The following is a 113,875-nucleotide window of genomic DNA, read 5'->3' as shown; positions in this document are numbered from 1 at the left end:
CTAAACAAGGAAACGCCGATGAGCGCGAGCACAACTGCAACAACACGTCACGACTGGTCCCTGGCTGAGGTCAAGGCCCTGTTCCAACAACCGTTCAACGACCTGTTGTTCCAGGCGCAGACCGTCCACCGTGCGCATTTCGACCCCAACCAGGTGCAGGTTTCGACCTTGCTGTCGATCAAGACCGGGGCCTGCCCGGAAGACTGCAAGTACTGCCCGCAGTCCGGCCACTACAACACCGGCCTGGAAAAACAGAAGCTGATGGAAGTGCAGAAAGTGCTGGAAGAAGCCGCACGGGCCAAGGCCATCGGCTCGACCCGCTTCTGCATGGGCGCGGCCTGGAAGCATCCGTCGGCCAAGGACATGCCTTACGTGCTGGAGATGGTCAAAGGAGTCAAGGCCATGGGTCTGGAGACCTGCATGACCCTTGGCAAGCTCGACCAGGAGCAGACCAGCGCCCTGGCCCAGGCCGGCCTGGACTACTACAACCACAACCTCGACACCTCGCCGGAGTTCTACGGCAGCATCATCACCACCCGCACCTACAGCGAGCGCTTGCAGACCCTGGCCTACGTGCGCGATGCCGGCATGAAGATCTGCTCGGGCGGCATCCTCGGCATGGGCGAATCGCTCGACGACCGCGCCGGCCTGCTGATCCAGCTGGCCAACCTGCCAGAGCACCCCGAGTCGGTGCCGATCAACATGCTGGTCAAGGTCGAAGGCACGCCGCTGGCCAATGAAGACGACGTCGACCCGTTCGATTTCATCCGCATGCTGGCCGTGGCGCGGCTGTTGATGCCCAAGTCCCATGTACGCCTGTCGGCAGGCCGCGAAGCGATGAACGAACAGATGCAGGCACTGGCATTCATGGCTGGGGCCAACTCGATCTTCTACGGCGAAAAACTGCTGACCACCGGCAACCCGCAGGCCGACAAGGACATGCAGCTGTTCGCCCGCCTCGGCATCAAGCCCGAAGCGCGTGAAGAACACGCCGACGAGGTTCACCAGGCGGCCATCGAGCAAGCCCTGGTCGAGCAGCGCAGCAGCGAACTGTTCTACGACGCAGCGTCGGCCTGACGTGGCGTTCGATCTCACGGCGCGCCTGGCTCAGCGGCGCGCCGCTGACCTGTATCGCCAGCGCCCCCTGTTGCAAAGCCCGCAAGGCCCGCAGGTGGTGGTCGACGGCCAGCCGCTGCTGGCCTTCTGCAACAACGACTACCTGGGCCTGGCCAACCACCCCGAGGTGATCGCCGCCTGGCGCGCCGGCGCCGAGCGCTGGGGCGTGGGTGGTGGGGCTTCACACCTGGTCATCGGCCACAGCACCCCGCACCATGAACTGGAAGAAGCCCTCGCCGAGCTGACCGGGCGGCCGCGTGCGTTGCTGTTCTCAACCGGCTACATGGCCAATCTCGGCGTCATCACGGCGCTGGTCGGCCAGGGCGATTCGGTGTTGCAGGATCGCCTCAATCACGCCTCGCTGCTCGATGGCGGTCTGCTCAGTGGCGCGCGCTTCAGCCGCTACCTGCACAACGATGTGCAGAGCCTGGCCAGCCGTTTGGACAAGGCCGTCGGCGACTGCCTGGTGGTCACCGACGGGGTGTTCAGCATGGACGGCGACATGGCCGACCTGCCGACACTGGCCGCAGTGGCCAAGGCCCGCGGCGCCTGGCTGATGGTCGACGACGCCCATGGCCTGGGCACCCTCGGCGCCCAGGGCGGCGGGGTGGTCGAGCATTTCGGCCTGGGTGTGGATCAAGTACCGGTGCTGATCGGCACCCTGGGCAAAGCCTGTGGCACCGCCGGGGCATTCGTGGCCGGCAGTGACGAGCTGATCGAGGCGCTGGTGCAGTTCGCTCGGCCCTACATCTACACCACCAGCCAACCGCCGGCACTGGCCTGCGCCACGCTTAAAAGTCTTGAGCTGCTGCGCCGGGAAAGCTGGCGCCGTGAACACCTTGATGGGTTGATCGCACAGTTTCGCCGCGGCGCGGCAGACATTGGCCTGCAACTGATGGACAGCAGCACGCCGATCCAGCCGATCGTCATCGGTGACAGCGCGCGGGCCATCGAGCTGTCGCGGCAGCTGCGCGCGCGCGGGCTGTTGGTCACCGCGATCCGCCCGCCCACGGTGCCGGCGGGCAGCGCGCGGCTACGGGTAACCCTCAGCGCGGCGCACAGTGAGGCGCAGGTGCAGCTATTGTTAGACGCATTGGCTGACTGTTATCCACAGCGGGAGCCTGGTGATGCGTGACCGACTGATTCTTCTTCCGGGCTGGGGGCTGGGCACCGCGTCCCTCGTACCCCTGGCCGCCAGCCTGCGGGCCCAGGACCCACGCCTGCACGTCGAACTGAGGCCCTTGCCAGAGCTGGCCGACAGCGCGCTGGAGGTGTGGCTGGACCACCTCGACCGGAGCCTGCCCAAGGATGTCTGGCTCGGCGGCTGGTCGCTGGGCGGCATGCTTGCCAGTGCGCTGGCCGAGCGCCGTGGCGATCACTGCTGCGGGTTGCTGACCCTGGGTAGCAACCCCAGCTTCGTCGCCCGCACGGACTGGCCCCATGGCATGGCCGCAGACACCTTCGGCACCTTCCTCGATGGCTGCCAGAACCACACGCAAGTGACCCTCAAGCGGTTCCGCAGCCTGTGCAGCGACGGCGCCCAACAGCCGCGCACCTTGCTTCGGCAATTGGGCATCGGCGTGCCCGACACCGACCCGCTGTACCTGGCCAATGGCCTCAAGGTGCTGGCCCAGCTCGACACCCGCCAAGCCTTGCAGCGTTACAACGGTCCGCAACTGCACCTGTTCGCCGGCAGCGACGCGCTGGTGCCGGCTGAAGCGGCGCAGGCCCTGAGCGACCTGCTGCCTGACGTCGAGGTCGGCCTGGTCGAAGAGAGTTCCCATGCCTTCCTGCTGGAGTACCCGCAGGATCTGGCTGAAGGCATCAAGAGTTTCCTGCATGAGAGTGGTGATGACTGATCTATCCCAGCCCAACCTGCCCGGCGCATTGCCGGACAAACGTCAGGTGGCGGCGTCGTTTTCCCGCGCGGCTGCCAGCTATGACAGCGTTGCCGCGTTGCAGCGTGCGGTGGGGCGCAACGTGCTCGAACGCCTGCCGCAGCCCCTGACGGCGCCGCGCTGGCTCGACCTGGGCAGCGGCACCGGATTTTTCAGTCGCATCCTCGCCGAGCGCTACGGCGATGGTGGCGTGGCCGTGGATCTGGCGGAAGGCATGCTCGACCACGCCCGGCAGCAGGGTGGCGCACGTCACCATGTGGCCGGTGATGCCGAACGTCTGCCGTTGCAGGACGGCTGTTTCGATCTGATCTTCAGCAGCCTGGCCCTGCAATGGTGCGGGCAGTTCTCGGCGGTGCTCGACGAGGCGGCGCGGGTGCTGCGTCCAGGCGGGTTGTTCGCGTTCAGCAGCCTGTGCGTCGGCACCCTGGATGAGCTGCGCACCAGCTGGCAGGCGGTCGACGGGCAGGTGCACGTCAATCGCTTCCGCCATTTCGACGACTACCTGCGCCTGACCGGCGACAGTTCTTTGCAGGTGCTCGACCTACAGCGTCAGGCCCATGTGCTGCATTACCCCGACGTGCGCAGCCTGACCCACGAACTCAAGGCGCTGGGTGCCCACAATCTCAACCCCGGCCGACCCACCGGGCTCACGGGCCGGGCGCGGATCGACGGGCTGCTGCGCGCCTATGAACGTTTCCGTGACCCGCAAGGGCTGCCAGCGACCTACCAGGTGGTGTACGGCGTGCTGCGTAAACCGCTGATGGGCGAGGATTGACATGAACCAGGCGTATTTCATTGCCGGCACCGACACCGACGTCGGCAAGACCACGGTTGCCGCAGGGCTTTTGCATGCAGCGCGGGAGCAGGGGCTGAGTACCCTCGGCGCCAAACCGGTGGCCTCGGGGTGCCGGATCACCGCCGAGGGGCTGCGCAACAGCGATGCCGAAGCGTTGATCGCACAAAGCTCCCTGCGTTTGCCCTACGAGCAGGTCAACCCTTTCGCCTTCGAGCCGGCCATCGCGCCGCATGTGGCGGCGCAAGAGGCGGGGGTGGTATTGAGTGTCGAGGGGCTGCAGGCCGCGATGCAGCGGGTGCTGGCCCTGCAGGCCGATTTCACCCTGATCGAAGGTGCCGGGGGCTGGCGTGTGCCGCTTTGCGGCAAGGCGAATTTGTCTGACCTGGCGGTGGCACTGGGCTTGCCGGTGATTCTGGTGGTGGGGGTGCGCCTGGGCTGCCTCAATCACGCCGTGCTCAGCGCCGAAGCCATCGCTGCCGATGGCCTGCAATTGGCCGGCTGGGTGGCCAACATCATCGAGCCGCAGACCTCGCGCCTGGAAGAGAACCTGGCGAGCTTGAGCGAGCGCTTGTCGGCACCGTGCCTGGGCCGCGTGCCCAAGCTTGAACAGGCGACTGCGCAGCAAGTTGCGCACTACCTGCATCTGCAGCGGTTGCGCTGACCTTGCAGCAGGTTGCGTCTGTCGGATGGCACTAGGCTATTAGTGGTTTGCAGGCGTATGGTTTGCGCAGTGCTGCTTCAATGAATGTTGTGCGTTCTTGCCGATGAATCCGAGCCCTTGGAGGCCTGACATGGAAATCACTGGAAATTCCGCGTTCTACGCCGGCCTTGGCGCCATTCAGAACGGCCAGAACCGCTTCGATCAGGCCGCCAGCCAGGTCGCCAACCTCAGCGCCGAGCGCGCCGCCACCAGCCAGTCCAGCGACTTCCAGGCCGAGCGCCTGCGCAGTGTCGATCGCAGCCAGCAGTTGGATCTGGCCACTGCTTCTGTCGAACAGGCGCTGGCAGCGCATCAGGTCGAACTGGGCGCCAAAGTGGCCAAAGCTTCCGACGAAATGCTTGGGCGGATCATCGATACCTGGGCCTGAATCGGCAGCTTTTTCTGCAAGAATTCTTATTGCCTCTCGATTTTCGCGGCTAAAGCCGCTCCTACAGCTATGTACGGCTCTGTGGGAGCGGACGGTCCGCCGCCCCGCCTAACCCCACGACCAAACCACCCTGCCTCACGGCAGAAATGGCACCATCGTCCCTCCTTGACAACACTTCCCTCTAAACGTAAGTTTCAAACACTTGTTTGACCGAAAGCCATTCGCCGCATTTCGGTGCCAGCGGGCTTCCCGCCAGACTCATAACTAGAGGTTTATCGCCATGCCTGACTACAAAGCCCCCTTGCGTGATATCCGCTTCGTCCGTGACGAATTGCTGGGTTATGAGGCGCACTACCAAAGCCTGCCAGGCTGCCAGGACGCCACCCCTGACATGGTCGACGCGATCCTCGAAGAGGGCGCCAAGTTCTGCGAGCAGGTGCTGGCGCCGCTGAACCGCGTGGGCGATCAGGAAGGCTGCACCTGGAGCGAAACCGGGGTGAAGACCCCCACCGGTTTCAAGCAGGCGTACCAGCAGTTCGTCGAAGGCGGCTGGCCGAGCCTGGCCCATGACGTCGAGCACGGCGGCCAGGGCCTGCCGGAATCGCTGGGTCTTGCGGTCAGCGAAATGGTCGGCGAGGCCAACTGGTCGTGGGGCATGTACCCCGGTCTGTCCCACGGCGCGATGAACACCCTGTCTGCCCACGGCACCCCCGAGCAGCAGCACACCTACCTGAGCAAACTGGTCACCGGCGAATGGACCGGCACCATGTGCCTCACCGAATCCCACTGCGGCACCGACCTGGGCATGCTGCGCACCCGCGCCGAGCCGCAGGCCGATGGCAGCTACAAAGTCACCGGCACCAAGATTTTCATTTCTGCCGGTGAACACGACATGGCCGAGAACATCGTGCACATCGTGTTGGCGCGCCTGCCCGACGCCCCGGCCGGCACCAAAGGCATTTCCCTGTTCATCGTGCCCAAGTTCCTGCCCAACGCCGAAGGCGGCGTCGGTGAGCGCAACGCCGTGCAGTGCGGCTCGCTGGAGCACAAGATGGGCATCCACGGTAACGCCACCTGCGTGATGAACTTCGACGGCGCCACGGGTTATCTGATCGGCCCAGCCAACAAGGGCCTGAACTGCATGTTCACTTTCATGAACACCGCGCGTCTGGGCACTGCCTTGCAGGGCCTGGCCCACGCTGAAGTGGCCTTCCAGGGCGGCCTGAAGTACGCCCGTGATCGTCTGCAGATGCGTTCGCTGACCGGCCCGAAGGCCCCTGAGAAGGGCGCCGACCCGATCATCGTTCACCCTGATGTGCGACGCATGCTGCTGACCATGAAGGCCTTCGCCGAAGGCAACCGTGCCATGGTGTATTTCACCGCTCAGCAGGTCGACATCCTCAAGTACAGCCAGGATGAAGAGGCGCGCAAGAAAGCCGACGCCTTGCTCGCCTTCATGACCCCGATCGCCAAGGCCTTCATGACCGAAGTCGGCTTCGAATCGGCCAACCATGGCGTGCAGATCTACGGCGGTCACGGCTTCATCGCTGAGTGGGGCATGGAGCAGAACGTGCGCGACAGCCGTATCTCGATGCTCTACGAGGGCACCACCGGCATCCAGGCCCTCGACCTGCTCGGGCGCAAGGTGCTGATGACCCAGGGCGAGGCGCTCAAGGGCTTCACCAAGATCGTGCACAAGTTCTGCCAGGCCCAGGAAGGCAACGAAGCGGTGCAAGAATTCGTCACGCCGCTGGCAGCGCTGAACAAGGAGTGGGGCGAGCTGACCATGAAGATCGGCATGGCGGCGATGGAAAACCGCGAAGAGGTTGGCGCCGCGTCGGTGGACTACGTGATGTACTCTGGCTATGCGTGCCTGGCCTACTTCTGGGCCGATATCGCCCGTCTGGCAGCGGAAAAGCTCGCCGCCGGTACCAGCGAAGAGGCGTTCTACACTGCCAAACTGCAAACCGCGCGCTTCTACTTCCAGCGCATCCTGCCGCGCACCCGTACCCATGTGGCAGCGATCCTGTCCGGCGCCGACAACCTGATGGCAATGGACGAGCAAGCGTTCGGCCTGTCGATCTGACCGACCCGCGCCCGTCACCGCGCCTGCCCTTGTGGCGGGCGTTTTTTTGCCTGCGAAATGAATGAATACCGGTGACCGAAACTGACTCGTCAGTCTCTCGGCGACCGCATGTACCCTAGATGTTGTTACGTTACACTCCGAACAATCCTGTGCTGCGGCCCTTGAGGCCGCGCTCGACCCCTACCGCGTGAGGTTGTCATGGCTGAGTACAAAGCGCCCCTGCGTGATATGCAGTTTCTTCTCAACGATGTGTTCGGCGTGGCGCAACGCTGGGCCGAGCTGCCAGCACTGGCCGAACTGGTCGATATCGAAACCGCGCTGGCGGTGCTGGAAGAAGCCGGCAAGGTCGCCGGGCGCAGCATTGCCCCGCTCAGCCGCGCGGCCGACGAAGAAGGCTGCCACTGGCAGGACGGTGCGGTGCGTACACCGGCAGGCTTCATCGACGCTTACCGCACCTATGCCGAAGGCGGCTGGGTCGGGGTCGGCGGTGATCCGGCGTTCGCCGGCATGGGCATGCCCAAAGTGGTCTCGGCCCAGGTCGAGGAAATGGTCAATGCCGCCAGCCTGTCGTTCGGCCTGTACCCGATGCTCACCGCAGGCGCCTGCCTGGCGATCCATGCCCATGCCAGCGAAGCGCTCAAGCAGGCGTATCTGCCGAACATGTACGCAGGCGTCTGGGCCGGCTCCATGTGCCTGACCGAATCCCACGCCGGCACCGACCTGGGGCTGATCCGCACCCGCGCCGAACCCCAGGCCGATGGCAGCTTCAAGGTCAGCGGCACGAAGATCTTCATCACCGGCGGCGAGCATGATCTGACGGAAAACATCATCCACCTGGTGCTGGCGAAACTGCCCGACGCCCCCGCCGGCCCAAAAGGCATTTCCCTGTTGCTGGTGCCCAAATTCCTGGTCAATGCCGATGGCAGCCTGGGTGCGCGCAACGCGGTCAGTTGCGGCTCCATCGAGCACAAGATGGGCATCCAGGCCTCGGCCACCTGCGTGATGAACTTCGACGGCGCCACCGGTTATCTGGTCGGCGAGGCCAACAAGGGCTTGGCTGCGATGTTCACCATGATGAACTACGAGCGTCTCGGCGTTGGCATCCAAGGCCTGGCCTCGGCGGAACGCTCTTACCAGAACGCTGTGGAATACGCCCGTGAGCGCCTGCAAAGTCGCTCGCCGAGCGGTGCCCAGGCCAAGGACAAACTCGCCGATCCGATCATCGTCCATCCCGATGTGCGGCGCATGCTGCTGACCATGAAGGCGCTGATCGAGGGTGGTCGGGCGTTTTCGACCTACGTGGCGCTGCAACTGGACAACGCCAAGTACAGCCAGGACCCGGCCGTGGTGCAGCGCAGTGAGGCACTGGTCGCGCTGCTGACTCCGGTGGCCAAGGCCTTCCTCACCGACCTGGGCCTGGAGTGCACGGTGCATGGCCAGCAGGTGTTCGGCGGTCATGGTTACATTCGTGAATGGGGCCAGGAGCAATTGGTGCGTGACGTGCGCATCACGCAGATCTACGAAGGCACCAACGGTATTCAGGCGCTCGACCTGATGGGCCGCAAAGTGGTCGGCAGCGGTGGCGCGTTCTACCGGGTGTTCTCGGATGAAGTGCAGGCTTTCATCGGTGGCGCTGGTCATGAGCTGGACGAATTCACCCGGCCTCTGGCCGACGCCCTGCAGCGTCTTGACCAGTTGACCGATTGGGTACTGGCGCAGGCCAAGGCCGATCCCGCGCAAATCGGCGCGGCATCCGTGGAGTACCTGCACGCATTTGGTTACGTGGCCTACGCCTACCTGTGGGCGCGCATGGCCGGTGCTGCCCAGGCTGGCAGTGGCGATGCAGCGTTCGATTCGGCAAAACTGGGCACCGCACGCTTCTATTTCGCCCGTCTCCTGCCGCGCTTAGATTCATTGATCGCGTCGGTCAAGGCCGGCAGTGAGTCGCTGTATTTGCTGAGTGCCGAGCAGTTCTGATGCCGCCTGGAGACGGATAGGAATGGGAATTCACCTCGCTTGTAAGTTATTTCCTACATGGCGTGGTGACTTTTCGCCACTTCTCTCAGATTTGTTACCGGCGTAATCTTTGTTTCAAGGACGTAGCGCAGGAAGCGCAAAGGACAGAACAGGGACTACGCAGGAGTTCTCACCAGGATGGTGAGCGATATGGATGTCAGGGAAACAGTCTGAAAGCCCCGCTTATGCGGGGTTTTCTCTGTGCGCGCGATTTAACCCGGGCGCCTGCGCCGCTCTGGCGCGTAGCATGTGTTGAACCTACGTTAAGCCGCGCGAGTCTGTGTTGAAACCCCTTCACGGAGAATCACGCATGGACTTCATCCGCATCATCATCGCCATTCTGCTGCCCCCGCTGGGCGTATTTCTGCAAGTCGGTTTCGCCGGTGCGTTCTGGCTGAACATCCTGCTGACCCTGCTCGGCTACATCCCAGGCATCGTCCACGCGGTGTACATCATCGCCAAACGCTGACGCCGGGGCGCTCGAAGCCCCTCAGGGCAGCTCTGCCAGAATCTGGCAATAGAACCGCCATTCCGCCCCCAGGGCATGGGCCAGGTTCGCCGCCTGGCGCAGCCCGTGACGCTCTTGTGGGTAAAAATGCCCCTGGGCGTCGATGCCGTTGGCGCGCAGTGCATCGAGCATGCTGCGCGTCTGCTGCGGCACCACCACCGCATCCAGCTCCCCTTGGAAGAAGATCACCGGCACTTCGATGTGGCTGGCGTGCAGCAGGGGTGTGCGCTGCCGATAGCGTTCGACGTCGGCGTGCGGGTCACCGATCAGCCAGTTCAGGTAATCGCCTTCGAACTTGTGCGTCACGCGCCCCAGCGCCAGCGGGTCGCTGACCCCGTACCAACTGGCGCCACCGCGAAAGACCTTGCTGAACGCCAGCGCACACAGGGTGGTGTACCCGCCGGAGCTGCCGCCCCGGATGAATGCCTGGTCGGGGTCGATCATGCCGCGCTCGGCCAGGTAAGCCACGGCCGCACAGGCGTCCTCGACATCGCACTCACCCCAGCGCAAATGCAAGGCCTGCCGGTAGGTACGCCCGTAGCCGGTGCTGCCGCGGTAGTTGAGGTCAGCCACGGCAAAGCCGCGCTGGGTCCAGAACTGGATACGTGGGTCGAGCACCGGATAGCAGGCCGAGGTCGGCCCACCATGCACGAACACCACCAGTGGCGCCGGGCCTCGCCCGCGATGCGGGGGATAGAAAAAGCCGTGGGCGATGGCGCCGCCACTGGGGTAGGTCAGCGGCTGCGGCAGGCTGATGTGTTCAGTGGGCAGGGGACTACCGCCTCCGGCCAGCACCCTCAGTGCTCCATCAGTGCGGCGGATGCGCAACACGCAGGGCAACTGGCTAGGGGATGCGGCAATCGCGTAAAGATGCTGTTGGTCCAGCGCCAGGCTACGGAAGCGGCTGTAGGCGCTGGCAAAGCGCTGCGCTGTGTGCCCCTCGCGCTGCACGCCCAGATGACCGAAACCGTCCTCGAACCAAGTGGCCACAAAGCCCTCATCGGCTAGCGGTAGCCAGGTGCAGGCGCCCAGTTGCCAGGGCGCAGCGGCGTGGTCGGCAGCCAGGGCCGGCAAGGCTTGCCAGCGCTCGGCGCACTCGCCCCATGGCTGCCAGAAACCGTTCAGGTCGCTCAGGCAGCATAGGCGTCCGGCGGCATCGAAACGCGGCTGCTGCAAGGCCTGCGGCCGGTCGGCTCCGGCTACGCAGCGCGGCGTTTGCCAGCGGCCATCGGCGCCGCGCCGAGCACTCATCAGGCGGGTTTGGCTCCACGGCTGGGCCGGGCGCGACCACTCGATCCAGGCCAGCCGCTGGGCATCGCCGCTCAAGGTTGGCGCTGCGTAAAAATCCGCGCCTTCGGCCAGTACCTGGCGCTGGCCGTCGACGAAGGCCACCAGGCGATGCACCACCTGCGCAGCGTGGTGTTCCTCCACTGCCAGCAACACAGCGGCGTGCCAGTGCAGGTCGCCGTAGCGGCTGTTCGTGTCCTGGCTGACCCGCTGCGGCGCGCCGCCTTGCAGCGGTTGGCGGTAGATCTGCTGATCGGCTTCGTTGACGAACAGCACCTCGCCAGTGCCGACGCAGAAGCTGCCACCGCCATATTCATACACCCGGCTACGCACGCTGAAACCGTCCGGGGTCAGGCAATGGGCCTGCTCATCGCGCCACAGCCAGAGTCGACACGCGCCATCGGCAGGGCGCAATTCATTCCACAACAGCCCGGCATCGCTTACGCGTAATTCGGCGAAATCAGTGCCAGCGGCCACTGCCTGGGCCGCGCTGAACTCAGCCACGGGCGATCACCCGCGAGTTGCGCTCATTGCGGAAGGTCAGTTGCTCGATGTTCACGGCGCTGTGCTCCGATTCTTCGCGGGCCTTGAGGATGATGCCGTGGTCCGGCGATTTGCCGCACACCGGGTCGGCCTTGCTGGCATCACCTGTGAGCATGAAGGCCTGACAGCGGCAGCCGCCGAAGTCCTTTTCCTTTTCATCGCAGCTGCGGCACGGCTCGGGCATCCAGTCGAAGCCGCGGTAGCGGTTGAAGCCGAACGAGTCGTACCAGATGTGCTGCAGGTCGTGGTCGCGCACGTTGGGAAACTGCACCGGCAACTGGCGCGCGCCGTGGCAGGGCAAGGCGGTGCCGTCGGGGGTGACGGTGAGAAACAGGCTGCCCCAGCCATTCATGCACGGTTTGGGACGCTCTTCGTAGTAATCCGGGGTGACGAAGATCAGCTTGCATGGATGATCCTGCGCCTTGAGCCGTTCGCGGTACTCGTTGGTGATGCGTTCGGCCCGTTGCAACTGCGCCTGGGTCGGCAGCAGGCCGAGGCGGTTGAGCTCGGCCCAGCCATAGAACTGGCAGGTGGCCAATTCGACGAAGTCGGCCTCCAGGGCCAGGCACAGGTCGATGATGCGTGCGATGTGGTCGATGTTGTGCCGGTGAGTGACGAAGTTCAGCACCATCGGATAGCCATGGGCTTTCACTGCGTGGGCCATTTCCAGTTTCTGCGCGAAGGCCTTCTTCGAGCCGGCGAGCAGGTTGTTCACCTGTTCGTCGCTGGCCTGGAAGCTGATCTGGATATGGTCGAGGCCAGCCTTGCGAAAGGCGGCGATCTTCGCTTCGGTCAGGCCAATGCCTGAGGTGATCAGGTTGGTGTAGTAGCCCAGCCGCCGGGCCTCGCCGATCAGTTCGGCAAGGTCCTGGCGCACCAGCGGCTCGCCGCCGGAGAAGCCGATTTGCGCGGCGCCCATCTGCCGCGCCTCGGCCATCACCTTGAACCACTGTTCGGTGCACAGTTCTTCGCCCTGACGGGCGAAGTCCAGCGGATTGGAGCAGTACGGGCATTGCAGCGGGCAGCGGTAGGTCAGCTCGGCCAGCAGCCACAGCGGCAGGCCCACCGGCGGTTTACCCGCCAGCTCAGGCGAGGATGATCCAGTGTTCGGCACGGGCCACCTCCATGAACTGCTCGATGTCATCGGCCACTTCGGGGATACCGGGGAACTGCTGCTCGAGTTCGCCGATGATCTGCGCCACGCTGCGTTGGCCGTCGATCAGGCCACCGATCAGCGCCGCGCTTTCGTTGAGCTTGATCATGCCTTCGGGATACAGCAGCACGTGGCCCTGTTGCGCCGGTTCGTACTGAAAGCGGTAGCCCGGGCGCCAGCGCGGGGTTTGAGTGAGGTCCAGGCTCATGGCGCGACTCCTGTGTGCCAGACCCGCTCGCGGGTCACGCTGTGGTAGGGCGGGCGGTCCAGTTCGTAGGCCATGCTCATGGCGTCGAGCATGCTCCAGAGAATGTCCAGTTTGAACTGAAGAATGTCCAGCATGCGCTGCTGGCCTTCGTAGGTGGTGTAGTGCTGCAAGGTGATCGCCAGGCCATGTTCGACATCGCGCCGGGCCTGGCCCAGACGGGTGCGGAAGTAGGCGTAGCCGTCCGGGTCGATCCAGGGGTAATGCTGTGGCCAGCTGTCGAGCCGCGACTGGTGAATCTGCGGTGCGAACAGTTCGGTCAGCGAACTGCTGGCCGCTTCCTGCCAACTGGCGCGACGGGCGAAGTTGACGTAGGCATCCACGGCGAAGCGCACACCTGGCAGTACCAGCTCCTGTGAACGCAGTTGGTCTGGGTCCAGGCCCACTGCCTGGCCCAGGCGCAGCCAGGCTTCGATACCACCGTCTTCACCCGGCGCGCCGTCGTGGTCGAGCAGGCGTTGGATCCATTCACGGCGGATTTCCCGGTCGGGGCAGTTGGCGAGAATCGCCGCGTCCTTGAGCGGGATATTGACCTGGTAATAGAAACGATTGGCCACCCAGCCCTGGATTTGCTCGCGGGTGGCGCGGCCCTGGTACATGGCCACGTGGTAGGGATGGTGGATATGGTAATAGGCGCCCTTGGCGCGCAAGGCCTGTTCGAATTCGGCAGGCGACATCGCCGGTTGATCGCGCATCGAAGCTCCTGGCTTGGCTGTCACAGTTCAAGGCTCATGCCGTCGAACGCCACTTCCACGCCGCGGCGCAGGACCTCGGCGTGCTCGGCGGACTCTTCGTCGAGAATCGGGTTGGTGTTGTTGATATGGATAAGCACCTTGCGCTGACGCGGGAAGCCTTCGAGCACTTCGAGCATGCCACCCGGGCCGTGCTGGGCGAGGTGGCCCATCTCTGTGCCGGTGCGGGTGCCGACGCCGCGGCGCTGCATTTCATCGTCGGTCCACAGGGTGCCGTCGACCAGCAGGCAGTCGGCGCTGCCCATCATGTCGAGCAAGGCGTCATCGAACTGGCCCAGCCCTGGGGCGTAGAACAGCGTGCCGCCGGTGCGGGTGTCTTGCACCAGCAGGCCAAGATTGTCACCTGGGTGCGGGTCGAAACGGTGCGGCGAGTAGGGCGGCGCGGCGCTGCGCAGGGGGAACGGAGTGAAGCGCAGGTTCGGGCAGGCCGGAATGACGAAACTGCCTTCCAGGGCAATGCGATTCCACACCAGGCCACCGTTCCAGTGGCTGAGCATGTTGAAGAGCGGGAAACCTGTGCTCAAGTCTTGATGAACCATGTCGGTGCACCAGACCTGATGCGGGCAACCTTCACGCAGGCTGAGCAAGCCGGTGGTGTGGTCGATCTGGCTGTCGAGCAAAACGATGGCATCGATGCCGGTATCACGCAGGGCGCGGGCCGGCTGCATCGGCGCGAAGCCTTGCAGTTGTGCGCGGATGTCTGGCGAGGCATTGCACAGAATCCAGTGCTCGCCATCGTCGGACAAGGCGATCGACGACTGCGTGCGCGCCTTGGCCTTCAGGCTGCCGTCGCGAAAACCGGTGCAGTTGGCGCAGTTGCAGTTCCACTGCGGGAAACCGCCACCGGCGGCGGAACCGAGAATCTGGACGTACATGGCGACTCCGTGGGCAAAAAGCAAAACGCCCCGGCGAGCCGAGGCGTTGAACGGCGCTGGCCTTAGCGGTTGGCGAAGTACATGGTGACTTCGAAGCCGATGCGCAGATCAGTGTAAGCAGGTTTGGTCCACATGGCCGTACTCCTTGCGAAGGGGGTTGAAGGGATGTCGCTAGTCATTTGGTGGCAAGCGAGGGAGGGGGTTCAATCGAGTGATCGGGCAATATCGTACAAGAAGTGTATGTAATCGGCTGATGAATCATCCGATAAACCCTATTGCCGTTCCGGTAACAATTCATTTGAAGGAGGCCACGGTGGCGCCGGCTCCGCGGTATTGGCCAGGCACAGCCAGGGCGCGTCTGCGGCAAGCAACGCTGTCTGCAACCGTTCCAGGTCGGCCTGGCACACGTCGCCCAGCGCCTCGCGCAGGGCCAGCAGGCTGCCGGGGGTGCCCGCCAGGCGGTGCTGCCAGGCCCAGTGGGCGATGTCGGCCGGGTCCATGTTGGCCTGCTCGAACTGTTCTATTAGGGCCTGCTGCGCCTGGGGCGTCAGCTCGACAGCTGCCGCCAGAATGCCGTGCAGGTGTTGGAGAATGCGCACCGCAGGGGTGTGGGGTGATTGCACGCCGAACAACAGCCCGCCGATGCCTTCGACCTGACGAAAAGCGCTGAACACCGCGTAGCCCAGTTGCAGCTCGACGCGCAGGCGTTGGTAGACCGGGCCTTGCAGCAGGTGTGCAAGCAGGCGCCCGGCCGCCTGTTGGCCGGGCAACAGCGGACAGAACAGCAACAGTGCGTGTTCACCGCCCGGGGTTGCCACGTGTTGCCAGCGCCGCGACAGCGCCGGCCGCGCAAAGTCGCCGGCCGCGGGTTGGCCGGGCACGGCCCGCAGGGCCGTGGCCAGCGCCTGCAAACCGCCCGCGTCGAAACCGTTGGCCTGGGCGTGCCACTGCGCACCTGCCCACAGCGCATCGTCACTGATCGACGTGCGCGGCGCAGGCGCTTGATTCGACAGGGCCTCGGGCAGGTGCGCCAGCAAGGCGCGGATCGGCATCGTGACGGGCGCACTGGCCTGCTCGCCGAGCGCCGTGACACTGGAAAAGCCACGCAGGTGTTCAAGGGCCAGCGCCACGGTGCGAATCACCGCCGCTTGCGGGCCGCGGCACTGAAGCTGCAAAAAGCACCCAGGGTGATCGAGCTGGAGATGCACCGAGGCCTGACTGGCCCGTGCCTGCAAGGGCTGCAAGGCCTGCAGCAGCGCAGCCGGGGCTGCGATCGGCAAGCGCCAGCGCAGGGTGAAGCTGGCCGCGTGGCCGAGGCAGGGCAGGCTCTGCGCGACATCGACCGCAGCGGGCAACGACACCCCATCGCTGGCCGGCAGCGTATCGAGCAGCAGCGCTTCGGCAGCCGGCAGCGGCCAGTGCGCATGGCCTGCGCTGGGCAACGAGTCGAGCAGCGCTGCAAGTGCATGCTGTGCCTGCTCATCCAGCCCGTTCAAAGGCAGGCCACTGCTATCGGCACGGGCCAGTTGCAGGGCGCCGACGGTGTCGGCGCGACGCTTCTGCACGCGGCTGAAATGCTCGTTGAGCTGGTCGGCCGGGGCCTGACGCAGAGCGTCGAACCACTGATACAGCAGCGTGCGCAGCTCGGCAGCACGGCTGGCGTCGCCGCCGAGCAGCTCGACATGCCACAGCGCCTGGCCGGCAAACGCATACAGCGTTCGCACCCGGCACGCGCTTGCCCACTGGCGCTGCTGCACGCGGTGCAGCCAACTGCCGGGGCGTGGGTCGGTAATGTGTTCAGCGAGCCATTGCAGCGCTCGTTCAGCCCCTGCCGGGAGGTGTTCATGGGCGAACAGCAGCTCGGTCGAGCGCAGCGGCGCGCCATCGAGTAGCGCCGGTGGCGGCGCCTGCGCTGTGGCTGGGCCTGTCGGCAACTGCGCGGCATAGCGCCGACCCAGCGCTTCGAGCTGGTCCAGGGGCTGCGGCCCGCACAGGCTCAGGGTCATCTGCCCGCCGCAGTAGAAGCGCTGGTGAAACTGGCGCAGGGCGTGCTGGAAGGCCGGGTCATGCAGCGCCAGGCTGAAGCGGTTGCCGGCGTGGAAGCCGCTCAGGGGATGGCGTGGCGACACCGCTTGCAGCAACGCGAATTCGCCTCGGGCCTGGGCATCGCGAGACCAGGCGATGAACTCGGCGTGGATCACCTCGCGCTCGCGCTGCTGCCGGGCGCTGTCCAGCAGCGGCTCGGCAAGCATCTGGCACAGGCGCTCGAGGCCACCGGCAAAAGCCGCACAGGGCACTTCGAAGAAAAAGTCGGTGGTGCGCTCACGGGTACTGGCGTTGACATGGCCACCGGCGCCCTGGACGAAGCGCATCAGGCCGTCTTCCAGGGGAAAACGCGCCGTACCGAGAAACAGCAGGTGTTCGAGAAAGTGCGCCAGCCCCGGCCAGCGCGCCGCCGCATCGTGACTCCCGGCGCGCACTCGCAACGCTGCCGCAGCACGGTTCAGGCGTGGGCTGTGGCGCAGTAGCAGGTGCAGGCCGTTGGCAAGGCACAGCGAGCGGGTGGCATCAGGCATGGGGCCTCCTCGGTGGAGGCGTCATGCTAGCGCATCAGCAGCGCCACACCGGGGAAATCCGCGGGGTGATCAATGTTCTTCGCTGTCGTCGTCATCGCTGCCCGCGACGTTCATGCCCAGTTCCTTGATCTTGCGCGTCAGGGTATTGCGGCCCCAGCCGAGCAACAGCGCCGCGTCGCGGCGGCGGCCGGCGGTGTGCTTGAGGGCGGTCTCGATCATGATCCGCTCGAAGCTGGGCACGGCGCTGTCGAGCAGGTTGGTCTGGCCGCGGGCCAGCGCCTGGTCGGCCCACTGGCGCAGGGCCTGCTCCCAGTTGGTCACCGGGGTGGCGTCCTGCGGCAGGTTGAGCAGCTCGGGCGGCAGGTCGCCGATCAGCACCTCACGGCTGGAGGCCATGACGGTGATCCAGCGGCAGGTGTTTTCCATCTGCCGCACGTTGCCCGGCCACGGCAGATTGCGCATGAAAGTCTCGGTTTCCGGCTTGAGCAGCTTGGGCTCGACCGACAGCTCCTGCGCCGCGCGAGCGAGGAAGTGACGGGCCAGGGCGGGAATGTCTTCGCGGCGGTCGGCCAGGCGCGGAATGTGGATGCGGATGACGTTGAGCCGGTGAAACAGGTCTTCACGGAACTTGCCGGCCTGCACCAGCGATTCCAGGTTCTGGTGAGTGGCCGCGATGATGCGCACATCGACCTTGACCGGGGTGTGTCCGCCGACCCGATAGAACTCGCCATCGGCCAGCACCCGCAGCAGACGGGTCTGGGTGTCGGCAGGCATGTCGCCGATCTCGTCGAGGAACAGCGTGCCGCCATCGGCCTGCTCGAAGCGCCCGCGGCGCAGGTTGGCCGCGCCGGTGAAGGCGCCTTTTTCGTGGCCGAACAGCTCCGACTCCATCAGGTCCTTGGGAATGGCAGCCATGTTCAGCGCGATGAACGGCGATGACGCACGTGGGCTGTGGCGGTGCAGGGCGTGGGCCACCAGTTCCTTGCCGGTGCCCGATTCGCCGTTGATCAACACCGTGATGTTGGAGTGGCTGAGGCGGCCAATGGCGCGGAACACCTCCTGCATCGCCGGCGCCTCGCCGATGATCTCCGGGGTGCGTGCCTGCACCTGGGGTATGGCCAGGCCCTGCTGTTCCTGAGCGTGCTGGTTGGCGCGCTGGACCAGGGCAACCGCTTCATCGACGTCGAACGGCTTGGGCAGGTACTCGAAAGCGCCGCCCTGGTACGAGGCGACCGCGCTGTCGAGGTCGGAATGGGCGGTCATGATGATCACCGGCAGGCGCGGGTGCTGCTCGCGGATCTGCGCCAGCAGGTCGAGGCCGCTGGTGCCCGGCATGCGGATATCGGAAATGATCACGTCCGGTTGCTGGCGCGCCAGGCGGCCCATCACGCCCTCGGCGCTGTCGAAGCTCTGGGTGGTCATGCCTTCCTGTTGCAGGGCTTTTTCCAGCACCCAGCGGATGGAGCGATCATCGTCGACGATCCAGACGGTTTCACTTCGGCTCATGAGACGGGGGCTCCTTGTTCCAGCGGCAGGAATATCGAAAAGGTGGTGTGACCGGGGTGGCTCTCACACTCGATCAGCCCTTGGTGCTGGCTGATGATGTTCTGGGTGATGGCAAGGCCCAGACCGGTGCCATCGGGGCGCCCGCTGACCATCGGATAGAACAGCGTGTCTTGCAGTTCAGCCGGGATGCCGGGGCCGTTGTCGCTGATCTCGACCCGTGCCACCAGGCGGTGGCGGATGTGGCCGATGGTGAACTGGCGCACGGCGCGGCTGCGCAGGCTGATGCGTCCCAGGCGCAGGGCGTTTTGCGCGCCGATCGCCTGCATGGCGTTGCGCACGATGTTGAGCACCGCCTGGATCATCTGCTCGCGGTCGATCAGCACGTCGGGCAGGCTCGGGTCGTAGTCGCGCACCAACGTGATGCCGCCCTGGCTTTCGGCCTCGACCAGGCTGCAGACCCGCTCCAGCACCTCGTGGATGTTGGTCATGGCCAGCGAGGGCAGCTTGTTCGAGCCCAGCATGCGGTCGACCAGGTTGCGCAGGCGGTCGGCCTCTTCGATGATCACGTTGGTGTAGTCGCGCAGACCGTCTTCGGGCAGCTCGCGGGCCAGCAGTTGCGCGGCGCCACGAATGCCGCCCAGCGGGTTCTTGATTTCGTGGGCCAGGCCACGCACCAGCATCTTGGTGGTTTCCTGCTTGCTTAGTTGCGCCTCTTCCTTGGTGATGCGCAGCAGACGATCACGGGGGTGAACCTCCAGCAGCAGAAGGGTGGCGCCCTGGTGCAGGATCGGCGTTACGGCATAGTCGACGGTGATGCTCTGACCGCCCAGCGAGGTGAGCTGGGCTTCACGCTTGGTGAACGGGTGGGCCTGTTGCACGGCCTGGCGCAGCGAGCCAAGCGCCTCGACCGATTCGGTGAACAGTTCGCTGATGAACTGGCCGTGGCTGCGCTGACCACTGACGGCCAACAGCATCTCGGCTGCCGGGTTCATGTACTCCAGGCGCAGCTCGGCATTGAGCAGCAGTGTCGCGGTGGTCAGGTTGTCCAGCAGCAGCCTGTGCTGTGCATCGCTGATGGTCATGATCTGGGGTGACCTCATGTATGCCGCATGACGGCGCGCTGAGCGCAAAGTGGACTCGATGGGTGCCCTGAAAAGCGGCGGCCGGTTTCGGCGTGATGCGATCGGGTGATGCTCTGAAAATGCAAGAAACAAACCAAGGCTCTGAAAAGAAGCAAAATCAGTGGATCACAGCCCCCGTTTGCGCGATCCAGGCCCATTGCTGCTGCGGCGGCGTACCAAAGTGGGTTGCGCGATCCCTCGCGCAACCTGCAGATGCACCAATATAGAGCATTGCGCTCAAAGGGCTTCGCAAAGACGTCCTGTGGCCCGTTGCAGTGCCAGTTCATGCAAGGGGTCGCGGGCACGCTCGACAATGGCATTGGCCAGCGCGCGCGCGCAATCGGCAGGGCGCTCGCGGTCGAAGCGTTGCAGGTCGATCAGCAATTGGTGCTGCAGGGCGTCGAGCTGCGGGCGCAGGGCGGTCTTGAGGTCCAGGCGTGGGGTGTCGGGCGCCTGCTGCTTGAGCTGCCAGCGGTTGAGCAGGGCGTACTGCACCAGTTTGCTGGCCTCGATCTGGTCGGCGAAGAAGCCTGTGGCACGCCGTGGTTCGAGGTGATGATCGGCTGCGGCCTCGGCCACTCGATCGAGAATCTGCCGCTCGCGGGCAACGGCCTGCACCGGCATGTTCTGGTCCCATTTGAGCAAGGCCACGCCATCGGCCAGGGCCAGCCGGCGTTCGACGCTGTCGAGCAGGGTGTCGAGGGGAGTCGCGGGTTTGCTCGCTGCCGTGCAGGCGGATACGCCGAGCGAAAGCAGCAGGGCGGGGATGAAGGGGTGCATGGGCCTGTCCTCGGAATGTGGGCAGGAAAGTGTGCCGTGTGCTGCAGCGGCCGATGTGTAGGAGGGCTCTGATTTGCTTGAGGGCTGAAACGGCAACGGCCTTCCGAAGAAGGCCGTCTTGGATACCGCTACGACGAGAGGTGTCGTCTTTTACATCACACGCTGTAGTACAGGTCGTACTCCAGTGGGTGAACGAAGGTGCGCACCTTGATCTCTTCTTCCGACTTCAGTTCGATGTAGGCATCGATGAAGTCGTCGGAGAACACGCCGCCCTTGGTCAGGAAGGCGCGGCCCTTGTCCAGCTCTTCCAGGGCTTCTTTCAGGCTGCCGCAGACCTGCGGGATTTCCTTGGCCTCTTCAGGCGGCAGGTCGTACAGGTTCTTGTCGGCAGCATCGCCTGGGTGAATCTTGTTCTGGATGCCGTCCAGGCCAGCCATCAGCAGTGCGGCGAAGCACAGGTACGGGTTGGCTGCCGGGTCCGGGAAGCGCGCTTCGATACGGCGGGCTTTCGGGCTGGACACGTACGGAATACGGATCGAGGCCGAACGGTTGCGAGCCGAGTAGGCCAGCATGACCGGCGCTTCGAAGCCAGGTACCAGACGCTTGTAGGAGTTGGTGGCCGGGTTGGTGAAGCCGTTCAGCGCCTTGCCGTGCTTGATGATGCCGCCGATGAAGTACAGGGCGGTATCGGACAGGCCGGCATAGCCTTCGCCAGAGAAGGTGTTCTTGCCGTCCTTGGAGATCGACATGTGCACGTGCATGCCCGAACCGTTGTCGCCGTACAGAGGCTTGGGCATGAAGGTCGCGGTCTTGCCGTACGCGTCGGCAACGTTGTGCACGCAGTATTTCAGGGTCTGAACTTCGTCAGCCTTGGTGACCAGGGTGTTGAATTTGACGCCGATCTCGTTCTGGCCGGCAGTGGCCACTTCGTGGTGGTGAACTTCGACGACCAGGCCCATTTCTTCCATGGCGTTGCACATGGCGGTGCGGATTTCGTGGTCGTGGTCGCACGGTGGAACCGGGAAGTAACCGCCTTTGACGGCAGGGCGGTGGCCCTTGTTGCCGCCTTCGACGTCCTGATCGGTCATCCACGAGCCTTGCTCGGAGTAGATCTTGAACATCGAGCCGGAGATGTCCGACTTGAACTTGACCTGATCGAAGATGAAGAACTCGGGCTCCGGGCCGACGAACACGGTGTCACCGATGCCGGTCGACTTGAGGAACTCTTCGGCACGCTTGGCGATGGCGCGCGGGTCGCGGTCGTAGCCTTGCATGGTGGACGGCTCGATCACGTCGCAGACCAGAATCAAGGTCGGCTCTTCGGTGAACGGGTCCAGTACCGCCGAGCTGTCGTCGGGCAGCAGGATCATGTCGGAGGCTTCGATACCTTTCCAGCCTTCGATGGACGAGCCGTCGAACATCTTGCCAGCTTCGAAGAAGTCGTCTTCCAGCGCGTCGCGAGCGGGCATGGTGACGTGGTGCTGTTTGCCTTTGGTGTCCGTGAAACGCAGATCAATCCACTTGACGTCATGATCTTTGATGAGTTGAACCGACTTCGACATGTTGTCCTCCGGGTGGTCTAGAGCGCGGTTGGCCGCGGCCCTGGAAAAGGGTGTTGCCGGGCGCGGATAGTCGGCCAAGCGTACCTGCCTCACAAGGGAGCAAATTGCATGCCAGTGCCCAATTATGGCGAGCGCAGGAAAAAAGGCGTCGTTTGTGGGCGATTAACAGTGTGCGTTGGGCGAAATCTGCACGTGATGAAGGCTGTTGGAAAGATGTGCGCACCATTGCGGTGCATAAATATTTGCTGGTGCCTCCTTTTAGGGCTGCAGGAGCGGCTTCAGCCGCGATGGCCGGCAAGCAGGCCCAATTCAGGCGATCCAGATGCACCTGCTCGATCGAATTGAGGGCTTTGGGGCCGCTTTGCGGCCCATCGCGGGTAAACCCGCTCCTACAAGCGCGTGCGAATTCAACCTTCTGTACAAAAGTTGCTCAACCTCCGATCAATTTCCGATATAATCCGCGCCCCTCATTTTTCGGTGAGCCCATCGCGCGCTGTGACCATGAAACTGATCGTCAAAGTCTTCCCAGAAATCACCATCAAAAGCCGGCCGGTGCGCAAGCGCTTCATCCGTCAGCTCGGCAAGAACGTGCGCGCCGTGCTCAAGGACCTCGATCCTGAGCTGGTGGTAGACGGTGTCTGGGACAACCTCGAAGTGGTCACCCGCGTCGAAGACGAAAAGCTTCAGCGCGAAATGATCGAGCGCCTGACCTGCACGCCGGGCATCGCCCACTTGCTGCGCATCGAAGAGTACCCGCTGGGCGACTTCGACGACATCGTCGACAAATGCCGCGAGCATTTCGGCCACCTGCTGGCCGGCAAGCGCTTCGCCGTGCGTTGCAAGCGCGGCGGCCACCACGACTTCACCTCGATGGACGTCGACCGCTACGTCGGCAGCCAGCTGCGTCAGCAGTGCGGCGCCGCGGGTATCGATCTGAAGAACCCCGAGGTGTTGGTACGCATCGAAATTCGCAACCAGCGTCTGTACGTCATCCACGGCCAGCACCAGGGCATCGGCGGCTATCCGCTAGGTGCGCTGGAGCAGACCCTGGTGCTGATGTCCGGAGGTTTCGACTCCACCGTCGCCGCCTACCAGATGATGCGCCGTGGCCTGGTCACGCATTTCTGCTTCTTCAACCTGGGTGGCCGCGCCCACGAGCTGGGGGTGATGGAAGTCGCCCACTACCTGTGGAAGAAGTTCGGCAGCAGCCAGCGCGTGCTGTTCATCAGCGTGCCGTTCGAAGAAGTGGTCGGCGAGATTCTCGGCAAGGTCGACGACCGCTACATGGGCGTGACCCTCAAGCGCATGATGCTGCGCGCCTCGACCAAGGTCGCCGAACGTCTGGAAATCGATGCGCTGGTCACCGGCGAGGCCATTTCCCAGGTCTCCAGCCAGACCCTGCCGAACCTTTCGGTGATCGACCAGGCCACCGACAAACTGGTTCTGCGCCCGCTGCTGGCCAGCCACAAGCAAGACATCATCGACACCGCCTATCAGATCGGTACCGCGGAGTTCGCTCGGCACATGCCAGAATACTGCGGCGTGATTTCGGTCAACCCGACCACCTGCGCCAAGCCGCACCGGGTGGTTCATGAAGAACAGCAGTTCGACATGGCCGTGCTGGACCGCGCCCTCGAGCGCGCGCGTTTCATCTCGATCGACAACGTGATCGACGAGCTGGGCAAGGACATCGAGATCGAAGAGGTGGCCCAGGTGCTGCCAGGTCAGATCGTCATCGACATCCGCCACCCCGACGCCCAGGAAGATGCGCCGCTGGAAATCGCCGGCATCGAAGTCCAGACCCTGCCGTTCTACGCAATCAACAGTCGCTTCAAGCAGCTCGATGACACCCGTCAGTACCTGCTTTATTGCGACAAAGGTGTGATGAGCCGTTTGCACGCACACCACTTGCTCAGTGAGGGACATGCCAATGTGCGTGTTTATCGTCCGACATAAGACGCCGGGGCTGTATGGCGGCAGTATCCGCCATCGCCCTCCCGACCATCGGCCCTGCTGAGCCTGATACCTTCATATTGGCCGTCCAGACTGACGGCAACCGAATCCTCTGCTCGAGATGCACTTGTGATCGAAAATCTGCGTAACATCGCCATCATTGCCCACGTCGACCATGGTAAGACCACCCTGGTAGACAAACTCCTGCGTCAGTCCGGCACCCTGGAGCGTGGCGAGCTCAACGACGAGCGCGTGATGGACTCCAACGACCAGGAAAAAGAGCGCGGCATCACCATTCTGGCGAAGAACACCGCCATCAACTGGAATGGCTACCACATCAACATCGTCGACACCCCCGGCCACGCCGACTTCGGTGGCGAGGTCGAGCGTGTGATGTCGATGGTCGACTCCGTGCTGCTGCTGGTCGACGCACAAGACGGCCCGATGCCGCAAACCCGCTTCGTGACCAAGAAGGCCTTCGAAGCCGGTCTGAAGCCGATCGTCGTGATCAACAAGGTCGACCGTCCGGGCGCGCGTCCTGACTGGGTTCTGGACCAGATCTTCGACCTGTTCGACAACCTCGGCGCCACCGACGAGCAACTGGACTTCCAGGTCGTCTACGCCTCGGCTCTGAACGGCATCGCCGGCCTGGACCACACCGCCATGGCCGAAGACATGACCCCGCTGTACCAGGCGGTCGTCGACCACGTGCCTGCCCCAGCGGTCGACCGTGACGGTCCGTTCCAGATGCAGATCTCCGCGCTGGACTACAACAGCTTCCTCGGCGTCATTGGCGTTGGCCGCATCGCCCGTGGCCGCATCAAGCCGAACACCCCGGTCGTCGCCATCGATGCCGACGGCAAGAAGCGTAACGGCCGTATCCTCAAGCTGATGGGCCACCACGGTCTGCATCGTGTGGACGTCGAGGAAGCTCAAGCCGGCGACATCGTCTGCATCAGCGGTTTCGACGAGCTGTTCATCTCCGACACCCTGTGCGATCCGACTGCCGTCGAGGCGATGAAGCCGCTGACCGTCGACGAGCCGACCGTTTCCATGACCTTCCAGGTCAACGATTCGCCGTTCTGCGGCAAGGAAGGCAAGTTCGTCACCAGCCGCAACATCAAAGACCGTCTGGACAAGGAACTGCTCTACAACGTAGCCCTGCGCGTTGAAGAAACCGATTCCCCAGACAAGTTCAAGGTCTCGGGCCGTGGCGAGCTGCACCTGTCGGTACTGATCGAAACCATGCGCCGCGAAGGCTTCGAGCTGGCCTTGGGCCGTCCGGAAGTGATCATCCGCGAAGTGAACGGCGTCAAGCAGGAACCGTTCGAAAACGTCACCATCGACATCCCGGAGGAATCCCAGGGCAAGGTCATGGAAGAGATGGGCCTGCGTAAAGGCGACCTGACCAACATGGTCCCGGATGGCAAGGGCCGTGTGCGCCTGGAATACAACATCCCGGCTCGCGGCCTGATCGGTTTCCGTAACCAGTTCCTGACCCTGACCAACGGTGCAGGCATCCTGACGTCGATCTTCGATCGCTACGACAACGTGAAGTCCGGCCACATGTCCGGTCGCCTCAACGGTGTTCTGGTGTCGGTCGAGACCGGCAAGGCCCTGACCTACTCGCTGGAAACCCTGCAAGCGCGCGGCAAGCTGTTCGTCGAGCACGGCCAGGAAATCTACGGCGGCCAGATCATCGGTCAGAACAGCCGCGACAACGACCTGGGCGTCAACCCGACCAAGGGCAAGAAGCTCGACAACATGCGTGCTTCGGGTAAAGACGAAGTCATCGCCCTGGTGCCGCCGGTTCGCTTCACCCTGGAACAGGCACTCGAATACATCCAGGAAGACGAGCTGTGCGAAGTCACGCCTAAGTCGATCCGCCTGCGCAAGAAGATCCTGGACGAAGGCGAGCGTACCCGCGCTGCCAAGAAAGCCAAGAACTGAGTTCGCTCAGATAGCGTGAAAAAAAACGCCCCGGGTCTTGCGACCTGGGGCGTTTTTTTTCAGCTTCGAGTTTCAAGCTGCAAGCTTCAAGGGGGGGGGCGGTGTTGGCAAGGCTTACGAGGCTCTTGCTCTTGCTTGCAGCTTGCAGCTCACAACTTCAGGCTTTCTTGGGCTTGTAAGCGCAATACCCAGGGCGTGGCCCAACCCTTGGATGGTTGCGGCAGGTGTCGGGGCGTTTGTCGTAGATGGTGCACAGGCGGCTCTTGCGATCCAGGTACAGGCAGTCGTCATTGCTCATGCGGGTCAGGGTGAAGATGCCTGACTTCTGGTTGAAGCGCTCGACGATGCCGTCTTTCTGCAATCGTTTGGCGATAGACTTCGGTGGTTCGGATTTTTCGAACTCGTCGACCACGCCGATGCGGATCAGGTCGTTGATCTTCACTTCCACAGGCAGCGTGCAGCATGTCGAATGGCAGCCGCCGCACATGTGGCTGGCATAGCGTTGCCAGGTTTCCAGGCGGTCGACTTCGGCCGCGGCAATCAGGGTGGTTTTCATCGTTATAAAGGTACGGTCAGGCGGATCACGGTCCGGAGGCGCGCGATCATACGCGAGTTGCTCAAAATGTGAACAACCATTTGCCCGGTGGCCCGACATGGAAAAAACCTCGAACCGAGCCACGGTCCTTCGGTCAGAAGGGTCTAGTCTGCAACTTCTCCCTCTGCCTTCCGTTAATTTTTCTGAGGATGTCGTATGACCCAGGAATCCAACGCGCGTGACGCCGAGGTCGCCGAGTTTCGTGCTGCAGTGCTTGCCAAGCTGACCTATTCGGTCGGCAAGGACCCTGAGCACGCCTTCGAACACGACTGGTTCGAGGCTGTGGCATTGGCTGCCCGCGATCACATGGTCGAGCACTGGATGGACCATACCCGTCGCGCCTATCGGCGCAGCCAGAAGCGGGTCTACTACCTCTCCCTGGAATTTCTCATCGGTCGGTTGCTGTACGACAGCCTGAGCAACCTCGGCCTGCTCGACATCGCCCGCGAGGCCATCGCCGAGCTGGGTGTCGATCTTGAGCGCATCCGTCTGCTGGAGCCCGATGCCGCTCTGGGTAACGGCGGTCTCGGGCGCCTGGCTGCGTGCTTCATGGAAAGCATGTCGACCCTCGGCATCGCCGCCCACGGTTATGGCATCCGCTACGAGCACGGCCTGTTCCGTCAGGCCCTGGTCGATGGCTGGCAGCAGGAGCAGACGGAAAACTGGCTGGACTTCGGCAACCCCTGGGAGTTCGAGCGCCCTGAGGTGATCTACCCGATCAGCTTCGGCGGCGGAGTCGAGACGCTCACCGACAGCAACGGCGAGCAGCGCCAGGTGTGGACCCCTGGCGAAACGGTACGCGCGGTGGCCTACGACACCCCGGTGGTGGGCTGGCGCGGCTCCAGCGTCAACACTTTGCGCCTGTGGCGTGCCCGCGCGCTCGAGGAGCTGCATCTGGAGCGCTTCAACGCCGGTGACCACCTCGGCGCGGTAGCCGAGGTGGCGCGTGCCGAGAGCATCTCGCGGGTGCTGTACCCGGCGGACAGTACCGAGGCCGGGCAGGAACTGCGCCTGCGCCAGGAATACTTCTTCGTCTGTGCCTCGCTGCAGGACCTGCTGCGCCGGCACCTGAACATGCACGACAACCTGCTTAACCTGCCCGATGCGGCGGCCATTCAGCTCAACGACACGCACCCCTCGATTGCCGTCGCCGAGCTGATGCGCCTGCTGGTCGACCAGCATGAAATTCCCTGGGACAAGGCCTGGGAAATCACCGTCGGCACCCTGGCCTACACCAACCACACGTTGCTGCCCGAGGCCCTGGAAACCTGGCCGGTGGCGTTGATGGAACGCATGCTGCCGCGGCACATGCAGATCATCTACCTGATCAACGCCTACCACATCGATTCGCTGCGCGCCCAAGGCCAGCACGACTTCGACGTGTTGCGCGCGGTGTCGCTGATCGAGGAAGACAACGGCCGCCGTGTGCGCATGGGCAACCTCGCGTTCCTCGGTTCGCACAGCGTCAACGGCGTATCGGCGCTGCACAGCAAACTGATGAAAAGCACGGTGTTCGCCGAGTTGCACAAGCTCTACCCACAGCGCATCAACAACAAGACCAACGGCATCACCTTCCGCCGCTGGCTGTTCCAGGCCAACCCCATGCTCACACGCATGCTCACCGACCGCCTCGGCGAGCAGTTGCTCGACAGCCCGCAGACACTGCTTAAGAATCTCGAACCGTTCGCCGAGCACGAGGACTTCCGCCAGCAGTTCGCCGCCCAGCGCCTGCACAGCAAGAAGGCCCTGGCCAGCATCATTCAGGAACGGGTAGGGGTGACGGTCAATCCCGAGGCGATGTTCGATGTGCAGGTCAAGCGCATCCATGAGTACAAGCGCCAGTTGCTCAACCTGTTGCACACCGTGGCGCTGTACCAGGCGATTCGCTCCGAGCCGAGCGGCAACTGGGCGCCGCGGGTGAAGGTCTTCGCCGGCAAGGCGGCGGCCAGCTATCACCAGGCCAAGCTGATCATCAAACTCACCAACGACATAGCCCGGGTGGTCAACAACGACCCGACCGTGCGCGGCCTGCTGAAAGTGGTGTTCCTGCCCAACTACAACGTCAGCCTGGCCGAGAGCATCATCCCGGCGGCGGATCTGTCCGAGCAGATTTCCACGGCCGGCTACGAGGCCTCGGGCACCAGCAACATGAAGTTCGCGCTCAACGGCGCGCTGACCATCGGCACTCTGGACGGCGCCAACGTAGAGATGTGCGAGCAGGTCGGTGCCGACAACATGTTCATCTTCGGCCTGACCGCGCAGCAGGTGCAGGCGCGCAAGCGTGCCGACGATTTCGGCGCCGGCGCTGCGCTGAGTGCTTCGCACCGCCTCAACGACGTGTTCCAGGCCATTCGCGGCGGGGTGTTCTCGCCCGATGATCCATCGCGCTACAGCGGCTTCATGGATGCCTTGGTCGGCTACGACCGCTTCCTGGTCTGCGCCGATTTCGATGCCTACTGGGATGCCCAGCAGCGCGTCGACGAGCTGTGGAATCAGCCGGATCAATGGTGGCGTATGGCGGTGCTCAACACCGCGCGGATGGGCTGGTTCTCGTCCGATCGGACCATCGCCGAATACGCCGGCGAAATCTGGAATGCGCTCGATTGACACGTGCATGCCACGGACCTATCGGTCGCATGGCAGCCGAGCGACAAGCGCCCGGCGGGTGTGAACTCCCCGGGCTTTTCTTCGTCAGATCGGCCAGGCAACGGGCATTGCTCGCTAGCTTGCTGCTCACCCTGTAAACTGCGTGGGTTTTTCTCCCCCAATCCTGTCGGAGCCATACATGTCTCGCGTTACCCTGAGTCGCTATTTGATTGAGCAGACCCGCAGCAACAACACCCCTGCCGATCTGCGCTTCCTGATCGAAGTGGTGGCGCGCGCGTGCAAGGAAATCAGCCACCACGTGTCCAAAGGCGCCCTGGGCGGCGTACTGGGCAGCATGGGCACCGAAAACGTGCAAGGCGAAGTGCAGAAGAAGCTCGACGTCATTTCCAACGACATCCTGCTCGAAGCCAACGAGTGGGGCGGCCACCTGGCCGGCATGGCGTCCGAGGAAATGGACAACGCCTACCAGATTCCCGGCCGCTACCCCAAGGGCGCCTATCTGCTGGTCTTCGACCCGCTGGACGGCTCGTCGAACATCGACGTCAACGTTTCGGTCGGCACCATCTTCTCGGTACTGCGCTGCCCGAACGAATTCCTCAGCCAGAACGAAACCCTCAACGAAAACGCCTTCCTCCAGCCGGGCACCGAACAGGTTGCCGCCGGCTACGCCATCTACGGTCCGCAGACCATGCTGGTGCTGACCCTGGGCAACGGCGTCAAGGGCTTCACCCTCGACCGTGAACTGGGCAGCTTCGTGCTCACCCACGAAGACATCAAGGTGCCGCAAGCCACCGCCGAATTCGCCATCAACATGTCCAACCAGCGGCACTGGGAAGCCCCGGTGCAGCGCTACGTGGGCGAGCTGCTCGAAGGCGAGACCGGCCCGTTGAAGAAGAACTACAACATGCGCTGGATCGCCTCGATGGTGGCCGATGTACACCGCATCCTCACCCGTGGCGGCCTGTTCATGTACCCGCGCGATTCCCGCGATCCGAGCAAGCCGGGCAAGCTGCGCCTGATGTACGAAGCCAACCCGATGTCCTTCATCATCGAACAGGCCGGTGGCGCGTCCACCAACGGCTACGAGCGCATCCTCGACATCAAGCCTGAAAGCCTGCACCAGCGTGTGTCGGTGATTCTCGGCTCGAAAGAAGAGGTCGAGCGCGTTACCGCGTATCACAAGGAGTAAGTCATGCTCGCACCTTGGCAGCCGTTGCTGGAGTGGTGGTTCGGTTGGGGCAGCAGTGCCCAGGCCGTCGCCGACGAAAAGAGCATCGTGTGGTTCGGCAAGCAGCATGACGAAGAAGCCCGCGCATTGTTCGGGCTACTGGTCGAAGAGGCCCTGGCCGGTGGGCTGGATGAGTGGCAGCAGAGTCCGCAAGGCTGGCTGGGGCTGATCCTGCTGCTCGATCAGCTGCCGCGCATGCTCTACCGCGAAACGCCGCACGCCTTCGAGGGTGATCGGCGTGCCCAGGTGGTGGCCATGCAGGGGCTGCAGAAGGGCTGGGATTACCAGCTGCTGCCGATCCAGCGGGTCTTCGTGCTGCTGGTGCTGGAGCATGCCGAGGTGCTCGACTGGCAGAACCTCTGCGTCGAGCGCTATCGGGTCCTGCTCGAAGAGCAGCCGGAGGCCAACCGCCGGCTGTTCGAGGGCTTTCTCGATTACGCCGAGCAGCACCAGCGCATCATCGAGCGCTTCGGTCGCTTCCCGCACCGCAACCTGCTGCTCGAACGTCCGAGCACCAGCGAGGAAATGGATTTTCTGCTCGAGCCCGGCTCGCGCTTCTGACCCCTTCAAAGCCGCCCGGCGACGCGGTCCTGCGTCGCCGGGCCGGTGTTTGGCCGACTCGGTGCCAATCCGACCAGCGGCATGCCCAGATTCCCCGTTCGTCGTGGAACCGGAACGTCTTTTCGCCCTCCAAGGACGCTGCAGGCTTCCAGCCTGAGTCCCGTGTCCAGGAGTGCCCCCCCATGTCGTTGCGTTCTCTCGCCTTGCTGAGCCTGTGTGTCGTTCTCGCCGCCTGCAGCAAGATCAACCAGGAAAACTATTCCCGGCTCAAGTCCGGCATGAGCAAGGCCGAAGTCGAACAGTTGTTGGGCACGCCGACCGAGTGTTCCGGCGCGTTGGGCATGACCAGTTGCACCTGGGGCGACCAACAGAGCTTCATCAGCGTGCAGTACGCCGCCGATAAAGTGCTGATGTACTCCGGGCAGGGGCTGCAGTGAGGTCGTTGCCATTGCTGGCAGGGGCTTGTCTGCTGGGCCTGCTCAGTGCCTGTGCCACGCCGGTCGACGACCCGCTGGCGCCGAGCACCGCAGGTAATGTCGATCTGAAGCGCTACCAGGGCAAATGGTTTGAGCTGGCGCGGTTACCGATGCGCTTTCAGGACGCGTGCGTGCAATCCGAAGCGCATTACAACCTCAAGCCCGACGGCAGCCTCGACGTGCTCAACCGCTGCCGGACCCTGGGTGATGAGTGGCTGCGCGTCGAGGGGCATGCCGACCCCCAGAGCGCAGGCCACAACGACAAACTGTGGGTCGAGTTCGACAACGGTCTGAGTCGCCTGCTGCCCGGTCTGACCCGCGCCGATTACTGGATTCTCTACGTCGATGAGCGCTACCGCACGGCGCTGGTGGGGAGTCCTGATCGCAAGTACCTGTGGATTCTCTCGCGCACCGCCAGTGTGCCGGCCTGGGAGCGTGAGCACCTGCTGGCCAAGGCTCGTCAGCAAGGCTACGACACCAAGCGCCTGGTCTGGCGCACGGCCGATCGCGACATCGCCATGATGCATTGAAGGGGCGACTCGCAGGTCGATATCCCTGCGCGATCGCCTGCGGCACGCTACAGACAAGCCTGCTCAAAGTGACGATTCGGGTTTATGATTGCCGCCGGCAGACCAAATCCTCACACGGAGTGCGCAATGCAGACCCTGTACCCGCAGATCAAACCCTACGCCCGGCACGATCTGGCCGTGCAAGCGCCGCATGTGTTGTATGTCGACGAAAGCGGCTCGCCCGAGGGTTTGCCGGTGCTGTTCATTCACGGCGGGCCGGGTGCGGGCTGCGATGCTCAGAGCCGTTGCTACTTCAATCCCAACCTGTACCGCATCGTCACCTTCGACCAGCGTGGCTGTGGGCGCTCTACGCCCCACGCCAGCCTCGAGAACAACACTACCTGGGATCTGGTCGCTGACATGGAGCGCATCCGTGAGCACCTGAGCATCGAAAAATGGGTGCTGTTCGGCGGTTCGTGGGGGTCGACCCTGGCGCTGGCCTACGCGCAAACCCATCCCGAGCGGGTTCATGGGCTGATCCTGCGCGGCATCTTCCTCTGCCGTGCGCAGGAAATTCAGTGGTTCTACCAGGAAGGCGCCAGCCGCCTGTTCCCTGACTACTGGCAGGATTACATCGCGCCGATTCCCCTCGAAGAGCGCAATGACCTGGTCAAGGCCTTCCATAAGCGCCTGACCGGTAACGATCAGATCGCCCAGATGCACGCTGCCAAAGCCTGGTCGACCTGGGAGGGGCGCACCGCCACGCTGCGGCCCAACCCGCTGGTGGTCGACCGCTTCGCCGAGCCGCAGCGCGCGCTGTCGATCGCCCGCATCGAATGTCACTACTTCATGAACGAGGCCTTCCTCGAACCCGATCAGCTGATTCGCGACCTGCCGCGCATCGCCCATCTGCCGGCGGTGATCGTGCATGGCCGTTACGACGTCATCTGCCCGCTGGACAACGCCTGGGCGCTGCATCAGGCCTGGCCCAACAGTGAGCTGAAAGTCATCCGTGATGCCGGCCATGCCGCGTCCGAGCCGGGCATCACCGACGCGCTGGTACGTGCCGCCGACCAGATGGCACGACGCCTGCTCGACCTGCCCCTGGAAGAAGCATGAAGGGCTTGCTGCAGCGGGTCAGCCAGGCCCGTGTCGAGGTGGCGGGTGAGGTGGTTGGGGCAGTCGATCAGGGCTTGCTGGTGCTGGTCGCTGTCGAGCCGGGCGATACCCGCGAACATGCCGACAAGCTGCTGCACAAGCTGCTCAATTACCGGGTCTTCAGTGACCCCCAGGGCAAGATGAACCTGTCGCTCAGCGATGTTGCCGGCGGCCTGCTGCTGGTCTCGCAGTTCACCCTCGCCGCCGACACCCGCAGCGGTTTGCGTCCAAGCTTTTCCAAAGCCGCGCCACCGGCCCTGGGCGCCGAGTTGTTCGACTATCTGGTGGCCCAGGCGCAGGCTCGGCATGAGGTCGTTGCCACCGGCCGATTCGGCGCCGACATGCAGGTTCATCTGGTCAATGATGGCCCTGTAACATTCCTGTTACAAATCTGAGCGAAAAAACCTTTCGTTATCCCGGTTCAGCGCTATTTTTCACGATAAATAGTGCTGGCACCCTGATGCGTTGTAACGCGGCCTGCTGGATAATCGCGCGCTACCGAGGCCTGCGTCCGCAGGCCGGTTTGACTCTGACTCGAGGACTGTCTGGAGCCGTTTGGGGAATCATTACGCCCTTACGGGGTCCGAACAGTGCTCGCCAACCCGGCAATTGTCGCTGGCCGTTGGTTTCATGATCTGTTTTCGGCGAGGGTTGCTCGTGATCGTAAGTCCCTGTAAAGCACCAAGAATTCCCGCGAAACGGCTGCGCAAGGCAGTCATGGCAGGCGTAGCCCTGGTCGGCCTGATGAGCGCTGGCCAGCTGTGGGCATTCAATCTTGACGACGTTGCCAGCAAGGCGAAGGATCTGGCCGGCCAGAAGTACGAAGCACCCAAGAGCAATCTGCCGGCGGTGTTCCGTGACATGAAATTTGCCGACTATCAGAAGATCCGTTTCCTTCAGGAAAAGGCTGAATGGAGCGCCGACAAGACGCCGTTCAAGCTGTCGTTCTACCACCAGGGCATGCACTTCGACACGCCGGTGAAAATCAATGAAGTCACCGCCAGCAAGGTCGAGGAAATCAAGTACGACCCGAGCCGCTTCGACTTCGGCGACGTGCCGCACGATGCCAAGGCCACGGAAAACCTCGGCTACGCCGGCTTCCGCGTGCTCTACCCGATCAACAAGGCCGACAAGCAGGATGAAATCATGACCCTGCTTGGCGCCAGCTACTTCCGCGTGGTCGGCAAGGACCAGGCATACGGCCTGTCGGCTCGCGGCCTGGCGATCGACACCGCACTGCCATCGGGTGAAGAATTCCCGCGCTTCACCGAGTTCTGGGTGGAAAAACCCAAGCCCACCGACAAGCACCTGGTGATCTACGCGCTGCTCGATTCGCCGCGTGCCACCGGTGCCTACAAGCTGATCCTGCGGCCGGGCAACGACACCGTCGTCGACGTCAAGTCGCGGGTATTCCTGCGCGACCACGTCAACCGCCTGGGCGTTGCGCCGCTGACCAGCATGTACCTGTTCGGCCCTAACCAGCCGTCGAAAGTGCTCAACTACCGTCCGGCCCTGCACGACTCTGAAGGTCTATCGATTCACGGTGACAATGGTGAGTGGCTGTGGCGCCCGCTGAATAACCCCAAACACCTGGCGGTCAGCAACTTCAGCGTCGAGAACCCGCGTGGCTTTGGTCTGATGCAGCGTCACCGCGACTTCAAGGACTACGAAGACCTCGACGACAACTACCAGAAGCGTCCAAGCACCTGGATCGAGCCGAAGGGCGACTGGGGCAAAGGTACGGTCGATCTGGTGGAAATCCCCACCGCCGACGAGACCAACGACAACATCGTGGCCTTCTGGAGCCCCGAGACCATGCCTGAACCGGGCAAGTCGGCCGACTACGACTACCGCCTGCACTTCACCATCGATGAGCCGAAGTTCCAGGCTCAGGACCTGGGCTGGGTCAACCAGACCATGCGTTCGACCGGTGACGTCAAGCAGTCCAACCTGATCCGTCAGCCCGACGGCAGCGTGGCCTTCCTGGTCGACTTCGCAGGTCCCGTGCTGGGCGCTCTGCCGGAAGACAGTGCCGTGCGCAGCCAGGTCAGCGTCGGTGACAACGCCGAGGTGGTCGAGAACAACCTGCGCTACAACCCGGAAACCAAGGGCTGGCGCCTGACTCTGCGCTTGAAGGTCAAGGACGCGAGCAAATCGACCGAAATGCGCGCTGCCCTGGTGCAGGACGTGCCGGTAGAGGCCGCCAAGCCGGCTGCCGACAGCAAGCACGAGAAAACCGCCAAGCACGACAAGGCTGCGATCAAACAGGCCAAGGCTGCCGCGCCGGCCGAGCAACCCGCTGCCGATGCAGCATCCACCCCACCGGCTCCGGCCACCACCGAGAAGGTGCTGACCGAGACCTGGAGCTATCAGTTGCCTGCCGATGAGTAACTCTACCGCACGGCCAGTCTCGCTCGCCGAGTACCTGGCCCACCTCCCGCTGAGCGACCAGCAGCGCGCCGAACTGGCCCACTGCACCTCGTTCAGCGAGCTGCACCAACACTTGGCCGGGCAACCGGCCAGTGCCGACACCGATGCCGTGCAGGCATCGGTGGGCACACGCCTGAACATCGGCAGTGCCAGCGAACTGGAAGACGCCGAGATGCTCGGCGTCGACGACAATGGCCGGCTCAACCTCAAGGTGGCGCCGCCGATCAAGCGCACTTTGGTGCTGCCCGAGCCATGGCGCACCAATATCCTGGTGCGCATCTGGCGGCGCATGACCGGCCGCACCAACGCCCCGCAACCCGAGCAGCGCGAGCTGCCCAAGGCGCGCTGGCGCACGGTCGGTTCGATCCGTCGTTACATCCTGCTGGCCTTGATGATCGGCCAGACACTGGTTGCCGGCTGGTACATGAAGGGCATCCTGCCGTACCAGGGCTGGTCGTTCGTCGACCTCGACGAGATCACCTCGCAGCCCGTGTGGGACACCGTCGTGCAGGTCTGGCCGTATGCCTTGCAGACCTCCATCCTGATCCTGTTCGGCATCCTCTTCTGCTGGGTTTCGGCCGGTTTCTGGACCGCGCTGATGGGCTTCCTCGAGCTGCTCACCGGGCGCGACAAGTACAAGATTTCCGGCAGCAGTGCCGGTAATGAACCGATCGCGTCCGATGCGCGTACCGCGATCGTCATGCCGATCTGCAACGAAGACGTACCGCGGGTGTTCGCCGGCCTGCGCGCCACCTTCGAGTCGGTTGCGGCCAGCGGCGAGCTGGATCGCTTCGACTTTTTCGTGCTCAGTGACACCAACGACACCGACATCGCCGTTGCCGAGCAACAGGCATGGCTAGAGGTGTGCCGCGAGGCCAAGGGCTTTGGGCGCATCTTCTATCGTCGTCGGCGCCGTCGGGTCAAACGCAAGAGCGGCAACCTCGACGACTTCTGCCGTCGCTGGGGTGGCGAGTACAAGTACATGGTCGTGCTCGACGCCGACAGCGTCATGAGCGGCGAGTGCCTGACCAGTCTGGTACGTCTGATGGAGGCCAACCCGGACGCCGGCATCATTCAATCGGCGCCACGTGCCTCGGGCATGGACACGCTGTATGCGCGCATGCAGCAGTTCGCCACCCGCGTGTACGGCCCGCTGTTCACCGCCGGCCTGCACTTCTGGCAGCTGGGCGAATCGCACTACTGGGGGCACAACGCGATCATCCGCATGAAGCCCTTCATCGAGCACTGCGCCCTGGCGCCGCTGCCAGGCAAGGGCGCCTTCGCCGGTGCGATCCTTTCCCACGACTTCGTCGAAGCTGCGCTGATGCGCCGCGCCGGCTGGGGCGTGTGGATCGCCTACGACCTGCCGGGCAGCTACGAAGAACTGCCGCCGAACCTGCTCGACGAACTCAAGCGTGACCGGCGCTGGTGCCACGGCAACCTGATGAACTTCCGCCTGTTCCTGGTCAAGGGCATGCACCCGGTGCACCGTGCGGTGTTCCTCACCGGGGTGATGTCGTACCTGTCGGCGCCGTTGTGGTTCTTCTTCCTGGTGCTGTCGACCGCCTTGCTGGCGACCAACACGCTGATGGAGCCGCAGTACTTCCTCGAACCGTTCCAGCTCTACCCGCTGTGGCCGCAGTGGCACCCGGAGAAAGCCATCGCGCTGTTCTCCACCACCGTGGTGCTGTTGTTCCTGCCCAAGCTGCTCAGCGTCATTCTGATCTGGGCCAAGGGCGCCACCGAGTTCGGTGGGCGGATCAAGGTCACCCTTTCGATGCTGCTGGAGATGCTGTTCTCCATGCTGCTGGCGCCGGTGCGGATGATCTTCCACACGCGTTTCGTGCTCGCCGCGTTCCTCGGCTGGGCAGCGACCTGGAACTCGCCGCAGCGTGACGACGACTCCACGCCCTGGAGCGAGGCAGTACGCCGCCATGGTCCGCAGACTCTGCTGGGCTTTGCTTGGGCCGGACTGGTGGCGTGGCTGAACCCAAGCTTCCTGTGGTGGCTGGCGCCTATCGTCGGTTCGCTGGTGCTGTCGATTCCAGTGTCGGTGATTTCCAGCCGCGTGCGCCTGGGCCTGCGCGCCAAGGACGAGAAGCTGTTCCTCATTCCCGAGGAATACGCCACCCCGCACGAACTGCTGGCGACCGACCAGTACGCCCACGAAAACCGCTGGCACGCCCTGCGCGATGGCTTCGTCCGCGCCGTGGTCGATCCGCGTCAGAACGCCCTGGCCTGCGCCATGGGCACGGCGCGTCATGGTCAGTCGAGCGCCATCGAGCAGTTGCGTGGCGAGCGTATCGCCAAGGCGCTGGAGGTCGGCCCTGAAGGCATCGACCTGGCGACTCGCCTGGCCTTGCTGAGCGACCCGGTGGCGCTGTCGCGTCTGCACGAGCGGGTCTGGACCGAGCAGCACGAGGGCTGGATCGAGGCCTGGCGCCGTTCGGTCGGCAACGATCCGCACGCGCCGCTGTTGCCGTTGCAGCCACAGCCGCTGGCGCCGGCAGGTCTGGTTGGCGTCTGACCTGCGCAGCTCTGCGACAGTTTTCGCGGGTGAATCGAGTGATCGATTCGCCCGCGATTCATTTCTGCCTCGGTAAACTCCCCAGCGGCGCTAGGTGCTGGCGCCGCCATGCGTTAGCATCCGTTCCCGCAATGCCACGCCGGCGATCTAGGGGCTGTTGCCGTTTCATCACAACCGCGCCGACGCCTGTTTTTCGTCGTCTCACGCTCACTGCTTGAGAGGTAGGTGCGAAAAAACAGGCACGGCCCTTCGGGTTACGCGCCAAATCGCGCCATCCAGCGTTGAAGGACTTGAAAAGGGAATGACCCTTTCCTGCGTCCTTCGCCTCGGCTGGCACGATTTGGCGCAGTAAAGCGGCTTGCGCTGAAACGGCAACAGCCCCTAGGGCCGAGCCAACGATAAGATTCGCTCCTTTACAGCTAGGGGACTTGGTGATGATGAAGAAATACCTTTCGCGGTTGCTGGTGGGCGTCACTGCGCTCGCGGCGGTGGCCTGCGCGCAGGCTGGTGCCATCGATGACGCGGTCAAGCGCGGCACGCTGCGGGTGGGCATGGACCCGACCTACATGCCGTTCCAGATGACCAACAAGCGCGGCGAGATCATCGGCTTCGAGGTCGATATCCTCAAGGCCATGGCCAAGTCCATGGGCGTCAAGCTGCAAACCGTTTCCACCGCCTACGACGGCATCATCCCGGCCCTGCTCACCGACAAGTTCGACATGATCGGCAGCGGCATGACCCTGACCCAGGAACGCAACCTGCGCCTGAACTTCAGCGAACCGTTCATCGTCGTTGGCCAGACCCTGCTGATCCGCAAGGAGCTGCAAGGCGAGATCAAGAGCTACAAAGACCTCAACAGCGACAAGTACCGCATCACCTCCAAGCTCGGCACCACCGGCGAGATGATCGCCAAGAAGCTGATCAGCAAGGCCAAGTACCACGGCTATGACAACGAGCAGGAAGCGGTCATGGATGTGGTCAACGGCAAGGCCGACGCCTTCGTCTACGACGCTCCGTACAACGTCGTGGCGGTTGAGAAGGCCGGCGCTGGCAAGCTGCTGTTCCTCGACGAACCCTTCACCTTCGAGCCGCTGGCCTTCGGTCTGAAGAAAGGCGACTACGACAGCATCAACTTCATCAACAACTTCCTGCACCAGATCAAGCATGACGGGACCTACGATCGTATTCACGATAAGTGGTTCAAGAACAAAGACTGGCTCAAGGAAATGGAATAAGAGATAGCTGCGAGCTTTGAGCGGCAAGCTGCGAGCTGCAAGCGGCAAGAGGATGCTGAGCGCTGATACGCTGCCTCTTCTTGCCGCTTGAGGCTTGCAGCTTGCCGCTTGGGGCTATGCGCTTTGCGGAGCACGCTGTGATCAAGCACAAGAAAGCCCAGTGGCCCTGGCACGCGCTGACCGCGCTGGTGCTGGTGGGACTGGCGATCAGCCTGTATTTGTCGACCTCGATGATGGCCTACGAGTGGCGCTGGAATCGGGTGCCGCAGTATTTCGCCTATCAGGCCGAGGAAACCCAACGCGCCATCGACTACGGCTCGGTGCAGGAGATCGTCGTCTCCGGCGGCACGGCCACGGTAACGTTGAGCAGCGAAAGCGGTGATGCGCAAACGCTCAAGGTCGATACCGACAGTCTGCAACTGAGCCGCGGCGATGACGTTGCAGAGGGCGATGCCATCGGTGTGACCCGGCATTGGGCCGCCGGGCCATTGGCCTGGGGGCTGTGGACCACGTTGTGGCTGTCGGTGGTGTCCGGTGCGGCGGGGCTGCTGATTGGCCTGGTCGCCGGATTGTGTCGCCTGTCGAGCAACCCGACCCTGCGCGACCTGTCCACGGTGTATGTCGAGCTGGTGCGCGGTACGCCGCTGCTGGTGCAGATCTTCATCTTCTACTTCTTCATCGGCACGGTGCTGAACCTTTCCCGTGAGTTCGCCGGGGTCGCGGCGCTGGCGCTGTTCACCGGGGCCTACGTGGCGGAGATCGTCCGCGCGGGTGTGCAGTCGATTGCCAAGGGGCAGAACGAGGCGGCGCGTTCGCTGGGCCTCAATGCCAGCCAGTCGATGCGCCATGTGATTCTGCCGCAGGCGTTCAAGCGCGTGCTGCCGCCCTTGGCCGGGCAGTTCATCAGCCTGGTCAAGGACACCTCGCTGGTGTCGGTAATCGCCATCACCGAGCTGACCAAGAGCGGTCGCGAAGCCATCACCACATCGTTCTCGACCTTCGAGATCTGGTTCTGCGTGGCCGGCCTGTACCTGCTGATCAACCTGCCGCTGTCGCACTTGGCCAGCCGGCTCGAGCGGAGGCTTGCGCAAAGTGATTGAAGTCCGTGACCTGCTGAAAGTGTTCGACACCCGCGGCCAGGTGGTGCGTGCGGTGGACAACGTCACCACCCAGGTGAGCAAAGGCGAAGTGGTGGTGGTGCTGGGGCCGTCGGGCTCGGGCAAATCGACCTTCCTGCGCTGCCTCAACGGCCTGGAGAACTTCGACGCCGGGCACGTCTCGATCAACGGCCTGGCGCTGGATGATCCGAAAACCGACATCAACGCCTACCGCCGCGAAGTCGGCATGGTGTTCCAGCACTTCAACCTGTTTCCGCACATGACCGTGCTGGAAAACCTGTGCCTGGCGCAGAAGGTCGTGCGCAAGCGCGGCAAGGCCGAGCGTGAAGCCAAGGCCCAGGCGCTGTTGAAGAAAGTCGGTATCAGCGAGAAAGCCAACGAATACCCGTCGCGGCTCTCGGGCGGTCAACAGCAACGGGTCGCCATCGCCCGCGCCCTGGCGATGGAACCGAAGGTGATGCTGTTCGATGAACCGACCTCGGCGCTCGACCCGGAAATGGTCGGCGAGGTGCTGGATGTGATGAAGACCCTGGCCCTCGAAGGCATGACCATGGTCTGCGTCACCCACGAAATGGGCTTTGCCCGCGAAGTGGCCGACCGCGTGCTGTTCTTCGACCACGGCAAGCTGCTCGAAGACGCAGCGCCCACCGCGTTCTTCAGCGCGCCGAACGACCCTCGGGCCCAAGCGTTCCTGCGTCAGGTGCTGTGACGGCTTAAGCACCACCGGGCTGCCCGCGCAGCCCGGTCGGTGGCTTACAGCCGGAAGCGTGCCACCAATCCCTGCAAGTGCGAGCCCAGGCGCGCCAGTTCTACACTTGAGCTGGCCGTCTGCTCGCTGGCCGCGGCGGTCTGGTCAGAGATGTCGCGCACGTTCATCACGCTGCGGTTGATCTCTTCGGCCACCGCGCTCTGCTGTTCTGCCGCGGTGGCGATCTGCTGGTTCATGGCCTGGATTGACGACACGGTGCGGGTGATGGTCTCCAGCGAGCCGCCGGCACGCCGGGTCAGCTCGACGCTGCTGTCGGTCAGATTGCGGCTGGCGTCCATCACTCCCGCCACGCGCTGCGTGCCATGCTGCAGGCTGGCGATCAGCTCTTCGATCTCTTCGGTGGACTGCTGGGTGCGCTGGGCCAGGCTGCGCACTTCATCGGCGACCACGGCAAAGCCTCGCCCGGCCTCGCCGGCGCGGGCCGCTTCGATGGCGGCGTTGAGCGCCAGCAGGTTGGTCTGCTGGGCGACAGACTTGATGACATCCAGCACGCTGCCGATTTTCTCGCTCTCGCTCTTGAGTTCGTTCATCGCTTCGCTGGAATTGAGCACTTCGCTGGCCAGACGCTCGATCTGCGCGATGGCTTCGCCGACCACCTGATCGCCTTGCCGCGCCTGCTGATCGGCCATCAGCGCCGCCTCGGATGCCTGCTCGGCGTTGCGTGCTACTTCCTGCACGGTGGCGGCCATTTCATTCATGGCGGTGGCCACCTGATCGGTCTCGACCTTCTGGCTGTTGACCCCGGCGCTGGTTTGCCCAGTCACCGCCGACAGTTCCTCGGCGGCGCTGGCGATCTGCGTGACGCCGTCGCCGATGCCACCGATCAACTGCCGCAAACCCTGGGTCATGTGCTGCATGCTGGCCTGCAACTGCCCAAGCTCATCGCGGCGATCGACCTGCAAGGTCTGGCTGAGGTCGCCATTGGCCACCCGCTCGGCCGCTTCGAGGGTCTGGCGCAGGGGCACGATGATCTGCCGGGTGATGGCCCAGGCGGCGACGATGCCCAGCAGTATCGCCACCAGGGTGGCGCTGGCCAGCATGATCTGCGCCTGGCGCGCGTCACGGTCGCGGGCTTCGGTCTGGGTGGTGGTGAGCACCTTGCTGTTCTCGAACATCACCTGGCCTTGCTCGGCCATGTGCTGCAAGGCGCTGTCACTGGTCGTTTGCGCAGCGGCGACCTGATTCACCGCATCGCGGTAGCCGTTCAACGCCTGGCGAGCCGCTTGCAGGGCGGTAGCGTATTCTGCCGGCAACTGCGCGGTGGCTGCGGTGAGTTCGCTGATCGCCTTGTCGATGGCCGCCAGCGCGGTCTGTTGCCGCTCGGCTTCACCGCTGTAGGTGTAGCCGCGCACTTCGAAACGCGCCCGTTGCAGCTCCTGACCGGCCATGACGGCGCTGGCGTACTGGCTGATGCTGCCGCTTTGCTGCAGGCGTTGTTCGAGGCTGGCGAGCAAATCGGCGGCCTGATCGGCGCTGTCGCCCAGGCGTTTGCGGCTGCTGTCACGCTGCTGCGCGGCGTCCTTGAGCTGGGTGAAGGCGAGTCGGTACTGGCGCACGGCTTCGTGCTGCTGCTCGACCCGTTGCAGATCGCCGGGCACCGCCAGCCGCTCAGCCACCGACTGCAACTGGCGCTCCAGTTCGTCGAGGGTCTTGTCCATCTGGGTGATGGCGTCTTCGTTGTTCTTGCGCTGGTATTGCTGGCGGGCGATGCGCAGGTCCTGGGTCAGCTGCAGAATCTGCGACAGATTGCCCAGCTTGTCACCGCGCTCGATTACGCTGGTCAGCCCGCTCCAGCCAGTGAGGGTGATGGCCAGCGTCAGCAGCAGGACCAGGCCGAAGCCCAGACCCAGCTTGAAATTGACGCTGATATTGCTGAGAAAATGACTGAAACCGCGGTTCATGGTCGGTACCTCCCTGGTGATGGCCGCCTGTCCTTGCTACTGACGAGGTCATCGGCGTTAGGGAGGTAAACTTTATGACCGGGTGCTGAACGGTCGTTCAGAAAATGCGTGAGAGCAACGCCGTCACAGCTGTTTCGACCCGTAGAATGCGATCACCCAGCTGCACTGGATTGAGTCCGGCTTTGCCCAGCAGCTCGACTTCATAGGGAATCCAGCCGCCTTCCGGGCCAATCGCCAAGGTCACCGCTTCGCTCACCCCACGTGGGCAGGCCGGGTAGGGACCGGGATGGCCGACCAGGCCGAGGGTGCCGGCGGCGATGCTCGGCAGGCGGTCTTCGACGAAGGGCTTGAAGCGTTTCTCGATGACTACCTCGGGCAGCACCGTGTCACGCGCCTGCTCAAGGCCCAGGATGAGGTTCTCGCGGATGCTCGCCGGCTGCAGGAAGGGCGTCTGCCAGAAGCTTTTTTCCACCTTGTAACTGTTGAGCAGGATCAGCCGCGGCACGCCAAGGGTGGCGACGGTCTGGAATAGCCGGCGGAGCATTTTTGGCCGAGGCACGGCCAGCACCAAGGTCAGCGGCAGCTTGGCCGGTGGCGCGTGTTCGAAACGCACCTGCAGCTCGGCCTCGCCTGCTTGCAGGCGCAACACGGTGGCGCTGCCCATCAGCCCGCCAATGCACCCCACGCGCAGGTTGTCACCGACTTCGGCGCGGTGAATCTCCTGCATGTGGGTCAGGCGCCGGTCGCTCAGCACTACGCGGTCGTGCGCAACGAAGTCGGCCTCTTCGAGCAACAACAGGTTCATGGTTGCGAGGCTGGCGGCGGGTTGGGCGCGTCGTCGGCGACTTCTTCGTCATGGCGGCGCTTGCGGATCAGGCTGCCGAACAGCACACCGACTTCGAACAGCAACCACATCGGCACCGCGAGCAGGGTCTGCGAGAAGATGTCCGGCGGGGTCAGCACCATGCCGACCACGAAGCAGCCGATGATCACATAGGGGCGGATCTTCTTCAGGTACTTCACATCGACGATACCGATCCACACCAGCAGCACCACGGCCACCGGAATCTCGAAGGCCACGCCGAAGGCGAAGAACAGCGTCATGACGAAATCGAGGTAATTGGCGATGTCGGTCATCATCGATACGCCTTCGGGTGTGGCGGCGGCGAAGAAGCCGAAGATCAGCGGGAACACCAGGAAGTAGGCGAAGGCCATGCCGGCGTAGAACAGCACGATGCTCGACACCAGCAGCGGAATGGCCACGCGTTTTTCATGGCGGTACAGCCCCGGTGCGATGAAACCCCAGACCTGCTGCAGAATGAACGGCATCGCCAGGAACAGCGAGACGATCATGGTCAGCTTGAACGGGGTGAGGAACGGCGAAGCGACGTCGGTGGCGATCATCGTCGCGTTGGCCGGCAGATGGTCGCGCAGCGGGGCCGAGACCAGGGTGTAGATCTGCTGGGCGAACGAGAACAGGCCAATGAAGATGGCGAAGATCACCGCGACGCAGCGAAGCAGGCGCGTGCGCAGTTCGGTCAGGTGCGACACCAGCGGCATGGGCTGGTCGTGGTCGGGAAGTTCGCTCATGGGGCTCGCGGCGGCTGTGGCGGTTCTGGGGTGGTCGCAGGGGTGGCGGCGCTGGGATCAGCCACTGCTACTGGCGGTTCGGCAGGCGCTGGGTGGGCATCGGCAGGCACCGCAGGTGGCGCATCGGCCGGCGCCGGCGCGGTGGATGCCTGGACCTTGGGATCGAGCAGGCGCCGGGCTTCTTCTTCCATCGAGAGGATGTGCTCGTTGTGCAGCTGCCGACGGATTTCGTCAGCGCCGATTTCCCGTTCCACTTCCATCTTGATGCTGTTGAAGCTGCGCTTGAGCCGGCCGACCCAGAGCCCTGCGGTGCGCGCAGCGCCCGGCAGGCGCTCGGGGCCGAGCACCAGCAGGGCCACCAGGCCCACCAGTAGAAGTTCGCCGAAGCTGATGCCGAACATGGGTCAGTCTTTCCGCTGCGGCTCTTGGACCGGCGTGGCCTGGCCCTCGAGGGTATGGCCCGGGGTGAGCGGTGCCTGCGGCTGGGCTGGGGGCACGGGCTGGGCGGTCTGTACCGGCTGCACGGGAGGGGCAGGCGGTGGTGTGGTCGGCTCGGCCGGCTTGGTTTCTTCGTCGCTCATGGCCTTGCGAAAGCCCTTGATCGATTCACCCAGATCGCTGCCGAGGTTCTTCAGTTTCTTGGTGCCGAATACCAGCACTACCACCACCAGGAGGACGATCCAGTGTTTCCAGTCAAAAATACCCATTGCGTACTCCAGAGACAGGCGTATCGATTGTTCAACGACTCACGGCACGCAGTGCGCGCCGTGCCATTCAGTGCGACCTGGCCGCCAGCGCTCAGGCCGACGGTTGCCGCGCGGCCTTTTCATCGTGGCCAGACAGGCCGAAACGCCGCTCCAGTTCGTCGAGCACCGCCTGCGGGTGTTGGCCCAGGGCGCTGAGCATCACCAGGCTGTGGAACCACAGGTCGGCGGTTTCGTAGATGACGTCGCTGCAGTCGTGGCTGAGCGCGGCGTCCTTGGCGGCGATGATGGTTTCCACCGATTCTTCGCCAAGCTTTTCCAGAATCTTGTTCAGGCCCTTGTGGTGCAGGCTGGCCACGTACGAGCTGTCGGGGGCAGCATGCTTGCGCGCTTCGAGCACTTCGGCCAGGCGGGTGAGGGTGTCGCTCATGTCAGTGTCCTGCGCTGTAGATGGCGTTCGGGTCTTTGATGACCGGGTCGACGGTACGCCACTGGCCCTCTTCATGCACCCGGTAGAAACAGCTGTGTCGGCCGGTGTGACAGGCGATGTCGCCGAGCTGCTCGACCATCAGGATGATCACGTCGGCGTCGCAGTCCAGGCGCATTTCATGCAGCTTCTGCACATGCCCGGATTCCTCGCCCTTGCGCCACAGCTTGCCACGGGAACGCGACCAGTAGATGGCACGCTGCTCGGCGGCAGTCAGCGCCAGGGCCTCACGGTTCATCCAGGCCATCATCAGCACGCGGCCCGTCTTGTGATCCTGGGCGATGGCCGGTACCAGGCCATCGCTGTTCCAGTTGATCTCATCCAGCCAGTCTTTCATGTTTCGCTCCAGAACCAGGCCCGCGTCAGTGCCGAACCAGGTGCGCTAGTGTGCCAGCCGTCGCCGGGTGTGGCTATCGACGCACGATCAGGTACAGCCCTGCGGCCAGCATCAGGTAAGCCGGCCACACGGCCGGCGCGGTCAGGCTGGCAGCGCCGGCGGCCAGCGTGGCGCCGCCACCGAGCAGGCCAGCCCCGAGCAGGCGCAGCGCCCAGTGGTCGTCCTGGCGCTGACGCGGCAGGCGTGGGTCGTCCAGGTGCGGCTGTGACAGGCGTTCGAGCAGGTCGCGGGTCATGTCGGCCAGGTGCGGCAGTTGCTCGACCTGGCTGTGAATGTTGCTCAGCACCGCCTTGGGGCTCATGCGCTCGCGCATCCAGCGCTCCAGGTAGGGCTTGGCGGTGCTCCACAGGTCGAGGTCCGGGTACAGCTGGCGTCCCAGGCCTTCGATGTTGAGCAGGGTCTTTTGCAGCAGCACCAGTTGCGGCTGCACTTCCATGTTGAAGCGCCGCGCGGTCTGGAACAGGCGCATCAGCACCTGGCCGAAGGAGATGTCCTTGAGCGGCTTCTCGAAAATGGGCTCGCACACGGTGCGGATCGCCGCTTCAAATTCGTTGACCTTGGTATGCGCCGGCACCCAGCCCGAATCGATGTGCAACTGCGCCACGCGGCGGTAGTCGCGCTTGAAGAAGGCGATCAGGTTGCGTGCGAGATAATCCTGGTCTTCGTCGGTGAGGCTACCGACGATACCGCAGTCGATGGCGATGTACTTCGGGCTCCACGGGTTGACCGTGCTGACGAAGATGTTGCCGGGGTGCATGTCGGCGTGGAAGAAGCTGTCACGGAACACCTGGGTGAAGAACACTTCCACGCCGCGTTCGGCGAGCAGCTTCATGTCGGTGCGCATGTCGGCCAGGGTCGCCATGTCGGTGACCGGCACGCCGTAGATGCGCTCCATCACCAGTACCTTGGGCCGGCAGTAGTCCCAGTACACTTGCGGCACGTACATCAGCTCCGAACCTTCGAAGTTGCGCCGCAACTGGCTGGAGTTGGCGGCCTCGCGGAGCAGGTCGAGTTCGTCGTAGATGGTCTTTTCGTAGTCGCCGACCACCTCGACCGGGTGCAGGCGCCGGGCATCGGCCGACAGCCGCTCGGCGGCCTTGGCGATCAGGAACAGCCAGGCCAGGTCCTGGGCGATGACCGGCTTCAAACCCGGTCGCACCACCTTGACCACCACTTCTTCACCGCTCTTGAGCTTGGCGGCATGCACCTGGGCCACCGAAGCCGAAGCCAGCGGCTCGACGTCGAAACGGCTGAACACTTCGCTGACCTTGGCCCCCAATTGCGCCTCGATCAGCTCGACCGCGCGTTTCGGGTCGAACGGTGGCACGCGATCCTGCAGCAGCATCAGTTCGTCGGCGACATCGGCTGGCAGCAGATCGCGGCGGGTCGACAACAGCTGGCCGAACTTGATGAAGATCGGCCCGAGGTCCTGCAGGGCCATGCGCAGGCGCGCCCCGCGTGAAGCTTCCTGGGCCTTGCGCGGCAGCCAGCGCCAGGGCATCAGCAGGCGCAGGCTCATCAGCCACCAGGGCAGCGGCATGGCGAACAGCAGGTCATCGAGACGGTAGCGGATCACCACTCGCTGAATACGGAACAGACGGCGGACGGCAAGCAGCTTCATGCGTTATCGCTGGCATCAAGGGACTGGGAAAGGCGACGAATGCGCGCCTCGAGACGTTCGATATCGACCTTCAGCGCATCGAGCTCGCTGAACGCCGCTTCAGCTTCACGCTTGCCCACCAGGGTGCGCGACTCTTCGGCCAGGTACTCGGACAGGTTCTGGCTGAAGCGCGCCAGGCCCTCGCGGGTCCAGCCTGCACGCTGGCGCAGGTGGCCGGCCAGCAGCGAGGTGGCGACCGGGCCGAGCCAGCGCGACAGCTCGTATTCCCAGTCAAGCTCCAGATTCTGCAGAACCCCGACCAGGTCGAGCAGGGCGGCGCTGTCGCCGTGCAACTGCACCTGGGGGGCATGCAGCACGGCGGTCTTGTCGCGGGCCAGGGCCAGGCGTGCCAGGTGGCTGGCCGGGGCGCGCAGAGTGCAGTGCACATCGCCTTCCCAGTGGCCAGCGAGCATCAGGCCGTCTTCGTCGGGCAGGATGTACACCCGCAGTGCCGGTTGCACGCAGTCGATGGCGATCACCTTGCCTTCCAGCGCGGCCAGGCGCGGCAAGGCCGTGCTGTCCATGCGCAGCACCCGGTTCAGGCCATGCTCGAGGCTGGCGAGCACCCCGGCCAGCAGCATCAGGGTTTGATCCCCCGGTGCACGGCGACGATGCCGCTGGTCATGTTGTGGTAGGTGACGCGGTCGAAACCGGCCTCGACCATCATGCTCTTGAGGGTTTCCTGGTCGGGGTGCATGCGGATCGACTCGGCCAGGTAGCGGTAGCTTTCCGAGTCGTTGGTGATCAGCTTGCCGGCCAGCGGCATGAAGGCGAACGAATAGGCATCGTAGGCCTTGGACATCAGCTTGTTGGTCGGCTTGGAGAACTCCAGCACCAGCAGACGCCCGCCGGGCTTGAGCACGCGCAGCATGGAGCTGATGGCGGCATCCTTGTGGGTGACGTTGCGCAGGCCGAAGGCGATGGTCACGCAGTCGAAGTGGTTGTCCGGGAAGGGCAGTTTTTCTGCGTCGGCCTGGACGAACTCGATATTGCCGGACACGCCGCGGTCGAGCAGACGGTCACGCCCGACCTTGAGCATCGATTCGTTGATGTCGGCCAGCACCACCTGGCCGGTCGGGCCGACCAGACGCGAGAACTTGGCCGCCAGATCGCCAGTGCCGCCGGCGATATCCAGCACGCGGTTGCCGCTGCGCACCCCGGACAGTTCGATGGTGAAGCGCTTCCACAGCCGGTGCATGCCACCGGACAGCACGTCGTTCATCAGGTCGTACTTGGCGGCGACGGAGTGGAAGACCTCGGCGACCTTCCTGGCCTTCTGGCTCTCTGGAACGTCGCTGTAGCCGAAATGGGTGGTGGGTTCGGCGTGGTCGCCTTTGCGCTGGTCGTTCATATCGCTTCACCGGGGAAAAATTATCGCCATTCTAGGGGCTGTTCCCGTTTCAGCACAAACCGCGTTACAGCGCCAAATCGTGCCAGCCGAGGCGAAGGACGCAGGAAAGGGTCATTCCCTTTTCAAGTCCTTCAACGCGGGGTGGCGCGATTTGGCGCGTAACCCGAAGGGCCGTGCCTGTTTTTTCGTATGAGGCGTTCAAGTCTTGAGCTCGAAACGACGAAAAAACAGGCCTCGGCGCGGTTGTGATGAAACGGGAACAGCCCCTGGAGTGAACCGGCGGATTTGTCTTGGCGGGGTGTGCCGTCTGGCAGGGGCGGGCATAATGCCCAGCATGTCTTATCGTCAGGATCGGTTGCATGACCCAGATCAGCGTTGAACGCAAACACAACCTCGGCCGTGAAGCGGCCCGCGCCAAGGCCCAGGCCCTGGTCGACAAGCTCAGCCAGAAGTACGACCTGGAAGCGAGCTGGGACGGTGACCGGGTCGACATCGCCCGCAGCGGTGCCAAGGGCAGCGTACACATCGGTGATGAACTGATCCGCGTCGAGCTCAAGCTGGGCATGATGCTGTCGATGATGAGCGGCACCATCGAGGGCGAGATCGAGCGTGCGCTGGACAAGGCACTGGCCTGACTGGCCAGCGCTTCAGGCGCCTGCCGGCCGAGGGTGGATTACCGCCGGCTGGCGCTCCTCGCGCAGAAACGCCATCACCCTCGGCGCCACCGTCTCGGCGCGGGTAATCAGAAACAGGTGCCCATCGTCGATGATCTGCAGCTCGGTATGGGGGATACGCCAGGCCAGCAGGCGCATGTTCAGCAGCGGAATCAGCGGATCATCGTCGCCTGCCAGCACCAGGGTCGGCTGGCGCAGCCGGTGCAACCAGTGCAGGCTGGTCCAGCCCAGCCCTGCGAACAACTGCCAGTAGTAGCCCACCTTGCTGCCCGAGCGCGCCTTGGCGGCGAACGCCAGCGCCTGTTCCGGGTGCTGGCGGAACGAACCACCGTACACCTGCGGCGCGACGCGCATCACGTAGTCGGGGTCGTTGTAGCGGCGGCGACTGGCCATCGCCCACAGCACCTTCGGCGTACCCGGCAGCATCGGCCCGCCCGCAGCGGTGGCGGCGAGGATCAGCTTGCGGCAGCGCGTGGGGAAGTCGTGGGCGAACTGCTGGGCCAGTGCGCCGCCCCACGACACGCCCAGTGCATGCACCTGCTCGTAGCCGAGGGCATCGAGCAGGCGTGCCACCAGCCTCGCCAGACCGCTGAACCGGTAGGGCGTGAGCGGCGTCGATGAGCCGCCCACTCCGGGCACATCGAAGGCGATCACTTCCACCTCAGGTTCCAGCGCCTCGATGAAGGGCAGCAGCAATTCCAGATTGGCGCCGATGCCGTTGCAGATCAACAGCGGCGTCAGGTGCCCCTGGCCGGGACGCACCAGGGTGTGGATCGACTGCTGACCCAACTGCAGGGTTTTCGACCGATAAGGCTGCGACATGGGCTCTCCCGGATGAGTGGATCAGTTGTCCTGGCACCAGCAGGTGCGGCGCTGCGTTGGCTCAACGTTGATGAACATAGCGGCCAGGTGCTGGCTCGCTAGCGGGGTGGTCCTGGCTGCCGAGCAACGTCGGCGCATGCTTCAGCGCGCCGGCCCGCTCGGCCAGCCAGCGTTGCCAGTGCAGCCACCAGGAGTCGGCGTGCATGCCAGCGTGCTCGCGCCAGTTCGCCGGGTCGTCATGCTGCTCGGTGCTGGTCTGGAAACGTGCCTTGGGATTGCCCGGCGGGTTGAGGATGCTCTGGATGTGGCCGCTGTTGGACAGCACGAACTGCACCTGCCCGCCGAACAGATGCGCCGAGCGGTAGCACGCAGGCCAAGGGGTGATGTGGTCGGCGCTGCCGGCGACGCTGTAGACATCGCAGCGCACCTGGCGCAGATCGACCGGCGTGCCGCACACCTCCAGCGCGCCGGGTCGGGTCAGCGGATTGTGCTGGAACAGGTCGATCAGGTCGCCATGCAGCGCAGCCGGCAGGCGCGTGGTGTCGTTGTTCCAGAACAGGATGTCGAAGGCTGGCGGCGCATTGCCGAGCAGGTAGTTGTTGACCCAGTAATTCCAGATCAGGTCGTTCGGGCGCATCCAGGCGAAGACCTTGGCAATGTCGCGGCCCTCCAGCACGCCGGCCTGATACGAATGGCGCTTGGCCGCCTGCAAGGTGTGGTCGTCGATGAACAGCGCCAGTTGATTGTCCAGGGTGGCGTCGAGCACGCTGACCAGCAAGGTCAGAGAGTGCACCTTGGGCTGCTGCAACGCGGCGTAGTGGCCGACCAGCGCCGCACAAGTGATGCCGCCCGAGCAGGCGCCGAGCATGTTGAGGTCTGCGCTGCCGGTAATCGCCAGCACCGCATCCACCGCCTGTTTGAGCGCCTCGAGGTAGGTCGACAGGCCCCATTGCCGTTGCGCCTTGGTAGGGTTGCGCCAACTGAGGGTGAAGGTTTGCTGCTGCGCTTGCAGGCAAAAGCGCAGCACGCTTTTCTTGGGGCAGAGATCGAACACGTAAAACTTGTTGATCTGCGGCGGCACCACCAGCAGTGGCCGACCGTGCACCTGCTCGGTCAGCGGGCGGTACTGGATCAGCTCCAGCACCTCGTTGCGAAACACCACTGCACCCTCGCTGGCGGCGACATCCTCGCCCACCGTGAAGGCGCTCGGGTCGACCTGGCGGGGCATGCCGCCGTTCTCGCTGAGGTCCCGAGCCAGGTTGGCCAGGCCGTCGAGCAGGCTTCTGCCGCCGGTCTCGAAGGCACGCTTGAGTGCTGCCGGGTTGGCCGGGCTGTTGCTCGGTGCCAGGGCTTGGGTCAGTTGCTCGATGAGAAACTGACCACGGCTGATGTCCTCAGCCGGCAGGTCGCTGCCAGCTATCCAGGCCTGCAGCTCGTTGCGCCAGGCCAGATAGGCCTGCAAGGAACGCTGGTACAGCGGGTTGTCGTGCCAGGTGAGGTCGGTGAAGCGACGGTCGTCGCTGTCCGGCTGCAAGGGCGAGCGGCCTGTGACCACCTCCTTGAGTGCCTGGCCGAGCTGCGCGGCATGCCTGAGGCTGTGTGAAGGTTGGCGCAGGGGCTGGCGCAATAGCGTGCGTACGGTGCTGAGGATGTCCTTGCCGGCGAGGCCGAGAATCGGCGTCATGCCTGACAGGGATCGTCCAGGCGGCGGTTGCTTGCGGTCACTCATCGACGACGCTCCGTTGTCTTGGGACGAGTAGCGGCGGCCATCCTGGCCGGCGCAGCGCCGGCGAGCAGCGCGGCGCCCAGGGTCAATCAACCAGTCAAGCAGATCGACCGCGGTTTGCCCGGACGCAGCGTCAGAGCATCAGCTTGACCACCGACTCCTGCGGGTCACGGCTCTTGCCGGCCAGGCGCAGCGCCTCCAGGTAGTCCTCCCACAACGCTTGCTGGCGCAGGCACAGTTGCTCGAGGTATTCCCAGGTGAACAGGCCGCTGTCGTGGCCGTCGTCGAAAATCAGTTTCAACGCATAGTGGCCGGCCGGCTCAAGGCCCGCGAGACCGACGTTGATCTTGCCGACCTGCAGAATCGGGTTGCCATGGCCTTGCACTTCGGCGGAAGGCGAATGCACGCGCAGAAACTCTGCCGGCAGATGGTAGACCTCACCGGGGGCGTAGGTCAGTGCCAGGGTTTTCGAGGCTTTGTGCAGGTTGATGGCGGTGGGCAGGCGGGGCATGGCGGGTGTCTCTTGAAGGCGGATGCGCCAAGCTTCGAGCTTCGCGCCCAGAGATTCAAGCGCGGCTGCGACCGGCCATGCGCCGGAAACGACGAGGGCCGCATTCGCGGCCCTCGTTGACAGTGCTGGCGTTACAGGATGTAGCGCGACAGGTCTTCGTTCTGCGCCAGCTCGCCGAGGTGACCGTTGACGTATTCGGCGTCGATGCGCACCGGTGCATCGGTGTGCGCGCTGGCCAGGTCACCGGCGTCGAACGACACCTCTTCGAGCAACCGCTCGAGCAGGGTGTGCAGGCGGCGGGCACCGATGTTTTCGGTCTTTTCGTTGACTTGATAGGCAATCTCGGCCAGACGCTTGATGCCTTCGTCGACGAACTCGATGTTGAGCCCTTCGGTCTTGAGCAACTCGCGGTACTGCTCGGTGAGCGAGGCGTGCGGCTCTTTGAGGATGCGCTCGAAGTCCTCGGGGGTGAGGGCCTTGAGTTCCACACGGATCGGCAGACGGCCTTGCAGCTCGGGCACCAGGTCGCTCGGCTTGCTCAGGTGGAAGGCGCCCGAAGCGATGAACAGGATGTGGTCGGTCTTGACCATGCCCAGCTTGGTGTTGACGGTGCAGCCTTCGATCAGCGGCAGCAGGTCGCGCTGCACGCCTTCGCGGGAGACATCGGCGCCGCCGACGTTGCCGCGCTTGGCGACCTTGTCGATTTCGTCGATGAACACGATGCCATGCTGCTCGACCGCTTCCAGGGCCTTGGCCTTGAGTTCTTCCTCGTTGACCAGGCGGCTCGCTTCTTCATCACGAACCATTTTCAGGGCTTCCTTGACCTTCAGCTTGCGCGACTTGCGCTTGCCCTTGCCCATGTTGGCGAACAGGCTTTGCAGCTGGTTGGTCATTTCTTCCATGCCCGGTGGCGCGGCGATTTCCACGCCTGCCGACTCGGCCACTTCGATCTCGATTTCCTTGTCGTCCAGCTCACCCTGGCGCAGGCGCTTGCGGAACAGCTGGCGGGTGTTGGAATCGCTGCTCGACGGCGCAGCCTCTTCGCTGAAGCTGCTGGGCCGGGCCTGGGGCAGCAGGGCGTCGAGGATGCGGTCTTCGGCGGCGTCTTCGGCGCGGTGGCGCACACGGACGATTTCCTGTTCACGCAGCATCTTCAGCGAGGCATCGGCCAGATCGCGGATGATCGACTCGACATCTCGGCCAACATAGCCGACTTCAGTGAACTTGGTCGCTTCGACCTTGATGAACGGCGCGTTGGCCAGCTTGGCCAGACGGCGGGCGATTTCGGTCTTGCCGACGCCGGTGGGGCCGATCATCAGGATGTTCTTCGGCGTCACTTCGGCGCGCAGCTCGGTTGGCAGTTGCATGCGCCGCCAGCGGTTGCGCAGGGCAATGGCGACGGCGCGCTTGGCGTCGTCCTGGCCGATGATGTGACGGTTGAGTTCGTGGACGATCTCGCGGGGGGTCATGGACATAACAATGGTGGTCCTGGAATACGGTGTTTCAGCGTGGAAAAGCCCAGCCGCCGGGGCTGGGCGCCAGAACAGCTGATCACTCGGCCAGGTCCTGCTCCTCGATGGTCAGGTTGTGGTTGGTGAACACGCAGATGTCACCGGCGATGTTCAGTGCGGTTTCGGCGATTTCCCGGGCCGACAGGTCGGTCTTGTTCAGCAGCGCGCGGGCAGCGGCCTGGGCGAAGGCGCCGCCCGAACCCATGGCGATCAGGCCATCCTCAGGTTCGACCACATCGCCGTTGCCGGTGATGATCAGCGAGGCGTCCTTGTTGGCGACCGCCAGCATGGCTTCCAGACGGCTCAGGGAGCGGTCGGTGCGCCACTCCTTGGCAAGCTCCACGGCAGCGCGCACCAGATGACCCTGGTGCTTTTCCAACTGCCCTTCGAAACGCTCGAACAAGGTGAAGGCATCAGCGGTAGCGCCCGCGAAGCCAGCAATGACCTGGCCGTGATACAGGCGACGGACCTTTTTCGCATTGCCTTTCATCACGGTGTTGCCGAGGGAAACCTGGCCGTCGCCCGCCATGACGACTTTGCCTTGGCGGCGGACTGAAACGATGGTAGTCAAGGGAACGTCTCCATGCAGCGAGGGCGAAAATGCCTGATGGAAACTGATATGGGGGTGGGGGCAAAGAATTCAAGCAGCGAGCGGCGAGCGGTAAGTGGCAAGCGGCAGGTGAGCCAGAGATGTGAGGGCTGACGCAGCATAGGCTTGGGCAGCCTCGGTGCTTGGCCCCTCAGGCGCACACGGCTTGAAAAACAAGTGGAGCAGACCTGAGCGCAGTCGAAGCGAGGGGCTGCATGACAGCCCCTCGGACTCCCATCACTCGCCGTGCCGAACCTGCCCATCGACCAGGGTGTAGCGCACTGCCCCCGGCAGGCAATGCCCGACGAACGGGCAGTTGGACCCGCGCGAGAACCACTGCTCGCCCGCCACAGTAGAGGCTTGCGGGTCGAGCAGTACCAGATCGGCGGCGGCGCCGACGTTCAGCGTGCCGGCTGGCAGGCGCAGGGCCTGGGCTGGGCCGCAGGTCAGGCGGGCGAGCAGGGTGGGCAGGTCGAGCAGACCGTCCTGTACCAGGGTCATGGCCAGCGGCAGCAACAGCTCGACGCTGCTGATGCCAGGCTCGGTGGCGCCGAACGGGGCCAGCTTGGCGTCGCGCTCGTGGGGCTGGTGATGGCTGGAGATGGCCTGGATCACGCCGGACTTCACCGCTTCACGCAAGCCGTCGCGGTCGGCCGCGGTGCGCAGCGGCGGCTGTACGTGGTAGAGGCTGGAGAAATCGCGCAGCGCTTCATCGGTAAGAATCAGCTGGTACAGCGCCACATCGGCGGTCACCGGCAGGCCACGGGCCTGGGCCTGAGCGATCAACTGGGCACCACGGGCGCTGGTGATCTGGCTGAAGTGGGCGCGCACGCCGGTTTGCTCGACCAGCAGCAGGTTGCGCGCCAGGGCCACGGTTTCGGCGGTTTCCGGAATGCCCGGCAGGCCGAGGAAACTGGCCATCGCGCCTTCGTGGGCGAGGCCGCCTTGGGCCAGGTCACGGTCCTGGGAATGAATCACCACGGTCAGGTCGAAGGTCGCTGCGTAGTCCAGGGCGCGGGCCAGGGTACGGTTGTTGGCGATTTCCTTCAGACCATTGCCGAACGCCACGCAGCCGGTGTCGCGCAGGGCGATCAGCTCAGCCAGTTGCTCGCCTTCCAGGCCACGGGTCAGCGCGCCGACCGGGTAGACCTTGGCGTTGCCGGCATCGCGGGCGCGGTCGAGGATCAGCTCGGCCACCGCCGAGGTGTCGAGCACCGGGCGCGTCTGCGGCGGGCAGCACAGGCTGGTCACGCCACCGGCAACGGCAGCGCGGGTTTCGCTGGCGATGGTGCCTTTGCGGCTGTAACCCGGCTCGCGCAGGGCGACGCTGAGGTCGACCAGGCCAGGCGCGGCCACCAGGCCGCTGGCCTCGATGCTGCGCTGGGCAGTGAAGCCGGCCGGCGCGGCGCCGATGGCGACGAGCCGGCCCTGTTCGATGTGCAGGTCGCTGACCTGGTCCAAACCACTGTGCGGATCGATGACCCGGGCGCCGAGAATACTGATGCTCACAGGGCGTTCTCCTGGTCGAGTTGACGTTGCGTATTCTGCCCGCTCATGGCCATGGACAGCACCGCCATGCGCACGGCGATGCCGTAGGTGACCTGGTTGAGAATCACCGAGTGACTGCCGTCGGCCACCGCCGACTCGATTTCCACGCCACGGTTGATCGGGCCGGGGTGCATGACGATGGCATCGGGCTTGGCGCCGGCCAGACGCGCCGTGGTCAGACCGAACAGGCGGTAGAACTCGCCCTCGCTGGGCAGCAGGCCACCGGCCATGCGTTCGCGCTGCAGGCGCAGCATGATCACCACATCGACGTCCTTCAGGCCTTCGCTAAGGTCGGTGTAGACCTTCACGCCATACTGTTCGATGCCCACGGGAATCAGGGTTTTCGGGCCGATCACGCGGATGTCCGGGCAGCCCAGGGCCTTGAGCGCGAGCATGTCGGAGCGCGCCACGCGCGAGTGCAGGATGTCGCCGACGATGGCCACCGAGAGGTTCTCGAAGCTGCCTTTGTGGCGGCGGATGGTGAGCATGTCGAGCATGCCCTGGGTCGGGTGGGCGTGGCGGCCGTCACCGCCGTTGATCACCGCCACCTCCGGGCACACGTGCTCGGCGATGAAGTGCGCGGCGCCCGAGTCGGAGTGGCGCACGACGAACATGTCGGCGGCCATCGCTTCGAGGTTGCGCAAGGTGTCGAACAGCGTCTCGCCCTTGCTGGTCGATGAGGTCGACACATTCAGGCTGATGACATCGGCCGACAGCCGCTGGGCGGCCAGTTCGAAGGTGGTGCGGGTGCGCGTGGAGTTCTCGAAGAACACGTTGCACACGGTCTTGCCGCGCAGCAGCGGGACTTTTTTCACCGCGCGGGCACCGACCTCGAGGAACGAGTCGGCGGTGTCGAGGATTTCCGTCAGCAGCTCGCGGGGCAGGCCGTCCAGCGAGAGGAAATGGCGCAGTTGGCCCTGGTCGTTGAGCTGCAGCGGGCGCTTGGCGTCGAGTGGCGTCATCGGTGGGGCTCTTAGTGGGCGGAGGCGGTGGTCAGGTCCTGGCGCTCGAGGGCGAGCGGGGCGGGGCCGGTCAGTTTGATACGTTGCTCGGCGGCCAGCGGCAGGCTGGCGCCGACCACGTCGGGGCGAATCGGCAGTTCACCGGCGTCCAGGTCGAGCAGGCAAACCAGGGTCACGCTGGCCGGGCGGCCGTAGTCGAACAGCTCGTTGAGCGCCGCACGGATGGTGCGTCCGCTCATCAGCACGTCGTCGACCAGCACCAGGTGCTGGCCTTCGATCTCGAAGGGCAATTCCGATGGGCGCACCTGCGGGTGCAGGCCGTTCTGGCTGAAGTCGTCGCGATAGAACGACACATCCAAGGTGCCCAGCGGGCTGTCGTCGTGCAGGGCGTCCTGCAGGGCCTGCGCGACCCACACACCGCCGGTGCGGATGCCGATGAAACGCGGCGACTCGATCTGGCGACGGGCCAGATGGGCGCGAAGGTCGACGGCCATCTGCCGGATAAGGGCGGAGGGATCGGGTAGGATCATTGCATGCTCCTTGGCTGGGCCGGTGTTACCGGCGGCAAAGCGTTAGGTATTGGCCTCCAGCCAGCCTTGCAGCAACAGCGCCGCGGCAATGGCGTCGACCGGATCGTCACGGTAGCTGCCGCGCTGGCCGCCACGGGCCTGGCGTTCGCCCTTGGCCTCGAAGGTGGTCAGGCGTTCGTCGTGGGTATGCACGGGCAGGTTGTAGCGGCCGTTGAGGCGGCGGGCGAATTTTTCGGCGCGGGCGCTCATTTCGCTGGGCGTGCCGTCCATGTTCAGCGGCAGGCCTACGACGATGGCGTCGGGTTGCCATTCGCCGATGAGTTTTTCCACCTGGTTCCAGTCGGGAACACCGTTCTGCGCCTTGAGGGTGCACAGCTCACGGGCCTGACCGGTGATGACCTGGCCCACCGCCACACCGATCTGCTTGGTGCCGTAGTCGAAGCCCAGCAACAGGCGCAGTTCAGCCATCAGGCGTGGCCTGCCTGGCTGGTCAGTAGACTCAGGGTGACGCCCAGGCTGGTGGCGGCCGCTTCACGGCGCAGCTCGTTGGGCGTGGCGAACAGAATATCGGGGGTGAACGGGCAGTTGAGCCAGGCGTTATCGGCCAGCTCTTCCTCGAGCTGGCCGGCTTCCCAGCCGGCATAGCCGAGGGTAATCAGGCTCTGCTGCGGGCCGCGGCCTTCGGCGATGGCGAACAGCACGTCCTGCGAGGTGGTCAGGCTCACGCCGTCGAGTTCGACGGTGGCCTGGTAGCTGCATTCGGGGCTGTGCAGGACGAAGCCGCGATCGGTCTGCACCGGGCCGCCGAGGTAGATCGGCACGTTCAGCGTGCGCGGGGCGGGTTCTTCATCCGGGCGCAACTGCTCGAGGATGTCGGCCAGGCTCAGCTCCTGCGGGCGATTCACCACCAAGCCCATCGCACCGTTGGCGTTGTGCTCGACGATATAGGTCAGGGTCTGGGCAAAGTTCGGATCGGCCATGTGCGGCATGGCGATCAGGAACTGATGCTTGAGATAGCTTGGGGTGTGGTTTTTCATGGCCGATAGTGTGGCGTCAGGTGACGAGACTGACAAGCTGCTCGCCAAGCTCAGATGTGATCAATTGCTCGACAAGCGGTCGCCACGGGCAAAACGCCAGGTGCGGACGATCTCCAAACGGTCGAATTCGGCCAGGTCTCCGGTGAACGGCGCGAACGGTGCCGACATGCGCACGATGCGCTGCGCGGCCTGGTCCAGCAAGGGCTGCCCGGACGATTCGAGCACCAGCACTTCATGCAGCGAGCCATCGCGGTTGATCGATACCATCAGCCGCAGGCTGCCATACAACTTCTGGCTGCGCGCTTCTTGCGGGTAGTTGAGGTTGCCGATGCGTTCGATCTTCTTGCGCCAGTCTTCCTTGTACCAGGCGCCTTTGTCGCGGGTCGTGGAGGCGGCGTTGAGGCGATGGATGCGCGGGCGCTTGGCGTACAGCTGCTGTTCGTTGGACAGCTCGGCTTCGAGGCTGGCGATCTGGCTGGAGAGCTGCGAGCTGTCGAAGTCCGGGGCCGGCGCGGCGGGCTTGGGCTGCGGCTTGCTTTCCTTGGGCCGCGGCTCGACCTTGGTCGGTTTTGGCGCCTTGGTGGTGACCACGGCTTTCTGCGGCGGCGGCGGCACTTCGCGGCGCGGCGCGGGGGGTGGGGAGATCGTGTTGACCTTGCTGTCCTGGAACGGTGCCACTTCTGTCGTGGTTGGCACCGCTTTCTTCTCCAGCGTGCCGCTGCCTTGCTGGTTGTCCTGGGCGAGGAAATCGGCCTTTTCCGGGGGCTTTTCGCTCTGGAAGGTCGACAAGGTGAAGTCGAGGGTCTGGCGCACTGGCTTGGGCGTGCTGACGCTGAAACTCACGCCGAGGATCAGCGCGATGTGCAATAACGCTGCAAGAAACAGGGTGAAACCCAGCCGATCCGCAGGGCGAACACGCGGCGGCAGCAGGTCGGGCGGGAGGTTGGCGGACAGCGTCATCGAATATCCAGCAAAGGCGCGGTGGGGCAGGTCAGCGGACGGGACCCGCATCATACCCCACTGCGCGGGCTTGCCGCGTGCTGGTGGTCAGCGCGGCTTGAGCTGACAGGCGATGGCGTCCATCAGTTGACCACCGATGTCCAGGCCGAAAGCGGCGTCGATCTCGCGGATGCAGGTCGGGCTGGTGACGTTGATTTCGGTCAGCGAGTCGCCGATCACGTCCAGGCCGACGAACAGCAGGCCTTTCTCGCGCAAGGTAGGGCCGACTTGCGCGGCGATCCAGCGGTCGCGCTCGGTCAGCGGGCGTGCTTCGCCACGGCCACCGGCCGCCAGGTTGCCGCGGGTTTCGCCGCTGGCTGGGATGCGCGCCAGGCAGTAGGGCACCGGCTCGCCATCGATCATCAGAATACGTTTGTCGCCATCGACGATAGCCGGCAGGTAGGCCTGCGCCATGATTTGCTGCTGGCCGTGCAGAGTCAGGGTTTCGAGGATCACCGAGAGGTTCGGGTCGCCCTGACGATGGCGGAACACCGAGGCGCCGCCCATGCCGTCCAATGGTTTGAGAATGACATCACCATGGCGCGCGGCGAATTCGCGGATCACATCGGCGCGGCGGCTGACCAGGGTCGGCGCGGTGCACTGCGGGAACAGCGTGGCGAACAGCTTTTCATTGCAGTCACGCAGGCTCTGCGGACGGTTGACCACCAGCACGCCATCGGCTTCGGCCTGCTCGAGCAGGTAGGTGCTGTAGATGAATTCCATGTCGAACGGTGGGTCTTTGCGCATCAGCACGACATCAAGCTCGTCGAGGGTGCTGTCCTGCTCTTCGCCCAGTTCGAACCAGCGCGTCGGATCGGCGAATACCTTCAGTGGGCGCATGCGTGCGCGGGCCTTGCCTTCACCCTGATAGAGGTCGCGCTGCTCCATGTAGAACAGGCTCCAGCCGCGGGCCTGGGCGGCCAGCAGCATGGCCAGCGAACTGTCCTTCTTGTAGGAGATGGACGCGATGGGGTCCATGACAATCCCGAGGCGAACGCTCATGGTAATTCCTCTTGGCGGCGTGCAGCCGCGATGGTTCGAAATGAAAAGTCGCTCAGGGTGGCGCCGCAGGCGCGGTCGGTCAAGGGGTGGGCAGATGGAACGCGCTCCCGGAGTATGCTAAAAATGCCCCCAGCTTCACGCCGCAAGCCGTGTCCGGCGCGCATGGCCCGATGGGCTCTGCGCTCGGCCTCGGCACGTGCCGACCCTCCCGAGAGCAGCCACGGTAATGCAACTTATGCAACAGCCCCTGAAGGTGATGGTGATCGACGATTCGCGCACGATCCGCCGTACTGCCCAGCTGCTGCTCGGCGAGGCGGGTTGCGAGGTGATCACCGCCAGCGACGGCTTCGATGCCCTGGCCAAGATCGTCGACCACGCGCCGCAGATCATCTTCGTCGACGTGCTGATGCCGCGCCTCGATGGCTACCAGACCTGCGCGCTGATCAAGCACAACAGCGCCTTCAAGGACATCCCGGTGATTCTGCTGTCGTCACGTGATGGCGTGTTCGACAAAGCCCGCGGTCGGGTGGTCGGCTCCGACCAGTTCCTGACCAAACCATTCAGCAAACAAGCGTTGCTCGACGCCCTGCGCGCCCATGTACCGGGATTCGTCGAGCAGCCACAACACGCCTCCTGACGGGGAAACAGCATGGCCCGAGTTCTGATTGTCGACGACTCGCCGACCGAGATTCACAAGCTCACCGACTGGCTGGAAAAGCACGGTCACCAGGTAATCAAGGCCAGCAATGGCGCCGACGGCGTTGCCCTGGCACGCCAGGAAAAGCCCGATGCGGTGCTGATGGATATCGTCATGCCGGGCATGAACGGCTTCCAGGCCACTCGCCAGCTGTCCAAGGATCCGGAAACCCGCGACATCCCGGTGCTGGTGGTGACCACCAAGGACCAGGACACCGACCGCATCTGGGCGACCCGCCAGGGCGCGCGTGATTTTCTCACCAAGCCTATCGACGAAGACGCCTTGATCAGCAAGCTCGACGAGGTGCTCAGGGCTTGACCACCCGGCCGCAAGGCGCGTCACTGACCGCTTTCGAACTGCTGCTGGACATCGACCGCCGCTGTCGCCTGCTGGTGGCCGATCAGCCCTTCGAACCCAGCCCGGCGCAAGCCTGGAGCGGCATCGGCTTTCGCATCGCCAGCCACTGGTTCGTCGCGCCCATGGGCGAGGTGGCCGAGGTGCTGCGCGAGCCGCGCAGCAGTCGCGTGCCGGGGGTGCGCCCGTGGGTGGTGGGGGTCGGCAACCTGCGCGGGCGCCTGCTGCCGGTGCTCGACCTGTCGAGTTTTCTCGGCCTGGCCCCGGTGGCGCCGGGCAAGCAGCGGCGGGTGTTGGTGCTCGACCACGAAGACCTGTTCGTCGGCCTGCTGGTCGACGAGGTCCTGGGCCTGCAGCACTTCGACCTCGAACACCTGCAACCCACGCCGCCCCAGCCTGTGCTGCGCAATGCCGCGCGCTTCGTCCAGGGGCATTTCCCCGGTGCACGCAACTGGGCGATCTTCAGCCCGTTCGCCCTGGCCCAGGCGCCAGGTTTTCTCGATGTGGCGTTGTAGAGGATGCTTTCTTGAGCAAGTCCAGCCCCGGTGTCAGCCCGCCACCGATGACCCAGCGCACCCGCAGTAGCGCACAGATCACCGTGCTGTTCGTGGTGTTGATTCTGTCGATCGTGCTGTTGTTCGCCAATTTCGCCTACCTCAACACCCAGTCGACCTATGACAAGCAGTACATCGGCCACGCCGGTGAATTGCGCGTGCTGTCCCAGCGCATCGCCAAGAACGCCACCGAGGCGGCTGCTGGCAAGGCTCTGGCGTTCAAGTTGCTGTCCGATGCGCGCAACGACTTCGACCGCCGCTGGGGCTACCTGCGCCGCGGCGACCCTGCCACCGGGCTGCCGGCCGCTCCGGCCGCGGTGCGCGACGAAATGGCCGCCGTCGGGCAGGACTGGGACAACCTGCTCAAGAACACCGATGTCATCCTTTCCAGCGAACAGACCGTACTGTCGCTGCACCAGGTGGCCGCGACCCTGGCCGAGACCGTGCCGCAACTGCAGGTCGAGTACGAAAAGGTGGTGGAGATCCTGCTCAAGAGTGGCGCCCCGGCCAGTCAGGTGGCCGTGGCCCAGCGCCAGTTGCTGCTGGCCGAGCGTATCCTCGGCTCGGTCAACACCGTGCTCGCCGGCGACGACACCACGGCCCAGGCCGCCGCCACCTTCGGCCGCGACGCCAACCGTTTCGGCCAGGTGCTGCAGGGCATGCTCAACGGCGACACGGCGCTGGAGATCAGCCGGGTCGAGGATGCCGATGCGCGCAACCGCCTGGGGGAAATCACCGAGCTGTTCCAGTTCGTCGCAGGCTCGGTGGATGAAATTCTCGAAACCTCGCCTGAGCTGCTGCGGGTGCGCGAGGCGGCGGGAAATATCTTCAGCCTGTCGCAGACCTTGCTCGACGAAGCCTCGCACCTGGCCAACAGCTTCGAGAACCTGGCCGGCAGTCGGACCCTGGACACCGTCGGCGGCTATGCCCTGGGCCTTTTGGCCCTGGCTTCGATCATCCTCATCGGCTCGATCATGGTCCGCGCCACGCGCCGGCAGTTGCGCGACACCGCGCAGAAGAACGAGCGCAACCAGCAGGCGATCATGCGCCTGCTCGATGAAATCGAAGAACTGGCCGATGGCGACCTGACCGTGTCGGTGGCAGTCACCGAAGACTTCACCGGGGCCATTGCCGACTCGATCAACTATTCGGTCGACCAGTTGCGCGAGCTGGTGACCACCATCAACCACAGCGCCGAGCAGGTCGCCGCCGCCGTGCAGGACACGCAGAATACCGCGCGCCAGCTGGCCAAGGCTTCCGAGCATCAGGCCGAGCAGATCAGCGAGGCGTCGGTGGCGGTGGGCGACATGGTCGAGTCGATCGACCGCGTTTCGGCCCACGCCTACGAGTCGGCCAAGGTCGCCGAACGTTCGGTGGCCATTGCCAACAAGGGCAACGAGGTGGTGCACAACACCATCGATGGCATGGACAACATCCGCGAGCAGATTCAGGACACCGCCAAGCGCATCAAGCGTCTGGGTGAGTCGTCCCAGGAAATCGGCGACATCGTCAGCCTGATCGACGACATCGCCGAGCAGACCAACATCCTCGCCCTCAATGCTGCGATTCAGGCTTCGCTGGCCGGTGAAGCCGGGCGCGGCTTCGCCGTGGTCGCCGATGAAGTGCAGCGCCTGGCCGAGCGCTCGTCCTCGGCCACCCGTCAGATCGAAGCGCTGGTGCGCACCATCCAGACCGACACCAACGAGGCGGTGATCTCCATGGAGCAGACCACCGCCGAAGTGGTGCGCGGCGCGCGCCTGGCGCAGGACGCCGGGGTGGCGTTGGCAGAGATCGAAGGCGTGTCGCAGACCCTCGCCGAGCTGATTCTGAGCATTTCCGATGCCGCGCAGTTGCAGACTTCATCGGCGGGGCAGATTTCCCACACCATGTCGGTGATCCAGCAAATCACCGCGCAGACCTCGGCAGGCTCCGGCGCCACCGCCGACAGCATCCGCCACCTGGCGCGCATGGCCAGCGAGATGCGCCGCTCGGTGTCCGGCTTCACCTTGCCGAACACGACGCCGCCGCAATGAGGAGGCCAGCATGGCGCCTGCCGCAGTGACCCTGGAGCGCCACGATACGGTGGGACTGGCCTGGAGCAAGGCGGCCATTCTCGACAGCTTGCAGCTGGCCCGTCAGGCCCTCGAACAGTTCGCCCGGGAGCCGGCCGAGGCGGCGCCATTGAGCGAGTTCGTCAGCCAGTTGCATCAGGTGCAGGGCTGCCTGCGCGTGCTGGAGCTACGCGGCGCAGCGCACCTGGCCGAAGAAATGGAGTTGCTCGGTGCGGCGCTGGCGGCCAGTGCCCAGCCTGCGCGTGGCGAGTGCCTGGGGGCGCTGTTCCGCGGCCTGGAGCAGTTGCCGGCGTACCTCGAACGGCTGCGCGGCGCCCGCCACGACCTGCCGCTGGTGATGCTGCCGCTGCTCAACCAGCTGCGCCACTGCCGCGGCCTGGAGCCGCTGGCCGAAAGCAGCCTGAACCAGGCCGGTGCGCCAGCGGCGGCGGCTGCCGACCTGGCGGATCTGGACGTGTCGCTGGGCAACTGGCGCGAACAGCTGCAGGCCGGCCAGGGCCGCGATGCCCTGCGCTCGGTGGTGATTGCCCTGTGTGACGACCTGATCCGCATCAAGGAACGGCTCGACCACTTCGTGCGCAGCGATCGCCACGACGCCAGCCAGATGGACACCCTGCTGGCGCCGCTGCGCCAGATCGCCGACACCCTGGCGGTGCTCGGCTTCCAGCAGCCGCGGCGGGTGATCATCGACCAGGTGCTGGCGCTGCAAGGCTTGCCGGCGCACAACCATGCCGGTGCCGATGCGCTGTTGATGGATGTGGCCGGCGCGCTGTTGTACGTCGAGGCCACCCTCAACGGCATGGTCGGGCCGCTGGAAGACAACGACCCGGCGAGCCTGCCCGGCTCCGATCTGCTGGAGATCCGCCAGCAGGTGCTGAGCGAGTGCCAGGGGGTGGTGCAACAGGCCAGGGAACTGATCGCCGATTGCCTCGACGACGACTGGTCGTGGCAGCGTCTGCAAGGCGTGCCGGGGCTGCTGCAACAGGCGCGCGGCGCCTTGAGCATGCTGATGCTGGCAGAGGCCGCCGAGGTGCTCGGCGGGTGCGCCGCGTATACCCAGGGCTGGCTCAACGACCTCGACCAGCGCCCGCACGCCGCGACCCTTGAACCGTTCGCCGAGGCCCTGTGCGCAGCCGAATTCTACTTGCAATGGCAATTGGCCGACCCGCTGGCCGATGCCCGCCCGCTGTTGCAGCGGGCCTGTGCCAGCCTGGCAGTGTTAGGCGTACCGTGTCAGCAGCGAGCCTCCACGGCGGTAGCGTCCGAGGCCCTGGACGACGGGCTGCGCGAGGTGTTTCTCGAAGAGGCCGGCGAGCTGCTGGCCGAAATCGAACGGCAGTGGTCGCTGTGGCGTGCAGAGCAGACCAGCTCGGCACTGGGCGAGCTGCGCCGGGCCTTGCACACGCTCAAGGGCAGTGGCCGCATGGTCCATGCCGAGGCCTTGGCGGCGCTGGCCTGGGGTGCCGAGCATCTGCTCAATCGCGTGCTCGACGGGCGCATCAGCCTGAGCCGGGATGGCCAGGCGGCGTTGCAACAGGTGTTCGTGCGTTTGCCGGACCTGATCGCCGATTACGCCGGGGGGCAACTGGCATCGTCTGCGGAAAACCAGGCGCTGGCCGATCATTTGCACGCCTTGGCCCAGGATCAGGCCGCGCAGGTGGCCGACACCGACGGCCTCGACCCGCACTTGCTCGGAGTGTTCGCCCGTGAGGCCGCAGGCCACTTGCACGCGCTGGAGGCCTTCCTGCAACTGGCAGGCGGCAGCGAGGCGGGCATCAGCGACGCGCTGCAGCGGGCGCTGCACACCCTCAAGGGCAGCGCGGCCATGGCTGGGGTCGAGCCCATGGCGCAGTTGGCCACCGCCCTCGACCGCTTGGTGCGTGAGTTCAAGAGTTATGGCGTGCCGCTGGGCGCGGCGCAGTTGCAGCAGTTGCAGGCTGCCCATGGCCTGTTGCAGCGCGGCCTCGCGCAGCTCGACAGCGCTCCTCTGGCGGCCATCGCCGGTGCTGGCGAACTGATCGAGCAGATCGAACAGAGCGTGCAGCAGGCCCTGGCGCAACTGTCGTCCGCCGAGCAGCCTGCCGTCCGTGATCCCCAGGCCACCGCACGCCTGCTGGGTGAGGCCATGGACCACGTGCTCGAAGCCGAGGCCGCGTTGGCACGTTGGCAGGCAGCCCCCGCGCAGCGCGATCAGCTCGATGGGCTGCTCGATGAGCTGACTGCGCTCGGGCATGCCGCGCATCTGGCCGATCTTTGGTCGCTGGACCAGTTGTGCGAGAGCCTGCTCGATCTGCTCGGCGCGGTCGAAGAGGGCAGCCTGGCCGCTACCGACACGCTGTTCGAACTGGTGGCGCAGGGGCTCGAAGGCATGCTCGACATGCTCGATGAGGTCGCCGCCGGGCAGGATGTCGAGCCACGGCCGGCGCTGCTGGCGCGCTTGCACGAACACCTGCACAGCGCGCTGGACCCGGCCAGCCTGGGCCTGGTTGGGCCGCAGGGCGTGCGTCCTCTGGAGCTGCCCGCGTCGAGCGACACGGCCGAGGGTGAGATCGAGGCTGCGTCCGAACTGGACGAAGCGCCGGGCGACAAGGCGCTGCTGGAGGTGTTTCTCGAAGAAAGCTCGGACATCGTCGAAAGCTCGGCCACGGCCCTGGCGCGCTGGCAGGCCGACCCACGCAACACCGCCGAGGTCGAAACCCTGCTGCGCGACCTGCACACCCTCAAGGGCGGCGCACGGATGGTCGAGATCAGCGCCATCGGCGATCTGGCCCACGAGCTGGAGTTTCTCTATGAGCTGCTCGCCGCCGGTCGGCTGCCGCCGAGCCTGGCGCTGTTCAGTCTGTTGCAGAACTGCCACGACCGTCTCGCGCACATGCTCGATGCGGTGCGCCTCGAGCAGCCACTGCATGCCGCCACCGCGCTGATCGATTACATCCGCAACTTCACCAGTTCCGCGTTGAACGACACGGTAGCCGGGGTGCTGCCCAGCGAGGCAGCGCCGGCCGAAGCCCCTGCAGCCACCCATGAGCGCGCCACCGGCGACATGGTCAAGGTCGATGCCGAACTGCTCGACGAGCTGGGCAACCTGGCCAGCGAGCACTCGATCCTGCGCGGGCGCATCGAACAGCAGGTCAACGATGGCCAGTTCGCCCTCAACGAGATGGAAACCACCCTCGAGCGCATGCGCGACCAGTTGCTGCGCCTGGACAACGAAACCCAGAGCCGGGTGCTCAGCCGTCATCAGGCCGAAGGCGATGCCTATGACGACTTCGACCCGCTGGAAATGGACCGCCATTCGCAGTTGCAGCAGCTCTCGCGGGCGCTGTTCGAGTCGGCCTCCGACCTGCTCGACCTCAAGGAAACCCTGGCCCAGCGCGCCCAGCACACCCACGGCCTGTTGCAGCAGCAGGCGCGCATCAACAGCCAGTTGCAGGAGGGCCTGACTGCCACTCTGATGGTGCCGTTCGAGCGGCTGGTGCCGCGCCTGCAACGGGTGGTGCGCCAGGTCGCGAGCGAACTGGGCAAGCAGGTGGAGCTGGTGGTGGGCAATGCCGAGGGCGAGTTGGACCGCAGCGTGCTCGAACGCATGGTTGCGCCGCTCGAACACATGCTGCGCAACGCCGTCGACCACGGCCTGGAAACCAGCAGCGCCCGGCGCGCGGCGGGCAAGCCGGAGCAGGGCACCATCCACCTGGGCCTGCTCCACGAGGGCGCCGACATCGTCATCGAAATGAGCGATGACGGCGCTGGGGTGCCCTTGGAGGCCGTGCGCAAGAAAGCCATCAAGCGCGGCCTGCTCGACCCTGAGGCGACCCTCAGCGATCACGAAGTGTTGCAGTTCATCCTGCGTCCGGGCTTTTCCACCGCCGAGAAGATCACGCAGATTTCCGGGCGTGGCCTGGGCATGGACGTGGTGCATGAGGAGGTCAAGCAACTGGGCGGTTCGATGAGCATCGAGTCCAGTCCCGGCAAGGGCGCGCGGTTCCAGATCCGTCTGCCGTTCACCGTGTCGCTGAACCGTGCGCTGATGGTGCACCTGGGCGAAGAGCAATACGCCATTGGCCTGAACACCATCGAGGGGGTGGTGCGCGTGCCGCCGGCCGAGCTGGAAGCGTGCTATCGCCTCGATCCGCCGCAGTACGTGTATGCCGGCTACCAGTACCAGCTGCGCTACCTGGGCGAGCTGCTGCAAGGCACGCCGCAGCCGAACCTGCTGGGTCAGAGCGTGCCGCTGCCGGTGTTGCTGGTGCATTCCCAGGAACAGTCGTTCGCCATCCAGGTCGATGGCCTGTCGCCAAGCCGCGAGATCGTGGTCAAGAGCCTTGGCCCGCAATTCGCCGCGGTGCCGGGCCTGGCTGGGGCGACCTTGCTGGGCGATGGCCGGGTGGTGCTGATTCTTGACCTGCTCGGCCAGTTGCGCGGCCAGCAGCGGCGCCTGGCGCGCTTGCCTTCGGCGGCACGCAGCACGCCCATGCTGCCGGGCAGCAGCCGGCAGCGTTCGTTGCTGGTGATGGTGGTGGACGATTCGGTGACGGTACGCAAGGTCACCAGCCGCCTGCTCGAGCGCCACGGCATGAGCGTGCTGACCGCCAAGGACGGGGTCGATGCCATGGCCTTGCTGCAAGAACATTGCCCCGACGTGCTGTTGCTGGACATCGAAATGCCGCGCATGGACGGCTTCGAAGTGGCCACGCGCATTCGCCAGGATGAACGCCTCAGGCACCTGCCGATCATCATGATCACCTCGCGCAGCGGGCAGAAACACCGCGAGCGGGCTATGGCCATCGGCGTCAACGAATACCTGGGCAAGCCGTATCAGGAATCGCAACTGCTGCACAGCATCGCCCACTGGAGTGCCCCGCATGCTTGAACACATCGTCGGCCAGCGCAGCAGCCTCACCGGGCTGCTGTTGCCGTTGGGCGACCGCACGTTGCTGCTGCCCAATGTCGCCATCGCCGAGCTGGTTGGCCAGCGCCAGCTGAGCTGCGAGCAAGGCGCGCTCGACTGGCACATGGGCTGGCTCGACTGGCGCCAGCAGCGGCTGCCACTGATCGGTTTCGAAGCGGCCTGCGGCGGCCACACCCCTTGCGGCGAGCGTGCACGCATCGTCGTGCTCAATGCCCTGGGCGACACCGGCCTGCGCTACCTGGCGCTGCTGCTGCAAGGCATTCCGCGCTCGTGCAAGCTCGACAGCCAGCTCAATTACGTTGACGTGCCGCTGGCCGAACTGGAACTGGCTGCCGTTCAGGTGGCCGAACAGGTGGTGCGGGTGCCGGACCTGGCCGCACTGGAGCGCCTGGTGCGTGACGCACAGTTGTAAAGTCGTCCGCGCAAGATGGTGGCCTGCGTCTGTTTCTGGCTGCAAGAAGCTTGCGCCAGAGCCTTCGCCGAGTCGCGGATGATTCGCTACCAAGGAACCCGAGCAGTCACAGGAGGTCTGTTCCTGCATGTACTACGGTGAACGTTTCAACGCTTGGACCCATCTGGTCGGCGCCGTTCTGGCTGCCATCGGGGCGCTCTGGTTGATCATCACGGCGGGGCTGCAAGGCGATCCGTGGAAGATCGTCAGCTTCTCCATTTACGGCTTCACCCTGCTGTTGCTCTACAGCATTTCCACCCTCTACCACAGCACCCGCGGGCGAGCGAAGGTGATCATGCGCAAGCTCGATCACCTGTCGATCTACCTGCTGATCGCCGGCAGCTACACGCCTTTCTGCCTGGTCAGCCTACGTGGGCCGTGGGGCTGGAGCCTGTTCGGCGTGGTCTGGGGGCTGGCCGCGATCGGCATGTTGCAGGAAATCAAACCGCGCTCCGAAGCGCGGGTGCTGTCGATCATCATCTATGCGCTGATGGGCTGGATCGTGCTGGTGGCGGTCAAGCCGTTGCTCGCGACCCTGGGCGCGGCCGGCTTCGCCTGGCTGGCCGCAGGCGGCGTCTTCTACACCGTCGGCATCATCTTCTTCGCCTTCGACCGGCGTTTCCGCCACTGGCACGGCATCTGGCACCTGTTCGTCATCGCCGGTAGCCTGCTGCACTTCATCGCGGTGTTCTTCTACGTGCGCTAGGCGCGCTAGAAATCGCCCCACAGCTGCTGCGCCACTGCCAACGCCACCACCGGTGCCGTTTCGGTGCGCAGCACCCGAGGGCCGAGCCGGGCAGGGTGGAAGCCGGCGGCACTGGCTTGGTCCACTTCAGCGTCGCTCAGGCCACCTTCAGGGCCGATCAGAAAGGCCAGCCGTGCTGGTTTGGCATGGCTGGTCAGCGGCGCCGCCACGGGGTGCAGCACCAGCTTCAGGTCGGCCTCAGTGCTGCCGAGCCATTCGGCAAGAGTCTGTGGCGGGTTGATCTGCGGCAGGGTCGAGCGGCCACATTGCTCGCAGGCGCTGATCGCCACTTGCCGCCAGTGCGCCAGGCGCTTGTCGGCGCGCTCGTCCTTCAGACGCACTTCGCAGCGCTCGCTGACGATTGGGGTGATGGCTGTTACGCCCAGTTCGGTGGCCTTCTGAATCGCCCAGTCCATGCGCTCGCCGCGCGACACCCCCTGGCCCAGGTGAATGTGCAGCGGCGAGTCGGTCTGGCCGGGCAGCACCTGGTCCAGCGCAACCCGCACGGTTTTCTTGCCCACTTCCAGCAACTGCCCGAGAAACTCCTGACCACTGCCGTCGAACAGTTGCACGGCATCGCCCGGGTTCATGCGCAACACGCGGCCAATGTAGTGGGCCTGCGCTTCGGGCAGGTCGTGCTCGCCAAGGCTCAAGGGGGCGTCGATGAAAAAGCGTGAGAGTCGCATGGTTTGTCTCGATGGAAGTGTGGCTCGATGGAAACGCGGTCACCCTGTGGGAGCGGTCGGTTCGGCGCTCCGATTGGCCGCCAACGCCCCACAGGACTTGGGGGGCTATCAACCCGGATCACGAAAATCAGGGTGGAAGTCAGCCGGCACCGCCACGCTGACACTGTCGCGGGTGGCGATGTCGATGCCTTCGCTGGCGACCTCGGCGAGGAAGTCGATTTGCTCGGGGGTAATCACATACGGCGGCAGGAAATACACCACGCTGCCCAGCGGACGCAGCAGCGCGCCACGGCTCAGGGCGTGTTCGAAGACTTTCAGGCCACGCCGTTCCTGCCAGGGGTAGGCCAGCTTGCCGTCGCGTGACTTGACCATCTCGATGGCCAGGGCCATGCCGGTCTGGCGAATTTCACCGACGTGGGCGTGGTCGGCCAAGTGCGCGGTGGCGCTGCCCATGCGCGTGGCCAGGGCCTTGTTGGCCTCGATGACCTGGTCTTCGGCGAAGATGTCCAGGGTCGCCAGAGCCGCCGCGCAGGCCAGCGGATTGCCGGTGTAGCTGTGCGAATGGAGGAAGGCGCGCAGGGTCGGGTAGTCGTCGTAGAAGGCCTGGTAGACCTGGTTGGTGGTCAGGCACGCGGCCAGCGGCAGGTAGCCACCGGTGAGGGCCTTGGACAGGCAGAGGAAATCCGGGCGGATACCGGCCTGCTCGCAGGCGAACATCGTTCCGGTGCGGCCGAAGCCGACGGCGATCTCGTCGTGGATCAGGTGCACGTCGTAGCGGTCGCAGGCCTCGCGCAGCAGCTTGAGGTACACCGGGTGATACATGCGCATGCCGCCAGCACCCTGAATCAGCGGCTCGATGATCACCGCACTGATGCTGGCGTGGTGCTCGGCCAGGGTCTGCTCCATGGCCGCGAACATCGTTCGCGAGTGGTCTTCCCAGCTCACTCCTTCAGGGCGGTGGTAGCAGTCCGGGCTGGGCACCTTGAGGGTGTCGAGCAGCAGGGCCTTGTAGGTTTCGGTGAACAGCGGCACATCGCCCACCGACATCGCCGCGATGGTCTCGCCGTGGTAGCTGTTGGTCAGGGTGACGAAGCGCTTCTTCTCTGGCCGGCCGGTGTTGTGCCAGTAGTGGAAGCTCATCTTCAGCGCCACTTCGATGCACGACGAGCCATTGTCGGCGTAGAACACCCGGTCGAGTCCATCGGGGGTCAGCGCCACCAGGCGTTCGGACAGCTCGATCACCGGCTGGTGACTGAAGCCTGCGAGGATCACGTGCTCGAGCTGGTCGACCTGATCCTTGATGCGCTGGCCGATGCGCGGATTGGCATGGCCAAACACATTGACCCACCAGGAGCTGACCGCGTCCAGGTAGCGCTTGCCTTCGAAGTCTTCCAGCCATACCCCTTCGCCGCGCTTGATCGGGATCAGCGGCAGGTGCTCGTGATCTTTCATCTGGGTGCAGGGGTGCCACAGGACTTCGAGGTCACGTTGCATCCACTGTTGATTGAGCCCCATGGGCGGTTCTCCTGGCGGCGTACGGGTAAAAGAGCGCGTAAGCCTAAGAGAAGCGGCCGTGTCGAACAACCCAAACGGTCGCGTCCCGAGCAATGGGTAATTGATCCCGTGTGCACTCTGCCCACGCATGTTCATCAGAAGTCGAGATTGACCATGTAAGGATTAATCCTTACCATCCGCCAAGCACTTTTAGGAGAACGCTCATGCCTGCCATCCATGAAATTGCCACCCTGACCTCAAAAGGCCAGATCACTCTACCCAAGACCGTTCGTCAGCTATTGGGCATTGATACCGGTGGCAAAGTCGCATTTGACGTGCGCGGTGGTGAAGTTGTCGTCAGCCGTGTCGAAGTCATGCATGAAGACCCCGCCATCGGCGCCTTCCTTGGGTTGCTGGAGGCCGACATCCGCAGTGGGCAAAACATCACCGCGCTGCCGCAGGGGCTGGCACAGAGCATGCTCGCCAATGCTGGTCTTGATGTGGACCTGGACGAAGAGATCGAAGGTGAGGTCGCGCTCTGATGCAGCGACATGGTTGGACACTGTTGTTCCATGAAGGTGTGATCGTACAGCTACGCAAGCTACAGGAAGCGGCTGCCAGGGCTGAACACAACGATCCACAAGGTTTTGAAAGCAATGCCAACGTCAAACTCTTCCGGGCCTTGAGCCAGTTGATCCTCGACGTGGTCCCAAAAGACCCAGCCCGGGATGATTTTCGCCAGGGCAATACCCTGGGAACGGCCTATCGCCATTGGCGGCGAGCGAAGATCGGCAGACGGTTCAGGCTGTTCTTTCGCTACGATTCTAAATCCAGGCTGATCGTCTATGCGTGGGTCAATGACGAGAACACGTTGAGGTCAGCGGGCAGCAAATCCGATCCTTACACCGTGTTCGAGAGGATGCTCGGTCGGGGCCACCCTCCGGATGACTGGGATGCGCTCATCGCCGCCACTCGAAGTGACTGGAAAGCGTCCGAGACCTCTGATGCCTGAGCCTCGGCGGCAATCAGCGCGCCAACAGACGATGCCACGGTGCTAGCAGGGCAGCCGGCGCTGACGTATTCTTAGCGGCTCTTTTTTCCGGGGCGGTTCGCGCTCTGGGTTCTTCACGCTTCTTTTGATCTGGAGTCTGCCTCGATGGCTGCTGCTTGGGTGCGCGTGTGCGCGGTAATCATGATTGGCTTGTCCGGCGCCGCAGCGCAGGCCCAAGGCAAGACCCCGACGGCGCTAGTCGTCGGTGGCGGCCTGGCGGGGCTGACCGCGGCCTACGAGCTGCAGAACAAGGGCTGGCAAGTGACCCTGCTGGAGGCCAAGGCCAGCCCAGGCGGGCGCTCGGGGCTGGCGACCAGTGAGTGGATCGGCAACGACAAGGCCCAGCCGGTGCTCAACCAGTACCTGCAACAGTTCAAGCTCAGTACTTTGCCGGCCCCCGAGTTCGTGCGCAGCCCTGGCTACCTGATCGACGGCGACTATTTCAGCGCCGCTGACCTGGCGACCAAGCAGCCGGCCACTGCCGAAGCGCTCAAGCGCTACGAGAAAACCGTCGACGACCTGGCCCGCTCGATCGACGATCCGCTCAACCCGGCAGCCAACAACACGCTCTTCGCCCTCGATCAGATCAACGTCGCCAATTGGCTCGACCGTCTGCAATTGCCGACCACCGCACGGCAGTTGGTCAACCAGCAGATCCGCAGCCGCTACGACGAACCCTCGCGCCTGTCGCTGCTCTACTTCGCCCAGCAAAGCCGCGTTTATCGCGGTGTCGACGACCGCGACCTGCGCGCCGCGCGCCTGCCTGGTGGCAGCCCGGTGCTGGCCCAGGCTTTCGTCAAGCAGATTAAGGCGATCAAGACCAACTCGCCGGTCACCGCGATCATTCAGGACAAGGATGGCGTGACGGTGAAGGTCGGCGGCGTTGGCTACAGCGCCGATTACCTGGTGATGGCCGTGCCGCTGCGCGCGCTGGCGAAGATTCAGATGACGCCGAGCCTGGACAACCAGCACCTGGCGGCGATCAAGGGCACCAACTACGGCTGGCGCGACCAGGTGCTGCTGAAGTTCAAACAGCCGGTATGGGAAAGCCGGGCGCGGATGTCCGGAGAAATCTTCAGTAACGCGGGCCTGGGCATGTTGTGGATCGAGCCTGCGCTCAAGGGCGGCGCCAATGTGGTGATCAACCTTGCCGGTGACAACGCACGCCTGCTGCAGGCGTTCGGCGACAAGCAGATGGTCGATCAGGTGCTGATCCGTCTGCATGCGTTCTACCCCAAAGCACGTGGCGCCTTTACAGGCTACGAGGTGCGTCGTTATGGCACCGACGCGGGCATGGGCGGCGCCTACCTGGCCTATGGCCCAGGGCAGATCAGCAAATACTGGCGGCTGTGGGAGCGCCCGCTGCAGCGGGTGACCTTCGCTGGCGAGCATACCGACGCGCTGTATCCAGGCACCCTGGAAGGCGCGCTGCGCAGTGGTCAGCGTGCCGCCAGCCAGGTCCAGGATCTGGCAGCAGGCAAGTCGTTCGAACCGATCAAGGTCGGGCCAGCGGCGGCGACTGCAGCGGTGGCCGGCGCGGCAGCGGCGAAGCAGGGCGGTTTCTTCTCGCGACTGTTTGGCGGTGGTACGGACGACAAGGCCAAGACCCCGCCGGCTGTGACCCCAGTCCCGGCAGACAAGGCCGCTGCGCCTGAGGCGAGCAAGCCTGGCTTCTTCTCGCGGCTGTTTGGCGGCGGGGCAGATAAATCCGATGCTGCGCAACCTGCGGCTACCCCTGCCCCAGCCGTGGTGCCGGCAGCACCCGCTGCGCCCGCTCCGCAAGCCGCTCCGGCAGCGCCGGTAGAGGCGGCCAAGCCTGCCCCGGCGCCCGCCGCCAAGCCTGCACCGCACGCAGCGAAGAAAACCCCGGCTCCTGCGGCGCACAAGCCTGCGGCGCATCACCCGGCTCCGGCAAAGAAACCGGCCGCGACCAAGAAACCTGCAACCACCGAGCAGGCCCAGCCGGCGCGCTGAGGCCGCCCTACCAGGGTTCTGGCTGCGTATCTGTCGGCATCTGGCCGATCGATCGCAGTCAGGGCTGCTTCTTGGCTTTAAAGCAGCCGCCGCCATCCAGCCCCCCCCCGTCTTTCGACAGCCGTCTAAAAATCCGTCTAGGGTTAACGTTTCCTTAATAACGTCCGTGAACAATTACTATCGTTTTATTCGATATTTCAGAGCAGTTTTTTCTGCTTTTATTCGATACGTTTGGCGGTAGTCTTGGCACAGCTCTCACGGAGAATTTCAGCACCATGCAACTGCGCAACTCATCATCGCGTTACGGAGCCATCAGCATCGTGCTGCATTGGGGTGTGGCGTTGACGGTTTTCAGCCTGTTTGGCCTGGGCCTGTGGATGGTCGGTCTCGACTATTACGACCCCTGGCGCAAGGCTGGCCCTGATCTGCACAAGAGCATCGGGTTGGTGTTGCTGGCGGTGATGTTCGTGCGGGTGCTGTGGCGACTGATCAGCCCGCCGCCTCCTGCTCTGGCCAACCACGGCCGCTTGACCCGGCTGGCGGCCAAGGCGGGGCACGGACTCCTCTATGTAGGGTTGTTCGCGGTGATGATCGCCGGTTACCTGATCTCCACCGCCGATGGCGTCGGCATTCCCGTGTTCGAGCTGTTCCAAGTGCCAGCGCTGGTCAGCAACCTGCCCGATCAGGCCGATATCGCTGGCGAGGTCCACTTCTACCTGGCCTGGGGGTTAGTGATCTTCGCCGGCCTGCATGGCCTGGCAGCACTCAAGCACCATTTCATCGACCGTGACGCGACCCTGCTGCGTATGCTGGGCCGCAAAGCGTGACTCACTCCCTAAAATGCAACGGAAGGAATCAAAGGATGTTGAAAAAGACGTTTGCCGCACTGGCGCTCGGTACTGCCCTGTTCGCTGCGGGTCAGGCCATGGCCGCCGACTACAAGATCGACAAGGAAGGCCAGCATGCCTTCGTCGACTGGAAGATCAGCCACCTGGGTTACAGCTTCATCCACGGCACCTTCAAGGACTTCGACGGCACCTTCTCGTGGGACAGCGCCAAGCCTGAGGCGAGCAAGATCAGCGTCGACCTGAAAACCGCCAGCCTGTGGTCCAACCACGCCGAGCGTGACAAGCACATCGCCAGCGCCGACTTCCTCGACGTGAAGAAATACCCGGACGCCAAGTTCGTCTCCACCGCCGTCAAATCCACCGGCGACAAGACCGCCGACGTCACTGGCGACCTGACCCTGCACGGTGTGACCAAGCCGGTTACCTTCAAGGCCGTGTTCAACGGTGAAGGCAAAGACCCATGGGGCGGCGAGCGTGCCGGCTTCAATGCCACCACCACGCTGACCCTGAGCGACTTCGGCATCAAAGGCCCAGGTCCGACTTCGCAGACCCTCGACCTGGATATCAGTGTCGAAGGCGTGAAGCAGAAGTAAGGCGCGCAGCGCGGGGTGCCCTGTTGCACCCCGCTATTGCGGACAAAAAAAATCCGATGCCAGTTGCTGGCATCGGATTTTTTTATGGCAGCCTTGCTGCTTAGCCCTTGCGCGTCAACAGCGCTGGACGCTCACCGCGTGGGCGGCTTGGTGCATCTTCGAGCTGCTCGGGCGTCGGGTAGCGATCGAGCTTGGATTCCTTGCGGATGATCACAGGCTGATGCTGCGACTCGCGTGGATTACGCACGGCCGGTTCCTGACGAGCAGTGTCGTCACGCCGGCCACGACCAGCGGCGCCGCCATCACGGCGCGCACCGCCATTGTTGTTGCGGCGCTTGTCGCCCCCGGTGCTGGCACCGCCAGCGCCACGCTGACCACCTGAACGGGGTTGACCGCCGTTCTGGTTACGCGGCTGGCCATTGCCTTGTTGCTGGCCCTGGCCGGAGGACCCGCCCGGACGGCGCTGGCGACCGGAGTTCTTGCCATTCTGATACGGGCTGACGTAGTCGGCGCGGTTGCCGAAGTTATCCACATCGTCGTCGAGGAACACTTCTGGATCACGGTTGCCATCGACGGCGGGCACACTGGCCTGGGCCGACTTCTGCGGGCGGGGGGGCTTGGCATCGCGCGGCTTGCGCGGCTGCTGCGCCTGACGCTCGCCGGACTTGGCCTTCTCGGCAGGCTTTTCCGCCGTCTGCTGACGACCCTTGCCTTTATCCTTGCCCTTGTCCTTGCGTCCGCCATTGCTGGCGGTGGCGCCATCGCCGCGGCCCTGGCCATTGCGTGCGCCGCGACCATTGCCTTGGGGGCGTTCGCGCACTTCCGGCTTTTCCGCTTCGATCTGACTGGCGTCGAAGCCCATGGTGTCGCCGTCGGCGATCTTTTGCCGGGTGACCCGCTCGATGCTCTTGAGCAGTTTTTCTTCATCCGGTGCGACCAGCGAGATGGCCTCACCCGAACGTCCGGCACGGCCCGTACGACCGATGCGGTGCACGTAGTCTTCCTCGACGTTGGGCAACTCGAAGTTGACCACATGAGGCAGTTGGTCGATGTCCAGGCCGCGGGCGGCGATGTCGGTGGCGACCAGAACGCGAACGCTGTTGGCCTTGAAGTCGGCGAGCGCCTTGGTGCGCGCGTTCTGGCTCTTGTTGCCGTGGATCGCGGCAGCCGGCAGGCCGTGCTTTTCGAGGTACTCGGCCAGGCGGTTGGCGCCGTGCTTGGTACGGGTGAAGACCAGTACCTGTTCCCAGGCACCCTGGGTGATCAGGTGCGCCAGCAGCGCGCGCTTGTGACCCGATGGCAGGCGGAAGACGCGCTGCTCGATACGCTCGACCGTGGTGTTCGGCGGCGTGACCTCGATGCGTTCGGGGTTGTGCAGCAGCTTGTCGGCCAGGTCGGTGATGTCTTTCGAGAAGGTGGCCGAGAACAGCAGGTTCTGGCGCTTGGCCGGCAGGCGGGCCAGGACCTTCTTGACGTCGTGGATGAAGCCCATGTCGAGCATGCGGTCGGCTTCATCGAGCACGAGGATTTCCACGTGGGACAGGTCGACGCTGCCTTGCCCGGCAAGGTCGAGCAGACGTCCGGGGCAGGCCACCAGCACGTCGACACCCTTGGCCATGGCCTGCACCTGCGGGTTCATGCCGACGCCGCCGAAGATGCAGGTACTGACCAGGCTCAGGTCGCGGGCATACAGCTTGAAGCTGTCGTGTACCTGGGCCGCCAGTTCGCGGGTCGGGGTGAGCACCAGAACCCGTGGCTGGCGGGGGCCGTGGCGCTTGGATTTGTCGGGGTGACCTGCGGGAAACAGGCGTTCGAGGATCGGCAGGGCGAAGCCGCCGGTCTTGCCGGTACCCGTCTGGGCGGCGACCATCAGGTCGCGGCCTTGCAACACGGCGGGAATGGCCCGCTGTTGCACGGGAGTGGGCTGGGTATAGCCCGCGGCCTCGATAGCGCGGACAAGTGCCTCGGAGAGACCGAGGGAAGCAAAGGACATGGGCAATCCTGTTCTCGTGGGGGCTGGGCCCGATGGGGTGATCTGCCTGGCGCGACGGGCATCTGAGGGAATGCGATCGCGTCCGGTCCAGCTTGGCATGCACTGCGCATCGAGGAAGCGGCGGGGGCACCAGGGGTGCGCAACTGCCGGTCGGGATGCCTGTTACGAGGCCGAGCGTCCGGGCGTGAGCCGGGCGGGAAGGCCCGAGTATAACAGAGCATTCAGCGTGTGCTGCGTTCGTGGTGCTCAACGGTGCGTGGAAAAGTATCCGGAGTGCCGACGTAACGCTGCACGATCGCCTCGTACGCCGGCTCCTGCTTGAAATGCTGCAAGACCTCGGCAAACGCCTGAGCCAACTGCTCACGCCCGGGTTTGCGGGTCAATCCCAGGTATTGCGGCTTGCTGTCAATGAGCAGCGGCAAGGCTTCGATCTGCTCATCGAGGTGCAATTTATGCAGCAGATACTCACCGACATGGCGATCGGTTACCAACAGATCGATACGTCCCAGCGCCAGTTTGCCGAAGTTCGCGATATGGGTAGGTGCCGGCTCGCGGCGAAAGCCCTGGGCCTCGTTGAATTCGGCGCTGTAGTTGTAACCGGGGGAGGTGCCGACGGTCAGGCCGTTGAGATCATCCAGCGTACGGACCGAGTGAGGCCGGGCGCGAGACTGGAACAGGATGAAGTCGACCTGCGACAACGGCTCGTGCGGGAACAGAACAAAGGCTTCGCGCTCCGGGAGCTTGAACAAACCGAGAATGCCATCGGCCTGACCCTGCTCGACCATTGCCAGGCAGCGCTTCCAGGGCATGAACACCCAGTCGACCTCCACGCCCAAGCGCTTGAACACCTCGCTGGCCACCTCGAAGTGCAGGCCCTGAGGCTGGCCGTTGTCCTGATAGATGTAAGGCGCCCAGTCATCGCTGACGATGCGCAAACGTTCTGCCTGTGCCAGCGGGCTCAGGCAGATCAGCAGCACGATACCGATCAGGGGGAGGATCTTGGACATGGCGGCAGAGTACGCGGGTCATCTGCCGCTGACTAGCCATGCCCTGCAGGCACGCGTCAGCGTTGTGATCGGCGCAACAGAGGCCTCACGCGGTGATTGCGAGGCGTGCTGCGCGCGACCCTGGGCGATGCGCGCAGCCTGCGGCGGCAAATCTGCTGCGCATTGAGCGCGGGCAACTGCACTGCAACCGCTGTTGGCAGGGCTTCGGCGAGTGCAGCACGCGCTGGCACGCGATCAGCGCGGCAGTTGCAGGTTGTTCCAGATCGCCAGGCTCGGCTCGGCCTGGTTCAGGGTGTAGAAGTGCAGGCCTGGTGCGCCGCCTTGAAGCAATTGCTCGCACATGCGGGTGATGACTTCTTCACCGAAAGCCTGAATGCTCGCGGCGTCATCGCCGTAGGCTTCCAGCTGCTTGCGCACCCAACGTGGCAGCTCGGCCCCGCAGGCATCGGAGAAACGCGCAAGCTTGCTGTAGTTGGTGATCGGCATGATGCCCGGCACCAGCGGGATGTCCACGCCCAGCTTCTGCACCCGTTCGACGAAGTAGAAATAGCTGTCGGGGTTGAAGAAGTACTGGGTAATGGCGCTGTCGGCACCGGCCTTGACCTTGGTGGCGAAGTTCTTCAGGTCGGACTCGAAGTTCTGCGCCTGGGGGTGCATCTCGGGGTAGGCGGCCACCTCGATGTGGAAGTGATCACCGGTTTCCTCGCGGATGAACTGCACCAGGTCGCTGGCATGGCGCAGCTCGCCGGAGGCCATGCCCATGCCCGAGGGCAGGTCACCGCGCAGGGCGACGATGCGCTTGATGCCGGCGTCCTTGTACTCGCCGATCAGCGCACGCAGTTCGGCTTTGGTGTCGCCAACGCACGACAAGTGCGGGGCGGCGGGAATCTTCACTTCGTTTTCCAACTGCAGCACGGTGTTCAGCGTGCGGTCGCGGGTCGAACCGCCCGCGCCGTAGGTGCAGGAAAAGAAGTCGGGGTTGTAGGTGGCCAGCTGACGGGCAACGCTGATCAGCTTGTCATGGCCGGCTTCGGTCTTGGTCGGAAAGAACTCGAAGCTGTAGCGGCGTTCTTGGGACATCGGGGCTTCTCCCAGCAGCAGGCTCTGGAGCTACACGTTTCAAGCTTCAAGCTGCAAGTGAAAGCCGGATCGGCGTGGTGCGACCCGGCTGTGCATCGTTCAGGTGTCGGCGGTGAAGCTGCAGGCGGCGCTCGTGCTTGCCGCTTGCAGCTTCAAGCGCGCAACTCAGTACCGGTATGCGTCGGGCTTGAACGGGCCGTCGACGGTGACGCCGATGTATTCGGCCTGCTGCGGGGTCAGTTGGGTGACCACGCCACCGAAGCCGCGCACCATTTCCAGGGCCACTTCTTCGTCAAGTTTCTTGGGCAGCACTTCAACGGTGAGGCGCTCGGCCTTTTTGCCTGCGTCGAGTTCGGCATACTTCTGCTCGAACAGGAAGATCTGCGCCAGCACCTGGTTGGCGAACGAACCGTCCATGATCCGGCTCGGGTGGCCGGTGGCGTTGCCCAGGTTCACCAGGCGGCCTTCGGCCAGCAGGATCAGGTAGTCGTCGTTCTGCGGATCGAAGCTGCCGGCGCCAGTGCGGTGGATCTTGTGCACCTGTGGCTTGACCTCTTCCCACGCCCAGTTCTTGCGCATGAAGGCGGTGTCGATTTCGTTGTCGAAGTGGCCGATGTTGCACACCACGGCACGCTTTTTCAGGGCCTTGAGCATGTTGGCGTCGCAGACGTTGACGTTACCGGTGGTGGTGACGATCAGGTCGATGCGGCCCAGCAGGTCGGCATTGATGCCAGCTTCAGTACCGGTGTTGATGCCATCCTTGAACGGCGAGACCAGCTCGAAACCGTCCATGCACGCCTGCATGGCGCAGATCGGGTCGACTTCGGTGACCTTGACGATCATGCCTTCCTGACGCAGCGATTGCGCCGAGCCCTTGCCCACGTCGCCGTAGCCGATCACCAGCGCCTGCTTGCCCGACAGCAGGTGGTCGGTGCCGCGCTTGATGGCGTCGTTGAGGCTGTGACGGCAGCCGTACTTGTTGTCGTTCTTGCTCTTGGTAACCGAGTCGTTGACGTTGATCGCCGGGACTTTCAGCTCGCCCTTGGCCAGCATGTCGAGCAGACGGTGCACGCCGGTGGTGGTCTCTTCGGTCACGCCGTGGATCTTGTCGAGCATGGCTGGGTATTTCTTGTGCAGGATTTCGGTGAGGTCACCGCCGTCGTCCAGCACCATGTTGGCGTCCCACGGCTGACCGTCCTTGAGGATGGTCTGCTCGATGCACCACTCGTATTCCTGCTCGGTCTCGCCCTTCCAGGCGAACACAGGCACGCCGGCAGCGGCGATGGCGGCAGCGGCCTGATCCTGGGTGGAGAAGATATTGCACGACGACCAGCGCACTTCGGCGCCCAGGGCGACCAGGGTCTCGATCAGCACGGCGGTCTGGATGGTCATGTGGATGCAGCCGATGATCTTCGCGCCCTTGAGCGGTTGCTCGGCCTGGTACTTGCGGCGCAGACCCATCAGCGCGGGCATTTCCGACTCGGCGATGATGACTTCCTTGCGGCCCCAGTCGGCCAGGGAAATGTCGGCGACCTTGAAATCGGCAAAACCGGCAGGCGTGTTTACAGCGCTCATGAAGAGCCTCCATTCGTAATAGTCGAATGGGCGCCGTTGTGCGTTCGGCGCTGCCTGGCCTTCGCTCAAGACCGTTCAGGCAGCGCCTTGGCGTCCGCATGCGCGGACAACGCCCCATCCGAGCCTGACAGGAGAACCTGCTGCAGCGCCCCTCGGACAGGTGGCGGGCATGGCGCCGCTGTGGGCGGCCATGTGAAACGGCGCAGATTATAGCTGCGCCGAGCACTTAGCCCAAGGTTTTCTGTCGAATTGATCGAGACCATGGTCGAGGGTCGATGGAGTCCCGCCAACCGCTCTGCCATGATGGTCCGACGTTAACTCGGCGTTCAGGAGTCCCGATGAATTTCCACACCCGCAAGTGGGTAAAACCCGAAGACCTCAATCCCAACGGTACCTTGTTCGGCGGCAGCCTGCTGCGCTGGATCGACGAAGAGGCGGCGATCTACGCCATCGTCCAACTGGGCAACCAGCGCGTGGTGACCAAGTACATGTCGGAAATCAACTTCGTCAGCGCCTCGCGCAAGGGCGACATCATCGAGCTGGGCATCACCGCCACCGAGTTCGGCCGCACCTCGATCACCCTGCGCTGTGAAGTGCGCAACAAGATCACCCGCAAGAGCATCCTCACCGTCGACCGCATGGTCTTCGTCAACCTCGGCGAAGATGGTCTGCCAGCGGCCCATGGGCGCACGCAGATCAAGTATGTGGAAGATCAGTTCCCCGACGGCTCGGTGGAGTGAATCGCGAAGGGGCCGCATTGCGCGGCCCCTTTTTTCACGGCTGTTCGCTCACTCTGCGCACCACGCCGCCCACCGTCAGACCCTGAATCAGGATCGACGACAGCACCACGATGTAGGTGATCGACAGCAGCAGGTCGCGTTCTTCACCGACCGGCAGCGACAGCGCCAGGGCCACCGAGACGCCGCCGCGCAAGCCGCCCCAGGTGAGCACGCGGATGGTGCCCTTGGGCACGCTGCGCCAGCGCCGCAGCAGCACAATGGCCGGGGCCACGGTCAGCAGGCGCGAGGCCAGTACCGCGATCGCCAGCACGCTGCCGGCCGCCAGGTGCAGCCAGTTGAACGGCAGCAGCAACAGCTCCAGGCCGATCAGGGCGAACAGCAGGGCGTTGAGCATGTCGTCGATCAGTTCCCAGAAGCCGTCCATGTAGCGCCGGGTCATGTCGTTCATCGCCAGGTTGCGCCCCAGGTTGCCGATGATCAGACCCGCCACGACCATGGCGATCGGTGCCGAAACGTGCAGCTCGTAGCACATCACCGAACCGCCGATCACCAGCGCCAGGGTCAGCATGACCTCGACCTGATACTGCTCGATGCCCTTGATCATGCGGTAGGTGGCGTAGCCGATCAGGCCACCGAACAGCGCGCCGCCGACCGCTTCGCGCAGGAACAGCACCGCGGTATCGGCCACGCTCGGCGTTTCGCCGAGCTGGGCGATGCCCAGCAGCACGGTGAACACCACCACTGCCGTGCCATCGTTGAACAGCGACTCGCCGACGATGGTGGTTTTCAGCGGTTTCGGCGCGTTGGCGGTACGCAGCGCGCCAAGCACGGCGATAGGGTCGGTCGGTGAGATCAGCGCGCCGAACAGCAGGCAGTAGATCAGGCTGACCTGCCAGCCGAACAAGGCGAACACCCAATGCGCGAGCAGGCCGATCACCACCGTGGCGATCAGTACGCCGACGGTGGCCAGCAGGCCGATCGGCCAGCGGTAGCTGCGCAGGTCGCCGAGGTTCACGTGCAGAGCGCCGGCGAACAACAGGAACGACAGCATCCAGTGCATCAGCAGGTCGTTGAAGTCGATCTGGTTCATCAGGCCTTCAACCCGTTCTTCCAGTCCGGGGAAGCCGATGAAGCTCAGCCCCTGGATGATCAGCGAGAACAGCAGGGCGGTGACCATCACGCCAATGGCCGGCGGCAGGCCGATGAAGCGGTAATTCACATAGGTGAGAAGGGTGGTCAAGCAGATAAACGCAGCAACGAGTTCAAGCATCCTGAATCCTGTGGCAATGGCTTCCAAGTCGAAACCCGAATGGCTCGGGGAGTGTTGTTTGATGATCTGACCGCGTGGTCGGGCACATGCTCTGACCAGAAAACTCATCATCGTTCCGTTCGTGCACGCCATAACGCCTGCAACCTGCGGTGAGTCGCGGTAAGGTAGCGCTCGAAATATCTGCTTACTTCCCAGCGGTTCAAGGAGCTGTGCACGGTGTTGGCAACGTCTCTGGTACTGGTCGCCGCGTTTCTGCACGCCACCTGGAACACCTTGATCAAGTTCAGCGGCGAACGCTGGCTGGTGATTGCCTGCATGGACACGGTGGGGCTGGTTTTCGCTGTGCCACTGCTGGCCATGGTCGAGCCGCCGCCGGTGGATATCTGGCCGTGGCTGACCGCCTCGGCGCTGGCTGAGCTGCTGTACCGTGTTCTGTTGATCCAGGCGTATCGAGTGGGCGACCTGGGGCTGATCTACCCGCTGATGCGCGGCACCTCGCCGTTGGTGGTGCTGGCGTTGACGTTGCTATTTGCCGGCGAGAGCCTGACAGGCCAGCAGATCATGGGCATTCTGCTGATTCCGTGCGGTATGGCCTGCCTGTTGTGGCAGGGCGGTGGCGGTGATCGTCTGCCTTGGTCGATGCTGCCGGTGGTGGCGCTGATCGGCTTGTGCATCGGTTGCTACACCTGGTTCGATGGCCAGGCTGTACAGCGCTGGGGCAAACCCTGGGATTACCTGGTGTGGCTGACGCTGTTTTGCTCGCTGCCGTTTCCGCTGATTGCCGGTGTGACCCGCCGTGCGACATTCACCGCGTTCTGGCGTAGCCAGTGGCGGCTGGGGCTGGCGGTGGGGGTATGCGTGCTGCTCAGCTATGCCCTGGTGCTGTGGGCCATGCACCTGGGCTCGATCGCCGAGGCGGCTGCGCTGCGCGAGTTGAGTGTGATTCTGGTGGTGCTGTTCGGTATGCGCTATCTGAAGGAACCGTTCGGTGGCCCGAGACTGCTCGCCTGCGGGCTGGTCCTGGCTGGCGTACTGGTAATGAAGTTCTGACCCCTTGATCGTGGAGTGTTCGCTATGACCGTCGCCCTGTGGTGCATCCTGTTCGCCATGTTCCTGCCGCCGCTGTGTGCCTTGGGTGCCAAGCTCAGCAGTGGCCGCTTTGGCTTTCGCGAAAACCATGACCCCCGTGCATTTCTCGACACCTTGTCTGGCCTGCCACGGCGGCTGCACTCGGCGCAGCAGAACGGCTTCGAGACCTTCCCGGCGTTCGCCGCGGCGGTGCTGGTAGCCGATGTGGTCGGCAATGCCGAGCAAGTCACCCAGGATGTCCTGGGTGTGCTGTACATCACCAGCCGCCTGCTGTTCATCATTTGCTACATGGCCGACCTGGCGGCGCTGCGCTCCCTGGCCTATTTCGCCGGCTTGGTGCTGATCGTCAGTTTCTTCGTCGTCTCGGTGTGAGTCACGGCACCTTGGGCACGTCTGGCAGAGGCTGACCTTTGGGCCAGAGCATCCAGATCTGCCCTTGCTGCTTCATGTTGCCGGCCAGCTCGCCAGCTTCAGGCCCGGTACCCCAGAACAGGTCTGCACGCACCTCGCCGGTGATGGCGCCACCGGTATCCTGAGCGCCCACCGGGCGCACCACAGGAGTGCCATCCGGGCGGGTGGTGGACAGCCACAGCAGGCTGCCCAGCGGGATCACCTTGCGGTCGATGGCCACGCTGTAGCCGGCAGTGAGCGGGACGTTGAGCGAGCCCCGCGGGCCTTCGTTGCTGTCCGGGCGGGCACTGAAGAATACGTAGCTGGGGTTGCTGGCGAGCAGTTCCGGCACACGCTGCGGATGTGCCTGGGCCCAGTCATGGATGGCGCCCATGCTGACCTGATCCTTGGTCAACTCACCTTGCTCGACCAGCCAGCGACCAATGGGGCGATAGGGATGACCGTTCTGGTCGGCGTAACCCAGACGCAATTGCCGACCGTCTTCCAGTTGCACGCGGCCCGAGCCCTGGATTTGCAGGAATTGCAGGTCCATCGGGTCGGTCAGCCAGGCCAGCACCGGGGCGTTGACGCCATCGCGGCTGATGACCTCGGCAGTGTCGTACGGCTTGAGCACGCGACCCTCCAGACGCCCGCGCAGGCGCTTGCCCTTGAGTTCCGGGTACACACTGGCGAGGTCGACCACCACCATGTCCTCAGGAATGCCGTAGACCGGCACGGAGGCCTCTGCCGTCTGTTCGAGGCTGCCGCGGTAGACCGGTTCGTAGTACCCGGTGATCAGTCCGTTGGCTTGATTCTGCGCCGAGCGCAGGCCGTACACCTCGAGGTGTTGCTGCAAGAAGCCGCGCACTGCCTGCGACTCGCTTGGCACGGTTGCCGCTGCCTGGCAAATCGGCGCCCACGCCGGGTCACGGGTGAGCTTTTCGCAGCCCTGGCGCCACGTGGTGAAACCGGCCAGCAGGTCGCTGTCGCTGACGGCAGGCAAGTCTTGCCAAGTGGCGGGGGTATAGGTGGCGATGGCGTGGGGCGCGGGCTTGTTCTGGTCGTCGCCGTTGCAGCCTGCGAGCAGAGCCAGGACCGTGAGGGTGCCGGCGAGGCGGCGCAGGGGAAAACTCATGGGGCGGTGTCCTTGTGCGGGCGAATGGGGCATTCGACCCTCGAATCAGTAGGGGATTGGTCTTTGTGGCCTGGGCCTTGATACTGTCGGGCCTTTTTCTCAGACAGAGGCCCGCGGATGTTCAAGCGCTTCACTGCCATGCTGTGTATCACCCTGTTCGCAGCCGGTTGCGATCGGGTCGATCCCGACTCGCCAGTGGCCAAACGCAAGGCGATTTTCAAAGACATGTTGCATACCAGCGAAAACCTGGGTGGCATGTTGCGCGGCCGGCTGCCGTTCGACGCTGCAGGCTTCGCTGACGGTGCCGGCAGGCTCGATGCCTTGGCACATGAACCTTGGCAGCATTTCGCCAAACAGGCCGAGGGCGGTGACAGCAGCGCGCGGCCTGAGCTCTGGCAGCGCCAGGCGAGGTTCGAAGACCTGGCCAGGCGCCTGGAGGCCAGCACTGCCGTTCTGCGCGAGCAGACTCGCCAGCAGGCAGTGCAACCTGCCAGTCTGCAGGCACCGATGAACGCCGTCGAGGCTGCCTGCAAAGCGTGTCATCAGGAGTTCCGCAACCATTGACGGACGAGCTGCAAGTGACCCCTGTCAGCGCTCGAGCTGATCGACCGCATCTTGCAGCTCTTTTTTCGACTCTGCGAGCTTCTCTTTGCGTTTGTTGATCTTCTCGGCGTCGCCTTTCTTCATGGCCTTGTCCAGATCCTTGGTGCGCTGCGCCACTTCGTGACGGGCTTCAAGCACTTTTTGCTCGCGCTCCTTGCGCAGGCTGGCGTCGGTGCAGTTGTCGGTGTTTTCCTTGAGCGCTTTTTCCAGGCCGGCGGCCTGGTCGGCGTTGCCATGGTCACGGGCTTGCTTGAGCTGGTTCTCGATGGCGCTGCGCTTGGCTGCGCAGCCGGTCAGGCCGGGATCGGGCTGGGCGGCCTGGGCGCCGGTGGCAGCGAGAAGGAGGGTAGTCAGCAGGACGAGCGAGGGCATCGATTTCATGTAAAGCCTCCCTTACGGGGCGGGGTAGCAAAAGTTGGGGGAAATCCTGCCTTGGTTTTGTGCTTTAAGAAACCCTTGATAGTGGTTTCTGGCGATAACTCAGGCTTTTCTGACACTGGGCGTTGCCAAACGCTATTGTGGGACGCTTAGGGTGCTCGGTCCAAACCCATTGATCTGCCAGGCGACCAGACGAGCTGCCAGGGCGCTGACGTTCTCGTGATTGAAGAACGCGTGAAGCTGTCCTGCGCGGTAAGCGCTCATCCCCGCCTGCTGCCATTGCACTGGCGTGCGTGATGCCAACGTCGGCCAGTCCCCTTGCAGCGACCGCGTTCGTCCGCCGGGAACCCCCAGTGCACGCAGCCATTGTTCAAAAGGACGCTTGCGCGCCAGACGAAAACTCTCGGACAACTGTGCAGCCCGCGCGGCACCAATGCCCGGAATCTGGCGCAGGCGGGAATCGTCAAGGTCGAGCCAGTCGAGCAGGCCGTGCAGTGCACCGGCATCCACCAGGCGACGCCAGGTGCCGGCACCCAGCTTCGGCAGATCGAGCCCCTGCTTGCCGCTCAACCACGCCAGGCGGGCGATGAATTGTTCACGACAGGCTTGGCTGAACTGCCAGCAACTGAGGGCATGAGAGCGTGCAGGGTCTGGCACGTTCAGTGGCAGGCGATCGCTGGCACGGTGAATGACGCCCTCGAAGCGCGGAATGGTCAGCCCCGCCAGGCTGATTTGCACTTGATCGCCAGGGCGTACGTCCAGCGCCTGCCAGCGTGCCAGTGAGCCGAGGCTGACCTGGCTAACGCGACGATCATCCAGCGTAACGGGCTCGAGCAACAGTTGGGGCGTAATGCGGCCACTGCGACCAATGCTGAAACGCACGTCACGCACCTGCGCCAGCACCGTGCGAAACGGATATTTCCAGGCGGCTGCCCAGTGCGGTGCGCGCGCTTGCCAGCGTGAGGCGGGCGGTCGTCGCTGCTGGCGCAATACCACGCCATCACTGGCGAACGGCAACGCGCTGCGATACCAGTGCTGGCGCAAGCGGTTGACATCATCGAACCCTGTGACCGGTACGCTGAAACGCAGAGTGTCGGCGAACCCTAGCTCAGCCAGAAGCTGGTAGCGCGCGGCCTGCTCGCTCGGACCCTGCGGCCAGTCCCAGACGAACAGGCCAACGCGCTGCGCCTCACTGACGCCGAGCTGCTTGCGCGCCAGCCAGCCGGCGACGGCACCACGGGCACCGACGCTACCGGCGGTGGCCTGCACGTGGTCATCCAGGCGCTGATACAGCTCACCGTGCAGCACCAGATCGAGCGGCTTGGGCAGCGTCTGGTGGATGGCCTCGAGCATCGGCAGATGTCGGCTCCAGTCGTGCCCGCTGACGCCGTTGCCACGGCTGATCAATCGTTCGAGCCTACCTGCGCGGTAGACCAGCGTCACCGCCACGCCATCGACCTTCGGTTGCACCCAGACATCGCGCCTGGTCTTGAGCCACTGACGCACCTGTACCTCGTTGTCGAGCTTGATCAGCCCGGTGTGCGCAATGGGATGAGGCAGCGGGCCGCCTGCGCTCGACAGCGGATCGTCCTGCGCTGGCAAGGCGAAGCAACGTTGCAGGTGGCGCAGTTGTTGACGGGTCTGGTCGTACACCTCGTCATCGACCAGAGCGATACCCTGGCGGTGGTAGTGATCGTCCCAGCGGGCGAGGGTCTGGCGCAGGTCGCTGGTGTGCGCTACGGCGCGCTGGGCGGGCCAGTCAGGGCAGTCTTGAGCGCGGGTTGTTGTGCAGCAGGCAAGCAGAACGATGACGATCAAGGCTCTACACGACATGGCCGGCTTCCTTGCAGGCTTCAGGGAAGGGGCCAGCCTAGTCGGCGTGGACGATCCTGCCCATGGGCATGTGTCAGCGGGTGTTGCCCGGTGTGTGCTGATCGTCTGCCTGTTCGCTGCAGCGCCCGTCGTGCCTGGCCACCTGACATTTTTACCAGTTGTGGCAAAGCCGCGGAACTCCGCACATTAGGGGCTACCCTCTGTGCACCACTCAAACAGGAGTAGAGGGCTATGCATGAGCGTCGCGACGTGATGATTCTGAAGACTTTCGAGCCTCACTGGTTGCGAGACAACTGGGAGAAGATCGGTCAGGGGCTGAGTCATCTGCAACCGGAAAACAAGGTCAGGTCAGGCGACCCCTTCGTCAATCAGGAACAACTGCGCAAGTACTACGCGATCTACGTGGTGGCGCTCAACGAACACGTTGCCGGGCGGTTCAGGCTGTGTGCGCTCGACGATACCCAGCGGCTCATCCCGTTGCAGTACATCGACGCCCATGTGGAAAAGCCCGAGGGGTTTCTCAGCTCCGATGTGCTTCGTCATGGTGGCCGTGCGGTGCCGGGCGGGGTCAGCGAGGCGGTCGAGTTCGAGGTCTATGGGCTGAGCTGGAACCGTCTGGCGAAGAACGACGCATGAAAAAGCCCCCGTCGAGGGATCGACGGGGGCTTTCGCGTTGCGCGGGGTCGGCTTACAGGCCGGCGGCAACCCGCAGCTGTTCGGCGCGGTCGGTGCGTTCCCAGGTGAAGGTGGTGAAGGTGTCGTCACCGACGGTCTTCTGCTGTGGGGTACGACCGAAGTGGCCGTACGCAGCGGTCTCCTGGTACATCGGGTGGAGCAGGTCGAGCATGGTGGTGATGGCGTAGGGGCGCAGGTCGAAGCACTCGCGCACCAACTGCACGATACGGGCGTCGGACACCTTGCCGGTGCCGAAGGTGTTGATCGAAATCGAGGTCGGCTGGGCTACGCCGATGGCGTACGAGACCTGAATTTCACAACGTTCGGCAAGGCCGGCTGCGACGATGTTCTTCGCCACGTAACGGCCGGCGTAGGCGGCGGAACGGTCGACCTTCGATGGATCCTTGCCCGAGAACGCGCCGCCACCGTGACGGGCCATGCCGCCGTAGGAGTCGACGATGATCTTGCGTCCGGTCAGGCCGCAGTCACCCACCGGCCCACCGATGATGAAATTGCCGGTCGGATTGATGTGGAACTGAGTGTCCTTGTGCAGCAGCTCGGCCGGCAGCGTGTGCTTGACGATCAGCTCCATCACGCCATCGCGCAGGTCGTTGTAGGAAACGTCGGGGTTGTGTTGGGTCGACAGCACTACCGCATCGATGCCGACCACCTTGCCACCTTCATAGCGGCAGGTGACCTGCGATTTGGCATCCGGGCGCAGCCATGGCAGCAGGCCAGACTTGCGCGCCTCGGCCTGACGCTCGACCAGACGGTGCGAGAAGCAGATCGGCGCCGGCATCAGTACATCGGTTTCGTTGCTGGCGTAACCGAACATCAGGCCCTGGTCGCCTGCACCCTGGTCTTCCGGCTTGGAGCGGTCGACACCCTGGGCGATGTCCACCGACTGCTTGCCGATGATGTTCATCACTGCGCAGGTGGCGCCATCGAAGCCGACATCGGAGCTGTTGTAGCCGATGTCGACGATGACTTTACGCACCAGGTCTTCCAGGTCGACCCAGGCCGAGGTGGTGACTTCGCCGGCGATGATCGCCACACCCGTCTTGACCAGGGTTTCACAGGCGACGCGGGCGTATTTGTCCTGGGTGATGATGGCGTCGAGGATCGCGTCGGAAATCTGGTCGGCGATTTTATCCGGGTGCCCTTCGGACACGGACTCGGACGTGAAAAGGGAGTATTCGCTCATCTCGAAGGGTTCCTAGAAAGTACCGATGAAAGTGTTGGCAGTGGCCCGCTGGAAATGCCGGACCTGAATCTGGAAGCCGTTACGCAGGCCTACGTACAGGCTTTCGCCGGGGGTGAGCCCGGCGGCTCTGGCCCAGCGGGCCAGATCGTGTTGTTCGAACCCAAGCCACAGGTCGCCGCAGGCGTCGCGGGCCCAGTCCTGGTCGTGGCTGCACAGCTCGGTGACCAGCAGGCTGCCCCCGACGTTGACCCGCGAAGCGAGGCGGCGCAAGGCCAGCGCAGGGTCGCTGAAGTGGTGCAGAACCATGTTCAGGATCACGCAGTCGGCCTGGCCCTGGCTGCTGTCCAGGGCATCGGCCAACTGCAAGGTGACGTTGTCGAGGCCTTCACGCTGGCACAACTGGCGCGCCAGTTCGAGCATGGTCGGGCTGTTGTCCAGCGCCGTGACCTGGGCGAAGCGGTGGGCCAGGTCGGGCAGAAAACCGCCGTCGCCGGGGCCGACCTCGAGTGCCGTCGCCTGGGGCGCGAAACTCAGCTTGTCGAGCAGCGCCAGAAGGCTCTCGCGGTAGTGCGGCAGCCCGGCGATGAGGTCTTGCTGGGCGCGGAACTTCTCTTCCACACGCAGGAAAAAGTCCTGGCTGGTGGCGGCGCGACGCTGCTGGACCTGCACAATGCGTTGCTGGATATCGGCGCTCAGAGCCAGGCCGTCGACTTCTTCGAGCAGGGCGGCATGCAGGCGCCCGCCAAGGCGCAGGGTATCTGGCAGGGCACGACGGTAGAAGATCGCGTTGCCTTCCCGTCGCGTGGCTACCAACCCCGCCTGGGCCAGCACCTTGAGGTGGTGGCTCATGCCCGACTGACCGATATCGAAGATCTGCGCCAGCTCCAGCACGCCGAACGAATCGCTGGCCAGCACCCGCAGCACATTCAGGCGCAGCACATCGCCGCTGGCCTTGCACAGGGCGGCCAGGTCATCGTTGCAATGCTCGGGGAAAGGCTGCGCGGGTAGGTTCATGGGGCGGCAGTCTAGTCACGCCGGACGTGGCTCGCAACTGCAATATCAAAAAGTTTTGATATTGGCGCGGGGCGCCAGCGGCAAGCTATTAGCGGCAAGCGGCAAGCCCGGCGTGTGCGCTCAGACAAAGTTAACGGGTTGCACGGTCTGGCTTGTCGCTTGCGACTGATAGCTTGCCGCTCCACAAAATCCGTGATTGCCCAATACCCGCGCGTGGGCGAAAATGTCTGACTTTTTACGTGACACCCCTAATTCCAAGCCTTCAGGAGACCCTCGATGCCCAGCCGTCGTGAACGTGCCAATGCCATCCGCGCCCTCAGCATGGATGCCGTGCAAAAGGCCAACAGCGGCCACCCCGGGGCCCCGATGGGCATGGCGGATATCGCCGAAGTGCTGTGGCGTGACTACCTCAAGCACAACCCGAGCAACCCGCACTTCGCCGACCGTGACCGCTTCGTGCTGTCCAACGGCCATGGCTCGATGCTGATCTACTCGCTGCTGCACCTGACTGGTTACGACCTGTCCATCGACGACCTCAAAGGCTTCCGCCAACTGCACAGCCGCACCCCGGGTCACCCGGAATTCGGCTACACCGCAGGCGTCGAGACCACCACCGGCCCGCTCGGTCAGGGCCTGGCCAACGCCGTCGGCTTCGCCATTGCCGAGAAAGTCATGGCCGGTCAGTTCAACCGTGAAGGCCACGACATCGTCGACCACCACACCTACGTGTTCCTCGGCGATGGCTGCATGATGGAAGGCGTTTCCCATGAAGTTGCCTCGCTGGCCGGCACCCTGGGCCTGAACAAGCTCATCGCCTTCTACGACGACAATGGCATCTCCATCGATGGCGAAGTGCACGGCTGGTTCACCGACGACACCCCGAAGCGCTTCGAAGCCTACAACTGGCAGGTGATCCGCAACGTCAACGGCCACGATGCCGACGAGATCAAGACCGCCATCGAGACCGCGCGCAAGAGCGACCGTCCGACCCTGATCTGCTGCAAGACCATCATCGGTTTCGGCTCGCCGAACAAGCAGGGCAAGGAAGAATCCCACGGCGCCGCCCTGGGTGCCGACGAGATCGTGTTGACCCGCAACGGCCTGAACTGGAGCCACGAAGCCTTCCAGATTCCTGCTGAGATCTACGCCGAGTGGGACGCTAAAGACGCCGGCGCCAAGGCCGAAGCCGAGTGGAACCAGCGCTTCGACGCCTATGCCCAGGCCCACCCTGAGCTGGCTGCCGAATTCAAGCGCCGCAGCTCGGGCGAGTTGCCGGCCGACTTCGCTGAAAAAGCCGCCGCCTACGTGCAGCAAGTCGCCGAGAAGGGCGAGACCATCGCCAGCCGCAAGGCCAGCCAGAACACCTTGAACGCCTTCGGCCCGCTGCTGCCGGAACTGCTCGGCGGCTCGGCTGACCTGGCCGCCTCCAACCTGACCCTGTGGAAAGGTTGCAAGGGCGTCGAGGCTACCGATGCCAGCGGCAACTACCTGTTCTACGGCGTGCGCGAATTCGGCATGACCGCGATCATGAACGGCCTGGCCCTGCACGGCGGCCTGGTGCCGTACGGCGCGACCTTCCTGATGTTCATGGAATACGCACGCAACGCGGTGCGCATGTCGGCACTGATGAAGCAGCGGGTGATTCACGTCTACACCCACGACTCCATCGGCCTGGGCGAAGACGGCCCGACCCACCAGCCGATCGAGCAACTGACCAGCCTGCGCACCACCCCCAACCTCGACACCTGGCGCCCGGCCGATGCCGTGGAATCGGCGGTGTGCTGGCAGCAGGCGCTGCTGCGCAACGACGGCCCGTCGGCGCTGATCTTCTCGCGGCAGAACCTGCAGCATCAGGCGCGCAGCGCCGAGCAGATCGCGCAGATCAGCCAGGGCGGCTACGTGCTGCGTGACTGCGCCGGCGAGCCGGAGCTGATCCTCATCGCCACCGGTTCGGAAGTTGGCCTGGCGGTGCAGGCTTTCGACGCCCTCAGCGCCCAGGGCCGCAAGGTCCGCGTGGTGTCGATGCCATGCACCAGCGTGTTCGACGCCCAGGACGCTGCCTACAAGCAGTCGGTGCTGCCGGTAGAAGTCGGTGCACGCATCGCCATCGAAGCGGCGCATGCCGACTACTGGTACAAGTACGTCGGCCTGGATGGTCGCATCATCGGCATGACCACCTACGGTGAGTCGGCCCCGGCCAGCGCACTGTTCGAGGCGTTCGGCTTCACCCTGGACAACGTGCTGGCGGTGGCTGAGGAGCTGCTGGAGGATTGAGGGCCGTGTGGACGGCGGCGCTGTCGTTTCATGCTGAATCGGTGCGGGGCGCTGTTGGGGCGGCTTTGCCGCCCATCGCGGGTAAACCCGCTCCTACAAGAAACGCGCCCTCTGTAGGAGCGGTCGGACGGCGCTCCGGTTTAGCCGCGATGGGCGGCAGCGCCGTCCCAACTCAGACGCTGCCGCTTCTTGGCGACTCCGCGTGGGCCCCTGCTGGGGCGGTTTAGCCGCGATGGATCTCCGTATTACCAGACGCCAATCCCTTGAGTCTCCCATGTCCCACCAGCGCCCCTACAAAGTTGCACTCAACGGTTACGGCCGAATCGGTCGCTGTGTCCTGCGCGCGCTGTTCGAGCGAGGTGCCAGGGCTGGCTTCGAGATCGTGGCCCTGAATGACCTGGCCGACCAGGCCAGCCTGGAATACCTGACGCGCTTCGACTCCACCCATGGCCGTTTCCCTGGCGAGGTGAAGGTCGATGGCGATTGTCTGCATATCAATGGTGACTGCGTGAAAATGCTGCGCAGCGCCACCCCCGAAGGCATCGACTGGGCGGCGCTGGATGTCGACCTGGTGCTGGAGTGCTCTGGTGCCTACACCTCGCGCGCCGATGGCCAGCGCTTTCTCGATGCCGGCGCACCGCGGGTGCTGTTTTCCCAACCCATGGCCAGCGAGGCCGATGTCGACGCCACGGTGGTCTACGGCATCAACCAGGATTGCCTGACCGGCAGCGAGCGGCTGGTCTCCAACGCCTCGTGTACCACCAACTGCGGCGTGCCGCTGCTGCGGGTGCTGGATCAGGCGTTCGGCATCGAATACGTGTCGATCACCACCATCCACTCGGCGATGAACGACCAGCCAGTGATCGATGCCTACCACCACGAAGACCTGCGCCGTACCCGTTCGGCATTCCAGTCGGTGATTCCGGTGTCCACCGGCCTTGCCCGGGGTATCGAGCGGTTGCTTCCGGAACTTGCCGGGCGAATCCAGGCCAAAGCGGTACGTGTGCCGACGGTCAACGTGTCATGCCTGGACATCACCTTGCAGACCGCGCGCGATACCAGCGCTGCCGAGGTCAACCAGGTGCTGCGTGATGCAGCCCTGAGCGGCCCGTTGCAAGGCCTGCTGGCCTACACCGAGCTGCCGCACGCCAGTTGCGATTTCAACCATGACCCGCATTCGGCCATCGTCGATGCCAGCCAGACCCGCGTCTCCGGCCCACGCCTGGTGAATCTGCTGGCCTGGTTCGACAACGAATGGGGGTTCGCCAACCGTATGCTCGACGTCGCCGATCACTTTCTGCGCGTCGTCCACCCCACTGCACTCAACATCCCTGAAGGACCGCATTGATGACCGTGTTGAAGATGACCGACCTCGACCTGACCGGTAAGCGCGTACTGATCCGCGAAGACCTCAACGTGCCTGTGAAGGACGGAGTGGTCACCAGCGACGCTCGTATCCAGGCCGCGCTGCCGACCATCAAGCTGGCGCTGGAAAAAGGCGCGGCGCTGATGGTCTGCTCGCACCTGGGACGCCCGAGCGAAGGTGAGTTCTCGGCCGAGAACAGCCTCAAACCAGTTGCCGACTACCTGAGCAAGGCGCTGGGCCGTGACGTGCCGCTGGTGGCCGACTACCTCGGTGGCGTCGAGGTCAAGCCAGGTGAAGTGGTGCTGTTCGAGAACGTGCGCTTCAACAAGGGCGAGAAGAAAAACGCCGATGAGTTGGCCCAGCAGTATGCGGCGCTGTGCGACGTCTTCGTCATGGACGCCTTCGGCACCGCGCACCGCGCCGAGGGCTCGACCCATGGCGTGGCCAAGTTCGCCAAGGTCGCGGCCGCAGGCCCGCTGCTGGCCGCCGAGCTGGATGCGCTGGGCAAGGCCCTGAAAGCACCGGCCAAGCCAATGGCGGCGATCGTTGCCGGTTCCAAGGTGTCGACCAAACTCGACGTGCTCAACAGCCTGAGCAGCGTCTGCGACCTGCTGATCGTCGGCGGCGGTATCGCCAACACCTTCCTCGCCGCTGCCGGCCATCCGGTGGGCAAATCGCTGTACGAGCCTGACCTGGTCGAGACCGCCAAGGCCATCGCCGCCAAGGTCAACGTGCCGCTGCCGAGCGATGTGGTGGTGGCCAAGGAATTCGCCGAGAGCGCCGAAGCCACGGTCAAGGCCATCGCCGACGTGGCTGCCGACGACATGATCCTGGACATCGGTCCGCAGACCGCAGCGCACTTCGCCGAACTGCTGAAATCGTCCAAGACCATTCTGTGGAACGGCCCGGTTGGGGTGTTCGAGTTCGACCAGTTCGGAAAGGGCACCGAAGTGCTGGCCAAGGCCATCGCCGAGAGTCAGGCTTTCTCCATTGCCGGCGGTGGTGACACCCTGGCGGCGATCGATAAATATGGCGTCAGTGCCGATATCTCCTACATTTCCACCGGTGGTGGTGCGTTCCTCGAATTCGTCGAAGGCAAGGTGCTGCCGGCGGTCGAGGTTCTGGAACAGCGGGCCAAGGGCTGAGGCGGTTGGCGCCTGGCAAAGGGAGCGACCTGATGGTCAAGCGATTGCCTGTGATGATCCTGCTCGGACTGCTCGCCGGTTGTTCGAGCAGTGCCGCGCCTGATGCTGAGCCGGCCGGTAAGCCCAAGGGCGGCTGCTATCAGTCGCAGTGGCAGGCCGAGACGGTGCCGGTAATCAACAAGCGACTCGGCCCTGATGGGCTGGAGAAGTACGACGATGAACATCAACGTCAGGCACCCGGTTGTCCCTGAGCGATTCAGGGCAACCGGCCGGCCTGGCCGAGCTGCAAGGGGAAAGGCTGATGAAAGCGCTGATGGCTGCCATGGCCGTGGCGACACTGGCAGGCTGCTCGCTGCTGCAACCGTCCGCACCGTCGGTGGCGGATAACTGGACCCGCTGGGTCTGCGACAGCCAGACCGAAGTGCTGTGGCGCTTCACCGATGCCTCGCGCAGCGCCATGGACGTGCGCCTGGGCAGTCGCGCCTACCACTTGCAGGCCGAGCCCAGCGGCTCGGGCGCGTTGTACAGCGACGGTGTGCTGGCGATGCACACCAAGGGTGATGAAGGCCTGGTGTACTGGGTCGCCACCGACGATCTGATTGGGCGGGGCTGCAAGGCACCGTGAATGGCCGGGCTGGCATACTGCACGCGGCCCACACACTATGAACAGCAACCGCCCATAGGGCAGGTTTGCACGATATAACGACGCTTGTCGGGAGAGAGATACACAATGGCACTCATTAGCATGCGCCAGATGCTGGACCACGCCGCCGAGTTCGGTTACGGCGTTCCAGCTTTCAACGTCAACAACCTCGAGCAGATGCGCGCCATCATGGAAGCCGCCGACAAGACCGACTCGCCGGTCATCGTCCAGGCCTCTGCCGGTGCACGCAAATACGCCGGCGCGCCGTTCCTGCGCCACCTGATCCTGGCGGCCATCGAAGAATTCCCGCACATCCCGGTGTGCATGCACCAGGACCACGGCACCAGCCCTGACGTCTGCCAGCGCTCGATCCAACTGGGCTTCAGCTCGGTGATGATGGACGGCTCGCTCAGGGAAGATGGCAAGACCCCTGCCGACTACGACTACAACGTTCGCGTCACCCAGCAGACCGTGGCATTCGCCCATGCCTGCGGTGTGTCGGTGGAAGGCGAGCTGGGCTGCCTGGGCAGCCTGGAAACCGGCCAGGCCGGTGAAGAAGATGGCATCGGCGCCGAAGGCACCCTGGACCACAGCCAGATGCTCACCGACCCGGAAGAGGCCGCCGACTTCGTCAACAAGACCCAGGTCGACGCCCTGGCGATCGCCATCGGCACCAGCCACGGCGCCTACAAATTCACCAAGCCGCCAACCGGTGACATCCTCGCCATCGACCGCATCAAGGAAATCCACAAGCGCATTCCCAACACCCACCTGGTGATGCACGGTTCCTCCTCGGTGCCGCAAGAGTGGCTGAAGATCATCAACGAGTACGGCGGCGACATCAAAGAAACCTACGGCGTGCCGGTCGAAGAGATCGTCGAAGGCATCAAGTACGGCGTGCGCAAGGTCAACATCGACACCGACCTGCGTCTGGCCTCCACCGGTGCCATGCGCCGCCACATGGCCCAGAATCCAAGCGAGTTCGACCCACGCAAGTTCTTCGCCGAAACCGTGAAGGCCATGCGTGACGTGTGCATCGCCCGTTACGAAGCCTTTGGCACTGCCGGCCACGCTTCGAAGATCAAGCCGATCACCCTCGAAGCGATGTTCCAGCGTTACGCCAAGGGTGAGTTGAAGGCCAAGGTCAACTGATCCAGCCCCTGGCTCGACGCGCGCAGTGATGCGCAAGGTGCTTCGTCGATGTCAGGTGCCAGACACATCGGGGCTGCTGTGCAGCCCATCGCGGGGGTTGATGCCCACCGGCGATGGGCCGCACGGTGGCCCCGATTCATTCCAGCGAACGCAACGTCCTGCAAAGCCCTGTCCATGACCGTACTGCGCTACCTGCAAGCCTACCCCCCGCACCTGCAAGAGCAGGTACGCCAACTCATCGCCAGCGATCGCCTCGGTGCTTACCTGCAAAAGCGCTATGCCGAGCAGCACGCTGTGCAGAACGACAAGGCGCTGTATGCCTACGTGCAGGAACTCAAGCAGGCCTTCTTGCGCAACGCGCCGGCGGTCGACAAAGTGCTGTTCGACAACCGATTGGACCTCACCCACCGCGCCCTGGGCCTGAACACTGCCGTGTCGCGGGTACAAGGGGGCAAGCTCAAGGCCAAGAAGGAAATCCGCATCGCTTCGCTGTTCAAGGACGCGGCGCCGCAGTTTTTGCGCATGATCGTGGTGCACGAACTGGCGCACCTCAAGGAACGTGACCACAGCAAGGCGTTCTACCAGCTCTGCCAGCACATGGAGCCGGACTACCATCAATTGGAATTCGACCTGCGCGTGTACCTGACCTATCGGGAACTGCCGGGCACTGTGTAAGGAAAAACACCCCATGCAGGTCAGCAAGACCAAGAGCAGTTTCTATCGCCGTCTGTACGTCGCCTGGCTGATCGACAGCGGCACCGCCGCCAGTGTGCCAGCGCTGATGACCGCCACCGGCATGCCACGGCGCACCGCGCAGGACACCATCGCCGCCTTGGCTGACCTGGACATCGTCTGTGAGTTCGAGCAGCAGGCCGGTGCGCGCAACCACGCCGGGCAGTACTGCATCCGTGACTGGGGCGCGATCGACCGGCAATGGATCGTCGAGCACCTGCCGGCCCTGCGCGAGGTGCTCGGCTACCCCTCGACCTGAGCGGCGCTGGACGCCGGCTTGAGCAGGTGCCCGGCCAACGTGCGCAGCGGGCCGAGCTGACGGCAGATCAGCGCCAGTTGGGTTTGCACCAGGCGTTGGTGCTCGTCGAGTTCTTCTGGCATCTGCTCCAGCGTCGCCGCCAGGGCATCTTCGCTGTCGCTGTGAATGGCCACCGAGGTGCGCGTCGCCAGGCCATTGGCGATTTCGTCGAGACTGTCGGCCAGCGACTGTCCGGCGCCGTCGAGCAGTTGCTCATGCACCTCGGGCGGCAGTGCCGTTTCGCGATGCGCGCCCAAGCCTGACAAATAGCCAAGCAAGGTGTGCGAGAGCACCAGGAAGCGAAAGCCGACATCCGCTTCTTTGCGGAAATGCCCAGGCTCCATAAGCATGTTGGCCAAGGTGGTCGACAGCGCGGCGTCGGCGTTGTGGGCGTTGCGCCGGGCCAGGCGGTAGGCCAGGTCGTCGCGCTTGCCTTCGGCGTACTGCTGCATGATCTGGCGCAGGTACAGGCTGGCGCAGGTGAGGGTGTTGGCCAGCACCTTGTTCAGGCGCCGGCCCTGCCAGTCGGGCAGGAACAGGAACACTGCGAGGATCGCGATCAGGCTGCCGACCAGGGTATCGAACAGGCGCGGCAGGAACAGGCCGTAGCCATCGCCGATCTGGTTGAAGCAGAACAGCACCATCAAGGTGATCGCCGCCGTGGCCGAGGTGTAGTGGCTGGTGCGGTTGACGAAGAACACCACGCCGGCGACCACGGCGAACATCGATTGCACCAGCGGGCTTGGGAACAGATCGAACAGCGCCCAGCCCACGGTCAGGCCGACCGCAGTGCCGAAAATACGCTGCACCAGCTTGCGCCGGGTGGCCCCGTAGTTGGGCTGGCAGACGAACAGCGTGGTGAGGATGATCCAGTAGCCCTGGCTTGGGTGAATCAGGTGCACCATGCCGTAGCCCACCAGCAGCGCCAGGGACAGGCGCAAGGCGTGGCGGAACAGCAGCGAGGTTGGGGTCAGCTGCGTGCGCAGGCGCTTGCCGACGTCCTGCAAGGTGCGCGGCGAGCGGTCCAGCAGGCTGCTGTCGCTGGCATCGGCAAGGCTGTCGGGGTTGCTCGCGGCTGCCAGCAGGCGGTCGAGGGTCGCCAGGTTGGCGGCCAATGCGCGCAGCGAGCGCAGCAGGCCGCGCCAGGCCGGGTTGTTCTGCCCGCGCAGAAAGTCCAGCGAAGCATGCAGGTCTTCCAGGGCTTCGGCGAACTGGGTGTCGTAGTCGAACGGCTGGCGCAGGCGTATCGAGTGGGACAGGCGCTGGCAGGCCGAGCCTTGCTGGCGCAGCAGGCGCTGGCAGCGGAACATCACGTCGCTGTGGAAGAAGGTCTCGGCCAGGGCGTTGTAGGGGTAGTGCGAGGCGCTGACGCGCTCGTGGATGTCTTGGGCGAGGAAGTACAGCTTGAGGTAGCGGCTGACCTTGGAGTTGGGCTGGGCATTGCCGACCCGGTGCAGAATGATTTCCTTGGCAGCGTTCAGCGCGGCCACCACCTTGCCATTCTGGTGCGCCAGTTCGACCCGACGGGCTTCCAGGTCGAGGTTGCGCACCGGTTCGAACAGCGCGGCCTTGAGCTTGAGGTAACGACCCAGTTCGAAGAACAGCTTGGCCAGGCTCTGCTGCACCGGCTGGTTGGCGAATAGCAATTGCCAGAGCACCGAGAGCAGGCCATACCAGGCGGCACCGGTCACCAGCAGCAGCGGTTCGTGCCAGAAATCACTGAGCTGACCGCCGCGCTGATCCACCGCGATCATGGTGTACACCGACAGGATCAGCGTGGCCGAGGCGATCGCGCCATAGCGTTCGCCCAGCGCCCCGAGCATGGTCAGGGCAAAGGTGGCCACGGCCAGGGAAATGGCGAACAGCCAGGGGTAGGGGAACAGCAACTCCACCGACAAGGCGGCGATGGCGAAGCAGCCCAGGGTCACCAGCAGGGCGCTGAGGCGTCCGCGCCAGCCATCGTCGGTTTCTGCCAGGGCGCTGGCGATGATGCCGAGAAACAGCGGAATCAGCAGGCTCATTTCGTCCTGATACCAGCACCAGGCCATGCTGCCGGTCAGCGCGACCGTGACCCTGATGCTGTAGCTGAACTTGTCCTGGCCCCAAAGGCGACGCAGAGAATGGCGAAATGAGCTCGATGACATGATGGCCCTGGGCTGAGATCGAAAACGTTGCGTTCAGCAAGAAGCGTTCCGTGCTGCGGGCACTACTCTACACCAACTCCGCTACCGCACTGGCTTACACGAACTGAGCGGCGGCATTGGCCGAGGCCCACGCCCACTGGAAATTGAAACCGCCCAGATGGCCGCTGACATCCAACACTTCGCCAATGAAGTACAGTCCCGGGCTTTTCAGCGATTCCATGGTCTTGGACGATACTTCGCGGGTGTCCACCCCGCCCAGGGTGACCTCGGCAGTGCGGTAGCCTTCGGTGCCGGCCGGAACCACTTGCCAGGCGCTCAGACGCTCGGCGATCTGCGCCAGTTCCGCTGGGGTGTACTGTTTCAGCGGGCGTGACTCGAACCACTGCTCGGCCAGCAGCGTGGCCAGCTTGCGGGTGAACACCTCGCCCAGTACGGTTTTCAGTTCGGTGTTGGCACGCTCGCGTTGCTGCTGTTGCAGCCAGTCGAGGGCATCGCGGTCGGGCAGCAGGTTGATCTCGACCACATCACCCGGCTCCCAGAACGACGACACCTGCAGAATCGCCGGGCCGCTCAGGCCGCGGTGGGTGAACAGCAAATTCTCGCGGAACAGCATGCCGTTGCAGCTCGCCGTGCAGTCCAGCGAGGTGCCCGACAGCTCGCTGCACAGTGCCTTGAGTTGGGGCTCGGTGATGGTGAACGGCACCAGGCCGGCGCGGGTCGGCAGCAGCTGATGACCGAACTGGCGCGCCACCTGATAACCGAAGCCCGTGGCGCCTAGGGTGGGGATCGATAGCCCGCCGGTGGCGATCACCAGCGACTGGCAAGCCATGGGGCCAGCGCTGGTCTGCAACCGGTAGCCACCCTCGAGCGCGTCGATCTGCAGGATGTCGGTGAGCATGCGCACTTCGGCGCCGGCCTCGGCGCACTCGGCGAGCAGCAGCTCGAGAATGTCGCTGGACTTGTGGTCGCAGAACAGCTGGCCGAGCTTTTTCTCGTGGTACGGCACGCCATGTTTGCTGACCAGGGCGATGAAATCCCACTGGGTGTAGCGGGCCAGGGCCGATTTGCAGAAATGCGGGTTGTGCGAGAGGAAATTGCCCGGCTCGGTATACAGGTTGGTGAAGTTGCAGCGCCCGCCACCCGACATGAGGATCTTCTTGCCGGGTTTGTTGGCGTGGTCGAGCACCCGCACGCTGCGCCCACGGCGGGCGGCGAGCTGGGCGCACATGAGGCCGGCAGCGCCGGCGCCGAGAACGATGACGTCAGAGGTAAGCACGTTGGGAACCTTGAACTGTGGGCTGGCGAACGATCAGAGAATCCGTACCTTCAACGCCCGGCCCTTGATCTTGCCGCTGTTGAGCCGCTGCAAGGCTTGCCTGGCCACGCCTCGTTCCACGGCCACCAGGGCCTGGAAATCGAAGATGGCGATCTTGCCGACCTGCTTGCCGGGAATGCCGGCGTCGCCGGTCAAGGCACCAAGAATGTCACCGGGGCGCAGTTTGTCCTTGCGCCCGGCGGCGATGCACAGCGTGCTCATCACCGGCAGCAACGGTTCGCTACCCTTGCTCTTGAGGCTGTCCAGTTGCTCCCAGCGCAGTGGCCGGCCCTGCAACACTTCGATGGCCTGAGCACGGTGGCCTTCGGCTGGTGCCACCAGGCTCACGGCGAGGCCTTTTTCCCCGGCACGCCCGGTACGCCCCACGCGGTGCACGTGAATCTCGGCATCGCGCGCCAGTTCGACGTTGACGACCATGTCCAGGCCATCGATGTCCAGACCGCGTGCGGCGACATCGGTGGCGACCAGCACCGAGCTGCTGCGGTTGGCGAACATCGCCAACACCTGATCACGGTCGCGTTGCTCGAGGTCACCATGCAGGGCCTGGGCGACGATGCCCTTGGCAGTCAGGTGGGCGACCACGTCTTCGCACTGCTGCTTGGTGAAGCAGAACGCCACACAGGATTGCGGGCGGTAGTGGCCCAGCACTCGGGTCAGTGCTTCGAGGCGTTGCTGCGGGTCGATCTCGATGAAACGCTGCTCGATCTGGGTGTCGCTGTGCTGGCTTTCGACCACCACCTGCTCGGGTTTGCGCATGAACTTGGCGGCCAACTGCTCGATGCCGGCCGGGTAGGTGGCCGAGAACAGCAGGGTCTGGCGGCGCGCCGGGGTCTTGCCGATGATGCTGGCGATGGCATCGAAAAAGCCCATGTCGAGCATGCGGTCGGCCTCATCGAGCACCAGGGTGTTGAGGCCGTCGAGCACCAGGGTACCTTTGTCGAGGTGCTGCTGAATGCGCCCGGGAGTGCCGACGATGATGTGCGCGCCGTGCTCCAGCGAAGCGATCTGCGGACCGAGCGAGACGCCGCCGCAGAGGGTGAGGATCTTGATGTTGTCCTCGGCGCGGGCCAGCCGGCGCAGCTCCTTGGCGACCTGGTCGGCCAGCTCGCGGGTCGGGCACAGCACCAGCGCCTGGCAGCCGAAGTAACGCGGGTTCAGCGGGTTGAGCAGGCCGATGCCGAAGGCGGCGGTCTTGCCACTGCCGGTCTTGGCCTGGGCGATGAGGTCGAGGCCGCGCAGGATCACCGGCAGGCTTTGCGCCTGGATCGGGGTCATGGCGGAATAACCCAGAGCGTCGAGGTTCGCCAGCATGGCGGCGGACAACGGCAAGGTGGCGAAAGCGGAGGATTGGGTGGTCACGAGACGGGCCTGTGCTGCGAAGCGAAAAATGCCGCACAGTCTACCAGCCTCGTGGCCCTTGGCCCTACGACTCGATGTCCCGTTCCGGACGACGGGCACGCCTTCCGTCCGTCGGCGCCAGTTGCAGGAAGATCGCCGCTGCCAGCATGGCCATCAGGCCAATGGTGAAGAAGGTCAGCTGGAACGCGCCCAGGGTGCTCTCCACGCCATCGCCGTTGCCAGCAGTGGTGAAACCGCCAAGCAGAGCGCCGGCGCAAGCCACGCCCAGGCTCAACGACAGCTGCGCGACCACCGACAACAGGCTGTTGCCGCTGCTGGCACTGGCATCATCGAGGTCGATCAGGGTGACGGTGTTCATCGCCGTGAACTGCAACGAGTTGACCGCGCCGAGCAGCGACAGCTGCACCAGCAGCAGGGCATAGGGGGTTTGCTCGTCGACCAAGCCAAGGCTTGCCAGCAACAGGCCGAGCACCAGGGTGTTGCCGGTGAGGATGATGCGATAGCCGAGCCGCTCGATCAGCGGACGCGCTACTGACTTGGCCACCATCGCCGCTGCCGCCAGGGGGATCATGCTCATGCCCGCCTGGGAGGGTGAATAGCCCAGCGCCACTTGCAACAGCAGTGGCACCAGAAAGGGCAGGGCGCCGCTGCCCAGGCGGGCGAACAGGTTGCCAAGGATGCCGATGGCGAAGGTGCGCACGCGGAACAGGCTGGGTGAAAACAGCGGTTCGGGGTCGCGTCCGGCGCGCAGCCAGTAGGCGGCCAGGCATGCCATGCCAGCGAACAACAGAAGCATCACCCGCAGGTGCGGCAGGTGCAGTTCGCCGAGGCCTTCCATGGCGATGGTGATCAGCACCATCGCCGCGCCGAACAACAGAAAGCCTGGCCCATCAAACGTGGTGCGCTCGGCCCCGCGCAGGTCGGGAATGAAGCGCCACACCGCATAGCAACCCAGCGCGCCGACCGGCAGGTTGAGCAGGAAGATCCAGTGCCAGCTGAGAATTTCCACCAGCCAGCCGCCTACGGTGGGGCCGAGCAGCGGCCCGAGCAGGCCGGGAATGGTGATGAAGCTCATGATCCGCACCAACTCCGAGCGCGGATAGGCGCGCAGCACCACCAGGCGACCCACCGGCAGCATCAACGCGCCGCCCAGCCCCTGAACGACGCGCGCTGCCACCAGCATGGGCAGGCTGTAGGACACCGCGCACAGCAAAGAGCCGAAGCTGAACAGCAAAATTGCGCTGAAGAATATGCGCTTGGTCCCGAAACGGTCGGCGATCCACCCCGAGGCCGGAATCAGCAGTGCCACGGTCAGCATGTAGGCGATGATCACCCCCTGCATGCGCAGCGGGTTTTCATCCAGTGAGCGGGCCATCGACGGCAGTGCGGTATTGAGGATGGTGCCGTCCAGCGACTGCATGAAGAACGCGATGGCCACCACCCAGGGCAGCCAGCGGGCGGTGGTCGGGTCCAGCGGTGCGCGTTCGGGCATGGCGTCCTCGGAGGTTGGGTGGCGCGGTAGCGTGCAGCTTTGCATAGGCTGCCTGCAAGGCGCGAGTGAGTAAGTTCAGATCTGCCATGAGGGCAAATGACTCGCATAAGTTGAGCAGGAGATCAGAAATGTGCGGGAAGAGGAGAGTGATGCGTTGCAAGCCTGAGCATGTTCTCTTGCAGGGGTAGTGCCGTGCTGACGGAGGGGAAGACGCGCCTGGTGGTCGCCTTTGATCGTGCGAAGTCGATTTCCCGTCTGCCATCCTTGACGCTTTTACGTCATGCCAAGGCAAGGCCTGGGAGTCTTTTGAGGCGCTCGTTCTGCGCCGTTGCGCAGATTGCCCCGCTGTTCTGACAAGGGCCGGCTTGGTGACCAGTCGATACCTCAGCATGGAAGCATGCAGCACCGGCCTCAAGGGGATCGCCCGGCTGCACAGGCTCTCCCACCCCGGGTTCAGGATGGTGTCAGCGATCGGATTACCAAAAGTCGAATTGCTGGTCGGCGCGTATGGATTGGACGGTCACGCCCAGCGAGGTGAGGAAATCCTCTGCAAGCAACAGGCGATCAGGGGGCGGCTGGAAATGGCCGGAGAAATTATTGATAACGTAGCCGTCGTCTGTCTTGAAAATATAACCCGCACACATGACGCGATTGCTGGCGCCAGGATTCGGACCACCCTTTTCAGCAACCGTGCCATGGGAAGGCTGTTCGTAATCCGATCGCGTGCTGATCACGGAGAGCGTCCGGTCTTGGGTAGACGTCGGGTCTTGGGTAGACGTCGGGTCTTGGGTAAGAGTGAACTTGTGGACCTTGCGGGGGTCGAGTTGCATCAGGTCGCGCGCATTCTTGATGACGCGGTGCTCGGCGATGATGCTGCTGAGGCGCTTGTTCGCCACCCTCATCTCGCGGGGCAGATGCGGGGCCTGGTTGTTGGGGAGAGGCCTGGCTGGCGCAGGACTCATGGCTTGCTGGAGGGTGCGGCCGGCAGCCACTATCCTTGCCACGGTTGAACGCCAAATGGTCCATCTGCCGTTGGCATCTCGCCCGTTGACGGGGTCATTGCTGCAGTAGGCGTAGGCATTCAAGCCCCCTCGCTGAAATGGGCTATAGGTGTCAGGTGCGGTGAAACGCATCAGGCAAGGGCTGTACAGTCGATGGCCATTTCCGAGTAGGTAGCCATCGATCGGGGAGTGCAGATACTCACCGTTGAACGCCATCGCACCGGGCAACAGTGCGGGGCGGCCTCGCTGGCCGAATGGCGAGTAGCCGCATGAGCGCAGAAATGCGCCGGGCCGCGAGAGCAGTTGGGCGTCTGCCCGACCCGATGGCAGAGCTGTGCTACCGTCGGAAGCCTCTGTGCGTTGTGTCGAACGGCCGTGCAGGTGCTTTTCGCTGCTCATGGATCTGCGCCTCTCAGGGTCTGAGCTCACTGTAGAGGGCGCTGAATGAGCGGGAAACTGACAAAAATGTCAGTCCTGTCCCCTCGACAGAGCATCTTGTGCAATTGCTGAAAGAGGACGCTGACTAGCCGTCAGCCTGTTGCGCAAAGGGAGCGCCCAGGCGCCCCCGCTTGCGCGAGCGATGTCTCAGCCAATCGTCATCAGACTCGCATTCCCTCCCGCCGCCGCAGTATTGACGCTCACCGCTCGCTCGATCACCAGGCGCTCCAGCGCGATGTTGCTATCACCGGACGACAGCCCCTGTACCCCGACGATGGCGCCGCCGCGCTGCGCCACCTGCTGGCAGACGCCGCGCAGTTGATCGCAATCACCGTGATGCAACACGGCGTCGAAGGCCACGTCATCTTTCTGCCAGTCCGCCACCAGGGCGATCTTGCCTTGCACTTCTTTGGGCAGGCGCGCGCGTAGGGTTTTGCCGGGTTCGGCGTCCAGCCACAGCGCCGAGCTGCCCACCGCCAGTACCGCAGCCAGTTGGTTGAGCAGGTCGGTTTCGTTTTCAGTCAGACACAGCACATGCTCGCGCGGCAGGATGGTGTAGCTGTTGCGCTCGCCAGTCGGGCCGGGCAGCACGCGAGTCACGCCGCTTTGCGACTGTTCGGCGAACTGCTCGCACAGGCTGGCCAGCTCACCGTGCTGGTTGCCGGTAGCCCAGGTCTTGAGCGCGTGCAGCGGTTGCAGCAGGTGCTCGCGCAGCGCGGCGTCGGCCTTGCCGTCGCCGTCGACGCGCTGGAAGTGCCGGGCGATGGCGTCGGCCGGGCGGGTCGAGAGCAGGCGGTACAGGTACAGCGGGCCACCGGCTTTCGGTCCGGTACCCGACAGCCCCTCGCCGCCGAATGGCTGCACGCCGACCACGGCGCCGACGATGTTGCGGTTGACGTACAGGTTGCCGGCGTTGACGTTGTCGACCACCTTGGCGATGGTTTCGTCGATGCGGGTATGCACGCCCAGGGTCAGGCCATAGCCCGAGGCGTTGATCTGCTCGATCAGGCCGTCGAGGTTGCGGCGGTTGTAGCGCACCACGTGCAGCACTGGGCCGAAGATTTCACGCTTGAGTTCATCGAGGCTGTCCAGCTCGATCAGCGTCGGCATGACGAAGGTGCCACGCTTGACCTCGGCAGCATCGGCCAGCGCCACCTGATACACCGCACGGCCTTTCTCACGCATGCCCTGGATGTGCTGTTCGATGCCGGCCTTGGCTTCGGCGTCGATCACCGGGCCAATGTCCACCGACAGTCGTTCCGGGTTGCCCAGGCGGCTTTGCGCCATGGCGCCCTTGAGCATTTCGATGACCCGGTCGGCGCAGTCTTCCTGCAGGCACAGCACGCGCAGCGCCGAGCAGCGTTGACCGGCGCTGTCGAAGGCCGATGACACCACATCCACCACCACCTGCTCGGTGAGCGCCGAGGAATCGACGATCATCGCGTTCTGCCCGCCGGTTTCGGCGATCAGCGGAATCGGCCGGCCCTGGGCGTCGAGGCGACCGGCCACATTGCGTTGCAGCAGTCGCGCCACTTCCGTGGAACCGGTGAACATCACGCCTTTGACCCGCTCATCGCCCACCAGCCGCGCACCGACGCTTTCGCCGCGCCCTGGCAGCAGTTGCAGCACGCCTTCGGGAATACCGGCTTCGAGCAGCAGGCCCACGGCCTGGGCAGCGATTAGCGGGGTTTGCTCGGCGGGCTTGGCCAATACCGGGTTGCCGGCGGCCAGCGCTGCGGCCACCTGGCCGGAGAAGATCGCCAGCGGGAAGTTCCAGGGGCTGATGCACACCACCGGGCCCAGTGGGCGGCAGTCGGCATTGCTCAGGTCGGTACGCGCCTGCAAGGCGTAGTAGCGTAGAAAATCCACCGCTTCGCGCACTTCGGCGATGGCGTTGGCGAAGGTCTTGCCGGCCTCGCGCACCAGCAGGCCCATCAGCGGCTGGATTTCAGCCTCCATGGCGTCGGCGGCGCGTTCCAGGATGGCGGCACGTTCTACTGGCGGCGTGGCCTGCCAGATCGGTGCGGCATTGATCGCGCACTGCACGGCGTTGTCGGCATCTGCCTCCGTGGCTTCCTGCACCTTGCCCACCACATCGCGATGATCCGAGGGGTTCAGTACGTCTGCCGCAGCCTCTTCACTGCTGGCGCAGGCCAGCATCGGCAGCGCTTTCCAGTCGTGGTGAGCGGTCGACAGCAGCGCGCAGGAGAGCGACGCCAGGCGATGTTCATTAGCCATGTCGATGCCGGCCGAGTTGGCCCGCTCGCTGCCATAGAGGTCGCGCGGCTGTGGGATGCGCGGGTGCGGCAGGCCGATGCTGCCTTCCTGTGCGGCCATGCGTTCGATGCTGGCGACCGGGTCGGCGACCAGCTCCTGGATGGAAATCGAGTGGTCGGCGATGCGGTTGACGAACGAGGTGTTGGCGCCGTTTTCCAGCAGGCGGCGGACCAGGTAGGCCAGCAGCGTCTCGTGGGTGCCGACCGGGGCGTAGACCCGGCACGGACGGTTCAGCTTGCCCTCGGCCAGCTTGCCCACCACTTGCTCGTACAGCGGCTCGCCCATGCCGTGCAGGCACTGGAATTCGTACTGGCCGGGGTAATAGTTCTGGCCGGCGATCTGGTAGATGGCCGACAGGGTATGGGCGTTGTGGGTGGCGAACTGCGGGTAGATGGCTTCCGGTACGGCCAGCAGCTTGCGCGCACAAGCAATGAACGAGACGTCGGTGTAGACCTTGCGGGTATACACGGGGTATCCCTCCAGACCTTCGACCTGGGCGCGCTTGACCTCGCTGTCCCAGTAGGCGCCCTTGACCAGGCGAATCATCAGGCGGTGGCGGCTGCGCTTGGCCAGGTCGATGACGTAGTCGATGACATACGGGCAGCGCTTTTGATACGCCTGGATGACGAAACCGATACCGTTCCAGCCGCTCAGCGCCGGCTCGAAGCACAGGCGCTCGAGCAGATCGAGCGACAGTTCGAGGCGGTCGGCTTCTTCAGCGTCGATGTTCAGGCCGATGTCGTACTGCTTGGCCAGCAGGGTCAGGCTGAGCAGGCGCGGGTACAGCTCTTCCATCACTCGCTCGTACTGCGCGCGGCTGTAGCGCGGGTGCAGCGCCGAGAGCTTGATGGAAATGCCCGGGCCTTCATAGATGCCACGGCCATTGGACGCCTTGCCGATGGAATGGATGGCCTGCTCGTAGGAGGCGAGGTATTTCTGCGCATCGTGCTCGGTAAGGGCTGCTTCGCCGAGCATGTCGTAGGAGTAACGGAAGCCCTTGGACTCGAAACGGTTGGCATTGGCCAGCGCCTCGGCAATGGTTTCGCCGGTGACGAACTGCTCGCCCATCAGGCGCATGGCCATGTCGACGCCCTTGCGGATCATCGGCTCGCCGCTCTTGCCGATGATGCGGGTCAGCGACGAAGTGAGGCCGGATTCGTTGTGGGTCGAGACCAGCTTGCCGGTCAGCAGCAGGCCCCAGGTCGCGGCGTTGACGAACAGCGAGGGGCTGTTGCCCAGGTGCGGCTGCCAGTTGCCGGTGCTGATCTTGTCGCGGATCAGTGCATCGCGGGTACCTTTGTCAGGGATGCGCAACAGCGCTTCGGCCAGGCACATGAGTGCGACGCCTTCCTGGGACGACAGCGAGAATTCCTGCAGCAGCCCCTGCACTACGCCGGCGCGCCCGCTGGCGCTCTTCTGATTGCGCAGTTTTTCGGCGATGCCGGCGGCCATCTTGTTGGTCGCCTCGGCCTGGGCGCTGGTCAGGCGGGCCTGTTCCAGCAGCATCGGCACCATTTCCTGCTCGGGCCGGCGGTAGGCGGCGGTGATCGCCGAACGCAGTACCGATTGCGGCAGGATGCTTTCGGCAAATTCCAGGAAGCACTGGTGGCTGTGATCGGCCTGCACATCGCCGATGTCATCGGCAAGGCTGGCTGCCTGGCCGTTGAGGTCATTGAGGCTGGCGCCGCCCTCGAGCTTCTCCAGGTAATTGAAGATCGCTTGCTTGATCAACCAGTGCGGCGTGCGGTCGATGGACTGCGCAGCTGCCTTGAGTCGCTCGCGAGTGGGGTCGTCAAGTTTGACCCCAAGGGTGGTCGTCGCCATTTCTTGTCCTCGTTATTGCCACGGCGTGGCGTTAGCTGGCGGCAAGATTAGCGCTGCTCAGCCACGAGGTGCAACCGGGTGCAACCCGTTTTTTCGCAGTTTGCAGTGCTATCCGTCCGATGCCGTTTTTGGGTGTCTGAAAACGGCATATACAGGTCGTTAAGGGGCATGAATAGCGGCGGATTGCACGAATATGAGGCGGATCTTCTGATTATTTGAAAGAAAAGTCTCAAGGTGCAACTGTCAAGTGAAAAATGGTTGCACCTGATTCTGCTTGTCTCATAGGATGCGTCGCCTGGGTGCAACCGTCTTGCTACGGTCGCGGTTCATAACAACAAACACCAGGGCACAACATGAGCAATCCAATCACGATCACCTTTGTGATCTACATCGCTGCAATGGTCCTCATCGGCTTTGCCGCCTACCGCGCTACCAACAACCTTTCCGACTACATTCTTGGCGGACGCAGCCTTGGCAGCGTCGTAACCGCATTGTCGGCGGGCGCTTCGGACATGAGTGGCTGGCTGCTCATGGGCTTGCCGGGCGCCATTTACATGTCGGGCTTGTCGGAGGCCTGGATCGCCATCGGCCTGACCGTCGGCGCCTACCTGAACTGGCTGTTCGTCGCTGGCCGGCTGCGGGTGCAGACCGAGCACAACGGCGATGCGCTGACACTGCCGGACTACTTCGCCAGCCGCTTCGAAGATCGGAGCGGTCTGCTGCGTATCATCTCGGCCGTGGTCATTTTGATTTTCTTCACCATCTATTGCGCCTCGGGCATCGTCGCTGGCGCGCGTCTGTTCGAAAGCACCTTCGGCATGTCCTATGAAACGGCGCTGTGGGCTGGGGCGGCGGCAACCATCGCCTACACCTTCGTCGGTGGTTTCCTGGCGGTGAGCTGGACCGATACCGTGCAGGCCTCGTTGATGATCTTC

General features: G+C 64.2%; 102 protein-coding genes, 1 pseudogene and 1 riboswitch (1 of these 104 cut by a window edge). Of the genes and pseudogenes, 50 read left to right on the top strand and 53 right to left on the bottom strand.

Going from position 1 to position 113,875, the window contains the following annotated elements; all coding sequences use genetic code 11:
- Nucleotides 1-18 precede the first annotated feature (18 nt).
- From bioB to LK03_RS21735, 9 genes are all read left to right on the top strand, one after another.
- Nucleotides 19-1,077, top strand: coding sequence for a biotin synthase BioB (gene bioB / locus LK03_RS03900; protein WP_038411159.1), 1,059 nt, complete (start codon nt 19-21; stop codon nt 1,075-1,077).
- A gap of 1 nt (nt 1,078) precedes the next feature.
- Nucleotides 1,079-2,251 carry an 8-amino-7-oxononanoate synthase gene (gene bioF, locus LK03_RS03895; RefSeq protein ID WP_038411158.1) on the top strand — a complete coding sequence of 391 codons (1,173 nt, stop codon included), beginning with the start codon at nt 1,079-1,081 and terminating at the stop codon, nt 2,249-2,251.
- Nucleotides 2,244-2,975 (top strand): alpha/beta fold hydrolase, encoded by a 732-nt coding sequence (locus LK03_RS03890; RefSeq protein WP_038411157.1) that lies wholly within the window; start codon nt 2,244-2,246, stop codon nt 2,973-2,975. Before bioF ends, LK03_RS03890 begins: the two co-directional genes overlap by 8 nt.
- Nucleotides 2,968-3,789, top strand: coding sequence for a malonyl-ACP O-methyltransferase BioC (gene bioC, locus LK03_RS03885; RefSeq protein WP_038411156.1), 822 nt, complete (start codon nt 2,968-2,970; stop codon nt 3,787-3,789). Before LK03_RS03890 ends, bioC begins: the two co-directional genes overlap by 8 nt.
- A 1-nt stretch (nt 3,790) precedes the next feature.
- Nucleotides 3,791-4,471 (top strand): dethiobiotin synthase, encoded by a 681-nt coding sequence (bioD, locus tag LK03_RS03880; protein WP_038411155.1) that lies wholly within the window; start codon nt 3,791-3,793, stop codon nt 4,469-4,471.
- A gap of 130 nt (nt 4,472-4,601) precedes the next feature.
- Nucleotides 4,602-4,898, top strand: coding sequence for a hypothetical protein (locus tag LK03_RS03875; protein ID WP_028693490.1), 297 nt, complete (start codon nt 4,602-4,604; stop codon nt 4,896-4,898).
- Nucleotides 4,899-5,178: 280 nt separating this feature from the next.
- Nucleotides 5,179-6,984, top strand: coding sequence for a phenylacyl-CoA dehydrogenase (locus tag LK03_RS03870; RefSeq protein WP_038411154.1), 1,806 nt, complete (start codon nt 5,179-5,181; stop codon nt 6,982-6,984).
- 198 nt (nt 6,985-7,182) lie between these two features.
- The gene (locus LK03_RS03865; RefSeq protein ID WP_038411153.1) at nt 7,183-8,961 is read left to right on the top strand and encodes an acyl-CoA dehydrogenase C-terminal domain-containing protein; all 1,779 of its coding nucleotides are present in this window, start codon (nt 7,183-7,185) and stop codon (nt 8,959-8,961) included.
- Between the two features lie 349 nt (nt 8,962-9,310).
- Nucleotides 9,311-9,469, top strand: a complete 159-nt coding sequence (locus LK03_RS21735; RefSeq protein WP_033727371.1) for a YqaE/Pmp3 family membrane protein — start codon at nt 9,311-9,313, stop codon at nt 9,467-9,469.
- A 21-nt stretch (nt 9,470-9,490) separates the two neighbouring features.
- Here LK03_RS21735 and LK03_RS03855 read toward each other — a convergent pair whose 3' ends face one another.
- From LK03_RS03855 to glnA, 11 genes are all read right to left on the bottom strand, one after another.
- Nucleotides 9,491-11,299: an alpha/beta hydrolase family protein gene (locus tag LK03_RS03855; RefSeq protein ID WP_038411152.1), complete on the bottom strand. Its 1,809-nt coding sequence runs from the start codon at nt 11,297-11,299 to the stop codon at nt 9,491-9,493.
- Complete coding sequence (pqqE, locus tag LK03_RS03850; RefSeq protein ID WP_038411151.1) at nt 11,292-12,452, bottom strand: pyrroloquinoline quinone biosynthesis protein PqqE; 1,161 nt, start codon at nt 12,450-12,452, stop codon at nt 11,292-11,294. The genes LK03_RS03855 and pqqE overlap by 8 nt, the downstream gene beginning before the upstream one ends.
- Entirely contained in the window at nt 12,424-12,699 is a 276-nt protein-coding gene (gene pqqD / locus LK03_RS03845) for a pyrroloquinoline quinone biosynthesis peptide chaperone PqqD (RefSeq protein ID WP_038411150.1), read from the bottom strand. Before pqqD ends, pqqE begins: the two co-directional genes overlap by 29 nt.
- Entirely contained in the window at nt 12,696-13,451 is a 756-nt protein-coding gene (gene pqqC, locus LK03_RS03840) for a pyrroloquinoline-quinone synthase PqqC (protein ID WP_038411149.1), read from the bottom strand. The genes pqqD and pqqC overlap by 4 nt, the downstream gene beginning before the upstream one ends.
- A gap of 20 nt (nt 13,452-13,471) precedes the next feature.
- A complete protein-coding gene (gene pqqB, locus LK03_RS03835; protein ID WP_038411148.1) occupies nt 13,472-14,383 on the bottom strand; it encodes a pyrroloquinoline quinone biosynthesis protein PqqB in 912 nt (303 codons plus the stop codon).
- 62 nt (nt 14,384-14,445) lie between these two features.
- Complete coding sequence (gene pqqA / locus LK03_RS21730) at nt 14,446-14,517, bottom strand: pyrroloquinoline quinone precursor peptide PqqA (protein WP_003243383.1); 72 nt, start codon at nt 14,515-14,517, stop codon at nt 14,446-14,448.
- 138 nt (nt 14,518-14,655) lie between these two features.
- Nucleotides 14,656-16,959: a pyrroloquinoline quinone biosynthesis protein PqqF gene (gene pqqF, locus LK03_RS03830; RefSeq protein ID WP_038411147.1), complete on the bottom strand. Its 2,304-nt coding sequence runs from the start codon at nt 16,957-16,959 to the stop codon at nt 14,656-14,658.
- A gap of 69 nt (nt 16,960-17,028) precedes the next feature.
- The gene (ntrC, locus tag LK03_RS03825; protein ID WP_038411146.1) at nt 17,029-18,465 is read right to left on the bottom strand and encodes a nitrogen regulation protein NR(I); all 1,437 of its coding nucleotides are present in this window, start codon (nt 18,463-18,465) and stop codon (nt 17,029-17,031) included.
- Nucleotides 18,462-19,547 carry a nitrogen regulation protein NR(II) gene (glnL, locus tag LK03_RS03820; RefSeq protein WP_038411145.1) on the bottom strand — a complete coding sequence of 362 codons (1,086 nt, stop codon included), beginning with the start codon at nt 19,545-19,547 and terminating at the stop codon, nt 18,462-18,464. The genes ntrC and glnL overlap by 4 nt, the downstream gene beginning before the upstream one ends.
- Before the next feature lie 276 nt (nt 19,548-19,823).
- Nucleotides 19,824-20,366, bottom strand: a complete 543-nt coding sequence (locus tag LK03_RS03815; protein ID WP_038411144.1) for a chorismate mutase — start codon at nt 20,364-20,366, stop codon at nt 19,824-19,826.
- Nucleotides 20,367-20,521: 155 nt separating this feature from the next.
- Complete coding sequence (gene glnA / locus LK03_RS03810; RefSeq protein ID WP_038411143.1) at nt 20,522-21,928, bottom strand: glutamate--ammonia ligase; 1,407 nt, start codon at nt 21,926-21,928, stop codon at nt 20,522-20,524.
- 501 nt (nt 21,929-22,429) lie between these two features.
- Here glnA and thiI point away from each other — a divergent pair.
- Together thiI and typA are read left to right on the top strand one after the other, a co-directional pair.
- Nucleotides 22,430-23,884 (top strand): tRNA uracil 4-sulfurtransferase ThiI, encoded by a 1,455-nt coding sequence (thiI, locus tag LK03_RS03805; RefSeq protein WP_038411142.1) that lies wholly within the window; start codon nt 22,430-22,432, stop codon nt 23,882-23,884.
- A gap of 126 nt (nt 23,885-24,010) precedes the next feature.
- Nucleotides 24,011-25,831 carry a translational GTPase TypA gene (gene typA / locus LK03_RS03800; RefSeq protein ID WP_038411141.1) on the top strand — a complete coding sequence of 607 codons (1,821 nt, stop codon included), beginning with the start codon at nt 24,011-24,013 and terminating at the stop codon, nt 25,829-25,831.
- 157 nt (nt 25,832-25,988) lie between these two features.
- Here typA and LK03_RS03795 read toward each other — a convergent pair whose 3' ends face one another.
- On the bottom strand, nt 25,989-26,387 hold the full coding sequence (locus LK03_RS03795; protein ID WP_028693505.1) for a YkgJ family cysteine cluster protein: 399 nt from the start codon (nt 26,385-26,387) through the stop codon (nt 25,989-25,991).
- Nucleotides 26,388-26,582: 195 nt separating this feature from the next.
- Between LK03_RS03795 and LK03_RS03790 the strand changes: the two genes are divergently transcribed.
- From LK03_RS03790 to LK03_RS03735, 12 genes are all read left to right on the top strand, one after another.
- Complete coding sequence (locus LK03_RS03790; RefSeq protein WP_038411140.1) at nt 26,583-29,033, top strand: glycogen/starch/alpha-glucan phosphorylase; 2,451 nt, start codon at nt 26,583-26,585, stop codon at nt 29,031-29,033.
- Between the two features lie 178 nt (nt 29,034-29,211).
- A complete protein-coding gene (locus tag LK03_RS03785; RefSeq protein ID WP_038411139.1) occupies nt 29,212-30,222 on the top strand; it encodes a class 1 fructose-bisphosphatase in 1,011 nt (336 codons plus the stop codon).
- A 3-nt stretch (nt 30,223-30,225) separates the two neighbouring features.
- Nucleotides 30,226-30,822: a DUF924 family protein gene (locus LK03_RS03780; RefSeq protein WP_038411138.1), complete on the top strand. Its 597-nt coding sequence runs from the start codon at nt 30,226-30,228 to the stop codon at nt 30,820-30,822.
- Nucleotides 30,823-31,004: 182 nt separating this feature from the next.
- Nucleotides 31,005-31,259 carry an outer membrane protein assembly factor BamE domain-containing protein gene (gene bamE / locus LK03_RS03775; protein ID WP_038411137.1) on the top strand — a complete coding sequence of 85 codons (255 nt, stop codon included), beginning with the start codon at nt 31,005-31,007 and terminating at the stop codon, nt 31,257-31,259.
- Nucleotides 31,256-31,828: a lipocalin family protein gene (locus LK03_RS03770; protein ID WP_038411136.1), complete on the top strand. Its 573-nt coding sequence runs from the start codon at nt 31,256-31,258 to the stop codon at nt 31,826-31,828. Before bamE ends, LK03_RS03770 begins: the two co-directional genes overlap by 4 nt.
- A 126-nt stretch (nt 31,829-31,954) precedes the next feature.
- The gene (pip, locus tag LK03_RS03765; protein ID WP_038411135.1) at nt 31,955-32,926 is read left to right on the top strand and encodes a prolyl aminopeptidase; all 972 of its coding nucleotides are present in this window, start codon (nt 31,955-31,957) and stop codon (nt 32,924-32,926) included.
- The gene (dtd, locus tag LK03_RS03760; RefSeq protein ID WP_038411134.1) at nt 32,923-33,360 is read left to right on the top strand and encodes a D-aminoacyl-tRNA deacylase; all 438 of its coding nucleotides are present in this window, start codon (nt 32,923-32,925) and stop codon (nt 33,358-33,360) included. The genes pip and dtd overlap by 4 nt, the downstream gene beginning before the upstream one ends.
- Nucleotides 33,361-33,622: 262 nt before the next feature.
- Nucleotides 33,623-35,356 carry a glucan biosynthesis protein G gene (locus LK03_RS03755; RefSeq protein WP_276203315.1) on the top strand — a complete coding sequence of 578 codons (1,734 nt, stop codon included), beginning with the start codon at nt 33,623-33,625 and terminating at the stop codon, nt 35,354-35,356.
- Nucleotides 35,349-37,922 (top strand): glucans biosynthesis glucosyltransferase MdoH, encoded by a 2,574-nt coding sequence (gene mdoH, locus LK03_RS03750; RefSeq protein ID WP_038411132.1) that lies wholly within the window; start codon nt 35,349-35,351, stop codon nt 37,920-37,922. The genes LK03_RS03755 and mdoH overlap by 8 nt, the downstream gene beginning before the upstream one ends.
- 437 nt (nt 37,923-38,359) lie before the next feature.
- A complete protein-coding gene (locus LK03_RS03745; RefSeq protein ID WP_038414596.1) occupies nt 38,360-39,157 on the top strand; it encodes a transporter substrate-binding domain-containing protein in 798 nt (265 codons plus the stop codon).
- 137 nt (nt 39,158-39,294) lie between these two features.
- Nucleotides 39,295-40,257, top strand: coding sequence for an amino acid ABC transporter permease (locus LK03_RS03740; protein WP_038414595.1), 963 nt, complete (start codon nt 39,295-39,297; stop codon nt 40,255-40,257).
- Nucleotides 40,250-40,984, top strand: coding sequence for an amino acid ABC transporter ATP-binding protein (locus LK03_RS03735; protein ID WP_038414594.1), 735 nt, complete (start codon nt 40,250-40,252; stop codon nt 40,982-40,984). Before LK03_RS03740 ends, LK03_RS03735 begins: the two co-directional genes overlap by 8 nt.
- A 44-nt stretch (nt 40,985-41,028) precedes the next feature.
- Here the strand turns inward: LK03_RS03735 and LK03_RS22780 are convergent, their stop codons facing one another.
- The 11 genes and pseudogenes from LK03_RS22780 to ubiE form a co-directional block, all read right to left on the bottom strand.
- The gene (locus tag LK03_RS22780) at nt 41,029-41,742 is read right to left on the bottom strand and encodes a methyl-accepting chemotaxis protein (protein ID WP_430962069.1); all 714 of its coding nucleotides are present in this window, start codon (nt 41,740-41,742) and stop codon (nt 41,029-41,031) included.
- Between the two features lie 141 nt (nt 41,743-41,883).
- Nucleotides 41,884-42,945, bottom strand: a pseudogene (locus LK03_RS22775) (methyl-accepting chemotaxis protein); the annotation flags it as partial.
- Between the two features lie 97 nt (nt 42,946-43,042).
- Nucleotides 43,043-43,750, bottom strand: coding sequence for a 16S rRNA (uracil(1498)-N(3))-methyltransferase (locus LK03_RS03725; RefSeq protein WP_038411130.1), 708 nt, complete (start codon nt 43,748-43,750; stop codon nt 43,043-43,045).
- On the bottom strand, nt 43,747-44,535 hold the full coding sequence (gene tatC, locus LK03_RS03720; RefSeq protein WP_038411129.1) for a twin-arginine translocase subunit TatC: 789 nt from the start codon (nt 44,533-44,535) through the stop codon (nt 43,747-43,749). Before tatC ends, LK03_RS03725 begins: the two co-directional genes overlap by 4 nt.
- On the bottom strand, nt 44,532-44,936 hold the full coding sequence (gene tatB / locus LK03_RS03715; protein WP_038411128.1) for a Sec-independent protein translocase protein TatB: 405 nt from the start codon (nt 44,934-44,936) through the stop codon (nt 44,532-44,534). Before tatB ends, tatC begins: the two co-directional genes overlap by 4 nt.
- Nucleotides 44,937-44,939: 3 nt before the next feature.
- Nucleotides 44,940-45,242 (bottom strand): twin-arginine translocase TatA/TatE family subunit, encoded by a 303-nt coding sequence (locus tag LK03_RS03710; protein WP_038411127.1) that lies wholly within the window; start codon nt 45,240-45,242, stop codon nt 44,940-44,942.
- Between the two features lie 91 nt (nt 45,243-45,333).
- Nucleotides 45,334-45,669, bottom strand: coding sequence for a phosphoribosyl-ATP diphosphatase (locus LK03_RS03705; RefSeq protein WP_028693523.1), 336 nt, complete (start codon nt 45,667-45,669; stop codon nt 45,334-45,336).
- 1 nt (nt 45,670) lies between these two features.
- Entirely contained in the window at nt 45,671-46,063 is a 393-nt protein-coding gene (hisI, locus tag LK03_RS03700; RefSeq protein ID WP_038411126.1) for a phosphoribosyl-AMP cyclohydrolase, read from the bottom strand.
- 73 nt (nt 46,064-46,136) lie between these two features.
- Nucleotides 46,137-47,744 (bottom strand): ubiquinone biosynthesis regulatory protein kinase UbiB, encoded by a 1,608-nt coding sequence (ubiB, locus tag LK03_RS03695; protein ID WP_038411125.1) that lies wholly within the window; start codon nt 47,742-47,744, stop codon nt 46,137-46,139.
- Nucleotides 47,741-48,364 carry a ubiquinone biosynthesis accessory factor UbiJ gene (locus tag LK03_RS03690; RefSeq protein ID WP_038411124.1) on the bottom strand — a complete coding sequence of 208 codons (624 nt, stop codon included), beginning with the start codon at nt 48,362-48,364 and terminating at the stop codon, nt 47,741-47,743. The genes ubiB and LK03_RS03690 overlap by 4 nt, the downstream gene beginning before the upstream one ends.
- Entirely contained in the window at nt 48,364-49,134 is a 771-nt protein-coding gene (gene ubiE / locus LK03_RS03685; protein ID WP_038411123.1) for a bifunctional demethylmenaquinone methyltransferase/2-methoxy-6-polyprenyl-1,4-benzoquinol methylase UbiE, read from the bottom strand. Before ubiE ends, LK03_RS03690 begins: the two co-directional genes overlap by 1 nt.
- Nucleotides 49,135-49,493: 359 nt before the next feature.
- Here ubiE and LK03_RS03680 point away from each other — a divergent pair, with 359 nt between their 5' ends.
- Nucleotides 49,494-49,769: a polyhydroxyalkanoic acid system family protein gene (locus tag LK03_RS03680; protein WP_038411122.1), complete on the top strand. Its 276-nt coding sequence runs from the start codon at nt 49,494-49,496 to the stop codon at nt 49,767-49,769.
- Between the two features lie 12 nt (nt 49,770-49,781).
- Here LK03_RS03680 and phaZ read toward each other — a convergent pair whose 3' ends face one another.
- From phaZ to gshB, 12 genes are all read right to left on the bottom strand, one after another.
- A complete protein-coding gene (gene phaZ / locus LK03_RS03675; protein WP_038411121.1) occupies nt 49,782-50,630 on the bottom strand; it encodes a poly(3-hydroxyalkanoate) depolymerase in 849 nt (282 codons plus the stop codon).
- Nucleotides 50,631-50,691: 61 nt separating this feature from the next.
- A complete protein-coding gene (gene phaC / locus LK03_RS03670) occupies nt 50,692-52,359 on the bottom strand; it encodes a class II poly(R)-hydroxyalkanoic acid synthase (protein WP_038411120.1) in 1,668 nt (555 codons plus the stop codon).
- A gap of 130 nt (nt 52,360-52,489) precedes the next feature.
- Nucleotides 52,490-52,867: a gamma-butyrobetaine hydroxylase-like domain-containing protein gene (locus LK03_RS03665; protein WP_038411119.1), complete on the bottom strand. Its 378-nt coding sequence runs from the start codon at nt 52,865-52,867 to the stop codon at nt 52,490-52,492.
- Between the two features lie 131 nt (nt 52,868-52,998).
- Nucleotides 52,999-54,342 (bottom strand): ATP-dependent protease ATPase subunit HslU, encoded by a 1,344-nt coding sequence (gene hslU, locus LK03_RS03660; protein ID WP_038411118.1) that lies wholly within the window; start codon nt 54,340-54,342, stop codon nt 52,999-53,001.
- Between the two features lie 76 nt (nt 54,343-54,418).
- Nucleotides 54,419-54,949 (bottom strand): ATP-dependent protease subunit HslV, encoded by a 531-nt coding sequence (gene hslV, locus LK03_RS03655; protein WP_038411117.1) that lies wholly within the window; start codon nt 54,947-54,949, stop codon nt 54,419-54,421.
- A gap of 255 nt (nt 54,950-55,204) precedes the next feature.
- Complete coding sequence (locus LK03_RS03650) at nt 55,205-56,476, bottom strand: dihydroorotase (protein WP_038411116.1); 1,272 nt, start codon at nt 56,474-56,476, stop codon at nt 55,205-55,207.
- Nucleotides 56,473-57,477 carry an aspartate carbamoyltransferase catalytic subunit gene (locus LK03_RS03645; protein ID WP_028693535.1) on the bottom strand — a complete coding sequence of 335 codons (1,005 nt, stop codon included), beginning with the start codon at nt 57,475-57,477 and terminating at the stop codon, nt 56,473-56,475. Before LK03_RS03645 ends, LK03_RS03650 begins: the two co-directional genes overlap by 4 nt.
- Before the next feature lie 11 nt (nt 57,478-57,488).
- Complete coding sequence (gene pyrR, locus LK03_RS03640; RefSeq protein ID WP_038411115.1) at nt 57,489-58,007, bottom strand: bifunctional pyr operon transcriptional regulator/uracil phosphoribosyltransferase PyrR; 519 nt, start codon at nt 58,005-58,007, stop codon at nt 57,489-57,491.
- A 42-nt stretch (nt 58,008-58,049) separates the two neighbouring features.
- The gene (gene ruvX / locus LK03_RS03635; protein ID WP_028693537.1) at nt 58,050-58,475 is read right to left on the bottom strand and encodes a Holliday junction resolvase RuvX; all 426 of its coding nucleotides are present in this window, start codon (nt 58,473-58,475) and stop codon (nt 58,050-58,052) included.
- Nucleotides 58,475-59,044 carry a YqgE/AlgH family protein gene (locus tag LK03_RS03630; RefSeq protein WP_038411114.1) on the bottom strand — a complete coding sequence of 190 codons (570 nt, stop codon included), beginning with the start codon at nt 59,042-59,044 and terminating at the stop codon, nt 58,475-58,477. Before LK03_RS03630 ends, ruvX begins: the two co-directional genes overlap by 1 nt.
- A gap of 60 nt (nt 59,045-59,104) precedes the next feature.
- Nucleotides 59,105-60,004, bottom strand: a complete 900-nt coding sequence (locus LK03_RS03625; RefSeq protein ID WP_038411113.1) for an energy transducer TonB — start codon at nt 60,002-60,004, stop codon at nt 59,105-59,107.
- Between the two features lie 87 nt (nt 60,005-60,091).
- Nucleotides 60,092-61,045, bottom strand: a complete 954-nt coding sequence (gene gshB, locus LK03_RS03620) for a glutathione synthase (RefSeq protein WP_038411112.1) — start codon at nt 61,043-61,045, stop codon at nt 60,092-60,094.
- 235 nt (nt 61,046-61,280) lie between these two features.
- Between gshB and LK03_RS03615 the strand changes: the two genes are divergently transcribed.
- The 7 genes from LK03_RS03615 (at nt 61,281) to trhA (ending at nt 70,788) form a co-directional block, all read left to right on the top strand.
- Nucleotides 61,281-61,682: a response regulator gene (locus LK03_RS03615; protein ID WP_038411111.1), complete on the top strand. Its 402-nt coding sequence runs from the start codon at nt 61,281-61,283 to the stop codon at nt 61,680-61,682.
- Nucleotides 61,683-61,694: 12 nt separating this feature from the next.
- On the top strand, nt 61,695-62,060 hold the full coding sequence (gene pilH / locus LK03_RS03610) for a twitching motility response regulator PilH (RefSeq protein WP_038411110.1): 366 nt from the start codon (nt 61,695-61,697) through the stop codon (nt 62,058-62,060).
- On the top strand, nt 62,057-62,611 hold the full coding sequence (locus tag LK03_RS03605) for a chemotaxis protein CheW (RefSeq protein ID WP_038411109.1): 555 nt from the start codon (nt 62,057-62,059) through the stop codon (nt 62,609-62,611). The genes pilH and LK03_RS03605 overlap by 4 nt, the downstream gene beginning before the upstream one ends.
- 47 nt (nt 62,612-62,658) lie before the next feature.
- On the top strand, nt 62,659-64,683 hold the full coding sequence (locus tag LK03_RS03600; protein WP_167334513.1) for a methyl-accepting chemotaxis protein: 2,025 nt from the start codon (nt 62,659-62,661) through the stop codon (nt 64,681-64,683).
- 10 nt (nt 64,684-64,693) lie between these two features.
- Nucleotides 64,694-69,592, top strand: coding sequence for a hybrid sensor histidine kinase/response regulator (locus LK03_RS03595; protein ID WP_038411107.1), 4,899 nt, complete (start codon nt 64,694-64,696; stop codon nt 69,590-69,592).
- On the top strand, nt 69,585-70,043 hold the full coding sequence (locus LK03_RS03590; RefSeq protein ID WP_038411106.1) for a chemotaxis protein CheW: 459 nt from the start codon (nt 69,585-69,587) through the stop codon (nt 70,041-70,043). Before LK03_RS03595 ends, LK03_RS03590 begins: the two co-directional genes overlap by 8 nt.
- A 127-nt stretch (nt 70,044-70,170) precedes the next feature.
- Complete coding sequence (trhA, locus tag LK03_RS03585; RefSeq protein ID WP_038411105.1) at nt 70,171-70,788, top strand: PAQR family membrane homeostasis protein TrhA; 618 nt, start codon at nt 70,171-70,173, stop codon at nt 70,786-70,788.
- A 5-nt stretch (nt 70,789-70,793) separates the two neighbouring features.
- Here trhA and LK03_RS03580 read toward each other — a convergent pair whose 3' ends face one another.
- Nucleotides 70,794-71,513: a 16S rRNA (uracil(1498)-N(3))-methyltransferase gene (locus tag LK03_RS03580; RefSeq protein ID WP_038411104.1), complete on the bottom strand. Its 720-nt coding sequence runs from the start codon at nt 71,511-71,513 to the stop codon at nt 70,794-70,796.
- Between the two features lie 108 nt (nt 71,514-71,621).
- On the bottom strand, nt 71,622-73,028 hold the full coding sequence (locus LK03_RS03575) for an adenosylmethionine--8-amino-7-oxononanoate transaminase (protein ID WP_038411103.1): 1,407 nt from the start codon (nt 73,026-73,028) through the stop codon (nt 71,622-71,624).
- A gap of 203 nt (nt 73,029-73,231) precedes the next feature.
- Between LK03_RS03575 and LK03_RS03570 the strand changes: the two genes are divergently transcribed.
- From LK03_RS03570 to LK03_RS03550, 5 genes are all read left to right on the top strand, one after another.
- Nucleotides 73,232-73,549 carry a type II toxin-antitoxin system PrlF family antitoxin gene (locus LK03_RS03570; RefSeq protein ID WP_038411102.1) on the top strand — a complete coding sequence of 106 codons (318 nt, stop codon included), beginning with the start codon at nt 73,232-73,234 and terminating at the stop codon, nt 73,547-73,549.
- Nucleotides 73,549-74,019 (top strand): type II toxin-antitoxin system YhaV family toxin, encoded by a 471-nt coding sequence (locus LK03_RS03565; RefSeq protein WP_038411101.1) that lies wholly within the window; start codon nt 73,549-73,551, stop codon nt 74,017-74,019. Before LK03_RS03570 ends, LK03_RS03565 begins: the two co-directional genes overlap by 1 nt.
- Nucleotides 74,020-74,163: 144 nt before the next feature.
- On the top strand, nt 74,164-76,032 hold the full coding sequence (locus tag LK03_RS03560) for a flavin monoamine oxidase family protein (RefSeq protein WP_038411100.1): 1,869 nt from the start codon (nt 74,164-74,166) through the stop codon (nt 76,030-76,032).
- A 275-nt stretch (nt 76,033-76,307) separates the two neighbouring features.
- Complete coding sequence (locus LK03_RS03555) at nt 76,308-76,859, top strand: cytochrome b (protein ID WP_038411099.1); 552 nt, start codon at nt 76,308-76,310, stop codon at nt 76,857-76,859.
- Nucleotides 76,860-76,894: 35 nt separating this feature from the next.
- Nucleotides 76,895-77,473, top strand: a complete 579-nt coding sequence (locus LK03_RS03550; protein WP_038411098.1) for a YceI family protein — start codon at nt 76,895-76,897, stop codon at nt 77,471-77,473.
- Nucleotides 77,474-77,573: 100 nt separating this feature from the next.
- Here LK03_RS03550 and LK03_RS03545 read toward each other — a convergent pair whose 3' ends face one another.
- The 4 genes from LK03_RS03545 to ahcY form a co-directional block, all read right to left on the bottom strand.
- On the bottom strand, nt 77,574-79,466 hold the full coding sequence (locus tag LK03_RS03545) for a DEAD/DEAH box helicase (RefSeq protein WP_038411097.1): 1,893 nt from the start codon (nt 79,464-79,466) through the stop codon (nt 77,574-77,576).
- 221 nt (nt 79,467-79,687) lie between these two features.
- Nucleotides 79,688-80,473, bottom strand: coding sequence for a substrate-binding periplasmic protein (locus tag LK03_RS03540; protein WP_038411096.1), 786 nt, complete (start codon nt 80,471-80,473; stop codon nt 79,688-79,690).
- A gap of 234 nt (nt 80,474-80,707) precedes the next feature.
- Nucleotides 80,708-81,553 carry a methylenetetrahydrofolate reductase [NAD(P)H] gene (metF, locus tag LK03_RS03535; RefSeq protein ID WP_038411095.1) on the bottom strand — a complete coding sequence of 282 codons (846 nt, stop codon included), beginning with the start codon at nt 81,551-81,553 and terminating at the stop codon, nt 80,708-80,710.
- A 165-nt stretch (nt 81,554-81,718) separates the two neighbouring features.
- A complete protein-coding gene (gene ahcY / locus LK03_RS03530; RefSeq protein WP_038411094.1) occupies nt 81,719-83,128 on the bottom strand; it encodes an adenosylhomocysteinase in 1,410 nt (469 codons plus the stop codon).
- 21 nt (nt 83,129-83,149) lie between these two features.
- Nucleotides 83,150-83,288: riboswitch (S-adenosyl-L-homocysteine riboswitch) on the bottom strand.
- Nucleotides 83,289-83,466: 178 nt separating this feature from the next.
- On the opposite strand from ahcY, the gene LK03_RS03525 reads away from it, so the two are divergent.
- Nucleotides 83,467-83,868 carry an acyl-CoA thioesterase gene (locus LK03_RS03525; protein WP_038411093.1) on the top strand — a complete coding sequence of 134 codons (402 nt, stop codon included), beginning with the start codon at nt 83,467-83,469 and terminating at the stop codon, nt 83,866-83,868.
- Between the two features lie 34 nt (nt 83,869-83,902).
- On the opposite strand, the gene LK03_RS03520 is transcribed toward LK03_RS03525, so the two are convergent.
- Nucleotides 83,903-85,138 carry a cation:proton antiporter gene (locus tag LK03_RS03520; protein WP_038411092.1) on the bottom strand — a complete coding sequence of 412 codons (1,236 nt, stop codon included), beginning with the start codon at nt 85,136-85,138 and terminating at the stop codon, nt 83,903-83,905.
- Between the two features lie 216 nt (nt 85,139-85,354).
- Here LK03_RS03520 and LK03_RS03515 point away from each other — a divergent pair, with 216 nt between their 5' ends.
- Both LK03_RS03515 and LK03_RS03510 read left to right on the top strand, forming a co-directional pair.
- Complete coding sequence (locus tag LK03_RS03515; protein ID WP_038411091.1) at nt 85,355-86,188, top strand: EamA family transporter; 834 nt, start codon at nt 85,355-85,357, stop codon at nt 86,186-86,188.
- Between the two features lie 24 nt (nt 86,189-86,212).
- Nucleotides 86,213-86,599 carry an MAPEG family protein gene (locus LK03_RS03510; RefSeq protein WP_038411090.1) on the top strand — a complete coding sequence of 129 codons (387 nt, stop codon included), beginning with the start codon at nt 86,213-86,215 and terminating at the stop codon, nt 86,597-86,599.
- Between the two features lies 1 nt (nt 86,600).
- Here LK03_RS03510 and mltA read toward each other — a convergent pair whose 3' ends face one another.
- Nucleotides 86,601-87,752 (bottom strand): murein transglycosylase A, encoded by a 1,152-nt coding sequence (gene mltA, locus LK03_RS03505; RefSeq protein WP_038411089.1) that lies wholly within the window; start codon nt 87,750-87,752, stop codon nt 86,601-86,603.
- Between the two features lie 117 nt (nt 87,753-87,869).
- Here mltA and LK03_RS03500 point away from each other — a divergent pair, with 117 nt between their 5' ends.
- Nucleotides 87,870-88,316, top strand: coding sequence for a c-type cytochrome (locus LK03_RS03500; RefSeq protein ID WP_038411088.1), 447 nt, complete (start codon nt 87,870-87,872; stop codon nt 88,314-88,316).
- 24 nt (nt 88,317-88,340) lie between these two features.
- Here the strand turns inward: LK03_RS03500 and LK03_RS03495 are convergent, their stop codons facing one another.
- Nucleotides 88,341-88,736, bottom strand: a complete 396-nt coding sequence (locus LK03_RS03495; RefSeq protein ID WP_038411087.1) for a DUF1090 domain-containing protein — start codon at nt 88,734-88,736, stop codon at nt 88,341-88,343.
- A gap of 132 nt (nt 88,737-88,868) precedes the next feature.
- Complete coding sequence (ligB, locus tag LK03_RS03490; RefSeq protein WP_038411086.1) at nt 88,869-90,566, bottom strand: NAD-dependent DNA ligase LigB; 1,698 nt, start codon at nt 90,564-90,566, stop codon at nt 88,869-88,871.
- 231 nt (nt 90,567-90,797) lie between these two features.
- Between ligB and LK03_RS03485 the strand changes: the two genes are divergently transcribed.
- A complete protein-coding gene (locus LK03_RS03485) occupies nt 90,798-91,202 on the top strand; it encodes a hypothetical protein (protein ID WP_038411085.1) in 405 nt (134 codons plus the stop codon).
- A gap of 52 nt (nt 91,203-91,254) precedes the next feature.
- Here LK03_RS03485 and metK read toward each other — a convergent pair whose 3' ends face one another.
- Nucleotides 91,255-92,445: a methionine adenosyltransferase gene (gene metK, locus LK03_RS03480; protein WP_038411084.1), complete on the bottom strand. Its 1,191-nt coding sequence runs from the start codon at nt 92,443-92,445 to the stop codon at nt 91,255-91,257.
- 12 nt (nt 92,446-92,457) lie between these two features.
- Nucleotides 92,458-93,459 carry an ArsR/SmtB family transcription factor gene (locus LK03_RS03475; RefSeq protein WP_038411083.1) on the bottom strand — a complete coding sequence of 334 codons (1,002 nt, stop codon included), beginning with the start codon at nt 93,457-93,459 and terminating at the stop codon, nt 92,458-92,460.
- Nucleotides 93,460-93,735: 276 nt separating this feature from the next.
- Here LK03_RS03475 and tkt point away from each other — a divergent pair, with 276 nt between their 5' ends.
- From tkt to LK03_RS03435, 8 genes are all read left to right on the top strand, one after another.
- Nucleotides 93,736-95,733: a transketolase gene (tkt, locus tag LK03_RS03470; RefSeq protein ID WP_038411082.1), complete on the top strand. Its 1,998-nt coding sequence runs from the start codon at nt 93,736-93,738 to the stop codon at nt 95,731-95,733.
- Between the two features lie 274 nt (nt 95,734-96,007).
- A complete protein-coding gene (epd, locus tag LK03_RS03465; RefSeq protein ID WP_038411081.1) occupies nt 96,008-97,081 on the top strand; it encodes an erythrose-4-phosphate dehydrogenase in 1,074 nt (357 codons plus the stop codon).
- Nucleotides 97,081-98,244, top strand: a complete 1,164-nt coding sequence (locus tag LK03_RS03460; RefSeq protein ID WP_038411080.1) for a phosphoglycerate kinase — start codon at nt 97,081-97,083, stop codon at nt 98,242-98,244. Before epd ends, LK03_RS03460 begins: the two co-directional genes overlap by 1 nt.
- A 32-nt stretch (nt 98,245-98,276) precedes the next feature.
- Complete coding sequence (locus tag LK03_RS03455; protein WP_038411079.1) at nt 98,277-98,495, top strand: hypothetical protein; 219 nt, start codon at nt 98,277-98,279, stop codon at nt 98,493-98,495.
- Nucleotides 98,496-98,545: 50 nt separating this feature from the next.
- Entirely contained in the window at nt 98,546-98,869 is a 324-nt protein-coding gene (locus LK03_RS03450) for an MliC family protein (protein ID WP_038414593.1), read from the top strand.
- A 105-nt stretch (nt 98,870-98,974) separates the two neighbouring features.
- Nucleotides 98,975-100,039, top strand: a complete 1,065-nt coding sequence (gene fba, locus LK03_RS03445) for a class II fructose-bisphosphate aldolase (protein WP_038411078.1) — start codon at nt 98,975-98,977, stop codon at nt 100,037-100,039.
- Nucleotides 100,040-100,213: 174 nt separating this feature from the next.
- Nucleotides 100,214-100,714: a M48 metallopeptidase family protein gene (locus LK03_RS03440; RefSeq protein WP_028694965.1), complete on the top strand. Its 501-nt coding sequence runs from the start codon at nt 100,214-100,216 to the stop codon at nt 100,712-100,714.
- Between the two features lie 13 nt (nt 100,715-100,727).
- Nucleotides 100,728-101,030 carry a winged helix-turn-helix domain-containing protein gene (locus LK03_RS03435; RefSeq protein WP_038411077.1) on the top strand — a complete coding sequence of 101 codons (303 nt, stop codon included), beginning with the start codon at nt 100,728-100,730 and terminating at the stop codon, nt 101,028-101,030.
- Here the strand turns inward: LK03_RS03435 and yccS are convergent.
- The 6 genes from yccS to putA all read right to left on the bottom strand — a co-directional run bounded on the left by yccS (nt 101,015) and on the right by putA (nt 112,940).
- Nucleotides 101,015-103,213, bottom strand: a complete 2,199-nt coding sequence (yccS, locus tag LK03_RS03430) for a YccS family putative transporter (RefSeq protein WP_038411076.1) — start codon at nt 103,211-103,213, stop codon at nt 101,015-101,017. The two genes, LK03_RS03435 and yccS, sit on opposite strands and share 16 nt — an antisense overlap.
- Before the next feature lie 94 nt (nt 103,214-103,307).
- Nucleotides 103,308-104,489, bottom strand: coding sequence for an NAD(P)/FAD-dependent oxidoreductase (locus LK03_RS03425; RefSeq protein ID WP_038411075.1), 1,182 nt, complete (start codon nt 104,487-104,489; stop codon nt 103,308-103,310).
- Nucleotides 104,490-104,522: 33 nt separating this feature from the next.
- Nucleotides 104,523-105,860 (bottom strand): ATP-dependent RNA helicase DbpA, encoded by a 1,338-nt coding sequence (dbpA, locus tag LK03_RS03420; protein WP_240478660.1) that lies wholly within the window; start codon nt 105,858-105,860, stop codon nt 104,523-104,525.
- Nucleotides 105,861-105,972: 112 nt separating this feature from the next.
- The gene (gene mdtD, locus LK03_RS03415) at nt 105,973-107,400 is read right to left on the bottom strand and encodes a multidrug transporter subunit MdtD (RefSeq protein WP_038411073.1); all 1,428 of its coding nucleotides are present in this window, start codon (nt 107,398-107,400) and stop codon (nt 105,973-105,975) included.
- 476 nt (nt 107,401-107,876) lie between these two features.
- Nucleotides 107,877-108,800 (bottom strand): RHS repeat-associated core domain-containing protein, encoded by a 924-nt coding sequence (locus LK03_RS21725; RefSeq protein ID WP_081951546.1) that lies wholly within the window; start codon nt 108,798-108,800, stop codon nt 107,877-107,879.
- A gap of 186 nt (nt 108,801-108,986) precedes the next feature.
- Nucleotides 108,987-112,940 carry a trifunctional transcriptional regulator/proline dehydrogenase/L-glutamate gamma-semialdehyde dehydrogenase gene (gene putA / locus LK03_RS03405; RefSeq protein WP_038411071.1) on the bottom strand — a complete coding sequence of 1,318 codons (3,954 nt, stop codon included), beginning with the start codon at nt 112,938-112,940 and terminating at the stop codon, nt 108,987-108,989.
- A gap of 353 nt (nt 112,941-113,293) precedes the next feature.
- Here putA and putP point away from each other — a divergent pair, with 353 nt between their 5' ends.
- A protein-coding gene (gene putP, locus LK03_RS03400; RefSeq protein ID WP_038411070.1) for a sodium/proline symporter PutP crosses the window boundary here: on the top strand, nt 113,294-113,875 show its 5' end (the start). It continues 897 nt past the right edge of the window; the window shows 582 of its 1,479 coding nt (coding positions 1-582); it begins with the start codon at nt 113,294-113,296; its stop codon lies beyond the right edge, outside the window.

It is taken from the genome of Pseudomonas cremoricolorata (genome assembly GCF_000759535.1).
Lineage (GTDB): Bacteria > Pseudomonadota > Gammaproteobacteria > Pseudomonadales > Pseudomonadaceae > Aquipseudomonas > Aquipseudomonas cremoricolorata_A.
This window is presented reverse-complemented; position numbering and strand designations above follow the sequence as displayed.

What these genes read in the sequence shown, in the direction of transcription:
- bioB (WP_038411159.1), top strand. Translation starts at nt 19, where the DNA reads ATGAGCGCGAGCACAACTGCAACAACACGTCACGACTGGTCCCTGGCT.
- LK03_RS03890 (WP_038411157.1), top strand. Translation starts at nt 2,244, where the DNA reads ATGCGTGACCGACTGATTCTTCTTCCGGGCTGGGGGCTGGGCACCGCG.
- bioC (WP_038411156.1), top strand. Translation starts at nt 2,968, where the DNA reads ATGACTGATCTATCCCAGCCCAACCTGCCCGGCGCATTGCCGGACAAA.
- bioD (WP_038411155.1), top strand. Translation starts at nt 3,791, where the DNA reads ATGAACCAGGCGTATTTCATTGCCGGCACCGACACCGACGTCGGCAAG.
- LK03_RS03875 (WP_028693490.1), top strand. Translation starts at nt 4,602, where the DNA reads ATGGAAATCACTGGAAATTCCGCGTTCTACGCCGGCCTTGGCGCCATT.
- LK03_RS03870 (WP_038411154.1), top strand. Translation starts at nt 5,179, where the DNA reads ATGCCTGACTACAAAGCCCCCTTGCGTGATATCCGCTTCGTCCGTGAC.
- LK03_RS03865 (WP_038411153.1), top strand. Translation starts at nt 7,183, where the DNA reads ATGGCTGAGTACAAAGCGCCCCTGCGTGATATGCAGTTTCTTCTCAAC.
- LK03_RS21735 (WP_033727371.1), top strand. Translation starts at nt 9,311, where the DNA reads ATGGACTTCATCCGCATCATCATCGCCATTCTGCTGCCCCCGCTGGGC.
- pqqD (WP_038411150.1), bottom strand. Translation starts at nt 12,699, where the DNA reads ATGAGCCTGGACCTCACTCAAACCCCGCGCTGGCGCCCGGGCTACCGC.
- pqqC (WP_038411149.1), bottom strand. Translation starts at nt 13,451, where the DNA reads ATGCGCGATCAACCGGCGATGTCGCCTGCCGAATTCGAACAGGCCTTG.
- pqqB (WP_038411148.1), bottom strand. Translation starts at nt 14,383, where the DNA reads ATGTACGTCCAGATTCTCGGTTCCGCCGCCGGTGGCGGTTTCCCGCAG.
- pqqF (WP_038411147.1), bottom strand. Translation starts at nt 16,959, where the DNA reads ATGCCTGATGCCACCCGCTCGCTGTGCCTTGCCAACGGCCTGCACCTG.
- ntrC (WP_038411146.1), bottom strand. Translation starts at nt 18,465, where the DNA reads ATGAGCCGAAGTGAAACCGTCTGGATCGTCGACGATGATCGCTCCATC.
- glnL (WP_038411145.1), bottom strand. Translation starts at nt 19,547, where the DNA reads ATGACCATCAGCGATGCACAGCACAGGCTGCTGCTGGACAACCTGACC.
- LK03_RS03815 (WP_038411144.1), bottom strand. Translation starts at nt 20,366, where the DNA reads ATGCACCCCTTCATCCCCGCCCTGCTGCTTTCGCTCGGCGTATCCGCC.
- glnA (WP_038411143.1), bottom strand. Translation starts at nt 21,928, where the DNA reads ATGTCGAAGTCGGTTCAACTCATCAAAGATCATGACGTCAAGTGGATT.
- thiI (WP_038411142.1), top strand. Translation starts at nt 22,430, where the DNA reads ATGAAACTGATCGTCAAAGTCTTCCCAGAAATCACCATCAAAAGCCGG.
- LK03_RS03795 (WP_028693505.1), bottom strand. Translation starts at nt 26,387, where the DNA reads ATGAAAACCACCCTGATTGCCGCGGCCGAAGTCGACCGCCTGGAAACC.
- LK03_RS03790 (WP_038411140.1), top strand. Translation starts at nt 26,583, where the DNA reads ATGACCCAGGAATCCAACGCGCGTGACGCCGAGGTCGCCGAGTTTCGT.
- LK03_RS03785 (WP_038411139.1), top strand. Translation starts at nt 29,212, where the DNA reads ATGTCTCGCGTTACCCTGAGTCGCTATTTGATTGAGCAGACCCGCAGC.
- LK03_RS03780 (WP_038411138.1), top strand. Translation starts at nt 30,226, where the DNA reads ATGCTCGCACCTTGGCAGCCGTTGCTGGAGTGGTGGTTCGGTTGGGGC.
- bamE (WP_038411137.1), top strand. Translation starts at nt 31,005, where the DNA reads ATGTCGTTGCGTTCTCTCGCCTTGCTGAGCCTGTGTGTCGTTCTCGCC.
- pip (WP_038411135.1), top strand. Translation starts at nt 31,955, where the DNA reads ATGCAGACCCTGTACCCGCAGATCAAACCCTACGCCCGGCACGATCTG.
- dtd (WP_038411134.1), top strand. Translation starts at nt 32,923, where the DNA reads ATGAAGGGCTTGCTGCAGCGGGTCAGCCAGGCCCGTGTCGAGGTGGCG.
- mdoH (WP_038411132.1), top strand. Translation starts at nt 35,349, where the DNA reads ATGAGTAACTCTACCGCACGGCCAGTCTCGCTCGCCGAGTACCTGGCC.
- LK03_RS03745 (WP_038414596.1), top strand. Translation starts at nt 38,360, where the DNA reads ATGAAGAAATACCTTTCGCGGTTGCTGGTGGGCGTCACTGCGCTCGCG.
- LK03_RS22780 (WP_430962069.1), bottom strand. Translation starts at nt 41,742, where the DNA reads ATGAATGAAATGGCCGCCACCGTGCAGGAAGTAGCACGCAACGCCGAG.
- LK03_RS03725 (WP_038411130.1), bottom strand. Translation starts at nt 43,750, where the DNA reads ATGAACCTGTTGTTGCTCGAAGAGGCCGACTTCGTTGCGCACGACCGC.
- tatC (WP_038411129.1), bottom strand. Translation starts at nt 44,535, where the DNA reads ATGAGCGAACTTCCCGACCACGACCAGCCCATGCCGCTGGTGTCGCAC.
- tatB (WP_038411128.1), bottom strand. Translation starts at nt 44,936, where the DNA reads ATGTTCGGCATCAGCTTCGGCGAACTTCTACTGGTGGGCCTGGTGGCC.
- LK03_RS03710 (WP_038411127.1), bottom strand. Translation starts at nt 45,242, where the DNA reads ATGGGTATTTTTGACTGGAAACACTGGATCGTCCTCCTGGTGGTGGTA.
- LK03_RS03705 (WP_028693523.1), bottom strand. Translation starts at nt 45,669, where the DNA reads ATGAGCGACACCCTCACCCGCCTGGCCGAAGTGCTCGAAGCGCGCAAG.
- hisI (WP_038411126.1), bottom strand. Translation starts at nt 46,063, where the DNA reads ATGAAAGACTGGCTGGATGAGATCAACTGGAACAGCGATGGCCTGGTA.
- ubiB (WP_038411125.1), bottom strand. Translation starts at nt 47,744, where the DNA reads ATGAAGCTGCTTGCCGTCCGCCGTCTGTTCCGTATTCAGCGAGTGGTG.
- LK03_RS03690 (WP_038411124.1), bottom strand. Translation starts at nt 48,364, where the DNA reads ATGCTGCTGGCCGGGGTGCTCGCCAGCCTCGAGCATGGCCTGAACCGG.
- ubiE (WP_038411123.1), bottom strand. Translation starts at nt 49,134, where the DNA reads ATGAACGACCAGCGCAAAGGCGACCACGCCGAACCCACCACCCATTTC.
- LK03_RS03680 (WP_038411122.1), top strand. Translation starts at nt 49,494, where the DNA reads ATGACCCAGATCAGCGTTGAACGCAAACACAACCTCGGCCGTGAAGCG.
- phaZ (WP_038411121.1), bottom strand. Translation starts at nt 50,630, where the DNA reads ATGTCGCAGCCTTATCGGTCGAAAACCCTGCAGTTGGGTCAGCAGTCG.
- phaC (WP_038411120.1), bottom strand. Translation starts at nt 52,359, where the DNA reads ATGAGTGACCGCAAGCAACCGCCGCCTGGACGATCCCTGTCAGGCATG.
- LK03_RS03665 (WP_038411119.1), bottom strand. Translation starts at nt 52,867, where the DNA reads ATGCCCCGCCTGCCCACCGCCATCAACCTGCACAAAGCCTCGAAAACC.
- hslU (WP_038411118.1), bottom strand. Translation starts at nt 54,342, where the DNA reads ATGTCCATGACCCCCCGCGAGATCGTCCACGAACTCAACCGTCACATC.
- LK03_RS03645 (WP_028693535.1), bottom strand. Translation starts at nt 57,477, where the DNA reads ATGACGCCACTCGACGCCAAGCGCCCGCTGCAGCTCAACGACCAGGGC.
- pyrR (WP_038411115.1), bottom strand. Translation starts at nt 58,007, where the DNA reads ATGATCCTACCCGATCCCTCCGCCCTTATCCGGCAGATGGCCGTCGAC.
- ruvX (WP_028693537.1), bottom strand. Translation starts at nt 58,475, where the DNA reads ATGGCTGAACTGCGCCTGTTGCTGGGCTTCGACTACGGCACCAAGCAG.
- LK03_RS03630 (WP_038411114.1), bottom strand. Translation starts at nt 59,044, where the DNA reads ATGAAAAACCACACCCCAAGCTATCTCAAGCATCAGTTCCTGATCGCC.
- LK03_RS03625 (WP_038411113.1), bottom strand. Translation starts at nt 60,004, where the DNA reads ATGACGCTGTCCGCCAACCTCCCGCCCGACCTGCTGCCGCCGCGTGTT.
- gshB (WP_038411112.1), bottom strand. Translation starts at nt 61,045, where the DNA reads ATGAGCGTTCGCCTCGGGATTGTCATGGACCCCATCGCGTCCATCTCC.
- LK03_RS03615 (WP_038411111.1), top strand. Translation starts at nt 61,281, where the DNA reads ATGCAACAGCCCCTGAAGGTGATGGTGATCGACGATTCGCGCACGATC.
- pilH (WP_038411110.1), top strand. Translation starts at nt 61,695, where the DNA reads ATGGCCCGAGTTCTGATTGTCGACGACTCGCCGACCGAGATTCACAAG.
- LK03_RS03600 (WP_167334513.1), top strand. Translation starts at nt 62,659, where the DNA reads ATGACCCAGCGCACCCGCAGTAGCGCACAGATCACCGTGCTGTTCGTG.
- LK03_RS03595 (WP_038411107.1), top strand. Translation starts at nt 64,694, where the DNA reads ATGGCGCCTGCCGCAGTGACCCTGGAGCGCCACGATACGGTGGGACTG.
- LK03_RS03590 (WP_038411106.1), top strand. Translation starts at nt 69,585, where the DNA reads ATGCTTGAACACATCGTCGGCCAGCGCAGCAGCCTCACCGGGCTGCTG.
- trhA (WP_038411105.1), top strand. Translation starts at nt 70,171, where the DNA reads ATGTACTACGGTGAACGTTTCAACGCTTGGACCCATCTGGTCGGCGCC.
- LK03_RS03580 (WP_038411104.1), bottom strand. Translation starts at nt 71,513, where the DNA reads ATGCGACTCTCACGCTTTTTCATCGACGCCCCCTTGAGCCTTGGCGAG.
- LK03_RS03575 (WP_038411103.1), bottom strand. Translation starts at nt 73,028, where the DNA reads ATGGGGCTCAATCAACAGTGGATGCAACGTGACCTCGAAGTCCTGTGG.
- LK03_RS03570 (WP_038411102.1), top strand. Translation starts at nt 73,232, where the DNA reads ATGCCTGCCATCCATGAAATTGCCACCCTGACCTCAAAAGGCCAGATC.
- LK03_RS03565 (WP_038411101.1), top strand. Translation starts at nt 73,549, where the DNA reads ATGCAGCGACATGGTTGGACACTGTTGTTCCATGAAGGTGTGATCGTA.
- LK03_RS03560 (WP_038411100.1), top strand. Translation starts at nt 74,164, where the DNA reads ATGGCTGCTGCTTGGGTGCGCGTGTGCGCGGTAATCATGATTGGCTTG.
- LK03_RS03555 (WP_038411099.1), top strand. Translation starts at nt 76,308, where the DNA reads ATGCAACTGCGCAACTCATCATCGCGTTACGGAGCCATCAGCATCGTG.
- LK03_RS03550 (WP_038411098.1), top strand. Translation starts at nt 76,895, where the DNA reads ATGTTGAAAAAGACGTTTGCCGCACTGGCGCTCGGTACTGCCCTGTTC.
- LK03_RS03545 (WP_038411097.1), bottom strand. Translation starts at nt 79,466, where the DNA reads ATGTCCTTTGCTTCCCTCGGTCTCTCCGAGGCACTTGTCCGCGCTATC.
- LK03_RS03540 (WP_038411096.1), bottom strand. Translation starts at nt 80,473, where the DNA reads ATGTCCAAGATCCTCCCCCTGATCGGTATCGTGCTGCTGATCTGCCTG.
- metF (WP_038411095.1), bottom strand. Translation starts at nt 81,553, where the DNA reads ATGTCCCAAGAACGCCGCTACAGCTTCGAGTTCTTTCCGACCAAGACC.
- ahcY (WP_038411094.1), bottom strand. Translation starts at nt 83,128, where the DNA reads ATGAGCGCTGTAAACACGCCTGCCGGTTTTGCCGATTTCAAGGTCGCC.
- LK03_RS03525 (WP_038411093.1), top strand. Translation starts at nt 83,467, where the DNA reads ATGAATTTCCACACCCGCAAGTGGGTAAAACCCGAAGACCTCAATCCC.
- LK03_RS03520 (WP_038411092.1), bottom strand. Translation starts at nt 85,138, where the DNA reads ATGCTTGAACTCGTTGCTGCGTTTATCTGCTTGACCACCCTTCTCACC.
- LK03_RS03510 (WP_038411090.1), top strand. Translation starts at nt 86,213, where the DNA reads ATGACCGTCGCCCTGTGGTGCATCCTGTTCGCCATGTTCCTGCCGCCG.
- mltA (WP_038411089.1), bottom strand. Translation starts at nt 87,752, where the DNA reads ATGAGTTTTCCCCTGCGCCGCCTCGCCGGCACCCTCACGGTCCTGGCT.
- LK03_RS03500 (WP_038411088.1), top strand. Translation starts at nt 87,870, where the DNA reads ATGTTCAAGCGCTTCACTGCCATGCTGTGTATCACCCTGTTCGCAGCC.
- LK03_RS03495 (WP_038411087.1), bottom strand. Translation starts at nt 88,736, where the DNA reads ATGAAATCGATGCCCTCGCTCGTCCTGCTGACTACCCTCCTTCTCGCT.
- ligB (WP_038411086.1), bottom strand. Translation starts at nt 90,566, where the DNA reads ATGTCGTGTAGAGCCTTGATCGTCATCGTTCTGCTTGCCTGCTGCACA.
- LK03_RS03485 (WP_038411085.1), top strand. Translation starts at nt 90,798, where the DNA reads ATGCATGAGCGTCGCGACGTGATGATTCTGAAGACTTTCGAGCCTCAC.
- metK (WP_038411084.1), bottom strand. Translation starts at nt 92,445, where the DNA reads ATGAGCGAATACTCCCTTTTCACGTCCGAGTCCGTGTCCGAAGGGCAC.
- LK03_RS03475 (WP_038411083.1), bottom strand. Translation starts at nt 93,459, where the DNA reads ATGAACCTACCCGCGCAGCCTTTCCCCGAGCATTGCAACGATGACCTG.
- tkt (WP_038411082.1), top strand. Translation starts at nt 93,736, where the DNA reads ATGCCCAGCCGTCGTGAACGTGCCAATGCCATCCGCGCCCTCAGCATG.
- epd (WP_038411081.1), top strand. Translation starts at nt 96,008, where the DNA reads ATGTCCCACCAGCGCCCCTACAAAGTTGCACTCAACGGTTACGGCCGA.
- LK03_RS03460 (WP_038411080.1), top strand. Translation starts at nt 97,081, where the DNA reads ATGACCGTGTTGAAGATGACCGACCTCGACCTGACCGGTAAGCGCGTA.
- LK03_RS03455 (WP_038411079.1), top strand. Translation starts at nt 98,277, where the DNA reads ATGGTCAAGCGATTGCCTGTGATGATCCTGCTCGGACTGCTCGCCGGT.
- LK03_RS03450 (WP_038414593.1), top strand. Translation starts at nt 98,546, where the DNA reads ATGAAAGCGCTGATGGCTGCCATGGCCGTGGCGACACTGGCAGGCTGC.
- fba (WP_038411078.1), top strand. Translation starts at nt 98,975, where the DNA reads ATGGCACTCATTAGCATGCGCCAGATGCTGGACCACGCCGCCGAGTTC.
- LK03_RS03440 (WP_028694965.1), top strand. Translation starts at nt 100,214, where the DNA reads ATGACCGTACTGCGCTACCTGCAAGCCTACCCCCCGCACCTGCAAGAG.
- LK03_RS03435 (WP_038411077.1), top strand. Translation starts at nt 100,728, where the DNA reads ATGCAGGTCAGCAAGACCAAGAGCAGTTTCTATCGCCGTCTGTACGTC.
- yccS (WP_038411076.1), bottom strand. Translation starts at nt 103,213, where the DNA reads ATGTCATCGAGCTCATTTCGCCATTCTCTGCGTCGCCTTTGGGGCCAG.
- dbpA (WP_240478660.1), bottom strand. Translation starts at nt 105,860, where the DNA reads ATGCTGGCGAACCTCGACGCTCTGGGTTATTCCGCCATGACCCCGATC.
- mdtD (WP_038411073.1), bottom strand. Translation starts at nt 107,400, where the DNA reads ATGCCCGAACGCGCACCGCTGGACCCGACCACCGCCCGCTGGCTGCCC.
- LK03_RS21725 (WP_081951546.1), bottom strand. Translation starts at nt 108,800, where the DNA reads ATGAGCAGCGAAAAGCACCTGCACGGCCGTTCGACACAACGCACAGAG.
- putA (WP_038411071.1), bottom strand. Translation starts at nt 112,940, where the DNA reads ATGGCGACGACCACCCTTGGGGTCAAACTTGACGACCCCACTCGCGAG.